This is a genomic window from Aquitalea pelogenes (assembly GCF_001515305.1).
Lineage (GTDB): Bacteria > Pseudomonadota > Gammaproteobacteria > Burkholderiales > Chromobacteriaceae > Aquitalea > Aquitalea pelogenes.
Map to the genome: position 1 here is coordinate 1 of NZ_LNQV01000005.1, position 115,343 is coordinate 115,343.

Genomic DNA, 115,343 nt, shown 5'->3' on the forward strand with positions numbered 1-115,343 from the left:
GTTAGTACATCCATTCAGAACGATAGTGTCAGTCCTCTAATCAAAAAAATCAGTCCCTGCCTGCAGTGGCGGCAGCCCCGCCACGTAAACACGCGGCGCGCGCCACGGGGATTGGGGCGCATCACATCACTGTTGATTCGACACTACGTCTTTTGTCTGCATCACAAGCCAGGCAAAAAAAAACCGGAGCCGTAGCCCCGGTCAACGACATCCCCCACGAGATGTATTCCCCATTGACGCCCGCCGGCATGTTGCCAGCAACATGGCACCCTGCACGTAGCAGGTGGGCGGACATCAGCATCAATCTGCATAGCAGCATAAGCGGGACATGGGGGCGCTGTCGATATCCTGTTGAATATTTTCATTACAAATTGATCAAACAATATTGGATACAATCAAATAAACAATAACTTACCTGAAAATATCAATAATATTGTCGTATTTTTTGATCAAACAACACAATGACTTAGCCAACATTCCTCCAGCTTTATACAGCTGGCTGGCCGCGGCAGCCGGGCCGCCCTGCCCTGTCAAGAATGTTAAACAAATGCCACAGTCAGCGCGCCAGTGCCGTCAGGCGTGGCATATGGTCTGCCGCATGGAAACGGCCTTTGGCATCGCGGTTTACCCAGGCCATGGCGTACTGCGGGTCGTGGGTGAAGAATAGCCGCCCTTGCCGGGCAAGCAAGCCTTCCAGCAACTGGCGTTTTTCGTCGGTCAGTTGCTCCGGAAAGCGGTCGTAACCCATGGTGATGGGCACATGCACCCAGGGCGCACCGGGAATGAGGTCGGCGGCATAGACAACCGGCCCGTCTTCCAGCGGAATTTCTGTCAGCAGCATGCCCGGTGTGTGTCCGTCGCTCAGGTGAAAGCGGTAATCAGCCGGCAGGCAGGCCGGTGTCTCGCCATCGGTCAGCACCAGTCGGCCACTGCTTTCCAGCAAGGTAATCAGTTCGGGAATAAACGACGCGCGGTCACGCGCATGTGGCTCTTTGGCACGCAGCCAGGCGCTGCGGCTGACCACGAATTGCGCCTTGGGGAACAGCAAACGCGCCGGGCTGCCATCCCAGGCGGACAGCAGGCCACCGACATGGTCGAAATGCAGGTGGGACAGTATAACTACGTCGATGTCTTCGTGGCTGCAACCGGCAGCGGCCAGATTGTCCAGCAGCACATGGCCGTCTTCCACCACGCCGTAGCGGGCTTTGAGTTCCGGCGCAAAAAATGCGCCGATACCGGCTTCCAGCAGAATGCGGCGGCCGTCCTCTTCGCGCACCAGCAGGCAGCGACAGGCCAGCGGCACGCGGTGTGCCTCGTCCGGGGCCAGCCATTGGCTCCACATGGCGCGTGGCGCATTGCCGAACATGGCACCGCCGTCCAGTTTCTGGGAATTGCCAAGCAAGGATGTCAGGGTACGCATGGGCGCTCCGCTTGATGATGGATGTTCCGATTATCAAGCAAGCGCTCGGTATTGTCATCAGCTGGTCGTAGCATCTCCCGCATGGGCGATGAACAGCGCCTCTTGCTCCACCTTGAGCTGACGCTCCAGCATGGCGGCGACCAGGTCGGCCAGCATGGGCGGCAGGCTGCGGCCTGCCAGACGCGCCAGGGCTTGCTGATCGTCGGCGCTCAGTGGCTGGCCGCCACAGGCCAGCGTCAGGTCATCGGCCTGCATGCGCCAGGGTTGCCAGGCGCAACCGGCCTTGCCGGCCAGTTCGCCCACTTGCAGCGCAATGGCTACGCCGGACGGGTCCAGGTCACAGGCCACCTGCACCGGCAAGCGCAGCAAGGCCAGCACATGCCCCACCGCGTCCAGCCAGCGCCGGTGCGGATAGCCCGGCACCCAGATGGTGAGTACGGGCTCGGCTTGCCGGGTCAGTACTTCAAACACGCTGAGGTTTTCCACAATGCGCACCATCTGCACGGCACCACGTACTGCATCCACCTGCAGCAGCGCTTCCGGTGCCAGTGCCAGGCCGCTTTGCAACAAGGCGGCAGACAACAAGGGCTGACCGGCGGCATAGAGCGTCAGCGCGCCGGACAGGAAAACGTGCGGGGTATGGCGCGAAATGCCACAGGATTCCAGTGCAATGCCGAACTCGGCCAGCCAGCGCCGGTCGGCCTCGCCAAAGGCCTTGCTGCGGCCCAGCGCGTATTGCGAGAACTGGCGCTCGGTGCCCCACAGTCCGGCCGTCAGCCAGTTGTCCAGCCCCTGGGCAATTTTCAGGCGCCGCTCCAGCGTGGAGGACTGCACACGTTGGGTGAGGCTGTCAGCCAGGCCTTGCAGCTGCGGGTTTTGCGGCTGCCAGCCACGCCATAGCTGGACGACTTCATCACGCGCATCGGCATCCGGCAGGCCGATCAGGCTGCGCAGCTGGTACACCTCGCGCCAGTTGACCCAGAACGGCTCCCACTGGCCCAGCCGGTCGGGCTCGGCATGCAGTTCCACCTCACACCAGCCACACTCCAGCAGGCGGCGCAGCAAATCTTCGGCCTGGGTCGGATCGCCACTTTGCGCCACGAGAGTAGTCCAGCGCTGGCGCATCACGCGCAAGGCCAGCCAGCGCTGCAGCAAAGCCTGGTCGGTCTGGGGCAACAGCAAGGGCGTGGGGGCAAGCGTGGGTTGCAGCAGCAAGTGGTGGCCGCGGGCGCCGATGGGCAGGCGTTCGACCAGTTCCGGAGAAATACGGGCAAGCCAGCTGGACATGGGGTTCTGCCAGAGTAAAGGGTGAAAGGAGTAGACCGCCGGACGGAAACAAGTTTCCCCGTCCGGCGGCAACATCATGCTTGCGGGTCTGCCTGCGGCGCATCCACCCGGCGGCGGGTTTGCAGGATGGGCGGGGCCCACTGCTCGCCCGGCCGCTTCTTGCGGGTGGCCAGCGTCAGTTCCGATGGTGCGAAGATATTGATGTTATGGGTGTTGGGGGTGGTGATCAGGTACTGCGCCTCGGTGGCCTTGAGGAAGCCTGCCACCCGGTCGATGTTGAAAATGTCGAGGTGGGCGAAGGGTTCGTCAATGAACACGAAGCCGGACGGATTGGCCTCGTCCATCATCAGGCCGATCAGCAGGATCAACGACTTCATCACCTGCTGGCCGCCGGAAGCCTCGCCGTCGTTCATGCCCATCAGGCCCTTCTGGTCGAAGTTGAAGCGCAACGTCAGCCCGGCTTGCGCCAGCGCAGCGTCGTCATTTTCCAGCGTGGGCAGTTCCACATCCACACCGATGCCGGCCAGCTCGCCCAGGCGCTTGATATTGGCACCATAAGCCCGCACCGTGGCGCGCAGCTTGCCCATATAGGCGGCGCGGGCGTCGTCGGTAAGTTCGCGCGAGCGGTCCACCTCGCTCTGGCGGCGCTGGCGTTCGCGGTCGATCTGCGCCAGGTCGTCAGCCAGCTTGTCACGCAGTGCCAGTACCGACTCGTCAGTTTCCCATTCGCCGCCTTGCAGCCGTTCTTGCAGGTAATTCAGCTGATGGCGCGCATCGGCGGCGCTTTCGTATTCCTCTTCCAGCGCGGCCACATGCTCGGCGGCCAGCGCATCAGCGGGCAGGCGTTCGGCCCACTCACGCAGTTCGGCCAGCAGGCGGCGCAGCTGGCGGCGGCTGTTTTCCACCTCCTGACGCTTGCCGTCGTAACGCGACAGGCTTTCCTGTTCGCGCTGGCAGATGCGGTCGTGCTCCAGCCGTGCATCGCTGTAGCGCTGGTCTGCCGCATCCTTGGTGGCACTGGCTTCGGCCAGTTGTGCACCCAGCTCCTGCTGCTGCGCTTGCAGGCTGTCCAGCCGGGCGGCCAGTGCGGCAAATTCTTCGGCTCGGCTGTCCAGCTGGCGGATGGCGTCCATGCCGCCCAGGTATTCGGCCAGTCCGGCCGCTTCGCGGGTGATGGTCACCAGCCGTTCTTCATCGGCCAGAATACGCACGTTCAGCTGCTTCAGTTCGTCGCGCAATGCCAGCAGGCGCGACTGGCGTGCACCTTCGCCAAAGGCAAATTCATGCGCGGCCACGCCGATATGGCGCGCCCCGCGTCGTTCGCGGAAGTAACCGTCGCGGGTAATCCAGTCGCCATCCACCGCGGCACCGGCCTGGGCGTTTTCCACCCGGCTGACCTTGTTCAGCTGCTGGTACAGCCAGTCCGGCGCGTTGGCGGAAAAGCGGATCACTTCCAGCAGGCTGCCCTTGCGTGCGGGCGGCGGGCTGCTGCGTTCCGGCACTACAAAATGGCGGAAGCGCAATTTTTCGCCCAGGCGCCAGGCTTCGCCCTTTTGCTGCGGATTTTCCAGCAGCACCACATGACGGTAGGGGCGCAGCATGGCTTCCACCGCACCCTGCCAGCCGGCGTCCATCACCTCGATGATGTCGGACAGCATGGCGTGGCCGATATTGGCCTCGTCCAGCGCCGCCTTGAACTGGCGCACTTCTTCCGGCGAGCGGCCACGGCCGATTTCCAGTGCTTCGACATGGTTTTTCAGGTCGACACGCTGGCGGTTCAGGTCGCGCAGGCCGTCTTTCAGTTGCTCCGCCTCACTGCGCAGGCCGGACAGCTTGTCGGACAGCGCGGCGGCATCGGCACCGTATTCGCGGTTGGCCAGAGCTTGCAGGCGGTCGCGCTCTTTCAGCTGGCCACTGACGCTGGCATGTTCGGCCTTGGCGGCCATGAACTGCTCCTGCGCCTGCAAACGGGCTTGTTCAGCCGCCTGGCGTGCTTCGCCAGCGGCCACTTCGGCGGCCTTGAGCTTGGCCACCAGTTGCAGGGTGTCGTGATGCTCGCGCCGGGTGCGGCTGAGCTGGCCGTAGGCGGCGCGGTAGTTTTGCCAGGTCTGACCCAGTGCACTCTTGCCATCCAGATAGGCCAGCACCGGCAGGGCTTCGTCCTGCAGGCGGCGGATGGTCTGGCTGAGCTGACGCCATTCCAGAAAACGCCCGGCACGGGTTTTCATGGTTTCCACCCGCGCTTCCAGTGCTTCTTCCTGCCGGGTGAGCGCTTCCAGCTCCAGCTCGGTGGCGCGTTGTTCGTCACGGGCGCGCTGGTAGTTGTCCAGCACGTCCTTGTCGCCGAATACCTGGAAGACCAGGTCCAGCAATTGTTTGGGGCTGTATTCGGTCAGCTTGTCGGTATCGCCCTGCTCCAGCGCCAGCACCTCGCCCACAGCGGGGGTGAGGCCGGCCACTTCCAGCCGGCGACGATATTCCTGCACGCCCAGCCATTGCGCTTGCGCCTCGGCCAGTTCCAGCGGCACATCGCCATCCAGGATGGCGTAATGGCGCACCCAGTCGCCGCCCTGCTTCTTGATGCGGCACAGCAGCGTCACCGCCTCACTGACGATGGGAAAGAAGGGGGTGGGATACAGGCCGCCGGACGGGCGACGCGGGTTGTCCACCACGCCGCGCAGGTAGGCAAAGGGCTCGCGGTTGTTGCGCACATAGCGTTTGTAATCGCGCTTGCCCGAGCACTTGATGGCCAGCAGGGTGCGCATGGCATCCAGCAAGGTGGTTTTGCCCGAACCATTGGGGCCGATGATGGTGACAATCTGCGCGTCCAGCGGCACGGCCAGCCGTTGCCAGAAGTCCCAGTGCACCATTTCTACCGATTTCATCTGGAACATCAGCGGTCTTCCTCTTGCGCGGGGGCTTGTGTGTCGTCTTCGGGGCCTTCAACAGCGGCAAACAGGCCGTTGCCAGCCTCCGTCACCGTAGGCTGTACCGCCTGGGCAATGGCGCTGGCGGTCTTGTCGGCCAGGGCGTCGGCCGCCTGGCTGCGGCGCTGGCCCAGTACCTCGGACAGCGCACCTTCGATGATGCGCGGGGCCAGCTGGCTGTAGTCGATCATCAGATCCAGCATCGGGCCTTCGTCCAGCCACTTGTTACGGCGCACCACAAAGCCCAGGTTCACCAGCCGGCCCAGATTGGCATTGAAGCGGGTACGGCCGCCCAGCGCCTTGCCGAAGTCGGCGTACAGCGCATCTTCCGACACGCCGGTGGACACGCCCTCGCCGGTTTCCAGCGGTTTTTGTGCACCGAACATATCGCTCTGGTTTTCCCGCCCGGCTTCCACGCGGGCAATCTGCCGTTCGCGCTTGGGCAGGATGATCAGCGCCCACAGGATGACCAGCAGCGCCACGCCATCGCGCGGCAGGCCCAGATTATTGTTGAGCCAGGCTTCGCCGCTGCCGAATACCGGCTCGGTCATCTCCGGCAGCAGGGCGACGGCGATGTGCTCGGCATAGGGGTTTTCCACCAGCCGCAGGCCGACATCGGCCAGCCGCTTGTCCAGCTCCTGGCGGAAGATATCGTCCAGCAGCGCCTTGCGCGCCAGCGCGTCGCCACGCGGCACCACGCGGTGTGCCAGCAGACGGGCGGTGAGGGTTTTCAGTTGCTGTTCCATGGCTTAATTCGGGGTATGGGGAAGCAGGCGCGCATCAGACAGCGTGGCTACTTCCGGGTGTTCGGGTTCAATCACGGCTTCGCCGCCGTGCAGGGTGAACGGCAATTTGGCCAGCGCCGCCACAATGCTGGCATCACCATGGCTTTCCGGGTCGCCAATCAAGGACAGCAAGGACAGCCGGTAGGCGGTTTCGTTGTAGCTGTCGGCCAGCACCGCCTGCCGGATGGGGATGTGGTCCGCCCCGCTCTCGCCCAGTTGCAGGCCCAGGGTCAGCAGCTCGTCGTACATGGCTTCGGCGGCAAACAGGCGCTCCACTTCCAGCTCGCCGGACAGGGGCGCGGCCACGCTGCCGGGCAAGGTGGTATTGCCTGCCTTGGCCCGCTCGCGCGCCAGCAGCTCGAATTCCGCCATGTCAGCCAGTTCCGGCGTGGCAAGGAAAGCCGGTTCCGGGTTGATGGACAGGCAACCGGTCAGTTGATCGGCCAGCTGGCCCACCGCCTGGCGGCGCAGCCAGTCGGCGATATCGGTGGAGGTAAGGCCGGAGCTGCCCAGATGCACACGCTGCGCGGCCAGCTGCGCCAGACGGCGTTCAAAAGTACCGGCCAGCGCCAGCATGCGGCTTTGCGCCAGCGCCACCGCCTGCGCCTGATTGAGGGCGGACAGGCTGAGCGTATCGTCGGCAGTCAGGCTGCGGATCACTTCTGTCGATTTGGCCACCCAGCGCCACACGGCTTCCAGCCGGTGCTGGGCGGCACGGATGCGGAATTCGGATTGCGATTCCAGCGCTTCTTCAAACTCGCCATACAGCTCGTTCAAGCGCGCCAGCAGGTGCTTGAGCGCGTCGTCCGACAACTGCCCCACCGCCTGCCCGGCGGCCACCTGGCTGGTGAGGTAGCCCAGTTCGACGTCGTCGCCGGCAAAGTCAATCAAGGTGGCCAGCGCCGCCAGCGCCACGCGTGCGCCTTCGGACAACTGGTACTGGCCGCCATCACTGTCGTACACCAGCAATTCGCCCTCGCGCAGGCGGCCCAGAATGGTGGCCAGCTTGGTGTCGTTGAGATAAGCAAACCGCTGGGCGATTTCCTGCGGCGTCCAGCGCGGCGCGTCGGCGCGGCTGCCCAGTTCGCGCAGCACCAGGAGGCGCATCAGCACCTCCTCGTCGCCACCGCGAAACAAGGTGACAAACACGGACAGATACGGCCAGGCCTGTTGCAGGCGATTGACCGCAGACAGCGAATCCGGCGCAATGCCCGGCTGGAAAAAGTCGGCGAGCGATTCCAATGACATTCCGGCATCAAGAAGCAAAAGCGGATTGTCCAAGGCCGGGCGGGGGTAAGTCAACGCATCTTGCATGACTGGGGGTGCGTACCAGGGCAGGGCACGCCCCCCATGCTCAGGCTGCCGACGGTTGTATTTGCGGTGTGCGTCGGCGTTGCGCGATATAGGCCAGGGCGGCCAGGCTGATCAGGGTGGTGAACATCAGGTAAAAGCTGGGGGCCTGCTTGCTGCCGGTGGCGCTGATCAGCCACACGATGATGGCCGGGGCAAAGCCGCCAAACACCGTCACGCCCACGTTGTAGCCAATGGCCATGCCGGTGGCGCGGGTAGCGGGCGGGAAGATTTCGGACATCAGGGCCGGCAAGGCACCAAAGTAAACGGACTTGAGCAAGGCCAGCCACCCCACCAGCACATACAGCGCCCAGGCACTGCCACTCACCGAGACATACAGGAATACCGGGTAAATGGTGAGGGCAAACAGCACACCAGCCATGGCCATTTGCCTGAGCCGCCCGATGCGGTCGGACAGCCAGCCGGAAAACGGCGTCACCACGGTGAGAATTACCCCGGCCAGAATGCTGGCTGCAAAACCGGTGGCGGCATCCATCTTCAGCTGGCGGATGGCAAAGGTGGGCACGTATTGCAGCATGTAATTGACTGCAGTGGACACGGTAATCACGCCGATGGCCGCCAGCACCATGCTTTTCTGGCGGAGCAGGACATCACGCACCGGCGTGGCGGTATGCTCGGCTTCCTTGAAGCTATGCGCATCGTCCAGACAGCGCCGCATCAACAAACCGGCCGGCCAATCAGCAAGCCGAAGAAGAAGGGAATGCGCCAGCCCCAGGCCAGCAGCTCCTCATGCGTCAGCAGCTTGACCAGGCCATAACCAAACAGCGAAGCCAGCAAGGTGGACAAGCCCTGGGTGGCAAACTGCCAGCTGGCGAGAAACCCCCGGCGGTGCGGCGCATGCTCGATCAGCATGGCGGTGGACGCGCCGAACTCGCCGCCCGCGGAAAAGCCCTGAATCAGCCGCGCCAGGAAAATGCCGATGGGTGCCGCGACGCCAATCTGCGCATAAGTAGGCAGCAGGGCGATGATGGCGGTGCCCACCATCATCAGGCTGACTGTCAGCAGCAGCGCGGCCTTGCGGCCATGCCGGTCGGCATAGCTGCCCAGTACCACTCCACCCAGCGGACGGATCAGGTAGGAGGCACCGAAGGAGCCGAAGGTCAGCAGCATGGAGGCGGTTTCATTCCCTGCCGGGAAAAAATGATATGCAACATACACGGCGAAAAAAGCCATAGATGGCGATATCAAACCATTCCAGCGCATTGCCGATGGAAGTGGCCACCACGATGCGGGTCAGGCTGACGGGTTTAGCTGTCGACATGGTTTTCTCCTGTGTATGCCCTGGCCTGTGCCACCAACTGGCTGCCCTGCTCGCCCAGATCCCACCAGATGCCGGCCATCAGCCCCAGGGCCTGGCGCGCCACCGGTGCCAGCAGGTGCTCGTTGGGCGCATGTTGCCCACAGCCGGGGTAGGAGTGCGGCAGCCACAAGGTAGGCAGTCCCAGAATGTCGGCAAAAGCATCATTCGGCACCGTGCCGCCCAGATTGGGCAGCAAGGCGGCAGGCTGGCCGGTACTGTGACGCATGGACGCCAGCGCCCACTCGACCCAGGGATGGTCCAGCGGCAGCCGGGTAGCCGCAGAACTGGACAGAATGCGCACCTGCACATGTTCCAGCCCATGCTGTTGCAAGTGCGACGCGATATGCTGCCGGGTATTGCGCCAGTCCGTCCCCACTACAAAGCGCAGTTGGCACACCGCCTTGGCGCTGGGTGGGATGGCATTCACCGGCTTGCGGGCATTGCCGGACTCCAGCGCCAGCACCTCCAGCGCATTCCAGCCTATCACCCGCTCCAGCGGCGTCAGGCCCGGCTCGCCCCAGTCTGTATCCACCGCCGGGCTGTTTGCTTCGCCCGCCAGCGTCAGGCCGGACAGTGCACGGCGCACCCGCAGGTCCAGCGGTGGCGGCCGCAGGCCGGGTACCTGAATCACCCCGTGAGCATCCACCAGACAAGAAAGCGCGTGCGCCAGCACCACGGCCGGGTTGCGCAGGGCACCGCCCCAATTGCCGGAATGATGGCCGCCTTCACGCAACAGGATATTCAGTTCGAACAGCACATTGCCGCGCGAACCCAGAAACAAGGTCGGCCGCTCGGCACTCACCCGGGGTCCGTCCGAAGCAATAAAGACATCGGCCCGCAAGGCTGCCTGTTCTTGCAGGCAGATTTCGCGCAAACCGGGCGAGCCGATTTCCTCGCCACTTTCAAACAGCCATTTGCTGTTGAAGCCCAGCCGGCCGCCACGGCTTTGCCGCACCGCCTCCAGCGCGGCCAGGTTGATGGTGTGCTGGCCCTTGTTATCCGCCGTGCCACGGCCATACCAGCGCCCCTGCTCCACCGTCACCTGCCAGGGGTTCAGACCGCTGCGCCAATGCACATCATCACCGCGCACCACATCGGCATGGCCATAGCTCAGTACGGTGGGCAAGTCGTCGGCTTCATGCCGCTCTGCCAGCAGGAAGGGCGCCAGCGGTGCCACCGGGTTGTCCAGTATCCGGCAGTGAAAACCCATGGCCTGCAAGCCGGGTATCAGCTCCTGCTGGAAATAGGCCAGATGGGTGGCCGCCTGTGCCGGGTCCTGGCTTTCGGTATGAAAGCCCACCCGGCGTTGCAGATCGCCCAGCAAACCGCCTTGATCGAAATAGGCCTGGGACTTGGCAATTGCATCCTTGCGCTGGGCATGTATTTGCGTCATCGACTTCGTACCTCGCACCTTGTTTAACGTTGAATGGGTGGTGCAGTCTAGGAACGCCAAATCATTGATGACAATTGACATTATTGCCATTTAAGCAAGCCAATTTGCCTAAATGGCAACAGAGGAGACAAGATGCTTCACGGCATTGCACTGAAATATTTTGTAGAAGTGGCGCGTTGCGGCTCCTTGGGGGCAGCAGCAGAAAACCTGCAAGTTGCGGTCTCTGCCATCAGCCGACAAATTACCAAACTGGAACAGGAAACCGGCACGCTACTGTTCGAGCGTCAACCTCGTGGCATGGTACTGACCGAAGCTGGCCAGCTACTGGCAGATCATGCACGCCGCGCACTGCTGGATGCACAGTTGGTACTGGGCGAAATATCCTCTCGCCATGCCAGTGGCGACGGCATGGTACGGCTGGCCAGTACCGATGGTTTTACCCATGCATTTCTACCTGATGTGATGATGGCCTATCACCTGCAGTATCCCCATACCCGCTTTGTCTTGCTGGTTGGTAGCCCGGAACAGGTACGCCACTGGATAACTACCGGTGAAGCCGATATCGGACTGAGTTTTGCCGTGGGTAATACTCATGGCATCGACCTGCAGTTTCAGCACAAGGCACCGGTATGCGCCCTGCTGCGCCCCGGCCATCCGCTGGCCGGACAAGAGACCCTGAGCCTTGACGACCTTGCCCGCTATCCGCTGGCCATCCTGGAGCGCGGCAACACCGTGCGGCAATTGCTGGAATGGAGCTTTAGCGCACAGGGCAAGGTATTCAGCCCGCTGCTGAGCAGCGGTCACTCCAGCACCCTGCACCGCTTTGCCGCCCGTACCGATACCATTGCGCTGGGCAGCCGTCTGGCCATTCACGGCCTGCCGGAATGCAGCAAGCTGCTGGCAAAAAGCATCGACGAACCACTGCTGCAACAAAGACAGCTACAGCTGATGACCATGCAGGACCGCCGCCTGCCACCGGCGGTCAGCCAGTTCCTGCAGTTGCTGGCGCAACAATTGCACGAAGTACTGGCGGACTGAACCGCCTGGTTTGGACAAGAAAAAAGCGGCCCATCTCATCAATGGGCCGCTTTTGCTTTCTATAAAACCGACAACTTACTTCAGGCTGCCGGACAGGAAGGCTTTCAGGCGTTCGCTCTTGGTATTGCCGAATACTTCGTCCGGGTGGCCTTCTTCTTCCACCCGGCCCTGATGCAGGAACATCACGTGGTTGGACACATTACGGGCAAAGCCCATTTCATGGGTCACCACCACCATGGTGCGGCCTTCTTCGGCCAGGGTCTGCATCACCTTGAGCACTTCGCCCACCAGTTCCGGGTCCAGCGCCGAGGTGGGTTCGTCAAACAGCATCACTTCCGGTTCCATCGCCAGTGCACGGGCAATGGCCACACGCTGCTGCTGGCCGCCGGACATGTGCGCCGGATACTTGGCCTGGGCCTGGGCGTCCAGCCCTACCTTGCGCAGGTATTTTTCGGCACGGGCAATAGCTTCGTCACGCGACAGGCCCAGCACATGAATGGGGGCTTCGATGACGTTTTCCAGCACCGTCATGTGGCTCCACAGATTGAAATGCTGGAACACCATGGCCAGCTTGGCACGCATGGCTTGCAGCTGTTTGTGGTCGGCCGGCACCAGTTCGCCCTGCTTGTTCTTTTGCAGGGTGATTTCCTCGCCACCCAGGCTGATGCTGCCGGCGTTGGGTTTTTCCAGGAAGTTGATGCAGCGCAGGAAGGTACTTTTCCCGGAGCCGGAAGAACCGATGATGCTGATTACATCGCCTGCCTTGGCCTTGAGCGAGATGCCCTTGAGCACTTCGTGGCTGCCATAGCTCTTGTGCAGGTCTTTAACGACTAGCTTTTCCATCTTTTATCCTTGCGGGTAACTCAGGCCTTCATCGGGCGCAAATGCGCCAGCCACTTGCTTTCCGCCTTGCGGAACAGGGCCACCAGAACAAAGGTGATACACAGGTAAATCAATGCGGCCAGGCCAAAGGCATCGAACGAATCATAGGTGGCGGCATTGGCATCGCGCGCCACTTTCAGGATGTCGGGCACGGTGGCGGTAAAGGCAACGGTGGTGGCATGCAGCATCAGGATCACCTCGTTGCTGTAGGCCGGCAGCGCGCGGCGCAAGGCCGACGGAATGATGACCCGGCGATACAGGGTGAACTTGCTCATGCCGTAGGCACGGCCCGCTTCGATTTCACCATACGGCGTGGCCTTGATGGCACCGGCGAAGATTTCGGTGGTATAGGCACAGGTATTCAGGCCGAAAGCCAGAATGGTGCAGTTATACCCTTCGCGGAAGAAGTGGTTGAGAAAGCCCACTTCGCGCACCACGTCCAGGCTGTACATGCCGGTGTAAAAGAACAGCAGCTGGATGTAGAGCGGCGTGCCACGGAACACGTAGGAAAACAGCCATACCGGGCTGGACAGCCACTTGGACTTGGAGACCCGGGCAATGGCCAGCGGAATGGAGGCGCAAAAACCGAAGGCAATGGAAACCACCAGCAGCCACATGGTGACGGCCAGGCCGGACAGGTGATAGCCGTCCGACCACAGGAAGGCTTTCCAGTATTGTTGGATGATGTCGATCACAGGTCTGCCTCCCGCACGCCGGTGGAGTAGCGGCGTTCCAGCCACATCAGCACCACGCTGGAAACCGTTGTCAGAATCAGGTAAATGGCACCGGCCACCAGGGTGAAGAAGAACACGCGGTAGGAGCTCTTGCCCGCATCAATCGATGCTTTCACCACATCGGACAAGCCGATGATGGACACCAGCGCGGTGGCCTTGAGCATGACTTGCCAGTTATTGGAAATACCCGGCAGGGCAAAGCGCATGACCTGGGGAAACTGGATGCGGGAGAAGGTTTGCCAGCTGCTCATGCCATAGGCAATGCCGGCTTCGATCTGGCCTTTGGGCACAGACAGGAATGCCCCGCGGAAAGTCTCGGTAAAGTAGGCCCCGTAAATGAAACCCAGGGTAAACACACCGGACACGAAGGGGTTGAGGTTGATCTGCTCCATGCCTTGCCATTCGGTCAGGTGATTCATGCCGATTTGCAGGCTGTAGAAGATCAGCAGCATCAGTACCAGGTCCGGTACGCCGCGAATCAATGTGGTGTAAAGCGTGGCAATGCCCTTGAGCACGGGATTGCTCGATAGCTTGGCGCCAGCGCCACCCAGACCGATGATGAAGGACACCAGAAGCGACATGACTGCCAGCTCCAGCGTGACCCATGCACCGTCCAGGATGATTGGCCCGAATCCATCCAGAAACATGGCCGTTTCCCCTGTATGTTGTGCTCGCCACACCCTGTCCCGCGCGCGCAGACATCCACCGCCAGTCCCGCAAAGGCAGGCAGCAGCGAGAGTTTGTCACCGGGGCGCAGTGTGTCAGCGAAGTTGGCAGCGGACGTAACAGTGGGTGTTACGCATCTCCTCCGCAGCCGTGATGAAAACGCGCCCCGCTGATATCACCGGGGCGCGGTGCTTCCGTCAGTGTTACGACTTATTTGCCGTATACATCAAACGTGAAGTATTTCTTTTCGATTTTCTTGTAGGTGCCGTCTTTCAGCATGCCGGCAATCGCCTTGTCGATGGCAGCTTTCAGATCGGTATCTTCCTTGCGCAGGCCGATGCCGGCACCGGTACCCAGGGTTTTCGGGTCGTTCAGGTTGCCGCCGGCGAAGGCAAAGCCCTTGCCTTCCGGCTTTTTCAGGAAGCCTTCGTCAGCCTGGATGGCGTCTTGCAGGGAAGCGTCCAGACGACCGGATGCCAGGTCAGCCAGCACCAGGCTCTGGTTCTGGTACGGAACCACTTCTACACCGCCCGGTGCCCAGTGGGCCTTGGCGTAAGCTTCCTGGATGGTGCCTTGCTCAACACCAACGCGCTTGCCCTTCAGGGAAGCGGCAGTCGGCTGCAGGCCGGAACCAGCCTTGGCAACCATGCGGGTCGGGGTATTGAACAGCTTGGCGGAGAAGTTGATTTCTTTCAGACGTGCTTCGTTGATGGACATGGAGGACAGCACGCCATCAAATTTCTTGGCCTTCAGGGCCGGGATCATGCCGTCGAAGTCGTTTTCCACCCATACACACTTGGCTTTCAGGCGTGCACAGATTTCATTGCCCAGGTCGATGTCAAAACCCACCAGCTGGCCATTCGGGGCCTTGGACTCGAACGGAGCATAGCTGGCATCAACGCCAAAACGGACTTCTTTCCAGTCTTTGGCAAATGCGCCAAAAGAAGTGGCCATCAGTGCCAGAGAAACGGCGGTAATCACTTTTCTCATCAAACTTCTCCTTACTGCTTGGTTTTATTGTTCACACCATGCCGGGCAGCCCCTGCCACCGCAACATACCGATACGCTGTAATCGGCTCGCCTGCCTTGTGGGCGGGTCAAACCGACTGGCAGCAATGGTTATATGAATAGCGCAAATTGTCCAGAAGCACGACTCCGGATACAGGATAAATAACGCATCCGCCCTGACCGGAGAGGACAGCAGATCAAGGCTGGGCCGATTTCTGGAAGATCAAGTCGCATTCGATTGTATTCTTGAGTACAAAATACAACAAACCCACGTAAAACTACGTAGCGTATTTTGCAGTGCGACATCAAATTTTCAAAGTGCAACCGTGCAATAGACGAAAAAAAGCCGGTTTCTTCTGAAAACCGGCTTTTGGGACAGTGTCTGGCTTAGTTTTCTTCGCCAGCCGCCTTGGCAGCAGCGGCAGCTGCCTTGGCGGCTTCAGCCGCTTCCAGCTGGGCGCGGGCCGCGGCCTTGCGGGCCAGGCGTGCTTCTTCGGCCTGACGTTCGGCCTCTTCAGCAGCAGCACGGGCGCGGGCACGCATGATGCGCAGATAGTTATCAATCGCGCGCACCAGCTCACGGGTGCCTTCGTGGGTCAGCGCAGAAATGGCAAACACGCGCGGGGTGTCGACATCAAACGCCAGGCTGTCGTCCGGTTGGGTCTTGGGCCAGCCATAGGCTTCCAGGAAGGCGCTTACCGTCAGGTCGCGCTCTTCTTCCGGCAGCATGTCCAGCTTGTTCAGCACCAGCCAGCGCGGCTTGCCGTGCAGTTCGGCATCGTATTTTTCCAGCTCGGCCACGATGGCGCGTGCTTCGCGTACCGGGTCGACATCCGGGTCGAACGGGGCGATATCCACGATGTGCAACAGCAGGCCGGTACGTTGCAAATGCTTGAGGAAGCGATGACCCAGGCCAGCGCCTTCGGCAGCACCTTCAATCAGCCCCGGAATATCGGCAATCACGAAGCTGCTGGTATCGTCCATGCGCACCACACCCAGGTTGGGGTGCAGGGTGGTAAACGGGTAGTCCGCCACCTTGGGGCGCGCGGCCGATACCGAGCGGATGAAGGTGGACTTGCCGGCGTGGCATGCCCAACAGGCCCACGTCCGCCAGCACTTTCAGTTCCAGCTTCAGCGTGCGCTGTTCGCCCTCTTCACCCGGCGTGCTCTGACGCGGCGCGCGGTTGGTGGACGACTTGAAGTGGATATTGCCCAGGCCACCCTTGCCGCCACGGGCAATCATCACGCGCTGGCCGTGATGGGTGAGGTCGGCCACCAGCTCGCCGGTGTCGTGGTCGGTAATCACCGTGCCCACCGGCATGTGCAGTTCGATATCGTCACCGCCCTTGCCGTAGCAATCGGCACCACGGCCACGCTCGCCGTGCTGCGCCAGGTATTTCTTGACGAAACGGTATTCCACCAGGGTATTCACGTTTTCGTCTGCCACGGCAAACACGCTGCCACCCTTGCCACCATCGCCACCGTCCGGGCCGCCAAACGGCACGTACTTTTCGCGACGGAAACTGGCGGCACCATTGCCGCCCTTGCCCGCAAACACTTCGATACGGGCTTCGTCGATAAACTTCATACATCCTCCTTGAGGAGTCAGGCGTCAAGGTTGCATCCGGCAACCAGCCCTCACGCCTTGCCCCTCGTCTGGCCCGCCAGATGGCAAGCCGGATAAAAAAAAGCCCTATCTCACAGGATAGGGCTTTCTTGTCTGCAGAAAGCGATTATTCGCCGTCTACACCGGTGTACGGTACCACGGTAACGATCTTGCGTTGCAGAGCACCCTTAACGGTGAACTGAACATAGCCGTCAACCTTGGCAAACAGGGTGTGATCCTTGCCCTGACCAACATTTTCACCAGCGTGGAAACGGGTACCACGCTGACGAACAATAATGGAACCTGCCGGAATCAGTTCGCCACCGTAAGCCTTAACGCCCAGGCGTTTGGCTTCGGAGTCACGACCGTTGCGGGAGCTACCGCCTGCTTTTTTGTGTGCCATGACTGTTTATCCTTACTTCGAAATCGCGTCGATGCGGATTTCGGTGAAGTTCTGACGATGACCCTGATGCTTCTGGTAGTGCTTGCGACGACGCATCTTGAAGATACGTACCTTGTCGCCACGACCGTGGGAAACAACAGTAGCCGTAACGGTGGCACCTGCAACCAGCGGGGCGCCTACAACAACCTGTTCACCGTCAGCGACCATCAGCACTTCTTCGAGTACGATTTGGCTGTCGACGTCTGCAGGTATCTGTTCTACTTTGAGTTTTTCACCGATGGCAACCTTGTACTGCTTGCCGCCGGTTTTTATGACCGCATACATTCGCATAGCTCCTAAAGAGGGAATCTTCCCCGCATCACGCGAAGAAGAACGCGAAACTATACGCAGAGTGCAAAAAGTTGTCAATAATTTCATCAGTTTAGCCCCGCAACAAAGGTGGGCATGGCTGGCTGCATGGCTTTTCTGGTAACATTCCGCGCTTCTGGCTCCGCTAACACCAACATCTGGCTAAAACCGTGTCCACCCCGCTATTCCGCACCCTGATCGCTGAAGACATGCAGACCGTAGACCGCGTCATCCGCGCACGCCTGCACTCCGATGTAGTTCTCATCCGCCAGGTGGCGGAATACATCATCACCGCCGGCGGCAAACGCCTGCGCCCGGTACTGACCCTGCTGTCCGGCAAGGCACTGGGTTATGAAGGCGACCATCTGTACGAACTGGCGGCAATGATCGAATTCATTCACACCGCCACCTTGCTGCACGATGACGTGGTGGACGAATCCGACATGCGCCGTGGCCGCGAAACCGCCAATGCCCTGTTCGGCAATGCCGCCAGCGTGCTGGTGGGTGACTTCCTGTACACCCGCGCCTTCCAGATGATGGTGACCACCAACAACATGCAGATCCTGCAGGTGATGGCCGAAGCCACCAACATCATCGCCGAAGGCGAAGTGCTGCAACTGTTGAATATCGGCAATACCGAACTGTCCGAACAGGACTACCTGCAAGTCATCCAGTACAAGACCGCCAAGCTGTTTGAAGCCGCCGCCCGCGTGGGCGCGCTGATTGCAAACGGCAGCGACGCCCAGGTCAAGGCACTGGCCGACTACGGCATGTACCTGGGCACCGCCTTCCAGATCATCGACGACGTGCTGGACTACAGCGGCGACGCCGACACCATCGGCAAGAGCCTGGGTGACGACCTGGCCGAAGGCAAGGCCACCCTGCCCTTGATCTACACCATGCGCCAAGGCCCCGCCACCGCTGCCGACGTAGTGCGCCAGGCACTGGAAAACGCCAGCCGCGACCGTTTCCACGATGTATTGGCTGCGGTACAATCCTGCGGCGCGCTGGACTACGCCAAAAACGAAGCCATCAAAGCCGCCGAACAAGCCGTGGCCGCCATTGCCGACCTGCCGGACACCCCGGTGAAACAGGCACTGGTAGAACTGGCCCGCCTGTCGGTGGACCGCAACGCCTGATCCGGATTTAGGTCTCCGTAGTTAAATGGATATAACGGCCCCCTCCTAAGGGGCAGTTACAGGTTCGATTCCTGTCGGGGGCACCACTTGCACTGCACTGTGCATTCATAAAAATCCACAAAGCCGCATCCTGTAAAGGCATGCGGCTTTTTTTTATGTATTGCTCTACAGCAGTCAGCTGTCATTGCAAGCGTTCAGTCATCCCGCCCCAAATTGCTTCCCCTCTCCCTGTCCACCGCCCGTACCGCATCGCGGTCCGGATATTCGCCGATGCGCACCAGCCGGGCATGATGGCGGCGCGGCTGCGGCCCAGCTTCTCTGCCAGATCTGCACTGGTGACGGTGCTGGAAGTTTCCCACAGCGCACTCAGCCGGTTGTCTTCGGCAATGCTCCAGCGCTCGCCAGCGCGGCTGTGACCGGGGCGGACCGGGGCAGATGGCGGAACGGGCTGGGAGGCGTGCTGCTTGCTTACCCTTTTGAGCTGCTGGTAGTAGATGGCGCGGGCCTGATCCAGCGCCGGGTCTTTCGGGGTGTGCAAGGCCTGGCCACGGTGTAGCGGGTCCTGGCCCAGTATCAGTTGTTCGACGATTTCCAGTTCCCGGAGCATGGTGTGGCCCTCTCTATGTTTCCGGCGTGGTCCTGCTTGCCGAAGCTGGCAACGCTGCGCTTGATGATGCAAGTATGGCGGGCTTGTTGGCTTGCGGTCCATTCTTGCACTGGGGCGATTGATTCTTGGCCTTGGTAGTGCATGAACCGGCCCGGGATGCCGAAATGCAGAGTGAGCTAAGCAACTATGCCGCCAATGCGGCCACACAGCACAAAGCCGCCATCACTGGCGGCTTTCAGGCTGCTGACCAGCTTATCCGTTGCGCTTGCATTGGCCCAGGCCAAGCCGGGCCTGCCGACCAAGTAATTGATCCCGCAGCCTGTCTATCTCATCCCAATCCCCCCGCCCTTACCCTGTAAGGGTGCCTCGCTTTTCTTTCAGAAAGCGAGAGGGGGTTTGCAAGCCGCCATCACTGGCGGCTTTGTCTTGATCAGGGCGGATGACTTCAGGGTTTGGCCAGCGGCTGCAAGGCCCAGTCGAATACCGGTTTGAAATCGGCCGCCATGGAACGGGCCATGCTGGCGGTGATGTGGTTTTTGTCCTGATAGCGGATGTGGCCGTTCTGGCTGGCGTAGCAGGTGGTGGCATCACAGAAATGGTCGAAACCATCCCAGATACGCACATTGGAGGCCTGACTGGCCACCTTGCGCAGCATGGCCACCACGTCGGCGCGTTCTGCCTCGGCTTGCTGGCGACTGACATTACAGGCGGCGGCTCCCAGCCGTATCACGCACTCTGGCGGCGAGCGCTGCATTTCCGGCTCCGGCAACACCAGCACCAGCTTCAGCCCCAGTTGCTGCAGGTAAGCGGCATTGTGCTGTAGCGCCTGTTGCAGCACGGCCAGCGAGGTGGCGCGGTCCAGCGGTGCCACGCCCACCTGTTTGTCCCACACGCTGTCCGGCATGCCGTTCTGTCCGGCAGCCAGCACGGCAATGCTGTTTTCACCCGGTTTGTTGAGTGCGGCATAGCCGCTCCAGCGCACATTCATCAGCACGCCGCTGACGCCCTGTTGTTTGAGCTGCGGCAGTTCGTCCCGCACCGCACGGGAAAAGTTGGTGCACCAGGTGCGCAGCTTGCCCTCACCCACCGGGGTGACATCCGGCAGTGGCGGGCAGCCGTGGTACACCCGGCGCAGGATGGCAATATGCTGTTGCTGCGCCAGGGTTTCATACAGCGGCATCAGGTGGTCGGTGTGCGAATCGCCCCAGGCCAGCAGCCTGACCGGGCCGTTGCGCTGTCCTTCCACGCACTGCGCCACCGGCGACAAGGGCAGGCCGTCCTTGGGCATGGCGCAATTGCCGTGCATGACCATGGCGTCACCCTTGGCTTGCAATAGTGCCTGATGGCCGGACCACGGTGCGCGTGGCAACAGGAACATGGCCACATTGCCCAGCAGCCACATGCCCACGATCATGCCAAAACCGCTCCACAGCGTGGCCTTGGTGGCGGTGAAGGCGCGCAGTTTTTTCTGGCGGATGGGTTGCTCGACATAGCGATAGCTCAGCCAGGCCAGCAGCAAGGCCAGTACGCCGCCCAGCAGCAGGTCGCGCGGCAGGCTGCGCTCACCCAGGCCCCAGTAGCGGCCCAGCGCCAGCAGCGGCCAGTGCCACAGGTAAAAACCGTAGGAGAGGATGCCGATGTCGGTCCAGGGCCGACGCGCAGCCAGGCGGCTGACGGCATTGTCCGCATTCAGCTGGCCTCCCAGCAGGAACAGCACACTGCCCAGCACCGGCAACAGCACGATGACACCAGGGAACACCATGGTTTCGTTCAGGCCCAGCACCGCGCCCAGCAACAACAGCAAACCGGTGCCACTGGCTACGCCAGCATGCGCTTTCCAGCCTGCGGGCACGGGGGTGATGGCCAGCAGCGCACCGGCGGCGAATTCCCAGGCGCGGGTGGGCATCAGGTAAAAGGCGCGCGGGGTTTCGTGATAGGACAGCCACAGGCAGTAAGCGAGCGAGGCGACAAAAATCAGCCACAGCAAGGGAGGCAGGCTGCGCGCCACCTTGTCCGGCTGACGGCCATTCAGGCGGTACAGCCCCCACATGATGAAGGGCCAGGCCAGGTAATACTGTTCTTCCACCGCCAGCGACCAGGTGTGCAGCATGACGGTGAGGTCGGACGCGGAATTGAAATAATCAAACGCATGCTGGAGGAAGTGCAGGTTGGCCGACAGCAATGCCACGCCGCGGATTTCCCGGCCCAGCTTGTTCTGGTCGTCCGGCAACAGCACAAAGTAGGACAGCAGCAACACCACGCACACCATCAGCAACAGCGCCGGGCCCAGGCGGCGAAAACGCCGGGCATAGAAGGCCTTGAAGTCGATGCGACCCTGGCTGATGAGCTCCTGCCGCAGCAAGCCGCTGATCAGGAAGCCGGAAATGACGAAAAAGATATCCACCCCGACAAAGCCGCCGCCAAAACCCGGCACGCCGATGTGAAACAGCACCACGGCCAGCACGGCCAGCGCACGCAGGCCATCGATATCGGGACGGTAACTGCCAGCATTCACGCTGGAGGAAGGACGAAGAGACATGGAAGGCCTGGCACCCGGGAGACGGCATCGGATGGATGCAGCGCAACAGGTGGCTATCTGTGGATAAAGAGCCGCCCATTGTATAGCGGGCGCGCATGCGTCAAAGCACGGCGCAGCTTGGTGTTGCACTGCAAAGTCCACATGGCGCTTGTGTGGTGGGTGAGGTATACCGAAATCAGTTGCCGGCACGGCTTTTGCTACGGATTTACACAAGAACAGGTCGCCTGCTGGCGGATTTTGCCGGTTGACCCCTCCTACACTGGCAGGATGTCAGCCGGGCCGCCGCCCACTGGTCAGCTACAGCACGCCTGCTGCGGGCTGACGCAGGCAGCACATCGTCGGGGAGAACAATATGGTGACTTCCATCCTGCTGGACCTGATGGGAGGCGTGGCGCTATTGCTGTGGGGCCTGCACATGGTGCACAGCGGCATCGTGCGCGCCTTTGGTGCCAGCCTGCGCCGGGTCATGGCCACGGTATTGCGCACCCGCCTGCAGGCCTTTCTGGCCGGGCTGGGCATTACCGCCCTGCTGCAAAGCAGCACTGCCACCGCGCTGATGCTGTCATCGTTTTCTGCCTCCGGCATGGTGGAGCTGGCCCCGGCGCTGGCGGTGATGCTGGGGGCCAATGTCGGCACCACGCTGATTGTGCAGCTGCTGTCGTTTGACTCCTCCGCCATCTCGCCCTTGTTGCTGGTGCTGGGTGTGGTGGCTTTCAAGCGCAGCAGTGATGCCCGGGGGCGTGACCTGGGCCGGGTGGCCATTGGCCTGGGCTTGATGCTGCTGTCGCTGCACTTGCTGCTCACCAGCCTGGCGCCGGCGGAAAACGCGCCGCTGGTGCGCGAAATCCTGTCGGCCATTACCGGCGAGCCGCTGCTTACCCTGCTGCTGGGCGCAGTGCTGACCTGGCTGGCGCATTCCAGTGTGGCCACAGTCTTGCTCACCATGTCGCTGGCCTATTCCGGCTTCATTCCGCCACTGGCCGCCTGTGCGCTGATTCTGGGTGCCAATCTGGGCAGCGCGCTCAACCCCTTCATCGAAGGTTTGTCCAGCAGCAATCCGGCGCACCGCCGACTGCCGGCGGGTAATCTGCTCACCCGGCTGGCAGGCTGTGCGCTGTTCCTGCCCTTGCTGGACCCGTTGCTGGGCTGGCTGGGCCAGCTGGAGGACAATCCGGCGCGGCTGGCAGCGGACTTCCACACCCTGTTCAATGTGGTGGTGGCGCTGGTTTTCCTGCCGCCCATCCAGCCCTTGTCGCGCTTGCTGTGCCGCTGGCTGCCGGACAGCAAGGCCGCGGATGACCCGGCGCAACCGCTGTATCTGGATGCCAGCGTACAGGGCACGCCCAGCGTGGCGCTGGCCTGTGCCGCCCGCGAGGCCCTGCACATGGGCGATATCGTGGAAACCATGCTGCGCGAATCCATGCAGGTGTTGCTGGGCAATGACCGCAAGCTGGCACTGGCGGTTTCGCAACGCGACAACGCGGTGGACAGCCTGTACGAGGCCATCAAGCTGTACGTGGTGCAGCTGACTCGCGACAGCCTGGATGAGGCCGAAGGGCGGCGGGCGATGGAGATCATGGCCTTGTCGATCAACCTAGAGCATATCGGCGACATCATCGACAAGAACCTGATGGAGCTGGCCAACAAGAAGATCAAGCATCAGCTGCAGTTCTCGCGCGAAGGGGCGCAGGAACTGGAGGCCTTTCACCGCCTGATCATCGACAATCTCAAGCTGTCCTTCTCCGTGTTCCTGACCGGCGACGTCAAGGCGGCACGCCAGTTGCTGGACGAAAAAACCCGGGTGCGCGAACTGGAAATGCAAGCCGCCGAAAGCCATATGGCACGGCTGCGCGAAGGCAGGCTGGAAAGCATGGAAACCAGCTCGCTGCATCTGGATATCCTGCGTGACTTCAAGCGTATCCACTCCCATCTGTGCGCCACAGCCTATCCGGCGCTGGAAGCCAGTGGTCAGCTGCGCCCCAGCCGCCTGCGCAAACCGGCGGTGTCCGCCACACCAGCCAGCAGTGATGGCGCTGGCAGCGTACATCCGGCCCCGCCGCCGTCTGCCGGAGCATGCTGAGCAGATTTGTTAAGGTGTTTGCCAGTCCGGCCCCGACAGGCCGACAAGCTGGTATATCTGTCAGCCTGATTCACGCCCGGATGCCGCCATGCACTTTGCCATTACCCTGACCGACCGCTTCAAGGTGCTGCTGGACCTTGCCTTGCTGGCAGGCTGGCAGCCGTTGAAAATCTTCACCTGCCCGCTGGATGGCAAGATCCACGACAACCGGCAGGTGGTGGAACAGGCGGCCCGGCTGGGCATTCCCGTGCAGCTGTCACCAATGACCGAGGCGGATCTGGCCGCACTGGCCGCCCAGGGCTGCGAAGCCCTGCTGCTGGGCAGCTATGACTGGAAAGTACCGGACTGGCGGCCTTACCTGCCCCGTGCGGTCAACTTCCACCCCTCGCCGCTGCCTGAGGCACGCGGGCCGTTTCCGCTGGTACGCGCCATTCTGGAGCAACGCAGCCAATGGGGGGTGAGCTGCCATGTGGTGGAGCCGCGCTTTGACAGCGGCGCGCTGCTGGATCAGCAACTGTTTGCCCTGAGCCCCGACGAAACCCTGGCCACGCTGGAGTGGAAATGCCAACTGGCACTGGAGCAACTGGGCCGCCGCGTCATCGCGGATTTCACCAGCTTGTGGCAACAGGCCAGGCCGCAAGGAGCTGGCAGCTACTGGCCACGCTGGAGCGATGCCGAGCGCACGCTGAACCTGCGAGGCCCGCTGGACGCCGTCCTGCGCCAGTTGCGCGCCTTTGGCGATATCAACTGCCTGGCCGAGGCCAATGGCGTGGGTTTTGTGGTGCATCGCGCCCACGGCTGGCTGGAGCCACACAGCCACACGCCCGGCACCCTGCTGCGCAGCGTGGACCTGTCCATGCTGTTTGCCGTGCAGGATGGCTATCTGGTGATCAGCGAATGGAGCGTGCAGTCCCCCGGTGCCATCAGCGGCAGAAGGCCGTTCTGAGTCCCCTCAGCCAGCGGCTTGCCTGATACAAAACAGCCCGTCGTGACGGGCTGTTTTTGCGGGAAAAACGGCCAAAGCTACCACTGACCACCGAGCGCAGCAATCAAGGCCACGCTGGCGGTGTACTGGCGGTTTTTCAGGGTCCACAGGCTGTTTTCGGCACTGATGCGGCTGTTTTGTGCGGTCAGCACATTCAGATAACTCACCACCCCGGCGCGATACTGGTTGAGCGCAATGGTTTCCGCCCGCTGCGCCGCGGCCAGTGCCGCTTGCTGGTACTGCATTTCCTCGTCCAACAGTGCCTGGGCCGACAGATTGTCCTCTACCGCCTGAAATGCACTCAGCACGGTCTGGCGGTAGCTGGCCACGCTGGCGTCGTAGCTGGCCACGGCAGCGGCGGTCTGTGCGCGGCGCAAGCCACCGTCAAACAGGGTGAGTGCCAGTTGCGGCCCCACGCTCCAGATACGGTTGGGCAGGCTTACCCAGTCGGCAAAGCTGCTGCTCTTGTAGCCGCCGCTGGCAGTCAGGTTCAGCGTGGGAAAGAACGCTGCCTTGGCAATGCCGATTTCGGCATTGGCCTGTGCCACCGCCCGCTCCGCCGCCGCGATGTCCGGACGGCGCTCCAGCAAGGTGGACGGCAGGCCGGCTGGCAGTTGTGGCAGATGGGGCAGGGTTTTGCTGACCGGCAGCGTGAAGCTGGCCGGGGCCATACCCAGCGAGGCGGCGATGGCGTGCTCCAGCTGGGCACGGCTCAGCTGCTTGTCCACGCGGGCGGCCTGAGCGGTTTTCCAGCTGCTTTCCGCCTGCGCCACGGCATCATCCGACACCATGCCCACGGCAAACTGGTTGCGGGTGAGCTGCAGGGTTTGCAGCAGATTGGCCTCGCTGTCCTGCAATTGCTTGAGCTGCACATCGGCCGCCACCAGTTGCAGGTAGGCAGTAGCCAGCTGGGCCTGGCTGCTCAGGCGGATGGACGCCAGCTGGGCGGCGCTGGCCGCCTCCTTGGCATTGCCCGCCTCCACCGCGCGGCGCACCGTACCCCACAGGTCCACTTCCCAGCTGGCGCTGGCGGACAGATTGTACTGATTGCTGACACTGCCGCCCGCCGTTGTCACCCCGCGGGTTTTGCTGGCGGTGCTGCTGATGGTGGGCCACAGGCTGGCTTCGGCCTGATCCAGCAAGGCGCGGGCATTACGGTAATTGGCCTCGGCCTGGGCAATGGTGGGGCTTTGCCGGTTGAGAGTGTCCATCAGGCTATCGAGCTGCGGGTCCTGATACACCGCCCACCAGTTGCCACGCGGGGCGGCATCTTGCGGGGTGGCGGTTTTCCAGCGGCCGTCTTCCTTGTACGTTGCCGGAATGTCCATCTTGGGCCGGGTATAGTCCGGGCCGATGGCGCAGCCTGCCAGCAGCAGGCTGATCAGGCCGGCCAGTGCCAGCCGGGACGGGGTGAATGCAGACATGCGTGTCATTCCTTGTGTGCGGCAGCAGCCCGGCTGCGCCAGTTGTCACGCCATTGCTGGCACCACAGGCGGAAACGGTCCAGATACAGGTAAACCACCGGCGTGGTGTACAGCGTCAGCAACTGGCTGAGCAGCAGGCCACCGACAATGGAGATGCCCAGCGGGGTGCGCATCTCGGCTCCATCGCCATGCCCCAGTGCCAGCGGCAATGCGCCAAACAGGGCGGCCAGCGTGGTCATCATGATGGGGCGGAAGCGCAGCAGGCAGGCTTGCAGAATGGCATCGTGCGAACTGAGGCCCTGCTCGCGTTCGGCACTGAGGGCAAAGTCGATCATCATGATGGCGTTTTTCTTGACGATGCCGATCAGCAGCAGTACGCCGATCAGCGCGATGATGTTGAATTCGCCACCGGTAGCCAGCAGCGCCAGCAAGGCCCCTACCCCGGCCGACGGCAACGTGGACAGGATGGTGAGCGGATGCACCACGCTTTCATACAGCATGCCCAGCACGATATACACCGCCACCATGGCCGCCAGAATCAGCACCGGCTGGCTGCCCAGCGAATCCTGGAAGGACTTGGCCGTACCCTGGAAGCTGCCGTGTATCGACGATGGCAGGCCGATGTCCGCGGTCGCCTTGTCGATGGCGGCGGTAGCGTCGGACAGCGAACTGCCCGGCGGCAGGTTGAAGGACACGGTGGTGGCAGCAAACTGGCTCTGGTGGTTCACCGCCAGCGCGGTATTGGTGGGCTGCCAGCGGGCAAAGGCCGATAGCGGAATCGGCTGGCCGGTGGTGGTTTGCAGATAGATGCTGCGCAGGCCTTCGGCGCTTTGCCAGAACTGGGGTGCCACTTCCAGCACCACGTGGTACTGGTTGAGCGGGTTGTAGATGGTGGACACCTGGCGCTGGCCGAAAGCGTCGTTCAGCACGGCATCCACTTGCGACTGGGTCAGGCCCAGGCGCGCCATGGCGTCACGGTCGAAGGTGAGCGTGGTTTGCAGGCCCTTGATTTCCTGATCGCTGCTGACATCGGCCAGCATCGGCAGTTTTTGCAGCGCCTGCTGTACCCTGGGCGTCCAGCGGCGCAGCTCTTCCAGATCATCCCCTTGCAGGGTGTACTGGTACTGGGCATTGGCCGCCCGTCCACCCACGCGGATGTCCTGCACCGACTGCAAAAACAACTGCGCCCCCGGCTCGCGCGCCAGCCGCTTGCGCAGGCGGGCAATCACCTGATCGGCCGTTTCCGTGCGCTCGCCCAGCGGCTTGAGGCTGACAAACATATTGGCGGTGTTGCGCTGGCCGCCGCCGGTAAAGCCGATCACCTTGTCCACTGCCGGGTCCTGCCCTACCGCGTCGATAAAGCGTTGCAGCTTTTGCTGCATGGCCTGGAAGGAAATGCTCTGGTCGGCCTTGATCATGCCGGTGAGCCGGCCGGTGTCCTGCTGCGGAAAAAAGCCCTTGGGCACAATCACGTACAGGTAGACATTCAGCGCGATGGTGGCCGCCAGCATCAGCATCATCAGCGGGCCGTGGCGCAGCGCCCAGCCAAGGCTGCGGCGATAGCCGGCCAGCATGGCGTCGAACATGCGCTCGCTCCAGACAAACAGGCGGCCCGGCTTGTGTTCGCCATGGCTTTTCAGCCAGCGCGCACACAACATGGGCGTGGTGGTGAGCGACACCAGCAGCGACACCAGAATGGCCACCGACAGCGTGACGGCAAACTCGCGGAACAGGCGGCCGATGATGCCGCCCATCATCAGGATGGGAATGAACACCGCAATCAGCGAAATGCTCATCGACAGCACGGTAAAGCCCACTTCACGCGCGCCCTGCAGCGCGGCCTGGAAGGGCTTCATGCCGTTTTCGATGTGGCGGGCAATGTTTTCCAGCACCACGATGGTGTCGTCCACCACAAAACCGGTGGCAATGGTCAGCGCCATCAGGCTGAGGTTGTTGAGCGAAAAGCCGCACAGATACATCACGGCAAAAGTGCCCACCAGCGATACCGGCACGGTGATGGCAGGAATGGCGGTGGCGCGGCCATTACGCAAGAACAGGAAGACCACCAGGATGACCAGCGCGATGGAAATCAGCAGCGAGCGCTCCACCTCGGACAGCGAGGCACGAATGGTGGAAGTGCGGTCCATCACCACCTGCATCTTGATGGCAGCGGGAATGGACGCCTGCAACTGCGGCAGCAAGGCCTTCACCCGCTCCACCGTTTCGATGATGTTGGCACCCGGCTGGCGGAACAGGATGATCATCACCGCCGGTTGCTTGCCCAGCAAACCCGCATTGCGCACATCCAGTACCGAATCCTTTACCTCGGCCACGTCGGACAGGCGCACTGCCGCGCCGTTCTTGTAGCTCACCACCAGCGGCAGGTAGTCGCTGGCCTTGCCGGCCTGGTCATTGGCCTGTACCTGCCAGTGACGCTGGCCGTCCTCGACAAAGCCCTTGGGCCGGTTGGCATTGGTACTGGTGATGGCAGCGCGCACCGTTTCCATGCCGATACCGTAATGGTTCAGCTGTAGCGGGTTCATTTCCACCCGCACTGCCGGCTGTGCGCCGCCACCGATATTCACATCGCCAATGCCCTCCACCTGCGCCAGCTTCTGGCCAAGGATGGAGTCGGCGGCATCGTACATCTGGCCGCGGGTGAGCGAGTCCGAGGTCAGGCCGATGATCATGATGGGCGCGTCGGCCGGGTTCACCTTGCGGTAGGTCGGGTTGGACGGCATGCCGGTGGGCAGCAGCGACCGGGCCGCGTTGATGGCTGCCTGTACATCGCGTGCGGCACCGTTGATGTCGCGGTTGAGGTCAAACTGCAAGGTGATGCGGGTGGACGCCAGCGAGCTGGACGAGGTGATTTCCGTCACCCCGGCAATACGCCCCAGCGCCCGCTCCAGCGGGGTGGCCACGGTGGACGCCATGGTTTCCGGGCTGGCACCGGGCAGCTTGGCACTGACCGAGATGGTGGGAAAATCCACCTGCGGCAAGGGCGACACCGGCAGCAGCTTGAAGGCGAGAAAGCCCGCCAGCAGGATGGCCAGCGTCAGCAGCGTGGTGGCAATGGGCCGCCGGATAAAGGGCGCGGACGGAATCATGCCTCGGCCTCTGCCTGGTCATCGTCAGCGGCATGGCCTGGACGCCGCCAGCGCCGGGCCAGCCGGTCGAAGGCCAGATAAATCACCGGGGTGGTAAACAGCGTCAGCACCTGGCTGACCAGCAACCCGCCCACCATGGTGACACCCAGCGGCGAGCGCAATTCAGACCCCATGCCACTGCCCAGCATCAGCGGCAGCGCACCCAGCAGCGCCGCCATGGTGGTCATCAGGATGGGACGGAAGCGCAGCAAACAGGCCTGGTAGATGGCATCGCGCGGGCTCATGCCCTGCTCGCGCTCGGCCTCCAGCGCAAAGTCGATCATCATGATGGCGTTTTTCTTGACGATGCCGATCAGCAGGATGATGCCGATGATGGCAATCACCGACAGGTCGTTGCCGGACACCAGCAAGGCCAGCAGGGCACCGATACCGGCCGAGGGTAGCGTCGACAGGATGGTGATGGGGTGGATATAGCTCTCGTACAGCACCCCCAGCACGATATACATGGTGATGATGGCCGCCAGGATCAGCCACAGCGTGTTGCTGAGTGAAGCCTGAAAGGCCAGCGCCGCGCCCTGGAATCTGGTATCCAGGCTGGCCGGCATGCCCAGCTCGGCTTCAGCCTGACGGATGGCCTCCACCGCCGGGCCCAGTGCCGCGCCCTTGGCCAGGTTGAACGAGATGGTGGTGGTGGGGAACTGCCCCAGATGGTTGATGGTGAGCGCGGTCGGGCGCTGCTCGATGCTGGCCACCGTATCCAGCGGCACCGGGCCGCCACTGGCGGTGGGCACGTAGATGCCCTTGAGCGACAGCGGGCCTTGCTGGTTCTGCGCGTCCACTTCCAGCACCACGCGGTACTGGTTGGTCTGGGTGAAGATGGTGGAAATCAGCCGCTGGCCAAAAGCGTCGTACAGCGCATTGTCGATGGCTGCGGTGGTGACGCCCAGCCGGGCGGCGGTATCGCGGTTGATGTTGACATAGGCTTGCAGGCCCTTGTCCTGCAAGTCGCTGGCCACATCCGCCAGTTGCGGCAGCTGGTTCAGCTTGTGCACCAGCTTGGGCACCCATTGCGACAGGTCGTCGGGATTGGTGGCCTGCAGGGTGAACTGGTACTGGGTGCGGCTGACACGGGTATCGATGGACAAATCCTGCACCGGCTGCAAATACAGCGACATGCCCGGCACGCTGGCGGCACTTTGTTGCAGGCGGGCCAGCACGGTGCGGATGTCATCACGTTCGCCCTTGGGCTTGAGGTTGATTTGCAGGCGGCCGCTGTTGAGCGAGGCATTATTGCCATCCACCCCGATGAAGGACGACAGGCTGTCCACCGCCGGGTCTTTCAGCAAGGCCTGGGCCAGTTGTTCCTGCTTCTGCGCCATGGCGCTGAAAGAAATACTCTGCGCCGCCTCGCTGCTGCCCATGATGGCGCCGGTGTCCTGCAAAGGGAAAAAGCCCTTGGGCACCGCCACATACAGCAGCACGGTGAGCAGCAAGGTGCCCAGTGCCACCAGCAGGGTGAGCTTTTGCCGTTCCAGCACCCAGCCCAGCATCTGGCCGTAACGGGCAATGATGCGGTCGAAGAAAGCCCCGCTGGCATGGTAGAAACGGCCCTGTTTTTCTTCCGGCACATGCTTGAGCAGACGCGCGCACATCATCGGTGTCAGGGTGAGCGAGATGAAAGCCGAAATCAGGATGGACACCGCCAGCGTGATGGCAAACTCACGGAACAGCCGCCCCACCACATCGCCCATGAACAGCAGCGGAATCAGCACCGCAATCAGCGAGAAAGTGAGCGAGATGATGGTAAAGCCAATCTGCTGCGAGCCCTTTAGCGCCGCCGCCATCGGTTTTTCGCCTTCCTCGATGTAGCGGGCAATGTTCTCGATCATCACGATGGCATCGTCCACCACAAAGCCGGTGGCAATGGTGAGCGCCATCAGGGTGAGGTTGTTGATGGAAAAACCGGTGAGGTACATCACGCCAAACGTCCCCACCAGCGACAGCGGCACCGCCACGGCAGGAATGATGGTGGCCGGCACAATGCGCAGGAACACGAAAATCACCATCACCACCAGGCCGATAGCCAGCATCAGTTCAAACTCGACATCCTCCACCGAGGCACGGATGGTGACGGTGCGGTCGCTCAGCACCTTCACATCCACCGCGCCGGGCAAGGTGGATTGCAATTGCGGCAGCAAGGCCTTGATGCGGTCGGTCACCTGGATGACATTGGCCCCCGGCTGACGCTGCACATTCAGGATGATGGACGGCGTCGTACCAGCCCAGGCTGCCAGCCGCATGTTTTCTGCCGCATCAACGACCTTGGCCACATCGCGCAAGCGCACCGCTGCGCCGTTCTGGTAAGCGATGATGACGTTCTGGTATTCCTCGGCCGACTTCAGCTGGTCGTTGCCATCCACGGTGGAGGCTTGCTGCGGGCCGTCAAAACTGCCCTTGGCTTGGTTCACATTGGCATTGCTGATGGCAGTGCGGATGTCCTCCAGTGTCAGGCCACGCGCGGCCAGTGCCTTGGGATTGCTCTGGATGCGCACCGCAGGTCGCTGGCCGCCGCTGAGGCTGACCAGCCCCACGCCCGGCACTTGCGACAGCTTTTGCGCCAGCCGGGTATCCACCAGGTCTTCCAGCTTGGTCAGCGGCAGCGTGTCCGAGCTGACCGCGATGGTGAGAATCGGCGTATCCGCCGGGTTCACCTTGCTGTAGATCGGCGGATTGGGCAGATCGCTGGGCAACAGGTTACCCGCCGCGTTGATGGCGGCCTGCACTTCCTGTTCGGCCACATCCAGCGTCAATTCCAGGCTGAACTGCAAGGTAATCACCGATGCCCCGCCCGAGCTGGTGGACGACATCTGGGTCAGCCCCGGCATCTGGCCGAACTGACGCTCCAGTGGCGCGGTAATGGACGAGGTGATCACTTCCGGGCTGGCACCGGGGTATTGGGTCACCACCTGGATGGTGGGATAGTCCACCTCGGGCAGGGCCGATACCGGCAGCAGCTTCCAGGCCACCAGACCGGTAAGCAGGATGGCCAGCATCAGCAAGGTGGTGGCCACCGGCCGCAGGATAAAGGGACGTGAAGGGTTCATGCCGTCATCCCGCGATTAGTTGGCGGCAGAGGCGTGCTGGCGCTGGCCGCCCCAGCTGCCACTGGCGGCATGCGGCTTGCCCCGGCCCTTGCCTTTGCCATTTCCATCGGCTGCATTCTGCATGGCCCGGTCGATCACCTTGATCTGCGCACCTTCACGCAGCTTGTCCAGGCCATCCACCACCACTTTCTGACCGGGCTTCACGCCTTCTTCAATAATGGTGTTGTCGCCGGATACCGCACCGGTTTTCACCTTGCTGATGCTGACGGTCTGGTCCGGATTCACCGTGTAGACATAGCTGCCCACCTTGCCCTGCTGCAAGGCCACGCTGGGGACTACGATTGCGTCGGGCTGGTCGCCCAATTGCAGGTGCACATTGACAAACTGGTTGGGGAACAAGACGGCATCCGCATTGGCAAAGCGCGCCTTCAGGTTCACCGTGCCGGTGGTGGTGCTCAGCTGGTTGTCGATGGCCAGCAGCTCGCCATCGGCCAGCTTGTGGCGGTTGTCACGGTCCCAGGCTTCCACCTGCAATTTGCCCTTGGCGGCACGCGCAGCGGTCAGCACCTGGCCAAGGCTGGTTTCCGGCACGGCAAACAACACATTGATGGGCTGGGTCTGGGTAATCACCACCACGCCGTTGCTGTCGCTGGAGTGCACGATATTGCCCAGGTCCACCTGACGCAGGCCGACACGGCCGGACAAGGGCGCGGTGATGCGGCTGTAATCCAGTTGCAGACGGGCGGTGGCCACGGCGCCCTGATCCAGCTTCACCGTACCCTGATACTGGGCCACCAGCGCCTGCTGGGTATCCACCTGCTGCTTGGCAATGGAGTTCTGCGCCAGCAGCTGCTGGTAACGGGTGAGGTCCAGCCTGGCGTTTTGCAGCAGTGCCTGGTCGCGCATCAGCTGGCCTTCGGCCTGAGTCAGCGCAGCCTGAAAGGGACGCGGGTCCAGTTCGGCCAGCAGCTGGCCTTTCTGTACCAGCTGACCCTCCTCAAAATGCAGGGCCATCAACTGGCCATCCACCCGGCTGTGCACCGTCACCGTATTGGTGGCGGTCACCGTGCCCAGGGCCCCCAGCTGCAAGGGCGCATCCTGCTGCATCACCGGGGCCACCGCCACGGCTACCGGGCTGCCACCGCGCTTGGGTGCGGCTGCATCCGGTGCGGCACTGCGGTGACTGCTCCACCACCAGCCACCAGCCGCCAGTGCCAGCAGTAACAGGGAAACATTGCGCAAGGTATGGGTGGATTTGGCAGGAGCGGCAGACATATTGGTTTTCCGGGAAAGGAGCAGCTTAAATTGTCAGCGGAGTCAGGATCGACAAGCCTGATGCAAAGCAGCAAACAGGCTGAGATGATAAGGAATCGCCCTGTCCTTGCCTATCGACAAGCTGTTTATAGTTGTTAATCGTCCGGCATCCGCTACATCCTGCCGGATGTGACCGCCAAACAGACATGAAAAAGCCCACCCTGGACGGGGTGGGCTGTGATGGACTGCAATCTGGCTCAGAACAGCATTTCCTTTACGTTCTCCACGGCATCCTTGGCAGCAGGCGCATTCGGATCTTTCGCGGCAGGGTCGTCTGCCGCAGCATCAGAAGCGTTACCGCCCGGAATGCTGCCGTGGTTGTCAATCTTCAGTTCCGGATTGGTCTTCTGGAATTCTTCGTAGTAGTACTCGTCACCACCACGCTGACCGGCACCCGGTTTCACCACGATGCCGGCAGGCACTGGCAGTTCCACTTCCGGCACGCCCTTGAGCGCGTTGGCCATGTAGTTCATCCACACCGGCAGCGCGGCGGTACCGCCGTAACCGTAACGGCCCAGCGAGCGCGGCTGGTCGTAACCCACCCAGGTGGCTGCCACCAGATTGGGGTTGAAGCCGACAAACCAGGCATCCTTCCAGTCGCTGGTGGTACCGGTCTTGCCTGCCAGGTCCATGCGGCCCAGGCTCATTGCCTTGGCTGCCGTACCATAGCGCACCACATCTTTCAGCATGGAAGTCATGATGAAAGCATTGCGCGGGTCGATGGCCTGCGTGGCATTCTGGCCGGCCACCGCAGGCTGGGTCTTGGCCAGTACATGGCCGGACTGGTCTTCGATGCGGTCAATGAAGTAGGCCTTGATGCGGTAGCCACCATTGGAGAACACCGAATAGCCTTCCGCCATCTGCAGCGGCGTGGCCGCACCGGCCCCCAGCGCCATGGTGAGGTAGGCCGGATGCTGCTTGGGCGAGAAGCCGAAACGCTGGATATATTGCTGGGCATAATCGGTTCCCAGCGCCATCAGCAAGCGTACCGACACCAGGTTTTTGGATTGGGTCAGCGCGCGGCGCAGGGTAATCAGGCCGGCAAATTTGCCATCGTCGTTCTTCGGTTCCCAATTGCCGGTACCCGGCGCACCAGGCACGGTCAGCGGGGCATCGTTGAACATGGTGGACGGCGTCACGCCGCGTTCGATACCGGCCGAATAGATAAAGGGCTTGAAGGTGGAGCCCGGCTGACGCCAGGCCTGGGTCACGTGGTTGAAGCTGCGACGGTTGAAGTCAAAGCCGCCCACCAGCGACTTGATGGCACCGCTACGCGGGTCCATCGACACGAATGCCCCTTCGACATCCGGCATCTGTACGATTTCCCAGTAGCCCTTGTCATTGGCACGCACACGGATGACGGCACCGCGGCGAATCTGTTTATCCGCTGCCAGCTTGGGGTTGAGCGCACGGCGGGCAAACTCCAGGCCCGGCCCCTTGATGACCGCCACCTTGCCGCCGCGCAGGTAGGCGCGCACTTCGGACGGGCTGGCAGACAGCACGATGGCCGCCTGCATGTCGCCACTGTCGCGAATTTCAGACAGTGCATCGTCCAGCACTTCGGTCTGGTCTTCTCCCTCTGCCGAGGCCAGATCGATATAACTTTCCGGGGCACGGTAACCCTGCTTGCGGTCGAAATCGATCAGGCCGGCACGCAGTGCGTCATAAGCCCATTGCTGGTGATGGCTGTCCAGCGTGGTGTAGACCTTGTAACCCTCGGTATAGGCAGCATCCTTATAGCGTTCGTACATGGCCTGACGGACCATTTCCGCCACGTACAGGGCCGGCTGATTGCCGTCAACACTGGCGCTGGCTAGATGCAGCGGCTCTTTGATGGCCGCGTCATACTGATCCTGGGTAATGAAATTCAACTCGCGCATGCGGCGCAGCACATACTGCTGACGCAGGTGGGCACGCTCCGGATTGACGATGGGGTTATAGGCGGAAGGTGCCTTGGGCAGGCCGGCCAGCATGGCCATTTCGGCAACGCTCAGGTCGGTGATGGGCTTGCCGAAATAAGCTTGTGCAGCAGCCGAAAAACCGTAAGCGCGCTGCCCAAGATAGATCTGGTTGAAGTACAACTCGAGAATCTGATCCTTGGAAAGCGTATGTTCGATTTTGAAAGCGAGCAAAGCTTCATTAAACTTACGTGTGAAAGTCTTTTCACTGGAAAGAAAGAAATTCTTGGCCACCTGCATGGTGATGGTACTGGCACCGGAACGGGCATGACCGGACACCAGATTACCGACGGCAGCACGCATTACACCCATGTAGTCGATGCCGCTATGCTGATAGAATCTTTCATCCTCGGCAGCCAGCAGTGCTTGTTTCATCAGTTGCGGGACTTCATGGATGCGGGCGAACGATCGGCGCTCTTCACCGAACTCTCCCAGCAACTGGCCATCTGCCGAGTAGACGCGCAGTGGAATTTTTGGACGGTAATCCGTCAGCACATCAAGACTTGGCAAACGCGGGTAGGTTATGATGATGGCAATGGCTGCCGCACCGGCTGCCAGCACGGCCCCACCAATGACCAAACCGGCCAGAATCGCAAGAAGTCGTTTGAACATAATTACAAATAGGCTTTCGGAAGAAAGCGGATTATAACGTCTTGTGAGAACTAGCAAGACAAACATTGACAGCGACAGTGCAAAAACTGTCGCACTAGACCATTTCGGGGCCTTAACTGATGCTATCCGACAAATTTCGGTTCAGTACGGACTGGCTGGATCAGCTTGGATTGGGGAAATCCAAGAATGTTCCTCTGCTGGGTCTTGATATCAGCACTACCTCGGTCAAGCTGGTAGAGCTGTCCAGATCGGGCAAAAACTTCCAGATCGAGCGTTACGTGATTGAAAACCTGCCCAAGGAAGCCGTTTCCGAAGGCAATCTGGTTGATATCGAAGGGATTGCCGAGACCTTGCGCAAAGCATGGAAGCGACTTGGCAGCCCGATCAGGAATGTCGCCATCGCCATTCCCACCTCGATGGCCATCTACAAAAAGCTTCTGGTACCAGTCAGCCAATCCGAGGACATGGAAGGCATGATCGAGTCCGAAGCCGACCAGATCATCCCCTTCCCGCTCGATGAAGTGAATCTGGATTACCAGGTACTGGGCCCGTCCAGTAGCAGTCTGGATGATCTGGAAGTCCTGCTGTGTGCCGCGCGCAAGGAAAAAGTGGAAGAACGGGTGGCCGTGGTGGAAATGGCTGGCCTGCGCGCCCATCTGGTGGATGTGGAATCCTTCGCCATGATGACGGCCTTCGAGCAGATCCAGCAGCAACTGCCCGATCATGGCATGAACCAGACTTTTGCCCTGTTTGATATCGGTGCCAGCAAGATCCACTGCAATGTCATCCGTAACGGCCAGCAAATCTACTACCGCGAACAGATGTTTGGCGGCCAGCAACTGACGCGCGACATCCAGCGCCGCTACGGCATCAGCTTTGATGAAGCGGAAAACGGCAAACGCAGCATGGCCATGCCGGACGGTTACGAGTCGGAACTGCTGCACCCGTTTGTCGACGCGCTGGCGCAAGAAATCCAGCGTGCACTGCAGTTCTTCTACACCACGGTCAGCGTGTCGCAATACCTGCGCGTGGACTACATCCTCCTGGGCGGCGGCTGCAGCATGCTGTCCGGACTGGACGACGCAGTGGCCTCCCGCACCCAGATCAGTACCATGATTGCCAACCCCTTCACCTCCATGGTGCAGTCCAGTTCGATCCGGCTGAAGGAATTGCTGCTGGATGCGCCTGCACTGCTCATTGCATGTGGACTTGCCATGCGGAGGTTTGACTGATGATCCGCATCAACCTCCTGCCGCACCGCGAGCAGAAAAAAGCCGCACACCGCCTGCGCTTCCAGCTGTTGCTGGGCAGTGCCTTCGGTGCAGCCCTGCTGATTGTCGGACTGAGTTATTTCATTCTGGATACCCGCCAGTCACACCAGGAAGAGCGCAACCAGTTCCTGCAAGGCGAAATTGCCAAGCTGGATCAGCAAATCAAGGACATCGGCGCACTCAAGAAGCAGCGTGACGACCTGCTGGCCCGCAAACAGCTGGTGGAACGCCTGCAACAGGGTCGTAATGATGCCGTACACATTTTCGACCAGCTGGTTCGCCAGACGCCGGATGGCATCTATCTGAAGAGCTTCAGCCAGAGCGGCAACACCTTCAGCTTCAGCGGTTATGGCCTGTCCGGGGCCCGCGTGTCCAATTACATGCGTACCCTGGCACAGTCCACGGTGTTCACCGAACCGCAGCTGGTGGAAGTGAAAGCCTCCACCGCCAGCAACCAGCGCGTGAGCGAGTTCAGCCTGACCAGCACCTTCAAACAGACAGCCCCGGCTGCCAGCGCCCCGCAAGGCCAGGTCGCACCGCAGGGAGCCAAGCCATGACCCTAGACGAGTTCCGCAACCTTGACCCCAAGGACATGCCCAACTGGCCCTTCCCGGCCCAGGTATTCGTGGCAATCTTCATCGCCGTGGCCTTTTTGGGACTGGGGTATTTCTTCGTGCTGAGCGACCAGCTGGACAAGCTGCACAACGCCCAGCAACAGGAAGAACAGCTCAAGCAAACCTTCGTCGACAAAAAGCGCCAGGCCATCAACCTGGAAGCGCTGCAACAGCAATTGAAAGAAATCCAGCTGTCCTTCGGTGCCCTGCTCAAACAGCTGCCCACCAAGGCAGAAATGGATGCGCTGCTGACCGAAATCAACCAGGCCGGCATCGGTCGCGGACTGCAGTTTGACCTGTTCCGCCCCAGCGGCGAGGTGAAGACTGCCGAAATGGCGGAAGTGCCGATCGCCATCCGCCTGACCGGCAGCTACAACGACCTGGCTGCCTTTGTCAGCGATGTGGCACAGCTCTCGCGCATTGTCACCATCGGCGACATCAAGCTGACTCCGGGCCAGGGCAAGGATGCTGCACGCATGACCATGGAAGCCACGGCCAAGACCTACCGGTCGCTGGAGCCGGAAGAGCGCATCGCAGCGGCACAGCCGCCGAAGAAGTGAGTGTGACTTCATGCTGAAAAAAACTTACGCCATCTTGCTGTGCCCGCTGCTGCTGAGCGCCTGCAGCGGCAGCAATACCGACGACCTGCATGCCTGGATGTTGCAGGCCAGCCAGGGTTTGCGCGGTCAGATCGACCCCCTGCCCCAGGCACAGAGCTACCAGCCGTTTGCCTACAATGCGTTTGACCTGCCCGATCCGTTCAACCCGGTCAAGCTGCAAATGGCAAAACGACAGAACTCGGCCAATGCGCCCGACTTCAAGCGCCCGCGCGAATTGCTGGAAAACTATGATCTGGACAAGCTGAAAATGACCGGCTTGCTCAAGCGCAACAATATTACCTATGCCTTGATCCGCACTCCGGAAGGCAGTATCTACCGCGTGCAACCGGGTAATTTCATTGGCCCCAATTTCGGCCAGATCAAACGTATCAGCGATACCGAACTAGTACTTTCCGAGACCGTGGAAGATCTGAACGGAGAATGGGTACAACGCGAAACCAGCATGTACCTGGATGAACAAGGGCAGAAATAATGAAAAACCATTCAATCAAACTGTTGTCGGGGCTGGGTCTGTCCATTGCATTTTCCATTGCCCATGCTGCATCCATCACCGCGATCGACATCGCCCAGACCGATGGCGATGCCCAGTTGCTGCAGATCACCTTTGACGGGCCGGCCAGCAAGCCCAACAGCTTCGCCATTGCCAACCCGGCACGCGTTGCCTTCGACTTTGCCGATACACAGGTGAAGCTGCCGAAGAACACGGTTGAGCTGGGCAACCCCATCGTCAAGTCTGCTGTAGCGGTTGAGGCCAATGGTCGCTCCCGCCTGGTGCTGAACCTGGCACACAATGTGTCCTACAGCACCAGCATCTCCGGTAACAAACTGCTGGTCCGCATCAATAACAGCATGTCTTCCCCGCAGCAGTCGGCCACTTCGCAAGAACAGCCGGCCAGTACCGCGTCGGCCGCAGCCCAGGCCAGTGCCCAGGCTGCCGTGGCCACCACCCCGCTGGGTCTTGACTTCCGTCGTGGCCGTGGCGGCGAAGGCCGTGTGGAAATCAATCTTCCAACCGAAAGCACACCGGTGGATATCCGCCGTGAGGGCAAGAACCTGGTGCTGGATGTGATGGGTGCCAATCTGCCGCGTTCGCTGGAAAAGCGCATGGATGTCAGCGACTTTGCCACACCGGTGGACAAGGTGATTGCCAGCAATCAGGGTCGCAATAGCCGTGTCGTGATTCAACCGCAGGGTGACTGGGAATTCTCCTCCTACCAGACCGAACGCAAGCTGGTGGTGGAAGTACGCAAGGCCGTGGTGGAAAGTGCCAGCAAGAACGAGCTGAACAGCAAGCCGCAATACAAGGGCGACAAGCTGTCGCTCAACTTCCAGAACATTGAAGTACGCACCGTGCTGCAAGTGATTGCCGAATTCACCGGGCTGAACATTGTCACCAGCGACTCGGTCACCGGCAATATCACCTTGCGCCTGAAAGATGTGCCGTGGGATCAGGCACTGGACCTGATTCTGCAAACCAAGGGCCTGGATCAGCGCCGCAATGGCAACATCATCAACATTGCCCCACGTGAAGAACTGCTCAACCGCGACAAGCAGATTCTGGAAGGCAAGCAACAGCTCAATGCGCTGGAGCCCATCCGCTCGGAAACCTTCGTACTGCGCTACCGCTCGGCCGAAGACTTCAAGAAGATTCTGGATGGCAGCACCACCACAGCCGGCTCAAGTGCAACGGGCAACAGCGGCGGCAACGGCCTGCTGTCCTCGCGCGGCAGCTTCATGATCGACCCGAAAACCAACACCCTGATCATCAACGACACCCAGACCGTGATCGACAAGATCCGCGATCTGGTGACCAAGACAGACATTCCGGTCAAGCAGGTGCTGATTGAAGCGCGCATCGTCGAAGCAACCGACAACTGGAGCAAGAGCCTGGGGGTGAAACTCAATGTGGCACGCGCCAGTGGCGGTACCAGCATTGGTGGCTCGCTGGCTGATGCCACCACCAGCTTCAATATCGCCCGCGGAACGACTAGTGGCACCATCCCGCTGACCTCCGGGGTGAACCTGGGCCTGTCCGGTACCTATAACTCCATCGGTGCCGTGTTTGGTGCTGGTTCGCGTGCCGCCATCGGCCTGGAGCTGGACGCCATGGAAACTGCCGACAAGGGCAAGATTCTGGCCAGCCCACGCATCATGACTGCCGACCGGGTAGAGGCCAGCATTGAACAGGGTACGGAAATTCCGTATCAGGAAGCCAGCTCCAGCGGTGCCACATCCGTATCGTTCAAAAAGGCCAACCTCAGCCTGAAAGTGACCCCGCAAATCACACCGGACAACCGTGTGCTGATGGAAATCCAGATCAACAAGGACAGCGTCAGCAGCACCCTGTTTGTCAACAGCACCCCGGCCATCGACACCAAGGTGGTGAAAACCCAGGTGATGGTGGAAAACGGCGGCACCGTGGTGATTGGCGGTATTTACCAGCAAACACTGGATACCACGATCAACAAGGTACCGCTGCTGGGTGATATCCCCTTCCTGGGTGCGCTGTTCCGCAGCAAGGTGGACAAGAACAACCGCACCGAGCTGCTGGTATTCATCACGCCTAAGGTGGTTGAAGACCTGAACCTGCAAAATCGCTGAACACAGGGCATTTGCGCGCATTTTGTCCTCTGCCCGCGCAGACAGACCCAGCCAGCATCAGCTACAATGCCTGCCATGGAGAACATGGCAGGCAATTTTTTTCTTGTCGGGCTGATGGGTGCCGGCAAGACCACCGTTGGCAGGGCACTGGCACGCAAGACCGGCAAGACCTTCTACGACTCGGATCATGAAATCGAGGCGCGCACCGGCGTTCGCGTCGCCACCATTTTCGAGATAGAAGGCGAACTGCGCTTTCGCGACCGCGAAAGCAGCGTGATTGCCGATCTGGCAAAAATGAACAATATCGTGCTGGCCACCGGTGGGGGCGCCGTACTGCGTCCGGAAAACCGGGCCGAGCTGTCAAGACATGGTGTGGTGATCTACCTGCGCGCCTCGATTGACGACCTGCTGGCGCGCACCATGCACGACAAGAACCGTCCGCTGCTGCAAACCGCCGACCCGCGCGCGAAACTGCAAAGCCTGCTGGAGCAGCGCGACCCCTTGTACCGCGAAGTCGCCGACATCGTGGTTGATACCTCGCAACAGAACGTCAACCTGCTGGTCAGCCGCCTGCTCGATCAGCTGCATAACATTCCAGCCAAGACCTGACGCATGATTACGCTAGACCTGACCCTGCCGGATACCCGCTACCCCATTCACATTGGCCACGGACTGCTTGATCAGGTTGAACTGATCCTGCCGCACCTGCCCATTCCCCAGGTTGCCATCGTCACCAACGACGTTGTTGCCCCGCTCTACCTGGAGCGCCTGACCCGGCAATTGGAAAGCCACGGCGTGCATTGCATTCCGGTGGTGTTGCCGGACGGTGAGGCCAACAAGAACTGGCAGACGCTGAACCTGATCTTCGACGCCCTGCTCAGCCACAATGCCGAACGCAAAACCACGCTGATTGCCCTCGGTGGCGGTGTGGTGGGCGACATGACCGGCTTTGCCGCCGCCTGCTACCAGCGCGGTGCACCCTTCATCCAGATCCCCACCACCTTGCTGGCGCAGGTTGACTCCTCGGTGGGCGGCAAGACCGCCATCAACCACCCGCTGGGCAAAAACATGATTGGTGCCTTCTACCAGCCCCGTATGGTGCTGGCCGACATGGATCTGCTGGCCACCCTGCCCGAGCGGGAACTGTCGGCCGGTATTGCTGAAGTCATCAAGTATGGCTTGCTGGGCGATGCCGACTTCCTCGCCTGGCTGGAAGCCAATATGGACAAACTGCGCGCACGCGACCCGGCAGCGCTGCAATACGCCGTACGCCGTTCCTGTGAAATGAAAGCTGAAATTGTCGGCCAGGATGAAAAAGAACAGGGCGTACGGGCCTTGCTCAATCTTGGTCATACCTTTGGCCACGCCATCGAAGCTGGCCTGGGTTATGGCGCATGGCTGCATGGCGAGGCGGTTGGCGCTGGCATGGTGCTTGCCGCCGCCGCGTCACAGGAACTTGGCTGGCTGAGTGCGCAAGATGTCCAGCGGGTGGTGACACTGATTGCCGCTGCCGGATTGCCGGTACAAAGCCCCGACTTCGGCCTTGAGGAATGGATGCGCCACATGGGCCACGACAAGAAAGTGGAAAGCGGCGTCATCCGCTTTGTCCTGCTCAAGCAACTGGGACAAGCCGTGATTCAAGCCGGGCTGCCGGCCGCGCTGCTGGAGCAGCTGTTCCAGTCCTCGCACATCAATCCGGCCTTGGGCCGGCATGGCGCTTGAGGCAGTCGCCACGGAAACCTTGACCCTATTAAGGATTTTTACGGATTGCGGCCCTGCATGCCTCCCCGAATAATCGACTGCATAATTCAAGCAGAGAGAGAATCTCGGAGGGAAGCCGCGGTGGATGCAATAACAGCCTTGGTCGCCAGTTTTGGCCTGATGTGTACTTATGGTCTTGCCCGCCGTGTCTGGCGCAAGGCAACTTACAAGAAACCGCGTGCGCGGGGTATCGATCCTGTCGGTGAGGCCGAGGTGTTTCTGGCTTATGGCCGCAGCAGCGATGCAGTGCGGGTACTGAAAGAGGCGATGAAAGATGAGCCACAGAATCTTTCCATCAAGGTGACGCTGCTGCGTGCCTATTCCTCGGCAGGTAACTGCAAAGCTTACTGCCGTCTGGCGCGAGATGTACAGGCCCAGGTGAAGGATCAGCCGGTATGGCGCACCATTCAGGAAAATGGTCGGCTACTGGCACCGCAAGATCCACTGTTCGCCGCCAAGGCTTGATGCCATTCCGAAACAAGACAGGCTGCCCGAGGGCAGCCTGTCTTGTTTTGTCCCGTCACGATGGAAAACTCAACTGGCGTCAGCTTCCGGCTCGCGGAACTGCAAGCTGTGCAGACGTGCGTAGATACCATCCTGCTGCATCAACTGCTGATGACTGCCCTGCTCCGCCACCTTGCCCTGATGCATCACGATGATGCGGTCGGCGTTCTCGATGGTGGACAGCCGGTGGGCAATCACGATGGTGGTACGGTTCTTCATCAGGTTTTCCAGCGCAGCCTGTACCAGTCGTTCGGATTGGGTATCCAGTGCAGAGGTTGCTTCGTCCAGAATCAGCAGCGGGGCGTTTTTCAGCAGTGCACGGGCAATGGCCAGACGTTGGCGCTGGCCACCTGACAGACGCACACCGTTCTCGCCAATCTGGGTATCCAGCCCTTCCGGCATCGCCTCAATGAACTCCAGTGCATTTGCCGCACGTGCCGCTTCAATGATCTGCTCACGGGTAATGTCATCGCGTGCGCCATAGGCGATATTGGCAGCCACAGTGTCGTTGAACAGCACCACGTCCTGACTCACCATGGCGATATGCTGGCGCAGATCAGCCAGCACGATGTCATCCAGCGCAATACCGTCCAGCGTGATCTGCCCGGACAAGGGCTGGTAAAAACGCGGAATCAGGCTGACCAGCGTGGTTTTGCCGCTGCCGGAAGAACCCACCAGCGCCACGGTTTCACCCGAATTCACCTCCAGGCTGACCTGCTGCAACACATCGCGTTCAGCATTCGGATAACGGAAAGACACATTGTCAAAGCGCAGTCGGCCCTGGGTTTGTGGCAGACGGCGTGTACCGTGATCCGGCTCGCCCGCCTCGTCCAGGAAATTGAATACGCTTTCCGCAGCCGCAAGGCCGCGCTGCATGGCCTGGGAAATGCCGGTAATCCGCTTCACCGGTGCAAACAGCAACATCATGGCGGTGAGGAAGGACATGAAGTCACCGGCGGTGAATGATCCATGCTGGGCACGCAAGGCGGCAAAATACAGGATGGCGGCCAGCGCACAGGCAATCATCAGCTGGGTCACCCCGGTATTGGCCGAACTGGCAGCGCTCTGCTTCACCCCATTGCGGCGGATGGCCTGGGCTGCAGCATTGAAACGGCTTTCTTCATATTCTTCGCCGCCATAAACCTTGATGACTTTCTGACAATCCACCCCTTCGCCCAGAATCTGGGTCAGGTCAGCCATGTGTTGCTGATTCTCCAGCGCCAGACCACGCAGACGCTTGGCCACCATGCGCATGCAGACGGTGACCACCGGCATCACCACCAGGCAGATAATGGTCAGTTGCCAGTCGATATACAGCAGCCAGGCCAGCAGGCTGACAGCAGTCACCCCGTCCTTGACCGTGACGGTGATGACATTGAAACCTGCTTCGGTCACCTGATTGACATCAAAGGAGATGCGCGACACCAGACGACCGGACTGATTGTCGGCGTAATACGGCACCGGCAGGCGCAACATCTTGGCAAACATTTGCTGGCGCAGGGTTTGTACCAGATGCCCGGCCAGCCAGCTGGAGGTGTATTCGTTGATGAAACTGGTGATACCGCGTACCAGGAATACCCCGACAATGGCCATCGGCACCCAGACAATGGCCTTTGGGTCCTTGTTGACAAAGCCGCCATCAATCAGCGGTTTCATCAGCCGGGCAAACGCCGGTTCGGTCAGCGCGGCAATGGTCATGGAGACCAATGACAGGGCGAATACTTTCCAGTACTGGGCCAGGTAACCCAGCAGTCGTCGGTAGATGGGCCAGCTATGTTTCAAGTTGATAGTCCAATCAGTTCAATGTGATGCGGCCAGCAGGCCGGAAAGCCCGCTCAAGGCCATGATCTGCCGCAGATTGCTGTCCGGCGCAAAGCGTTGCCGGACATCAAGCGCTCCGGCCGCCGCCATGGCACGCTGCTGCGGCATCGCATCCAGCGCGCTGGCAATCGCGTCCGCCCAGGCCTGGGCATTGCCAGCCTCCACCAGGGTGCCGGTCTGGCCTTGTTTTACCGTTTCGGGAATACCGCCGGTAAGGCTGGCCAGCACCGGGCAGTGCAAGGCCAGTGCTTCGATTTGCGACATGCCCAGCGGCTCGTAGGTGGATGGCATCAGCAACAGGTCGGCACGCCGATACAGCGGTGCCACCGGGGATACCACACCCGCCAGCAGCACACGCGACTGCAAACCCAGTCGCTGGATTTCAGCCTCGATATCTGCCCTTGCCACCCCATCGCCCGCCACCAGATAGCGCCAGTGCGGATGGCTGTCACGCAGGATATTCATTGCTTGCAGGATGGTCAGATGCCCCTTTTCACCGCGCAGCATGGCGGCATGCAGCAGCACCGGGCTGTCATCTGCCGCCAGCCAGCTGGCGATATGAGGCGGCACCGCCTGATCAACGGCGGCATCCAGCCCGGCGAAGTCTATCCCCGGATACACCACGTGGATGCGTTCTGGCCGGATGGCCGGATTCTGCAGCAAGGCATCACGCAGGTAATGACTGGGCACCATGGTGGCATCCACCAGCTGGTTATACGACCATGCCGAAGGCTTGCCCGGCTGATAGGTACGTGAGCGCAGCAGGAACGGCCGATGCCATACCAGGCGTGCGGCAATGGCCAGATTATTGCTGTCATGCCCGCTGTGGCAAATGGCCAGGCGTGGCTGATGCCGGCTGATCCAGCGCCGCAAAATGGCAATGGAGGACAGGTGCAGGCTGTTACGGAAGCGCACCGGCAGCACCGACAGCCCTTGTTGCAAGGCCACCTGCTCCACCCGGCTACCGGGACGGCAGGCAAGCATGGTGCGCAGGCCATGCGTCTGCATCTGACGCATTTGCTGCATCAGTTGCAGCTCCTGGCCACCCACATTGTCGGATGACTCGGTAAACAACACCCAGTCAGTCATGATGATTTCCTTCGGCAGCGCCGGCTGGCTGGCTGATACGCAGCAGTTGTTGCAGGGTTTGCCATGCCTCGGCGCTGCTGATGGCTTCCATGCACAGGGCACGACGACATTCATTGGCACCGTTGCCAAAACGGCGGAAGCAGCGCAAAGCCCAGTCCACATCGCGATGGTGCACACTGCGCTGGTTACGACAGGGGAAGATGGCAGGCCCGACCCCCAGGCAGTGATGGTGCGCAAAGAAACGGCTGGCACCAAACAACACCTCGCTGCCGGGGCCAAACAGCATCAGCAATGGCGTACCCGCTACCTTGGCCAGATGTGCCACACCGGTATCAGGGCAAACACAGGCACGCGCGCCGGCCAACAGCTGACGCAGTTGCAGCAGGCTCAGGCAGCCAGCCATGCGTACATCACTGGCAGGCGGGTCGATTTGGCGCAGAAGGGCATCCTCGCCCGGCCCGCAAGACCACACCACAGACAGCCGGGCGGCACGAATGGCATCCGCCAGTGCCCGCCAGTGTTCAGCAGGCCAGAAGCGGGTGGCCGAACTGGCTCCCACATGGAGCACGATATAGTTGTCTGGCAAGGCTGGCAGGCTCTGCGGCGGCATCGGCCAGTCGGCCAACTGATAAGGAGCAGGTTCCGGCCCTTCCACCAGTCTGGCGGCGGTCTCGGTCCAGGATTCCGGCTGGCTGGCATAGGGCACAGCCTCATCCAGCAGCCAGTTCTTGTGTGCGGGTTGTTCAGCGGCAAAGCCGACAATCCAGCGCGCCCCGATGGCCCGTGCCAGATAACTCAGCCGGTTTTCGCCCATCAGCAGCACCAGGTCAAAACGCGGCATGGCAAACAACTGGCACACCGAGGCAAAGTTGCGGATATGCCAGCCAAAAGCCCGCACACCATAAGGTTGACCAGCATAAAGCGCTGCCTGACCGGGTGGGCAGGCCATCACGATGTCGGCCTGTGGATAACACTGTCTGGCCTTGGCCAGCAGGCTGGTGGCCATCAGCGCATCGCCCAGCAGGAACTGGTGCAGGATCAGTACACGCTGTACTTGTTCAGGCCGAGGCTTGCGCCGCAACCATTGCCAGGGCAGACGTAATAACAGGGACAGGAAAATCAGTGCCGGCCGGGAAATCGACTCGCCTTCATCATGCCAGCCTCACTGCTTGGGCTGCATGGCCGTGCTGGTCTGACAGCAGGCTGCGGTACAAGGCCAGCATTTGCGCCACCATATGCTGCTCGGTTTGGCCCTCCACCCGCTGGCGGGCCTGGGCTGCCATGGTCGGCCAACTGTCCTGTGCTGCCAGCCAGGCTGCCACATTGCGTTGCCAGGCTGCAGTATCGTGCGGGGCGGCCAGCCAGCCGGTGGCCGGGCTCACCCACTCGGCACCACCACAGCGGGTACTGGTGAGTACCGGCAGCCCGCAGGCCATGGCTTCCCCCACCACCGAGCCGAACGGTTCGTACATGGTGGGCAGAATAAAACCATCGGCCATGCCGTAATGGCTGAGCACATCCTTTTGCGGGCCGGTAAACACCACCCGTCCGGCAATGCCCAACTGGCTGGCCAGTTGCCGGTAAGCGGCCAGTTTCTTGTCGCCCCCCACCACCACCAGCCATACATCCGGATGAGGCTGGATGGCACGCAGCGCCTGTGCCACGCCCTTGCGCTCAAAACCTGAACCTACATACACCAGCACCGGTGCCGCCGGGGGAATACCGTATTGCGCACGCAGTGTGCTGCGCTGTTGGCGGGCAGCAGCAGGGTTGAACCGCTGTGCATCCACGCCGTTATGAATCACCACACACTGCTCTGGCCGGAGCGGAAAACGCTGCAATACGTCCTGTTTTACCATCTCCGAATTGCAAATCACCACCTGCAGGGCCGGGTGCTTGAACATGGATTTTTCCATGCTCAGCATGAAATGATGATAGGGATTACACCAGACCGACAGCTTGTGCCACCAGCCTTTGCCTTCCGCTCTGGCCGCCAGCCAGGCTGCATGCACGCCATCGCCGGCACGGAAGATATGACAACCCGGAATGCGTTCGTGCGACTGCACAAGATCGGCCCCCACCTGCAGCCAAGCGCGGCGCGCGGCGCGGGCAAAACCCCAGTCACGCCAGATGCTGCCCAGATAGAAAGGATTGACGCGACACACGGCCACGCCATCCAGTTGTTCCCAGTTACGGTTGATCAGCACCGGCTGCAGTTCATCCTGCTGTTTGAGCTGGCCCAGAATGGCGCTGACAATCCGTTCTGCCCCACGGCCGGATTGTATTTCTGCCGCACAATGGCCAGACGGCTCATGCGGTTTCTCCCAATACCGCATCCACCGCATCCAGCACTTGCTGCAGGCTAATCATGTTCAGGCATTCGCTGTTCCAGCCACCGCCGCAACCGGCGTTACCGCAGGGACGACAGGGCACACGGGCAGCAACGACACGGTGCGGCACCTGCCACGGCCCCCACTCGATGTCACCGGACGGACCAAACAGCGCCACACAGGGCGTTTTCATGGCCGATGCAATATGCATGGGCACCGAGTCCACCCCGATGTACAGGCGGGCATTGTCGATGGCAGCGGCGAGTTCTTTCAGGGTCAGCTGGCCGGCCAGGCTGGCAACCGGCTGCGTCAGCCGCGACTGGATATCAGCCAGCATGGCCATTTCATCCGGGCTGGGCGCTGCCGTCAGCAGTACGCGCTGCCACGCTGCTGCAAGGTGTTGATCAGCGCGGCCATGTTTTCCACCGTCCAGCTTTTGAACAACCAGCGCGAGGTGGGGTGCACCAGAATGTACTGCCCGGCCTGCAAGCCTTGCTGTTCCAGCTTGGCAGCCAGCGTAGCCTCGGCATTATGCCCGGCCACCAGGGTCAGCTGACGCTGTTGTTCTGCCGGATACACCCCGATACGCCGCAGCGCATCCAGATGGATTTCAATGGTATGGCGGCGGTTGCCCGGCACCTGCAAATAACGGTGGGTGAAGCTTTTGCGGAACATCTTGCCATACGGGCCATCCGGCCCCACCGACCAGCGTGGCGACAGCAGGCGGACCAGCCAGGCGCCGCGCTTGTGTTCGGTCAGGGTAATGACCAGGTCGTACTGGCGCTGACGCAGCCGGTTGATCAGCCCCAGCTCGGCCTTGCACTGACCGATGAGGCCCAGCTTTTTCCAGTTGCGGTCTATGGTGTGCAACTGGCTGATGGCCGGATGCAGGCTGAGCATTTCCTGCGTATCCCGATACACCAGCGCATCGATTTCCAGCTGCGGAGCCTGCTGTTTGAGGACGCTGAATACCGGAGAGGTGAGCAGCACATCCCCATGGTGGCGCAGTTTGATGACCAAGACGCGGCGCACCTGGTTCAGATCGATGGAGTCGTTCAGCATAGATAGGGTGAAAAAAGCCGGATCAGGCATCCGGCTCGGCATTCAGCAGTTGCAAAAGATCGGCGATTTTATCAGGGTCTTCGGATCGAAGCATGCGCCCTGCAATGGGCGCGATATCGTCCAGATGGGTGTTGAGTACCATGCGCTTGACCGACAGCAGGCTGGCTGGATGCATGGAGAACTTGCGCAGGCCCATGCCCAGCAGCAGGCGGGTCAGGCGCGGGTCGCCCGCCATCTCGCCGCACACCGATACCGGTACCCCACCCTTGATGCCGGTGCGGATGGTATGCAGGATGAGCTTGAGCACCGCCGGATGCACCGGGTCGTACAGGTGGCTGACCGAATCATCGTTACGGTCGATGGCCAGGGTGTACTGGATCAGGTCGTTGGTGCCGATGGACAGGAAATCGACGTACTTGATGAAACTCCCCACCACCAGTGCGGCGGACGGAATTTCAATCATCGCGCCGACTTCCACCTTTTCATCGAATGGCAGGCCTTCTTCGTGCAATTCCTGCTTGGCGTAATCCAGCTGGGCAATGGACTGCTTGAGTTCGCCCAGTGAATTGAGCATGGGGAACAGGATTTTCACCTTGCCATAGTGCGAGGCGCGCAACAGCGCACGCAGCTGGGCACGGAACATCAGTGGCTCGGCCAGGCACAGGCGAATGCCGGTGAGGCCCAGCGCCGGGTTGTCCGCCACATCATGGTTCAGCCACTTGGGGTTCTTGTCGGCTCCAAGGTCCATGGTGCGGATGGTGACCGGCAGGCCTTTCATGTCTTCAGCCACCTTGCGGTAGGCCTCGAACTGTTCGTCCTCGGTTGGCAGGGTGTCGCGCCCCAGAAACAGGAACTCGCTGCGGAACAGCCCCACCCCGGCTGCGCCGGAGCCTTTCACCACGTCCACATCCTGCGGCAGCTCGATATTGGCCAGCAGTTCGATCACCGTGCCATCTTTGGTTTTGGCATCGGATTTGCGGATGGAGGACAGCTTGCGCTTGGCGTCGCGCCAGGCACGCTGACGCCGGCGGTACTCGCTCAGCACCAGTTCGTCCGGGTTGATGATCAGCACGCCTTGCTGACCATCGACGATGATCTGTTCTTCCTCGCGGATCAGCTCACGCGCGTGATGCAGGGCGATGACGGAAGGCAGGTCGAGGCTGCGCCCCAGAATGGCGGTATGTGAAGTCGCCCCGCCCACATCGGTGACAAAGGCGGCAAAGCTGGAATCCTTGAAATACACCATGTCGGCAGGTGACAGGTCGTGGGCCACCAGGATGGTGTCGTCCAGCAGGTCGCCCGGTGCCGGCAGTTGCGGCGTGTGGCCGTCCAGATTCTTGAAAATGCGTTCCACCACCTGCAGCACGTCATTCTTGCGTTCGCGCAGGTAGTCTTCCTCAATGGCGTCAAACTGCTCCACCAGCAAGTCGCATTGCAGTTTCAGCGCCCATTCGGCATTGCAGTGCTGCTTTTCGATGATTTCACGCGGTTCGCGCGAAATGGTGACATCACCCAGCAACATGATGTGCAAGGACAGGAAGGCACCCAGCTCGGCCGGGGCATTTTCCGGGATGCTGCCCCACAGCATCTCCAGTTCCTTGCGCGTGGCGCGGACGGCTTCGTCGAAGCGCGCCATTTCGGCCGGAATGTCCTTCTCTTCCAGGCCGTAATGCGCCACATCGTCCATGCTGCGCGAGATGAGATGGGCCCGGCCAATGGCGATGCCGCCACCAATGGCTACACCGTGCAGGGTGATATTCATCGTCCCATCCCCTCCTCAAGCGGGCTGATTCATTCAGCCTCGTCAAAACGATTGTTGATCAGTGCCACCAGCGCATCCAGCGCTTCCTGCTCGTCCGGACCATCCACGTCCAGCTCCACGGTAGCCCCCTTGGCCGCGGCCAGCATCATCACGCCCATGATGCTCTTGCCGTTGACACGCCTGCCGTTGCGGGCAATGCCCACATCGCTCTTGAAGCGGCTGGCCAGCTGGGTGAATTTACTCGAAGCCCGCGCATGCAGGCCAAGTTTATTGATAATTTGTATTTCAACGCGCAGCATTACCGTCCCCTGGAAGAATATAAAGCACGCCCTCCAACCCACCGGTAATGGCCTTGCTGACCACGATTTCCAGCGGCTGGCTGCTATAACTGAGCGCACGTACCAGCATGGGCAGACTGACCCCGGCAACGGCTTCCACCTTGCCCGGGTCGATCAGCCGGCTGGCAATATTGGATGGTGTGCCACCATACATATCAGTCAGTACCACTACGCCATCGCCTTGTTCCAGGCGTGCCACCAGCGCAGAAGCCTCGACCAGTTTCTGATCCGGATCCTCGGTTTTTTCTACCGCCAGCGTGGCGATATTGTCCGGGTCCCGTCCTAATACATGCCGGGCGCAGTCCAGTAGACAAGCGCCCAGATTGCCATGCGATATGACCAATACACCTACCATGCCCGCGTCTTCTTGTCCGTAACGATGATCGGCACACAGCTGCCCCGGGGGCAGGCTGCGCTCATTTCTGCTGCGAATCCGCCATTGTAGCAGGCCCGTTTTCCACACGGCGGAACCAGGCCAGTTTATCTGCCAGCGTGACAACGCTGCCCACAATGATAAGCGCTGGCGACGCAACACCATAGGAAGAAATCAGTGCCGGCAGGCTCTGAAGCGTTCCGGTCAGCGTGCGCTGACGCGTGGTGGTGGCCCATTCGATGACCGCCGCCGGGGTATCGGCCGGTTTGCCGTGGGCGATGAAGGCCGCACACAAATCAGCCGCCATGGTCAGCCCCATGTACACCACCACCGTCTGGTCCGGCCGGGTAAGGGCTGGCCAGTCCAGATCGATGCTGCCGTCTTTCTTGTGGCCGGTGACAAAAGTCACCGACTGGGCATGATCACGATGGGTCAAGGGTATACCGGCATAGCTGGCTGCGCCATTTGCCGAGGTAATGCCCGGCACCACTTCAAACGGAATGCCGTGGGCGGCCAGGGTTTCGATTTCCTCACCACCACGGCCAAAAGTAAACGGATCGCCGCCTTTCAAGCGCAATACGCGGCGGCCTTCGCTGGCCAGACGCACCATCAGCTGATTGATGTCTTCCTGCGGCAAGGTGTGATTGGCACGAGCCTTGCCCACGTAAATGCGCTCGGCATCGCGCCGCACCAGCTCCAGCAATTCCGGCGCAACCAGGTTGTCATGCAGCACCACATCGGCCTGCTGCATCAGGCGCAGGGCACGGAAGGTAAGCAGGTCGGGATTGCCCGGTCCGGCGCCCACCAGATACACCGCACCACTGGGACGGTCTTCCGCACTGGCCAGGCGCTGTTCCATTTCGGCGCTGGCCACCGCCTCGCGGCCATTCATCACCGCTTCGGCAATCGGTCCTTCCAGCACGTTTTCCCAGAAAATGCGGCGTGACTCCACGTCGGCAAAGCGGGCCTTTACCCGGTCGCGAAAGCGTGCCGAAAATGCCGCCAGCAGGCCGAAACCGGCCGGAATGATACTTTCCAGCCGTGCCCGTACCAGACGGGCCAGCACCGGCACGGCACCGCCGGATGACACGGCAATCACCAGCGGCGAGCGGTCGATGATGGCAGGGGTGATGTAGGTGGAGAGTTCCGGATCATCCACCACATTGACCGGAATATTCTGTGCTTGCGCTGCGGCCGATACTTGCTGGTTGACCTCCCGCAAATTGGTGGCCGCAACCACCAGCCGCATGCCGGCAACGCGGGATGCCTCAAACCGCTCCGGCAGCCACTCCAGCTCGCCCTGCTCAATCATCCGGGCCAGTTCCGCCGTCACTTCCGGCGCAAGTACGGTCAGGCGTGCACCGGCAGCCTTGAGCAAACGCACCTTGCGCAGGGCGACATCGCCCCCGCCCACCACCAGGCAGGCGGCATCCTGCAGCTTGAGAAAAATCGGGAAATAATCCATGCAACACTCCGCAACAATCGGCACAGCATACTTTATTTGTTGCACAAAAACGACGACCACGGCATATGCAGTCTGATTTTCATCATCACAATTTCCGAATCAGGTGCCATGATGAAGCAAAGCCCAGCACAAACGTTAACAGGGGCGGCATCAGAAAGCGGCGGGTAGGCATTTGGATAAATTGAGCGCAAATACCGGTAGCCATGTCATCCGGTCTGGCAGCGCCCTGCTGCTGTTCAGTAGTTCGGCATGGGCAGCACCTGCCATCAAAACGCCATGGGAATGGCCGTTGCTATGCATCGTGGGTTTGGCGTTGGCCGCATGGCTGGGCAGTTTCTGGCAACGCTGGCGCCTGCGCCAGCTGCAGGAGGACTCCCTGCGTTTCAATGTGCAGCATTCCGGCGAGGCCATGCTGATTCTGGACGAACAAGGCCGGGTACAGGCTGCCGGGGATGCCTGTGCCAAGTGGCTGGACATCGGCCCCGACCAGCGCTTGCCCGAAACACTGTACGCACGCTTGCAGCAACAGACTGCCTTGCTGGCTAGCGCCCAGCCCCTGGTGTGGACCGATGAGTGCTGCGGCCATACCCGGCTGGGCATTCAGCAACTGGTGCTGCCGGCGGAATTCCTGCCCGCACGCTGGCGCATCATCCAGCTGCATGCGCTTGACGAGGCGGTGCTGGCCGTACCGCAAGCCCAGGCCATGCTGACCGCCATGCAAGGGGCACGCATCGGCCTGTGCGAATTCGACCTCGACAAGAACCTGGTACAAGGCTCACCCGCAGCCTTGTCCACCCTGCTGGGCCTGCCCGCCAGCGACATGCAGCTGGACCTGGGCGACTGGCTGGAGCGCGTGCACCCGGATGACAGAGCGCTGCTGGAAAACGCCCTGCAAGCCATCGCCCACAGCGGGCAGACCAGTCAGGAGCTGGAATACCGTATCCGCCACGAAAAACAGCACTGGGAATGGCTGGAGCAAATCCTGCAGGGCAAGGACTGTGCGGACGATACGCATCGCGTGCTGGCCCTCAGCCAGGTCATCACCCCGCGCAAACTGGCCGAGGCGGCCATCCGCCGGCGGGAGCAGGAGTTCCGCACGCTGGTGGAGAACTCCAGCGACATTATTGCCCGTTACGATCTGTCACTGCGCTGCCAGTTCATCAACCGCAGTGTCAGCCGTTATTCGCCGCTGATCCGCGATGAACACATCGGCAAGACCACGGCGGAAAAAGGCTGGCCCGCCGATATCGTCCAGCAGTTTGAAAGTGAATGCCAGACGCTGATCGACACCGGGCAGCCACGCTGTTTCGAGATGGAATTGCTGCTGCTCAACCGGCGTCATATCTTCGAAACCCGGCTGTTTCCGGAATTCGACAGCCAGGGCAAGCTCACCAGCATCCTGTCAGTGGACCGGGAAGTCACCGACAGTCGACTGGCCCAGCGCCTGCTCAGTGAAGAAAACGCCGTGATGGAGATGATTGCCTCCAATCAGCCGCTGGAAGACACGCTGGCGCAGATCTGCACCATGATTGAGACCCAGCTGGCGGGAGGACGCTGTTCGGTGATGCTGCTGACCGAAGACGGCCAGCACCTGCATGTGGCATCCGGCCCCAGACTGCCTGCGGGCTACACCTCCCGGATAGAGGGCATCGCCATCGGCCCGGAAGTCGGCTCCTGCGGCACCGCCGCCTACTGGAAGCGCACCATCATTGTCGAGGATATGGAAAGCAGCCCCTTGTGGCAGCCCTATCTGGAACTGACGCGCCGCTTTGAGCTGCGTGCGTGCTGGTCCACACCGCTGTTTAGTAGCCAGCGCGAGCTGCTGGGCACTTTTGCCATCTATTACAGCGAGCCACGCACGCCAACCCCGGAGGAAATGCGTCTGGTGTACCGCAGCTCGCATATCACCGCCATTGCCCTGCAAAGCGACCTGCATGAACAGAAGCTGGTGCAGCTGGCCACCATTGATGAACTGACCCACCTGGATAACCGTCGCCACTTCCTGCAGCAAGCCGGGCGCGAGCTCAAGCGCTGCCAGCGCTACCAGACGCCGATGGCGGTGCTGATGATGGATCTGGACCATTTCAAGAACATCAACGACCAGTACGGTCATGCCGCCGGGGATGAAGTAATCACCCACTTTGCCCGCCTGTGCCGCGAAGTGTTGCGCACCAGTGACCTGACCGGCCGGCTGGGAGGTGAAGAGTTTGCCGCCATCCTGCCCAACACCGACAGCAGCGCGGCACTGGCCGTGGCCGAACGGCTGCGCCAGGCCGTCAGCGACAGCCAGGTGACGGTCAATGGCCAGGACATCCGTTACACCGTCAGCCTGGGCATGACGCTATTGCGCGAAACCGACTTGCATGTGGACGATTTGCTCAAACGGGCGGACAAACTGCTGTACCAGGCCAAGCACGAAGGACGCAACCGGGTATGCCATGACCTGGCGCTCAAGGTGGTGTGAGGGACAGCAGCAGGCAAGGCGGCTATCGCAGCCGGCGGCTGTGGCTCTAGAATACGCGTTTTCCCGCGATGGCCCCTGCCGTGAAAGACTGGAGCAAGCACTACCTCAGCCACCCGCTGTACCAGCCGGTTGCCGATTTTGCCACCCTGCTGCCGCTGGCGGACTGGCCGGATCAACAGGACTACGACCAACTGCTGCAACAGGCCCGCCTGCGCTGCCAGCTCCCCGCGCAGCTGCGTTTCTGCTGTGACCTGCAAGCAGACGCCTACTATGAAATGCACATCGGCAGCACCGGCGAGGTGCCCACCCGCAGCCACAACTGGCATGACTGGTTCAATGCGCTGGCCTGGCTGGCATGGCCGCGCAGCAAGGAGGCACTGAATGCGCGCCATGTGCGGGCCATCAGCCGTGGAGAGGTCAAACGCGGGCCACGGCGTGATGCCGCCACCTTGCTGGATGAATGCGGGGTGATCGTGGCCTGTGCCCGTCCGGAACTGGGCCAGGCACTGGATGACATGCAGTGGCACACGCTGTTTGTCGATGAGCGTGCTGCCTGGGGACGACACATCAGCGTGCATACGCTGGGACACGCCATTTTCGAAGTAGGTTTGCAGCCGCATATCGGCTGGTGCGGCAAAGCCTTGCTGCTGGATGTCGACACCGGATTTTTCCAGCTGGATGAACACACGCAACGGGCCTGGCTGGATGCCAGGCTGGCTGCGCTGCTGGCCGATGACAACTGGCTGACCAGCCCGCGCCAGCTGTGGCCGCTGCCCTTGCTGGGCATACCGGGCTGGTGGCCGGACAATGAAAACCCGGCCTTCTACCAGAACACCGACTACTTCCGCCCCAGCCGGCGGGCAAAATCCTCCAGCGTCACGGTCTGAAGCCGTTCGGTGACACTGCCCAGCAAGGCTTCAATACCCTGGCCGACATCATCGTCGTTGGCCAGGTCGGCCCGGTAGACAAACAGCTGGAACAGGTCGGACAAGTGCACGCTGGCCAGTTTGCGCATCAGCACCCAGCCATCACGCTGGCCTTTCTGCACGTAACCATGCTGCGCCAGCTTGTCCAGCACCAGTCCCAGTTCGTCATAACCGATCTTCACCTGCTCGCGCAGCTGAACCGGTGTCAGGCTGCGGCCTTGCACCTGGGCGGCATCCAGCATCAGCAATACTTCCACCGCATCCAGAAAACGGCGGCGCGGTTCAAAGCGGCGCGCCAGGCCCCGCCCTCCCAGTAAGACAGGGAGGCGGTGAATACCGCACCGGCCAGCACCACCATCCACAGGCAGTACACCCACAGCAGGAAAATCGGAATGCTGGCAAAAGCGCCATACACCAGCTGGTAATTGGCGACCTGTCCGATGTAGTAGCCAAACAGCAGCTTGGTCAGTTCCAGCAACACCGCGGTAATCATCGCGCCCAGCACGGCATGACGGATCGGGACAAAGCGGTTGGGCACAATGCGGTACAGCAGCGACAAGACAATGCCGGTCAGCAAAATGGTGCCGCCCGCCTCGACCGTACTGGCCAACAGCGGCATGGTCTTTTCAAAGCGGGTGAACTTGAGCAGCCAGCGCCAGGACAACAGGCCGCCCCCCAGCACCAGCGGGCCCAGCGTCAGCACCGTCCAGTACACCATGCTCTGCTGCAGCCAGGGGCGGCCACGGCGCACGCTCCAGATGGCATTGAAGGTGCGCTCGATGGTGGACATCAGCATCAAGGCCGTCACGCCCAGCATCACGATGCCGGCTGCGGTCAGTTTTTCCGCATTGTCGGCAAACTGGCGCATGTAGACGGATATCACCTTGCCGGCGAATTCCGGCACCAGGGTGGACAGCAGCATCACCTTGAAACGCGTGCTGTAATCGGAAAACACCGGGAAAGCGGATATCACCGTCAGCGCGATGGTGAACAGCGGCACCAGCGCCAGCAGTGTGGTGAAAGTCAGGCTGCCGGCCACCTGCATCACACGATGGCTGCCCATGCGTCTGACCAGAAAACCGACAAAGCCTGCCTGAGTAGCGTATTTATGCGGCAGTTTCATCTGCGGCAAGGTAATGCAGCCTTTCGCCGCTGGCAAGTGACAGCCACAAGACAGGCCCTGCCCAAGGCCAAGTCCATGCAGGCCGGTTCTTGGTCAACGTAATGCCATGTACACCGTCTTCACACAAATTAACGATTGGAAGCTGGTATCATGCAGCCTGTTACCGCCACTGAACGTGGCCCTTAACCGGATATTGCCGTGCAAGACATTCTTGTTCTCTATTACAGCCAGCATGGTGCCACTGCCGAACTGGCCCGACTGATTGCCCGTGGCATCGAAAGTGTGCCCGGCTGCCAGGCACGGCTGCGTACCGTGCCCAAGGTATCCACCGTGTGCGAAGCCAGTGAACCGGCCATTCCGGCACAGGGCGCACCCTATGTGGAAAAAAGCGATCTGGCCGAATGCATTGGCCTGGCGCTGGGCAGCCCCACCCGCTTTGGCAATATGGCGGCGGCCATGAAGTACTTTATCGACAGCACCAGTGGCGAATGGCTGGCGGGCGCGCTGGCCGGCAAGCCCGGATGCGTGTTTACCAGCTCCTCGTCCATGCACGGCGGGCAGGAATCCACCTTGCTGAGCATGATGCTGCCGCTCTTGCACCACGGCATGCTGATTGTCGGCCTGCCCTATGCCGAAGCAGCGCTGGCAGCCACCCAGACCGGCGGTACCCCTTATGGTGTCAGCCATGTGGCGGGGGTCAAGAACGACCGGCCGCTGTCCGAAGACGAACGCAAGCTGGCGCTGGCCCAGGGCAAACGCCTGGCCGAGGCCGCGCTGCGTTTGCATAACACGCAGCAGTAAACCACAAGCCAGACAGCAGGCTGTCTGCTTGATACCGGCGCTGCGCTGAACCCGGCGCAAGCAGCCGGTTTTCCATTTTTGCGACGACTGACCGCCAGCCCGGTGCCGCGGTCAGGATCAGGATCATCTTTACTATGTGCGGAATCGCAGGTTTCTTCTCCCGACAACCGGTGGCAGCGGCCACCGCCGATGCCATGCTGCTGGAGCTGGCCCGCCGCGGCCCGGATGCCGCCCACCAGCTACGGCTGGATGCGCAAGGAGGACAGGCAGGAGCGGACAATATCCACAACGCCTTGCTGCATGCGCGGCTGTCCATCATCGACCCGCGCCCCGAGGCCGACCAGCCGATGCGCAACGACGATGGCCAGCTGTGGATCTGCTACAACGGCGAGGTGTACGACTGGGAAGACGGCAAACGCGAGCTGGAACAGGCTGGCGTAGTGTTCCGCACCCATTCCGATACCGAATTCATCCTGCGGGCCTACGAAGCCTGGGGCATTGACGGCTTGCTGACGCGCCTGCGCGGCATGTTTGCCTTTGCCATTCTCGACCTGCGCCAGGGCAAGGTGCATCTGGCACGCGACCGCATGGGCGAAAAACCGCTGCTGTATGCGCTGCTGGATGGCAATCTGGCGTTCGGCTCGCTGGTGCGCTCGGTGCTGCCCTTCCTGCCCCTGCCTGCCCGCCAGTTCAGCCCAGCCGCCATCGACGCCTATCTGGCGCACCGTTACATCCCGGCACCGGCCACCGTATTCGAAAACATCCAGCGGCTGGAAAACGGCTATTGCCTGGAGTTCGACCTTGCCAGTCGTCAATTGAAGAAACGCCGTTACTGGCAACCGCAAGCCACGGCTGGCGACTGGCTGCCGGAGCTGGACCATGCCGTAGCCATGCGTACCGTGGCCGACCGCCCGCTGGGCGTGCTGCTGTCCGGCGGCATTGACTCCACCCTGATTGCCAGCCGACTGGCCACCCAGGGCTATCAGCAGTTTTCCACCTTTACCGCGGCCTTTCCCGGCAGCACGCTGGATGAATCAATCGACGCGGCAGATTCCGCCCAGCGCATGGGGCTGAGCAATATCCGCATCGACATGCCAGAAAACCTGGCGGCGGATTTCTCGCGCATTGTGGCTGATCTGGACCAGCCCTTTGCCGACCCGTCCAGCTTCCCGACCTGGTATCTGGCACGGGAAGTCAGCAAGCACGTGAAAGTGGTGCTGGTGGGCGACGGCGGCGACGAGCTGCTGGCCGGCTACAAACGCATGAACAAGCATCTGCGCACCCGCTGGCGTCGTCACCTGCAACTGCCGCTGGGCATCCGTCCTTCACTGGACGGCAAACAGGGCAAGCTGGGCACCGAACTGGCGATGAGCTGGACGGAGGCCTATTCGCTGCGTTTTTCCGGCATGACACCGGGCCAGCGCCGCTACCTGCAAGGCGGACGTGAGCTGCAACAACTCAGCTACTGGCGCGCACCGGACGACATCGGCCCGGAAGCCAGTGATGCCGTCCCCGGCCTGCAAAGCCTGCTGGCCATCGACTTTGCCAATTACCTGCCCGACTACATCCTGCAAAAGTCGGACCTGTGCACCATGGCGCACGGGCTGGAAGGCCGCGCCCCGCTGCTGGACCACGGCTTGTACCAGCATCTGCTGGCAACAAGCGATGCCGAGCGCTACACCCAGCCGGCCAAGCTGATTTTCCGCCGTGCCATGCACCCGGCCCTGCCCGCCGACTTTTTCCAGCGCAAGAAACGCGGCTTCAACCCGCCGCTTTCCGGCTGGCTGAAAACCAGTCTGGCCGAGCGTTTTGCCGGCCTTGGCAGCCGGCTGAGCCGCCAGACCGACAACTTGCTGGACGCCACCGCCGTGGACGCCTTTGCCCAGGCCTACCGGGGTGGCAAGGAAGCGCTGGCCGAACAGATGCTGCAATTGCTGATTCTGGACGAAAGCCTCACCCAGCTGGACGCGCTGCGCCGCGCCCTGCCCTAGCCGCCTGTCACCGAGTAATCATCATCCGGCAGCGGCGCATAGAAGCTGCTGGGTGACACCCCCAGCTCGCGCTTGAACATGGTGGCAAAGGCACTGGGGCTGGCATAACCCAGATCCAGTGCCACTTCCAGCACACTGGCCCCGCAGGCCAGCTTTTCCAGCGCGGCAATCAGCCGTGCCTGCCGCCGCCACTGCCCCAGTGACAAGCCGGTTTCCCGGCTGAAACGCCGCTGCAAGGTGCGCGGGTCCATCGCCAGCTGTGTGGCCCACTCCTCCACCGAACGGGCATCCGCCGGCTCGGCCAGCAATACATCACACAAGCCCTGCAAGGCCGGGCTTTGCGGCCGAGGCAGGGACAAAGCCAGCGTGGGCAGGCTGCGGATCTCGTCCAGCAGCAGCTTCATCAGCCGCTCATCGCGTGAATCCGGCGGGTACGGTACGGCGATGCTCATCGCCGCCAGAATCAGCTCGCGCAGCAAGGGCGAAATGGCCAGCACCCGGCACTCCTGCGGCAAGCCTTCCAGACTATCCTTGCGCACATACACCGTGCGCATGCGCACTGCGCTGATCATCCGCACCTGGTGCCAGGTGTCGATTGGCAGCCAGATGCCACGGGTAGGCGGCACGATCCACTGCCCCAGCGCCGTACTCACCACCATCACGCCTTCCACCGCATACAAGAGTTGTGCCGTGGGGTGGGCATGGCGCGGCGTGTCTTCACCCGCCGGGTAATCACGCGCCTTGGCCACGACCGGGGCGATACCGGTGTCGTACTGGTGCAGATGTTGATAATCATTCATGACTGTCATTTTCTCGCAGATGATTGCCCCGAATGCGCAAGACGGGCAGGGATAGCCCTTGATAGCATGATGAACCCACCACCACAAGACGACATCATCATGACAAGCGCCAGCCAGAGCATGGCACCGCCGCAGGACACCCGCTTCCGGGTTTTGGGTGCCATCAGTTTTACCCATTTCCTCAACGACATGTTGCAGTCGCTGATTCTGGCCATCTACCCGGTACTGAAGGGCGGCTTTCATCTGAGCTTTGCCCAGATCGGCCTGATGACGCTGGTTTACCAGTGCACCGCCTCACTACTGCAACCATTGGTCGGCATCTACACCGACAAGCGGCCACTGCCTTATTCGCTGGTTTTCGGCATGGGTTCCACCTTGTGCGGCCTGTTGCTGCTGTCGGTGGCGTCCAGCTATCCGGTGTTGCTGATGGCCGCCGCGCTGGTAGGCACCGGCTCGTCCATTTTCCATCCGGAATCCTCGCGCGTGGCGCGCATGGCATCCGGTGGTCGCCACGGCCTGGCGCAATCGCTGTTTCAGGTGGGCGGCAATGCCGGCACCGCCACCGGCCCCTTGCTGGCCGCGCTGGTGGTGTTTCCCTATGGTCAGCCCAGCCTGGCGTGGTTTTCGCTGGCGGCCTTGCTGGGCATGCTGGTGCTGTGGCGCATTGGTAACTGGTATGCCCACCAGCAACGCACCACCAAGGCACACAAGGCCATCGTGGCCACCGGGCTGTCACCGCAGCGCACAGCGTTTACGCTGGGTGTGCTGGTGCTGTTGGTGTTCTCCAAGTATTTCTACCTCACCAGCATCACCAGTTATTTCACCTTCTACCTGATGCAGCATTTCGGGCTGGGCGTGCAGGCAGCACAGCTGCATCTGTTCATCTTCCTGTTTGCCGTGGCTGCCGGTACCGTGCTGGGCGGACCGATTGGCGATGCCATTGGCCGCAAGCGGGTGATCTGGTTCTCGATTCTGGGTGTGGCACCGTTTACCCTGGCGCTGCCGCATGTGGACCTGTTCTGGACCAGCGTGCTGTCCTTCATCATCGGCTTCATCCTGGCTTCGGCCTTCTCCGCCATCCTGGTCTATGCGCAGGAGCTGGTGCCGGGCAAGGTGGGCATGGTGTCCGGGCTGTTCTTCGGCTTTGCCTTCGGTATTGGCGGCATTGGCGCTGCGGTACTGGGCAAGGTGGCCGACCACTACGGCATCGAAACCGTGTACCAGCTGTGCGCCTACCTGCCGCTGCTGGGCATCATCACCGTCTTGCTACCCGACCTGCACCGTAAAAAAGCCTGAGTCATGCAGCACAAAGCAAAACCGGCCTTGATGGCCGGTTTTTTTCATGGTGCTGCCGGGGTAAGGACCGGTGCTATGGTAGCGGTTAGCAGCGGCTGGCAATCCCGTGCCAGCGTGCGCCCGCCGCGAGTCAGCAATACCGCCTGCTCGCCCTTGTTCCACCACACCAGCTGCTGGCTGGCATAGCGTGCGCCACTGGCACTGCTGACCCGTACCAGCCGGTAATGGCGACCATGCCAGCTGATGCGGATGGGCACCACGTCCTCCACTTCTGCCTGCGGATATTCCACGCTGACCACGCGCTGGGCCGCGCATTGGTAATCCACCTTTTGCAAAACCACGGTATTGCCTGCGGCTGGCACGGCTGGTTCCGGCATGGCTTCCGGCCCCGGCGCAGCCAGCACTGGCAGGCTGAGCAGACTCAACAGGATAACAGTTGCCTTCATGCAGTCTCTCCGTTCTGATCATCCCCGTGCCACGGGGCCACTTTCAGCAGCAACAACATGCCTGGCAAGGCCAGCAGGGTGCACAGCAGGAAAAAACCCATCCAGCCCAGATCATTCACAATATAGCCGGTCGCCGCGTTGGCGAAGGTGCGTGGCACCGCCGACAGGCTGGTAAACAGGGCAAACTGGGTGGCGGTATAAGCCGGATGGGTGGTACGGGCGATGAAGGCCACAAAAGCCGCCGTGCCCAGGCCCACGCCCAGCGCTTCAAAACCGATCACCAGCGCCAGCTGAGCCAGCTGGGTAGGGCCAATCTGCTGAAAATGGCCATAGCTGGCCAGCCAGGCGAAGCCCAGAATCGACAATACCTGCACCACGCCAAACAGCCACAGGGCGCGGTTGATGCCCAGTTTGAGCATCCACACTCCGCCAAGCAATCCACCAATCACCGCCGGCCACAGCCCGGCGTTTTTGGCCACCAGGCCGATATCCGATTTGGCAAAGCCCATGTCCAGGTAAAACGGCGTAGCCAGTGCGGTGGCCATGCTGTCGCCCAGCTTGTACAGGAAGATGAAACCCAGAATGGTGGCGGCGCTGTGCCAGCCCTGGCGGTGGATGAACTCATGAAACGGCTCCACCACGGCTTCACGCAGGGTTTTGGGCGGTGTACCAGCCAGTCTGGGCTCGGACACCAGCAGGGTCATGAGCAGCCCCGGCAGCATGAACAGCGCAGTGATGACGAACACATTGGCCCAACTGGTGTGATCGGCCAGAATCAGCGACAGGGCACCGGGCACCAGGCCGGCCAGTCGGTAGGCATTGATATGCACCGAGTTGCCCAGCCCCAGCTCGGCTTCGGGCAGCAGCTCGCGGCGATAAGCGTCCAGCACGATATCCTGACTGGCCGAGAAAAACGCCACCACCACCGCCAGTGCGGCAATCTGCTGTAATTGCAGCTGTGGATTGAACAGACCGAACAGGGCCATGCTGATGAGCAAGGCCAGTTGGCTGAGCAGCATCCAGCCACGGCGCCGCCCCAACAATGGCGGGACAAAGCGGTCCAGCAGCGGCGACCACAGGAATTTCCAGGTATAGGGCAGGCCGATCAGGGCAAACAGGCCGATGGCCTTGAGATTCACTCCTTCGCTGCGCAGCCAGGCTGGCAGCAGATTGATCAGCATATACAGCGGCAGACCGGAGCTGAAGCCGGTGGCAATGCAGATCAGCATGCGGCGCGACCAGATGGCCTCGCGCCAATGTACGGAATAATGCGTCATGTATCCTTGCGGCATGGGCCGCCAATGCAAAAAGGCGGCCAGCAGCCGCCTTTGTTAGTCATCAATCATCAGGCCGTTTGCCGGGCAACCCGGTAGAACGCCAGGCTGCCGCGCAGATTGGGCAGGAAATGAATGCGCTTGGCTTCGTTCATCACCACCCGCTCCAGCACGCGGATGCCGTTTTTGGCGCACAGCGCTTCGAAATCCCCCAGCATGCACCAATGGATGTTCGGCGTGTTGTACCACTGGTAAGGGATGGTTTCCGACACCGGCATATGACCTTGCAGGATCTGCCAGCGGTTTTCCCAGTAGCCGAAATTGGGGAAGGTGACGATGGCCTCGCGGCCCACCCGCAGCATTTCCACCAGAATCTGCTCGGTATTGTGCATGGCCTGAATGGTTTGCGACAACACCACATGGTCGAAACGCTGGTCTTCAAACTCGGCCAGACCGGTTTCCAGGTTGCCCTGGATGGCGTTGACGCCGGCTTGCACACAGCGCACCACATTGTTGACGTCAAAGTCCACGCCATAACCACGTACCGCCTTGTGGCGGTTCAGCCAGGACAGCAGCGCACCGTCGCCGCAGCCCAGGTCCAGCACCCGGCTGGCAGGGGCCACCCAGTCGGCAATCAGTTGCAGGTCGGCCCGCAAAGTGTTGGCAGCGCTCATGCGTTCACCTCCTCGGCCACACGGTTCAGATAGGCACGCATCAGGTTGACATAGGGCTCGTCCAGCATCAGGAAGGCATCATGGCCGTGTACCGATTCGATTTCGCCGTACACCACTTCCTTGTCTGCCGCCACCAGTGCCTTGACGATTTCGCGCGAGCGTTCCGGCGAGAAACGCCAGTCCGAGGTAAAGCTGGCCACCATGAAACGGGCGCTGGCTTTTTTCAGCGCCGCCACCAGGTCGTCGTTCAGGTCCTTGGCCGGGTCGAAGTAATCCAGTGCCTTGGTCATCAGCAGATAGGTATTGGCGTCGAAATAATCAGAGAACTTGTCGCCCTGATAACGCAGGTAGGATTCGATTTCGAATTCCACCTCGTAACCAAACTGGTAATCACCGCATTTGAGCATGCGGCCGAATTTCTCGCCCATGCCGTCATCGGACAGATAGGTGATATGGCCCAGCATGCGCGCCAGCCGCAGGCCGCGACGCGGAATGGCATCGTGGGCGTAGTAGTCGCCACCGTGGAAATCCGGGTCGGTAAGGATGGCCTGACGGGCCACGTCGTTGAAGGCAATGTTCTGTGCCGACAGCTTGGGTGCAGACGCAATCACTAGCGCATGTGCCACCCGTTCCGGGTAATCGATGCTCCATTGCAGGGTCTGCATGCCGCCCAGGCTGCCACCGATGATGGCGGCCCAGCGGTCTATGCCCAGCCGGTCGGCCAGTCGCGCTTGCGAACGCACCCAGTCCGGCACCGTCACCACCGGGAAGGAAGACCCCCAGGGCTGGCCGGTGGCCGGGTTGATGGAGGACGGGCCGGTGCTGCCGTGGCAGCCACCCAGATTGTTCAGGCCCACCACAAAAAAGCGGTCGGTATCGATGGGTTTGCCCGGGCCCACCATATTGTCCCACCAGCCTGCCGCCTTATCTTCCGGCGTGTAACGCCCCGCCACATGATGGTGGCCGGACAGCGCATGGCAGATCAGGATGGCATTGCTGCGCGCGGCATTGAGCGTGCCATAGGTTTCAAAACACAGCTGGTAATCAGGCAGTACGGCACCGCTGGCCAGCTGCAGCGGGGTATCGAATACCGCTGTCTGCGCCTGTACGATGCCGACGGACCTTGTCAGATCAGACATAACAAAAAAGGCCTCTATTGATTATTGCCCCGCCGGCGGCCTTGCTGGCCATTCTCGGTGCGGAGCCTCCTGTAGGCTACGGCTGCTATCATCGCCTGTCTGGCCGATTATATCCATAGCCTTGCTTGCTACCGTTTCGCATGCACCGCATAATCGGCCCGGTTTTCTTACCCCGTCCCTGCCATGATCGGTCGCCTGTTCCGCCTGTTGCTGCTGTTTGCCGTGCTGTACGCCATCGCACGCTGGCTGCTGGACCGGCGTCAGCGGGCCAGCCTGCGCGAATTCATCACCACGCTGGCCACCGCCCTGCTGGCGGCATCAGCCATCTTCGTGCTGCTGTACTGGCTGGGTTTTCACCAGCTCTGAGCCCAAGCCTTGATGTGGCACAGGGTCCGGCAAGGGCAAACGGCCTAGGCTATGCGCTTTTCTGCCGCACGCTGTCGTTCTGCCCCATGGACCTTACCGCTCACCTGCATACCTTCGGTCACTATCTCAAGCGCCGCCACGGCCAGGCCGTACACAAGCTGTCACTGGCCGGCGACTTTACCTGCCCCAACCGCGACGGCACGCTGGGCCGTGGTGGCTGCACCTTCTGCAATGTCAAAAGCTTTGGCCGCGATGCCGCCGAACTGTCCATCAGCGGCCAGATTGCCCGCGAAAAGGACAAAACCGACCGTGCGCGCCGTTATCTGGCCTATTTTCAGGCTTACACCAGCACCTACGCCGAAGTCAGCCGCCTGCGAGAGCTGTATGACGAGGCCACGGCCAGCGCCGATGTGGTGGGCCTGTGCGTGGGCACCCGGCCGGACTGCGTGCCGGACAGCGCGCTGGAACTGCTCGCGTCCTACCAGGCCACTGGCAAGGAAGTGTGGCTGGAGCTGGGCTTGCAGACTGCGCATGACCACACCCAGCGCCGCATCCTGCGCGGCCACACCCTGGCCGATTACCGCGATGCTGTGCGCCGCGCCCAGCAGCATGGGCTCAAGGTCTGTACCCACCTGATTGCCGGTCTGCCCGGTGAAGATGCCGCCGATGTGCATGCCACGCTGGAAACCGTGCTGGAAATCGGTGTACAGGGACTGAAGCTGCATCCGCTGATGATTGTGCGTGGCAGCCGCATGGCCGCCCAGCACCAGCGTGGTGAAGTCTCTGCCATGGCGCTGGACGATTACGCCCACCTGGCAGCGTCCCTGATTCGTCATACCCCGCCGGAGGTGGTGTTCCATCGCATTTCCGCTACCGCGCAGGCCCCAACCCTGATTGCGCCGGACTGGTGTGGCCCGCGCTGGACTGCCCTGCAAGCCATTGGCCAGTTGCTGGCGCGCGATGGTGGCCAGGGTAGCGCGCTGGGGCGATGCTGGTCGGCACTGGCGGCCTGAGCGCAGCTTCCTTCCCTTAAGGACCCGCGGCTTAACACAAATTAGCCATTGGCTATCACACCAGCCAGAACAATCGTAAAGATTGCATGTCAGATTATCCCTGTTGCTGCGACAAAGAAGCACAGCACTGGAGAAACCATCATGCTCATCAAGAAACCCGCCGACATCCAGCCTTCGGAAATCACCCCCGAAGGCGTGTATTTCAACCGCCGCCAGTTCATGCTGGGTAGTGCCGGCCTGCTGCTGTCCGGTGAAACCCTGGCCGCACTGGCCAGCAAGAAAAGCCCGCTGTCCACCAGCGACAAGCCCAACAGCCTGAAAGACATCAGCAGCTACAACAACTACTACGAGTTCGGCACCGACAAGAGCGAACCGGCCATGTACGCCGGGTCCTTGAAAACCCGGCCGTGGAATGTGGTAGTGGACGGTGAAGTGGGCAAGCCGCGCAGTTTTGGCATCGAAGAACTGCTGAAGCAGCCGCTGGAAGAACGCATTTACCGCCTGCGCTGCGTGGAAGGCTGGAGCATGGTGATTCCGTGGATAGGCTTTCCGCTCTCCAGCCTGCTCAAACAAGTCGCCCCCAACTCGCGCGCCAAATACGTGGCCTTCGAAACCCTGCAACGCCCGTCCGAGATGCCCGGTCAGCGCAGCCGCGTACTGGACTGGCCTTACCGCGAGGGCCTGCGCATGGATGAAGCCATGCATCCACTCACCATCCTGGCTGTCGGCCTGTACAACGATGTGCTGCCCAACCAGAACGGCGCGCCCATCCGGCTGGTGGTGCCGTGGAAATACGGTTTCAAGAGCATCAAGTCCATCGTGCGCATCCATCTGCAAGAGCAAATGCCCGCCACCAGCTGGAATATGGCCAATGCCCACGAGTACGGCTTCTATTCCAATGTGAACCCGGAAGTGGACCACCCGCGCTGGAGCCAGGCCAGCGAGCGGCGCATTGGCGAATTCCTCAAGCGCAAGACGCTGATGTTCAACGGCTATGGCGATCAGGTGGCCGGCCTGTACCGTGGCATGGACCTGCGCAAGAACTTCTGACATGACGACCCTGCGCATGAAAAACCCTGCTGCCGCCCGCCAGCCTGCCCGCTTCAACTGGCTGAAGATTGCGGTCTTTGTGCTCTGCCTGCTGCCACTGGCCCGCGCGGCGTGGATTGTGCTGTCCGGCGCTGCCGTCAACCCGGTGGAGTTCATCACCCGCTCCACCGGCACCTGGACGCTGAGCTTCCTGCTGATCACCCTGGCCATCAGCCCCTTGCGCCAGCTATCCGGCTGGAGCTGGCCGCTGCGTCTGCGCCGCATGCTGGGCCTGTATGCCTTCTTTTACGGCTGCCTGCACTTAACCACCTATGTGTGGCTGGACCAGTTTTTTGACTGGCCCGGCATGCTGCACGACATCGCCAAGCGTCCCTTCATCACCGTGGGCTTTGCCGCCATGCTGCTGATGACGCCGCTGGCCATCACCTCCACCCAGGGCTGGATGCGCCGGCTGAAACGCAATTGGGGCAAGCTGCACCAGCTGGTTTACCCGGTGGCGCTGCTGGGCGTACTGCACTACTGGTGGCTGGTGAAGAAAGACCTCACCCAGCCCATGCTCTACGCCAGTGTGCTGGCCGTGTTGCTGGGCTGGCGGCTGCTGCGCAAGCTGAGGCATAAGGCTTGAATTCATCAGGCAGGCGGTTTGCAGTTGACCGCCACAGCCACTAAAGTAGCCGTTTTGCCGTAAACGGATAGACGGATATGTCCAAGGAAAAAACGCCGGTCACCCAGGCCATTCGCATACTGCGCGAGCACAAGGTGGAATACAGCGAGCACCTGTACAAATACGAGGACAAGGGTGGCACCACGGTGTCGGCACGCGAACTGGGCGTGGACGAGCACTGCGTGGTGAAGACCCTGATCATGGAAGACGAACAGAAACACCCGCTGATCGTGCTGATGCATGGCGACCGCGAAGTGGGCACCGGCATGCTGGCCAAGCAGATTGGCGTGAAGAAGATCAACCCCTGCGACCCGAAAACGGCCGACAAGCACAGCGGCTATCAGGTGGGCGGCACCAGCCCGTTTGGCACCCGCCACCCGATGCCGGTGTATATGGAAAGCAGCATTGCCCAGCTGCCCCGCATCTATATCAACGGTGGCAAGCGCGGTTTCCTGATCGGCATCGACCCGCAGGAAGTCATCCGCGTGTTGCAACCGGTGCTGGTTCAGGCGGCAGCCTGAATCCGGACGCAAAACAGGGCGGTAAAACCGCCCTGTTTGCTTGCAAAGTCTGCCGTTTTACCACCACCAGAACATGAAGCCCCAGGCGGCATCCACCAGCGCCATGCCGGCCAGCAGGCAGGCCAGTACCGGCACGCTGCGCCAGCCAGCCTGCCATTGCCGCACGATGCCGGTGGCCAGCCATAGCGACCAGACATTGGCCAGCAGCAGCAGGCCCAGACGCAAATCATTGGCCCAGCCGGTGGCAATACCCTCGGCCTTGAGCAGGGTGACGGTCAGCGCCGATAGCCCCAGGAACACACCGATACCGGCCAGCGGGATCAGGCTTTGCGCCAGATGATGCAGACGCTGGCTGCGCCATGCTCCGGCGACACGCACCGCACAGGCCAGCGCCAGCAACAGGCCACTGCCCAGCACCAGTGCGGTACCCAGCATGTAGGCGATGATGGCCATGCCATCCAGCCAGGAAAACACGTCGTTGTGGTCCGGATAGTGGGTAAGCAGCCACCACGGCGCATTGGTGTCCAGCGGCCACATGATGTCGTGGTCCACCAGCCATTCGGCGGCGGCCTGCTTCATGTCGACAAACCAGGGGCTGGCCGTCCAGTGAAAACCGCCCATGGCAATGCCCAGCAGGCCGTAGACAATCAACAGCGTCTGCCATGCACTGGCCTCTTTGGCTGCCACCTTCACTACTTCTTCAGCAGGAGAGCGCAGGCTCAGACTGATGGCATCGCGGTGACCGCTGCAACGGCCGCACATATGACAGCCACTGCCGCCCTGCATATGGCGTAGCGGCTGCAGGGGGGCGCAGTCCACCGCCTGGATGCGGATGACGCCGGACTGGCGGGTGGATTCCTGCCAACGCTGCTCATCCACCTTGTAATGCATGGGTGCCAGTTTGGAGAGCAAGGCAAACACCCCGTTCACCGGGCACAGATGGCGACACCAGGCGCGCTTGCCGCGGGTATACACCAGACCGATGGCGATGGCCGCCACGGTGGAGCCGCCCAGCACCAGCAACGCCGCCTTGGGATACTGGTAAACACTCACCAGCTGGCCATACAGGGTGGTGAGGGCAAAGGCGACAAAAGGCCAGCCGTCCCAGCGCATCCAGCGTGGAATCGGCCGGCCCAAGCCCTTCTTGGCCGCCCATTCGCTGAGCGCGCCTTCCGGGCAGAGCACGCCGCACCACAGTCGGCCAAACAGCACCATGGACAGCAGCACGAAGGGCCACCAGATGCCCCAGAACACAAACTGGGCAAAGATGGTGAGGTTGTTGACGATGCGGGCACTGTCATCCGGCAGCGGCAGACAGGCGGGGATGATCAGCAGCGCGGCATACACCAGCACCACCAGCCACTGCAACAGGCGCAGGGTGGCTGCGTGGTCGCGCAGCCAGTTGCCCACCACGGCCAGCCGGCCATGCCCCAAGGGCGCATGGCTGCCACATCCGCCAGACACGGTGCGCACCAGTTCGGGCCGGCGGCGGTGATCGGACTGCGGTTTCATGCGGACTGACGACGCTTGCGCCAGAAGAACAGGCCGGACACTCCCGCCCAGAACGCCAGATAAGCCAGCAGGCTCATCAGTGCCGGGTGGGCACGATAGCCGGTGAGCGACGCAACCACGCCACCAGCGGGTGTCGCGTCATCCAGCAGCGCCGAGCTGTCCCACAGCGGGTCGATCAGCGCAGGCAGGATTTCCATGGAAATCAGCTTTTCCACCCCGGCCAGGAACAAGGACGCCCCCAGCAGCAGCAGCATGATTTCAGTCACGCGGAAGAACAGGCGCCAGGACAACACCTTGCCGCCCAGCTGCAATACATAAAAGGTGAGGAAAGCCAGCGCCAGGCCCATCAAGGCCGCGCCACTCATGTGCAGCAGTGTCTGGCCGTCGGCACTGCCCAGCATGCCGTACAGGAACACCACGGTTTCGCTGCCCTCGCGGGCTACGGCAATGGCCACCAGCGTGGTGACACCCCACCAGTTGGCAGTGCTGGCATTATCGGCCAGACCGGATTCCAGCTCTTTTTTCAACGTGCGGCCATGCTCGCGCATCCACAACACCATCTGCACGATCAGGCCGGAAGCCATGAACTCCATGACGGTCTGGAACACATCCTGCGAGCCAGCCATCAGGGTGCTGGCAGAAAACAGCGCCACCGCCAGCAATACCGCCAGCGCAATCCCCAGCGCCACCCCACCCCACAGATAGGGTTTCCCGGCACGGCCTTGCGGGTTCTGGTTCATCCAGGCATTCAGGATACCCACCACCAGCAAGGCTTCCACGCTTTCGCGCCAGACAATGAACAGCACCTGACCCATTACTTGCGTCCTCTCAAACCAGTCGGCTTACTTGGCGACAATCACGCCTTGTCCGGTAGCCGTATGGAAATCGTCAAAGAATTTGTACTCGCCAGCGCTCAGCGGCAGGATGATCACCGAGGACGTTACGCCCGGTGCCAGCACCTTTTCCTTGCGCAGCTGGGTGCTTTCGAATTCAGCCGGCGTCTTGCCGGTATTGCTCACTTCCAGACGGAACTTGGTATTGACCGGCACTTGCAGGCGGGCGGGCTTGACCACACCGTCCTTCAACTCCAGCTTGAACGTGGGCATGTCATCGGCCAGTGCCGTCATCGACAGCAGAGCTGCCGCCAGAAACATCGCAACTTTCATGTGCAACCTCTGAATGAAAAACAGCGCCAACTTAAAGCAAGTAGCGCTGTTTCTTATGATACTCCAACAGGAATGGTTTGCGTTTAGATTCTCATTCGCGCCATGCCTGTTCAGGCTGCGGCTTAGTAGCCACCCTTCTTGCCGATGCCCGCATAGGTAAATTCGTAGTTCACCTCAAACGGCTTGTACCACGGGCCCACGCCGGTTTCCTTGTCCACATGGCGGCCAAAGTGGGCGTGCGGGTTTTCCGACGGCGGCAGGATGGTCAGCTTCAACTTGTACTTGCCCGGGCCTTGCAGTTTCACGTTATCGCCGTAGTGCGGGCCATCATTGGCCACCATCGGCATCATGTCGCCCTTGATGCTGCCCTTGCCACCCACCTTGGTCAGCTCGTACTTGACCATCAGGTAAGGCATCCAGGCACCTTCTTCAAAACCGTTGGGATTGTTCTTCACTGCATGGATGTCGGCTTCCAGATGCACGTCGGACTCTTCCGCCTTGCGCATCATGCCTTCCGGTTCCATCTTGGTGGGTTGCAGGTAAACCGCACCGATTTCCATGCCGTTCTTGATGGCCGGCTTGCCAATCGGATATTCCTTGGCCGCAGCCACGGCGCTCAGGGTCAGGGCGGCGGAAGCCAGCAAAACGGTGCTGATGGTGGAGCGCATGAGTTACCCTTTATGCAAAGCAGCGGGCAGCGGAAGTCGCTACGGATGGCTGCAGGAGAATGATAATTTTTCGCATTTTATATGCGAATCATTCTCTTTCGCAATCCACCAACTGGCACTCTCCGGGAAAATTATTGATAAATCCGGGAAAAACCCTACTCAGTATGCAGAATTTACAACAGGGTCGCTCCACAACCAAGCAGGCCTGAGGCCGACAGCTGCCTCAGGCAGGCAAACGCGCCAGCCGCCGGCGATACGCGGTGCGAAACAGGCAGCCCAATACCAGAAATACGGCCATGCAACAGGCCAGGCTGAGCGTGCTGCCCCAGACCAGCGGCGCAATCACCCCGGCCACGATGCTGGACAGCATGGTCTGCAAAAAGCCCTGCAAGGACGACACCGTGCCACGCAGCGCCGGAAACTGGTCCATCAGGTTGAGCGTGATGGATGGTGCGGCCAGCGACATCCCGGTGGTGTACAGCGCCAGCGGCAATACCGCCCAGGGCATGGCCGCCTCAGCCACCAGCAGGTTGTAGGCCAGGTTGGCCCCCGCAGCGACAAACATCAGCACATAACCCAGCGTGACGATTTCACGCGCGCTGCGCCGCCCGGCCATCTTGCCGGACAGAAATGCGCCGAACATGATGCCGGACACCGCCGGGCCGAACATCCACAAGAACTGGTCCGGCCGCAAATGCAAATGCTGCATCAGGAAGACCGGCGCCGACGGAATGTACAGGAAGAAGCCGGCAAAATTGCAGGACACCGCCGCTGCCAGCAGCTGGAAATCGCGCTTGCCCAGCACTTCCAGATAGTTGCGCAGCAAGGAGCGCCAGGCCAGCGGGGTACGCAGGTGGGCATGATGGGTTTCATCCAGCGCAAACCAGCTCATCACGAACAGCGCGAGGCCGATCAGCGCCATGAACACGAAAATGGAATGCCAGCCAAAAGCCCCGAACAGCCAGCCCCCCACCACCGGTGCAATGGCCGGGGACAGGGAAAACAGCATGGTTACCTGCGACATCAGCCGCTGCGCCGCCGCACCGTCCAGCTTGTCGCGGATGATGGCCCGCCCCACCACCAGCCCGGCGCCGCCACACAAACCCTGCAAGCCACGGCACAGCAGCAACCAGCCCAGCGACGGTGCCAGCGCACAACCCAGCGAAGCCAGACTGAACAGCAAGGTGGTGACCAGCACCACCGGACGACGGCCGACGGCGTCGGAAATCGAACCATGCCACAGCATCATCACCGCATAGCACAGCAGATAAACCGTCAGCGCCTGTTGCATCTGCAAGGGCGTTGCCGACAGCGAATGGCCAATGGCCTGCATGGCCGGCAGGAAAGTATCAATCGAGAAGGGGCCGAGGGTGGACAGGGCCGCCAGCAACATGGCCAAGCCAAAATGGCTGCGCGCGGAATGCGACATGAAAATCCGATCAAGGGCGGAGGGGGCGGCACATGTTACCGCCGGGCGCCGGCAAAAGCCAAACCCTTGGCGCGGTGCGCCTGCTGAGCGAGAATGCGCCGCGCAGAAAAGCGGCAACACCGGATGTCATTGCCGCTACACAAAGAAAAAGTTTTCTGTCTAAGATGGAAGTCACTGCCCGGCCAGGCCGGTGTGGCAGCCCTTCATCCCACCCCACCAGAACCAAAAGGGAGACCCACCATGATCCGTCTGTATCACAACCCGCGCTGCTCCAAATCGCGCGAGGCGCTGGCCCTGCTGCAAGAAGCCGGGGCCGAAGTGGAAGTCATCGAATACCTGAAACACCCGCCCACCGCAGCCGAGCTGGACCACATCCTCACCCTGCTGCAGCTGGAACCGCGTGACCTGCTACGCACCAAGGAAGAGGAATACGAAACCCTCTGTCTGGACGACATCACGCTGGAGCGGGACTCGCTGATTGAAACCATGGTGGATAACCCCATGCTGATCGAGCGCCCCATTGCCGTCAGCGACACCATGGCCGTGCTTGGCCGTCCGCCGGAAAAGGTATTGGCCTTGCTGCAACACTGACCGCATCAGCACCGCGCATCCTGCTGCGCACCCCACTCTACGCCAGGCCCTTGCCTGCGTTGTCATGTCTGCACGACAGTGCGCGGTAGTGAAATTACTTTGATACAAATAATCACTTGAAAAATAGTAACGTGTGTTACTAAAATGCCGGGATGAACAAATCATTCCATCATCTGGAACAGGCTGTGGACCGGATAGAAGCCCGCTTCCCCGGTGTGCCGCGTCAGGAAGTCATCCTTACGCGGTTGTACTACCACATCCTGCCGCGCCTGACCTGTCATCTGAATGAGGACATGAAGGAATACGGCCTGAACGAATCGCTGTGGATGTCCTTGCTGGCCATGTACTCCTGCCCGCATCAGACTTTGTTTCCGTCTGACATCAGCGACACGCTGGATTCCTCGCGCACCAACGCCACCCGCATCGTGGACGAACTGGTACGCAACGGCTGGGCCACGCGGATTCCCTGTGAGGAAGACCGCCGCAAGATAGGCCTGGAACTGACCGCGACCGGGCTGGAGCTGGTGGAAAAACTGCTGCCGGTATCCCGCGCCAGTCATCGCGCGCTGTGGCAGGACTTTGATCAGGAAGAAATGCAGTTGATGGAACAGCTGATGCGCAAGCTGTTGGCCAAACTGGGTGGATAAGCAGGGCAGACGCCCTGTTTTTTGCCCAAATAATAACGTGCGTGACTATCACTTCACTAAGCATCACGATGGAATCTGGAGACCCACAAGGTGAATAAACCCAATTGGCAGCAGACTGCCGGCGTGTTGATGCTGACCGCCATGCTGGGCGGTTGCGCCAGCTTCGGCGAGGAAAACAACCCGGCCACACCGCTGACGGCCAGCCAGCTGCAGCTGGACCCTGCCCGTGCAGGCAGCCAGGTGCAGGCCGGCTGGTGGCAGCAACTGGCGACCCGCAGCTGGACCAGCTCATCAAGACGGCTTTGCAACAATCTCCCAGCCTGAAAGTGGCGGATGCCCGCCTGCGTGAGGCACGCAGTGCCATCGGCATGGCCGAAAGCAAGGACGGCCTGCAAGTGGCCGCCAATGCCAGCGTCGACCGCGAACGCTACTCGCTGTACGGCCTGCTGCCCGCCCCCATCGGCGGCAACTACTACGACGTTTACACCCTGTCGCTGGGTGCCAGCTGGGAAATCGACTTCTGGGGCAAGAACCGCGCTGCCGTGCAGGCTGCCATTGGCAATCAGCAGGCTGTGGCGCTGGAAGCCCAGCAAGCGCGCCTGACCCTGACCCAGGCGGTGATTGCGCAATACACCGAACTGCAACGCATTACGGCCCAGGCCAGGCTGCTCAAGGCCCGCCAGCAACTGGCACAAAGCCAGCTGGCGCTGACCCGTGCCCGTGTCAACGCCGGCCTGCTGCCGGGCGACAGCCTGCGTCAGGCAGAGATCCGCCTCAAGCAACTGAGCCAGCAGGACAGCGCACTGGCCGACCAGGCCGACCACGCCCGTCATGCACTGGCAGCCTTGAGCGGCCAGCCGCCGCACGCCCTGGATGGCTTGCAGCCACCGGCATTGAAACCGGCCCCTGCCATGCCCGATGCCGCACTCACCCTGGACATGCTCAGCCAGCGGCCGGACATCGTGGCCCAGCGCGCCCGCGTGGAAGCGATGAATGCGTCGGTCAAGGCAGCCAAAGCCGAGTTCTACCCCAATGTGTCGCTGTCGGCCTTCATCGGCCAGTCGGCACTGGAAACGGGTGACCTGTTCAAGGCCGGCTCCAAGGTGGTGGGCATCACCCCGGCCATTCACCTGCCCATCTTCACTGCCGGTGCCTTGCAGGCCAATCTGGCCTCCACCCGCGCCCGCTACGACATCGCGGTGGAAAACTACAACCAGACCGTACTGTTTGCCCTGCGCGATGCCGCCGACAGCCTGTCCACCTGGCAAAAAACCGCCAGCCAGCTGTCTGATGCCCACCAGGCCACCCAGCTGAGCCGCAAGGCATCCGACAGCACCGTACTGCGCTTCAAGGCCGGGCTGGTGGACAAGCTGGCCGTGCTGCAGGCCGAAGAGGCCGACCTGAACCAGCAAGCCGGCAAGGTCGACGCCACCGCCGCCAACCGCATGGCCTGGGCCAATCTGAACACTGCACTGGGCGGGGGCTTCGCCACCAGTGAAACCACCCAACAAGCCCGCTAAGGACACCCATCATGGATAAGCAGATCGAGACGGCGAAAAGCCGCAAACGCAACCTTTTTGTTGCCACCGGCCTGATTGCCGCGCTGGCCATCGGCTACGGTGTCTATTGGGGACTGGTGCTCAGCCATCAGGAAAGCACCGATGACGCCTATGTGGCCGGACACATGGTACAACTGACCCCGGAAGTGGCAGGTACCGTGGTGAAGATCAGCGCCGAAGACACCGACCGCGTCAACAGCGGCCAGACCGTGGTGGCGTTTGACAACAGCGATGCCAAGCTGGCGTTTGAACGCGCCCGCAATGAATTCGTGCAAACCGTGCGCGAAACCCGCCAGTTGATGACCAGCACCCAGCAGCTGGCCGCCCAGGTGGCACAACGTGAAGCCGAGCTGGGCCGCGCCCAGTCCGACCTCAAGCGCCGCGAAACCCTGGCCGGTACCGACGCCATGTCGGCCGAAGAACTGGGCCACGCCCGTGATGCGGTGAAAACCGCCCAGGCCGCGCTGGACGCCGCCCGCGAGCAGGCCAAGGCCACCAATGCGCTGGTGGGCAAGGATGTGCTGGCCAAGCAGCCGAATGTGCAACGCGCAGCCAGCAAGCTGAAAGAAGCCTGGCTGGCCCTGCAGCGTACCGAGGTGAAGGCGCCGGTATCAGGCTATGTGGCCCGTCGCAATGTGCAGGTAGGCCAGCGCGTGGCCACCGGTACGCCGCTGATGGTGGTGGTGCCGCTGGACAGCGTGTGGGTGGATGCCAACTTCAAGGAAGTGCAACTGGCCAAGATCCGCATCGGTCAGGATGTGGAACTGACTGCCGACGTGTACGGCAGCAAGGTGAGCTATCACGGCAAGGTGCAAGGCCTGTCCGCCGGTACTGGCAGCGCCTTCTCGCTGTTGCCGGCACAGAACGCCACCGGCAACTGGATCAAGGTGGTACAGCGTGTGCCGGTACGCATCCAGCTGGACCCGAAGCAGCTGAAGGAACACCCGCTGCGCGTCGGCCTGTCGGTGGATGCCGTGGTGGACACCAGCAAGCAGGATGGCCCGACGCTGGCGCAAAGCGCACGTGACAACCCGGTGCAGGAAACCCGCGCCCTCACCCCGGACCTGAAACAGGCAGACGATCTGGTCGCCAGCCTGCTGGCTGCCAACGCCCAGTAACTCCCGGCATGCAGCAGCGGCGTCTGTCATGCCGCTGCCGCTGCCGTCTTGAGGACTTTCCCTGATGAATCATCCACCACTGACCGGCTCGCGCCTGGTGTGGATCACGCTGGCGCTGTCGATGTCGGTGTTCATGCAAGTGCTGGACACCACCATTGCCAACGTCGCGTTGCCCACCATTTCCGGCAATCTGGGCGCGGCCACCAGCCAGGGCACCTGGGTCATTACCTCGTTCGGCGTGGCCAACGCCATTGCCGTACCGCTGACCGGCTGGCTGGCCAAGCAGATTGGCGAAGTGAAGCTGTTCACCATTTCCACCCTGCTGTTCGTGCTCACCTCCTGGATGTGCGGCATGGCCAACAGCCTGGAAATGCTCATCCTGTTCCGCGTACTGCAAGGCGCGGTGGCCGGGCCGATGATTCCGCTGTCGCAAAGCCTGCTGATGGCCTGCTACCCACCCGCCAAAAAGGGGTTGGCGCTGGCGCTATGGGCGATGACGGTGATTGTGGCCCCGGTATTCGGCCCGATTCTGGGCGGGGTGATCAGCGACAACTGGCACTGGGGCTGGATTTTCTTCATCAACGTCCCGGTGGGGCTGGCAGCTGCGTTCATCAGCTGGAAAATCCTCAAGCAGCGGGAAAGCGACATCATCAACCTGCCCATCGACAAGCTGGGCCTGGCCTTGCTGGTGGTGGGCGTGGGTGCGCTGCAGATGATGCTGGACCGCGGCAAGGAGCTGGACTGGTTCAACTCCACCGAAATCGTGGTGCTGGCCATTGTCTCGGCCGTATCGCTGATCTATCTGGTGATCTGGGAGCTGGGTGAAGAACACCCCATTGTCGACCTAACCCTGTTTGCCAAACGCAATTTCACCGTGGGCACCGTGGCCATCAGCCTGGGCTTCATGCTGTATTTCGGCGCGGTGGTGCTACTGCCCTTGATGCTGCAAACCCAGATGGGCTACACCGCCACCTGGGCAGGCCTCGCGGCTGCGCCCATCGGCATCCTGCCGGTATTCCTGTCGCCCATCATCGGCAAGAATGCGCACCGGCTGGACATGCGCTGGCTGGTCACCATCAGCTTCAGCGTCTATGCCGCCTGCTTTTTCTGGCGCAGCACCTTCAACCCGGAAATGGACTTTGCCTACGTGGTGTGGCCGCAGTTCATCCAGGGCATCGGCGTGGCCTGCTTCTTCATGCCGCTGACCACCATCACCCTGTCCGGCCTGCGTCCGAACCAGATTGCCAGCGCCTCCAGCCTGTCCAACTTCCTGCGTATTCTGGCCGGCAGTATCGGCACCTCCATCACCACCACGCTGTGGGACCGACGCGAAGCCCTGCACCACGCCCAGCTCACCCAGCATGTGACGCTGTACGATCAGGCCAGCCTGCTGTGGTTCCGCCTGCTGGAGAGCACCGGCATGTCCACCAGCCAGCAACAGGCCTACACCGCCATGCAGATTACCCGTCAGGGCTCGCTGATTGGTGTGAACGAGGTGTTCTGGCTGTTCGGCATCATGTTTGTCGCGCTGATTGCACTGGTATGGTTTGCCCGACCACCGTTCACCTCCAGCGGTGCGGCCGACAGCGGCGCGCATTAACAGCCGGAATGCAGCACCAAAGCCCGCGCATGCGGGCTTTTTCTTGTATTCACGGCTGACCGGCTAATCCACCCGGCAGCGCAATTTCCCGTCGGCATTGTTGGCGCACAGCCGGATGTTGCCATCCTGATCCAGCACCAGTATTTCCGGCCCCAGCCACAGGTAATCCGGCTTGGGGACAGCACGGAGCTGGAAGCTGTCGGCACGGGCATTGCCATCCTGCGCGCCGAATGCCAGCTGGTAATGCGTGGTTTCGCTGACCGGCAATGGCGGCCAATGGCCCGAACCCTGCGTGTAACGACCATGCTGGCTGCGCCATTGCGCCATGAAATGGCTGGCCCGCAACAAGGCCACCCGGGCCTCGGCCTGCCGTACCTTCACCACATGGCCGCGCATCAGCGGAACCGCCAGCCCCAACAGCAGCGATAGCAAGGCCAGTGCCATCAATAGCTCGATCAGGCTGAAACCCCGTTTGCGCCGACTCATGGCAGTAGCCGCCATGACAGTCGCCGCCACGGACGCTCCTGCCCGCCCGCTGGCTCCAGCAGGACATGGCTTTGCAGCGTGACCACGCTGCCGGCCTGTTTTCCCCAGCCACGCGCGGTGACGCGGAATAACAGCCCGCTGCCATCCGGGGCGGGGTAACGCGGGTCAAGCAACTCGATCAGATAGTGCGGGTCGGCCCAATACCATGGCCCGGGAGCCACGCCCGGACAGTAATGACCACTGGATTGCGGTTGCAATGCCACGCGCCGGGCAGCGCCACAGGGATGAAGCCGTTCCACGCCGGCGGTATCACGCTGTTGCCACGGTGCAGGATATGCCTGACCGGCCAGCGCGGCGGACAAGCACAAACCCTGCTGCCAGGGCAGCGGATTGCGCGGCTGGCGGCAAGTCAGGGTAAAGGGAGAAGTCGGCCCATTCAGTTCCACCGCCGGCATTGCGCCCAGCCGTGCCAGCTGCGGCAGACCAGGCAAGGCCGCCTCTCCCGCTTGCAAGGCAGTTTCTGCCAGACGGAAGGCCAGCTGTGCATCATCCAGATTGCTGCCTATGCGCTGTTCGTCACGCAACAAGCGCCCGACGCCAAGCGTGACAACGGTCAGCAGCATCAGCCACAACAAGGCCGTCAGCAGCACCACACCTCGCTGCTGCAGCTGGTTCCGGCTCAACATGCGGCCCCCATGCGGCCGGCCAGCTGCATCTGGTATGCGGGCAAGCTGCCACCTTGCATGGTCAGTTGTACCGTCCACCACCAGCGTCGCAGCCCGTTGGCACAGTCAGTTGCTGGCCTCGCCTGCACTATCAGGCCGGCAAGGTCATCGCTCAGACGCTGTGGCGGGTCATTATCCAACTGCCACCACAGGCTGCCGGGTGACTGCCAGTCATAACGCAGCTGACGCAGGGGCTGCAGCTCCAGCGACAACAGGTGATGGCGTTTCAGGTTTTGCCACACCGGGTGATGTGGCGGCAGCCGCAGCCATACCGTTTCGCCCTCGGTTTCCAGCCAGGCTTGCTCCCCCAGCACCAGCCGGTCGATATGGTGGCAACTGCTCAATAACAAGGCTTGCCCCGGCAGCCATGGCGGAGGTGCTTGCAGCAGGCGCAACGCCGGCCTGCCCGCCTCGGCAACAACGGGCATGACAGCCACTCCCGCATCGGCATAGCGCAGCGCCAGGCTGCCATTCCCTGGCAGTGGCATGGCAGGCTCCTGCCCGGCAGGCCACTGGGCCGGGCCGGCACAGCCAAAACTCCCGGCCATGCGGATGTCCCTCCCCAGTTGCTGCAAGACAAAGCGGGCTTCCTGCTGGGCATCCAGCTGGTTCAGTGCAAAACGCTGGCTATGCAAGCTCTCTTGCAGCACTGGCAACAGCAAGGCGCATAACAGCAGGCCCAGCGTCATGCTCAGCAGCAGTTCCAGCAAGGAGAACCCACGCATGACGCTCACAGCGGCTAATCCACGGGCAACTGCCAGCGCTGCCCGGAGGCAAGGGTCAGATGCAGCCACAACTGTGCAGGAGCAGCACAGTCCGCAGCCGCAACGGGAAGCCCGCCGGGTTCACGGCACGTCAGATCAAGCAAGGGGGATTGATCCGGCCACATGGTTTGAACCGTGTGTTGCAAGGCCTCCGTGGCGACAGTCTCCAATGTCCCGGCCTTACCCTGCCGGACTGTTTCCAGCTGTCGTGCCTCGGCCAGATTGCTGGCAGCCAGCAGCAGACGGCTGGCGGCATCGCTGCCCCTCACCTGCTGCAGGCTGTTGGCCACCATGGCGGATAGCGGCAGCAAGGCGAAGGACAGGATGAACAAGGTCAGCAGCACTTCCAGCAAGCTGAAGCCAGCAGGCTTTCCGCGTAATTCAGACACAGCAGCCCTCCTGACGGCACCACTGCGCCCGTCCGCCTGCTTGCAGTTGCAAGCGGTGGCACTGCCCTTGGCTGGTGCGCACTTCGAAATACGGCAGCTGGCCTGCCATCAGCCTGCCGGCAGGCGAAAAGGCAAAGGCATGCTGGCTGGCACGTACCTGAATGCTGCTGGCAGAAAACAGCGCGTGGTGCAGCCGCTCGCCGCTGTCGTAGCGGCCATTGGCCTGTTCCGGGCTATCGGCAAACACCAGCACGCCCTCGCTCCAGTCCTGCCAGCTGCTCTTGCGTTCCGGCTGGCAACCCTGGATGTCCAGGTTGACCTTGCTGTTGAGCGCGCACACCCACACCGGGCGATTGGCACGAATGGCCTCGCTGCGCGCCAGTAACAGGCTGGCATGCAGTAACTGGCTGCGGGCCTGCAATTGCAGGCGGGCCATCACGCCCTGCATGGCCGGCAGTCCCTGGGTCAGCAGAATCATGCTGACCACCATCACCACCAGCATTTCAAACAGGGTAAAACCAGCATGCGGGCAATCACGCAGCTTGGCTTGCGACATGGAGCCACCTCCGGACCTTGACTGGAGTAACAGCACATGGTCGCGGGGATTGCTGCGGCAGGCTGCCAGCAGGCTCTGGTATTACATTTGAATAGTCTGGCCATGCCCATGGCTTTGCCATGACAAAGGCAAAGAAAAAGCCACCGGCATGGGTGGCTTTGGCTGAAGGATTGAAGATGATGAAGTGCTGAAGCTTAGTGGGCGGCTTCCCAGCTGTTGCCCGCACCCACTTCCGCCAGCAGCGGCACCTTGAGTTGCGCCACACCTGCCATGATTTGCGGCAGCTGCTGTTTCACCAGTTCCAGCTCGGTATCCGGCACTTCCAGCACCAGTTCATCGTGTACCTGCATGATCAGCAGGCTGGACAGCTTTTGTGCATCCAGCCAGTGCTGCACGGCAATCATCGCCAGCTTGATCAGGTCGGCGGCGGTGCCTTGCATCGGCGCATTAATGGCAGCACGTTCAGCCCCGGCGCGGCGGGCCGGGTTGGACAGCTTGATTTCCGGCAGATAAAGGCGGCGGCCGAACACGGTTTCCACATAGCCCTGTTCGCGCGCGGTTTCGCGAGTGCGCTGCATGTAATCGGCCACACCGGGGTAGCGCATGAAGTAGCGGTCGATGTATTGCTGGGCGGCGCTGCGTTCGATGTCCAGCTGGGCCGCGAGGCCAAAGGCGCTCATGCCGTAGATCAGGCCGAAGTTGATGGCCTTGGCTGCGCGGCGCTGATCGCTCGTCACCTGCTCCAGTGTCACGCCGAATACTTCGGCAGCCGTGGCCTTGTGAATGTCCTCGCCACTGGCAAAGGCCGCCAGCATGCCTTCGTCGTCGGACAAGTGCGCCATGATGCGCAGTTCAATCTGCGAATAGTCGGCACTGACAATGCTGTGGCCCGGCTTGGCGATGAAGGCCTCGCGCACGCGGCGGCCTTCGGCGTACGTACCGGGATGTTTTGCAGGTTGGGGTCCGAGCTGGCCAAGCGCCCGGTAATGGCTACTGCCTGTGAGTAATTGGTATGCACCCGGCCGGTGTCCGGGTTGATCAGCGTGGGCAGCTTGTCGGTATAGGTGGACTTGAGCTTGGTCAGGCTGCGGTATTGCAGGATGCACTTGGGCAACGGGTAATCCAGCGCCAGCGCTTCCAGTACCGATTCATCGGTGGAGAAACCACCGGACGGCGTTTTCTTGATGCCCTTGGTGGGAATGCCCAGCTTGCCGAACAGGATTTCCTGCAGCTGCTTGGGGGAATTCAGATTGAAGGGCTGGCCGGCCAGTTCATAGGCCTGGCTTTCCAGCTGCAGCATCTGCGTGCCCAGTTGATGGCTCTGCGCTGCCAGCTGGTCGCGGTCGATCAGCACGCCGTTGCGCTCCATGCGGAACAGCACTTCGGCCACCGGCAGTTCGATGTCTCGGTAGATTTTGCCAAGTTTGTCGGTCAATTGCGGGGCAAAGTACTGGTTCAGCCGCAGGGTGATGTCGGCATCTTCCGCCGCGTAATTGGCGGCAATCTCGATATCCACTTCGCCAAAGCCGATCTGCTTGGCCCCCTTGCCGCAGATGTCTTCATAGCTGACCGTGGTTTCACCCAGATGGCGTGCGGCCAGGTCGTCCATATTGTGGCGCTGGTGGCTTTCCAGCACATAGGAGGCCAGCATGGAGTCGTCCACCACCCCGGCAAGCTGGATGCCGTGGTTGGCAAACACATGGCGGTCGTATTTCAGGTTCTGACCGCATTTGGGCTTGCTGGCGTCTTCCAGCCAGGGTTTGAGCCGGGCCAGTACTTCATCCAGCGCCAGTTGCTGCGGCGCACCGGCATAGTGGTGACCCAGCGGCAGGTAGGCGGCTTCGCCGGCTTGCAGGGCGAAGCTGATGCCGACAATGCGCGCCTGCATCTGGTCCAGGCTGGTGGTTTCGGTGTCCAGCGACACCAGCGCACCGCTATTTAGCTTGTCCAGCCAGCCTTGCAGCGCGGCCTCGTCCAGAATGGTGTGGTAATGGCGGGCGATGGCGCTGGCAGGCGGGGCGACTAGTGCAGGAGCAGTTACCGCATCGGCCATGGCAAACATATCGTCAGTCTGGCCAAGGCTGGCCGCAGGCGCATCGACCGGGGCCGGGCTGCTGACCGGCGCGTCTTCGCCTTCGGTCACTTCGCGGTAGAAGGTACGGAAACCGTGGTCCTTGAACAGCTCGGCCAGGCGCGGACGGTCTTTCACGCCGTGCTGCAGGCTGTTGAGGCCATAGGGCATGTCCTGCTGCAAATCGACATCGCACTTGATGGTGATGAGCTGATGGCCGCGCGGCAGCCAGTCCAGCGCGGCGCGCAGGTTTTCGCCCACCTTGCCGCCCACCTTGTCGGCATTGGCGATGATGTTGTCCAGCGTGCCGTATTCTTCCAGCCACTTGACGGCGGTTTTGGGGCCGCACTTGTCCACGCCGGGGACGTTGTCCACCTTGTCGCCTATCAGGGTGAGGTAGTCGATGATGCGTTCCGGCGGCACGCCGAACTTCTCTTTCACCCCGGCCTGGTCCAGGTTTTCATTGGTCATGGTGTTCACCAGCGACACCATGGGCGTCACCAGCTGGGCCATGTCCTTGTCGCCGGTGGAGATGATGACCTTGAAGCCGGCCGCCTCGCCCATCTTTGCCAGCGTACCGATGACATCGTCGGCTTCCACCCCCTCCACCATCAGCATCGGCCAGCCCGAAGCTTGCACCACCTCGTGCACCGGCTTAATCTGTGCGGCCAGCTCTTCCGGCATGGAAGGCCGGTTGGCCTTGTATTCCGGATACAGCTCATCGCGGAAAGTCTTGCCTTTAGCGTCGAAAACGCAGGCGCTATAATCGAACTGCACCTCTTTCTCCAGGCGGCGCAGCATGTTGACCATGCCGTATACCGCACCGGTGGGCCGGCCATCCGGAGAACGCAAATCGGGCATCGCATGGAAGGCGCGATACAGGTAAGAAGAGCCGTCGATCAATAACAATGTTTTCATAGAAAAGGGGGCAAATGATGAGCTTGTCCGATAAATTGCCGCAGACCAGTGATCGTTACGACAAGATGCAGCGCTTCCGCTCGCGCGAGGCGTGGCATGTGATGAAGATCATGTCGGAGTTTGTCGACTCCGCCGAAGAACTGCAAGGTATCACCCCGGCAGTCAGCATCTTCGGCAGCGCCCGTACCCCGCGTGACCACCGCTATTATAAGCTGACCGAAGAGGTTGCCCGTCTTCTTTCTGATTCCGGCTTTTCTGTCATTTCCGGCGGAGGCCCCGGCATCATGGAAGCCGCCAACAAGGGCGCGTTTTATGGCAAAAGCCCGTCGGTGGCGCTGAATATCGTGCTGCCGCACGAACAGAAGCCCAACGAATACCAGGACCTGTCCGTCAAGTTCAACCACTTCTTCAGCCGCAAGGTGATGTTCGTCAAGCATGCCATTGCCTATGTGGTGATGCCGGGCGGCTTTGGCACGCTGGACGAGATGTTCGAGGCGCTGACGCTGATCCAGACCGGCAAGAGCCGCAAGATCCCCATCATCCTGTGCTGTAGTGATTTCTGGATCGGTCTGATCGACTGGGTGAAAAATCATCTGGTAAAAGAAGGTATGATCAACCCGGAGGACGTGGACCTGATCCAGCTGATCGACGAACCCGGCCAGATTGTGGAAACCATCTTCAAGCACTACGAAACCCGCGGCTTCGAGGCCTTGCCGGAAGAACGCGAAAAACTGCTCAATCTATAACACCTTCACCAAGGACCCATCCACATGCGCCGCTCTCTCGCCCTGCTGGCCTTGCTGCCCCTGTCCGCAGCCTGGGCCGAAACACCGACGGCACCCGCCACGGTACCGCCCCCGCCCACTATCTCGCAGGATGCTGCCGGGGTGGCAGAGCCGGAAGTGCGCATCATCCAGCGTGGTGATGAAAAGATCGAGGAATACCGCCTCAACGGCCAGCTCTACATGGTGAAGGTGACGCCGTCCATCGGCTTCCCCTATTACCTGATGGATGAAGAGGGCAACGGCAACATGAAGCAGGTGGACCCGAATCGCCGCATCAATATCCCGCAATGGGTTCTCAAGCGCTTCTGAGGAACAGGAATGTCGGTTTACACCACCGTCAGCGATGACATGATGCAAGGCTGGCTGAGCCGCTATGCGCTCGGCCAGCTGGTCGAACTCAAAGGCATTGCCGCTGGCGTCACCAATACCAATTACTTTGTCACCACCACCCATGGCCGTTATGTTCTCACCATCTTTGAAACCCTGAAGCTGGAAGAACTGCCCTACTACCTGACCCTGATGAGCCATCTGGCCCGTCACGGCGTGGCCTGTCCGGCCCCGGTGGCAGACAATACCGACCAGTTTGCCTCGCTCTTGGCCGGCAAGCCGGCCTGTCTGGTGAGCTGCCTGTCCGGTGCCGACATCAGCCAGCCCAATGCAGCACAGTGTCACGCCGTGGGCGAAATGCTGGCGCAAATGCATGTGGCCAGTGCCACCTTCCCGCGCAAGATGCGCAACCCGCGCGGCCCGCGCTGGTGGAGCGACACCGCTGCCGCCATGTATCCCTACATGGATGAAGCCGATGCGGCCAGCCTGCGCGAAGAAGTGCAATTCCAGGACAGCCACCGCTTTGATCACCTGCCCAGCGGCGTGATTCACGCCGACCTGTTCAAGGACAATGTGCTGATGGACGGCGACAAGATCGCCGGTTTCATCGACTTCTACTACGCCTGCAACGACATCCTGCTGTACGACGTGGCGATTGCCCTGAATGACTGGACCCGTCTGGAAGACGGCAGCATAGACGCACAACTGGCAGCCGCCTTCCTGGCAGGTTACCAGTCGGTCCGCCCCCTGACGGCGGAAGAGAAAAAGGCCTGGCCGGTGATGCTGCGTGCCGCAGCACTGCGCTTCTGGACTTCGCGCCTGCTCGACCTCTATCAGCCGATGGATGGCGAACTGACCTACACCAAGGACCCCAAGGTGTTCCAGCGTCTGGTGGAAGCCCATCGCCAGCGCAGCGATTTCTGGCTGTAAACCGGCACTGTCACACCCATCACAGGCTGCCTTGTGCAGCCTGTTTTTGCTTCAGCCCTGATTGAACACCGTCATGCCGCGCGTTTGCCCCTTGTCCTTGTGGGTGATGCGGTACAGCGTGCGGTGCAAGGTGGGCAGCGGTGCCAGCACCGCGACAATCTGCCCGCTGTCCAGCAACTCCTGCACCACGTGCAAGGACAGGCAGCTCACCCCCAGCCCGGCGGCCACCGCCCGTTTGATGGCTTCCGAGTGCCCCATGTCCATTACCTCGCCAAAGCTGCCCACATGTGGCAGCAGCAAGCGCTCCACTTCTTCGCGGGTACCTGAGCCGCGCTCGCGCAATACCCACTGTGTTTCTGCCAGTTGCGCCAGGCTGACCGCGCCTTGCGCCAGCGGGTGACTGGTGGCGGCAAACACCAGCAGGGTGTCGTCCTGCCAGGGTTCCACCACGATATCCGGGTGATGACACGGCCCTTCGATAAAACCCATGTCCACCTTGAAACCGGCCACTGCATCGACAATATCCGCAGTATTGGCCACCATCAGCTCCACCCTGGCCTGGGGATGCTGCTGGCGGAAACGGGCGATCTGCTGCGGCAACAGATAATTGCCAATGGTGGTACTGGCCCCCAGCCGCAGATGCATGGCGGCATGGTCATCAAACAGATGCTGCATGTCCTGTGCCGCATCCAGCATGGTGCGGGCGCGTGGCAGCAGCAGGCGGCCATGCTCGTTCAGCAGCAGCCTGCGACCGATGCGGTCGATAGGGCAACGCCCAGGCCGGCCTCCAGCGCTGCCAGCGCCTGACTGGCGGCGGATTGCGTCAGCGCAATCGCCCCGGCTGCTGCCGTGACCGTACCCGCTTCGGCAATGGCGACAAACACTTCCAGTTCACGCAGGCTCAAACGTAATGCCATGACCGCTTTCCTTGCTGGGCCAGCGGGCACAAGGTGCCGTTGGCCGTTATATATTAATAATTCTAATTATTTGTAGAAATTTTATCCGTTTTTCAACTTCATTGCTGGCGCGTATGGTGAGGACATCAGGGCAAGCGCCCTCACCGGAACACCATCATGACTTCCCTTGCACAAAAAATACCGGGTCTGCTGCTGGTACTGCTGCTGGCCGTGCTGGCACAATTTGCCGCAGGCTTGCCACTGTTCAGTCAACTGGGGCTGTCCGCCCTCACCATCGCCATTGTCGGCGGCATGCTGCTGGGCAATACGCTGTACCCGCTTCTGGCCACACATGGCCACCATGGCGTCACGTTTGCCAAGGGGCAGATCCTGCGGCTGGGCATCATCCTGTTCGGCTTCAAGCTGACGTTTCAGGACATTGCCGCCGTTGGCATCAGCGGCATCCTGATTGATGCCTGTGTGCTGAGCTCCACCTTTGCGCTGGCTTACTGGCTGGGGCGTCGCAAGCTGGGGCTGGACGAGCAAAGCGTCATCCTGATTGGCGCGGGCAGCTCGATTTGCGGTGCTGCCGCCATTCTGGCCACCGAGCCGGTGGTGAAAGCCCATGCCGAAAAAGTAGCGGTGGCGGTGGCTACCGTGGTGGTATTCGGCACGCTGGCGATGTTTCTCTATCCGCTGCTGTTTGCGCTGACGCAGGCTTTGGGCGTGTCCGAATTTGCCTACGGTGTGTTTACCGGCTCCACCGTGCACGAGGTAGCCCAGGCGGTAGCGGCCGGGCGGGCGGTGAGCGAGCAGGCAGCCAATAGCGCAGTGATTACCAAGATGATCCGGGTGATGATGCTGGCACCGTTTCTGTTGATCCTGTCGGCCTGGCTGGGCCGTCGCCATCAGGCCGGCAGCAAGGAGGCGCGCCGCATCACCATTCCGTGGTTTGCGCTGGGTTTTCTCGCCATGGCCGGTTTCAACTCGCTGCACTGGCTGCCGCAAGCCTGGGTCGCCCAGCTGATTGCACTGGATAATCTGCTGCTGGCCATGGCCATGGGCGCACTGGGCCTCACCACCCACTTTTCCGCCATCCGCCGCGCCGGAACCAAACCCATGCTGCTGGCCAGCGCGCTGTTTGGCTGGCTGCTGGTCGGCGGCACGCTGATCAACAGTGGCATCAGCTATCTGTTACACCAGCTGTGAAACACGGCATGCAATAAAAAACCGCCCGGAACCGGGCGGCTTTTCAGGCTGCGGACAACGTTATGTGGTGCGATTGTACTGGACCCGGCAAAGCCGGGCCTTTCGACTAACTCATCGATTTCATAGCCTTGCCGTCTATTCCCTATCCCCTCACCCTTTCCCTGAAAGGGAGCCTCGCTGTCCTTGCAGGCAGCGAGAGGAAGAATCGAAAAACCGCCCGGAACCGGGCGGTTTTTCTATGGCTGACGGGTAATCAGCACGGGCACTTTTTCATCGACTTGCCACCATAACGCTCGGACTGGCAGTGGGCGAAAAAGTCCTCGCGGCTCATCACCGGCGCGTTGGGGCTGAATCGGCGGCGACTGGCAACGTATTTGTCGTAGTCCTTCACCCCCACCATCAGCCGCGCCGCTTCGGTCAGCTGACGTAACCATTCAGACATTGGCTTCTCCCTGACGGTAAGCCGCCGGCACTTCCTTGGTGGTGACCCACTTCACGGCCAGCGCCTTGCGGATGACATTGACGGAGAACACCAGCATGGCCACCACCACGGCAATGAACATGGCGGTCAGCGTGGCATCCACATAATCATTGAAGATGATCTGGTGCATCTGTGCCAGGTTTTTCGCCGGAGCCAGCGACTCACCCTTGGCGGCAGCCGCGGAGAACTTGTCGGCGTGGGCGAGGAAGCTGATCTTGGGGCTGCTGTGGAACAGCTTTTGCCAGCCGGCCACCAGGGTGACAATCAGCAGCCACAGGGTAGGCACGGCAGTCACCCACACATAGCGCAGCTTCTGCATCTTGATCAGCACCACGGTGGCCAGGATCAGCGCAATGCCGGCCAGCATCTGGTTGGCAATGCCGAACAGCGGCCACAGCGTGTTGATGCCGCCCAGCGGATCCACCACGCCCTGATACAGGAAGTAGCCCCAGCCGGCCACGGCCAGGCCGGTGGCCACCAGGTTGGCGCCCCAGGATTCGGTATTGGCCATCGGCTTGATGAAGATGCCCAGCAAATCCTGGATCATGAAGCGCAGCACGCGGGTACCGGCGTCGATGGTGGTGAGGATGAACAGCGCTTCAAACAGGATGGCAAAGTGGTACCAGAAGGCCATCATGGTCTTGCCGCCGATCACGCCGGACAGGATGTGCGCCATGCCCACCGCCAGTGTCGGAGCGCCACCAGCACGGGACAGGATGGTGGCTTCGCCCACGTCCTTGGCCATTTGCGTCAGCACATCCGGGGTAATGACAAAGCCCCAGCCGGAAATTACCTGGGCCGCATCCACCGCCGTCTTGCCGATGACGGCGGCCGGGCTGTTCATGGCGAAGTACACGCCCGGGTCCAGCACGCAGGCGGCAATCAGCGCCATGATGGCGACAAAGCTTTCCATCAGCATGGCACCGTAGCCGATGGCGCGGGCATGGGTTTCGTTCTCGATCAGCTTGGGCGTGGTGCCGGAAGCCACCAGCGCATGGAAGCCGGAAACCGCACCGCAGGCGATGGTGATGAACAGGAAGGGGAACAGGTTGCCGGCGAATACCGGGCCAGTGCCGTCAATGAACTTGGTGAGCGCCGGCATGTGCAGGTTGGGTGCCACCACCAGGATGCCGATGGCCAGACCGACGATGGTGCCGATCTTGAGGAAGGTGGACAGATAGTCACGCGGGGCCAGCAGCAGCCATACCGGCAGTACCGAGGCAATGAAGCCGTAGCCGATCAGGATCCATGCCAGCGTGGTGCCCTGGAAGGTGAACAGCGGGGCCAGCGTCGGGCTGTGTGCCACATCGCCACCGTAGACAATGGCCAGCATCAGCAGGATGAAGCCGATGACTGAAATCTCGCCGATCTTGCCCGGACGGATGAAGCGGGTATACACCCCCATGAACAGGGCAATCGGAATGGTGCAGGCAATGGTGAAGGTGCCCCACGGGCTGCCGGCCAGCGCCTTGACCACCACCAGCGCCAGTACCGCCAGCAGGATGATCATGATCATCAGGATGCCGATGGAGGCAATCACGCCGGGAATGGGGCCCAGCTCCAGGCGGATGATTTCGCCCAGCGACTTGCCGTCACGGCGCATGGACAGGAACAGCACCAGGAAGTCCTGTACCGCACCGGCCAGCATCACGCCGACCAGAATCCATAAAGTCCCCGGCAGATAACCCATCTGCGCGGCCAGCACCGGGCCCACCAGAGGACCGGCACCGGCAATGGCGGCAAAGTGGTGGCCGAACACCACCCATTTGTTGGTCGGCACGTAATCCAGGCCGTCATTATGCTTCTCGGCCGGGGTCAGACGGCGCGGGTCCAGCTCCAGCACCTTGTCGGCAATGAAACGGCTGTAGAAACGATAAGCGATGGAGTACACCGACACGGCAGCCACCACCAGCCAGATGGCATTGACCGGCTCTCCCCGGTTCAATGCCACCACGGCAAAGGCGATGGCGCCCGCCAGGGCGACGGCAATCCAGATTGCCCATTCCTTTAAGCGTTGCATGTGATTTTCTCTGTCCTTGAATTAATCTTGGGCATGCCCGCAGGCCTGCCTGAATGCGCAGAAAACGCGTGTTTCATTCTGTTCGCATGGAATCGGAATTACAAGCCATCTGCCAGTGCGGGTATACATAGTGATACTATTTGTGGATTGTTTATTGCAGATCGCGCATGGCACCGCACATTCTCATCATTGAAGATGACATCCACCTGTCGCAACTGATCGCCGCCTACCTGACCAAGCATGGTTATCAGGTCAGCCAGCACGGTCGTGGCGATACCGCCGCCGATGTCATCCTGGACACCCGCCCCGACCTGGTCATTCTGGACGTGATGCTGCCCGGCAAGGAAGGCTTTGATGTCTGCCGCGAAGTGCGGCTGCGTTATCACGGCCGCATTCTCATCATGACCGCGCGCATGAAGACGTGGACGAAATCCTGGGGCTGGAACTGGGGGCCGACGACTACCTGGCCAAGCCGGTAGAGCCGCGCCGCCTGCTGGCACGGGTACGCGCACTGCTGCGCCGCGGTGTGGCAGAAGAAGACCATGTGGAAACCGGCGACAACGACGAACTGGTATTCGGCCAGTTCAACATCAGCCAGGGCACCCGTGCCGCCTATCTGAGCGGCGAGGAAATGGAGCTGACCACAGCCGAATTCGACCTGCTGTGGCTGCTGGCCAGCCATGCCGGGCAGGTACTGTCGCGCGACGACATCATGAACGAATTGCGCGGCATCGGTTTTGACGGGCTGGACCGCTCCATCGACGCCCGCATTTCCCGGTTGCGCAAAAAACTGGGCGACAGCCCCGATTCGCCCACCCGCATCAAGACCGTACGCGGCAAGGGCTATCTGTTCTCGCGCAGCGACTGGGAATGATCCACCTCCCCCGCCTGCGGCCCGACCGCAAGAATCGCAGCGCCAAACCGTCGCTGGCCACCCTGTTTGCCCGCTATTTCATCATTGCCATGGCGGCAGAGCTGGCCATCATCATCGGTTTTGCCTTCATGCTGGGCAAGCTGTACCAGAATAGCGACAGTGAAAACGCCCGGCGCATGCTGGACGGCCCGGCATCGCTGCTGGTGCAGGAGCTGCAACGCGTGCCGGTGGCGGCGCGCGAACATGCGCTGCCGCAACTCACCCGCCACTTCAGTTATCCGGTCAAGCTGATCAGCAGCCTGCCTGCCGACCTGGACCCGGAAAGCAAACAGAACTTTGCCACCGGCAAAACCTATCTGGATTTCGACAACAACCTGCTCTACATCCCGCTGCCGGACGACAAGCGCATGTTGCTGCTAGGCCCGCTGGATGCCACCCCCAATAGCAACGACAGTGGCTGGATTACCGAGGACATCGAGGTATTGCTGCTGTGGATCGTGTTTACCGGCAGCACGCTGGGCCTGTTGATGTACTTCTACCTGCGGCCGATGTGGCGCGACCTGGTATCGGTACGCGATGCCGCCGAGCTGTTTGCCAATGGCGACTTCCACGTGCGTACCCCGCAGGCCCACAGCCGGCTGTTTGCCCCGCTGTCCACCGCCCTCAACAGCATGGCCGCCAGGCTGGAACGGCTGCTGGAAATGCATCAGGCCATGAGCCACGCCGTGGCGCATGAAATCCGCACCCCCATTGCCCGCTTGCGCTTTGGCCTGACCATGCTGGAAGAAGAGGACGACGAAGACGAACGTCGCCGCTACAGCGACGGCATGGAACGCGACATGCAGGAGCTGGAAGAGCTGATTACCGCCAGCATGGAATACGCCAAGCTCAACCGTGGCGAAGCCATCCTGCAACGCGAGCAGGTGGATCTGTACGAATGGTTTGACGACCTGATTGACCTGGTGCAGCCGCTCAAGCCGGCGGGCATCCGTCTCAGCATGGACTGCGCACGCGGCGAAGCCGCCTTTGACCGCAAGCTGATTTACGTCGCCAGCCGCAACCTGCTGCTGAACGCCTTCAAGTATGCGCAACATCAGGTTCACCTGATTGTGGAACGTCAGGGCACCATGCTGGAAATTCAGGTGGATGATGACGGCCATGGCATTCCCGAAGCCGACCGGGAACGCATTTTCGAACCCTTCCGCCGCCTGGACCGCAGCCGCGACCGCGCCACCGGCGGCTATGGCCTTGGCCTGTCTTATGTCCGCCTGATAGCCGAACACCATGGCGGTAGCGCCTTTGCCGGCACCAGCCCCCTGGGCGGTGCCCGTCTCACCCTGCGCATTGCCCTGAGCTAAATCGCACAGGTCACACAGGTCACAGCTTGTCACAAAGCCGTGACACGAAGGCGACAGACCCGCAAGCAAGCTTCCCGCATAATGCAATCTGTTAATTTTTGTGTATGTGGAATTGCCATGCGCTCTACCCGACCTGCGGCCCTGCTGATCCACGGCCTTGGTGGCACTGTTTATGATCTGGGCTCGCTGGGCCGTACCCTGGAAGACGTCGGCATCGTCACCCATGCCCCGCTGTTGCCCGGCCACGGCACCGAACCGGAAGAGCTGCTGGACATCCGCTGGACCGACTGGATAGAAAGCATGCGCGCCGAATACCGCGCGCTGAAGCAACGTCACGGCGTAGTGCATCTGGCTGGCGTATGCCTGGGTGCACTGGTGGCGCTGGAAGTGGCACGGCTGGAAAACCATCAGGACAAACTGGCACTGTATGCGCCACCGGTATTTCTGGATGGCTGGAGCCTGCCGCGCCTGACCTGGTTGCGCCCCCTGGGTTACATCCTGCCCGGCATGGCACGCCGCATGCGTATTCCGGAAGCCGAGCCCTTCGGCATCAAGAACCCGCGCATCCGCAAGCTGATCCAGCAGCGCTTCGAGCGTGGCGAGCGTTTCCACTACCCCTATGTGCCGCTGGCCTGCATCCGCGAAGTGGACAAGCTGCGCCGGCAACTGCTGCCGCGCCTGGGCCAGATCACCTGCCCGACACTGATTGTGCATGCCGACGAAGACGACATCACCAGCCCGCGCTCGGCACACCATCTGCAGAAACATCTGGGCGGACCGGTCGACTTCATGCCGCTGTCCGACAGCTATCACATGATTCTGGTGGATAACGAACGCATGGCGGTACTGGCGCGCAGCGTGGACTTCTTCCAGTCCAGGCCTGCCAACCGTCCTGCTGTCAGCAGCAGCCCGCAAGAAAACTGGCAGGCCAGCCCGGTCACCGCCTGAGCGGCAAACTGCCATGCCTGAACACGGGCCGCCACGTCAATGCGTGGCGCGTTTTGCATTTCCGGGTGGCAAAGTTCCCTTGCTTCATGTTTTGCAACACACTCGGCCGCATTGTCATTCACCGTCACCAAGCAGGCACAACCCGGGCACACAGCCAAGACGCTAGCCGCACAGTGCCCATGCGGGCTTCTGTCACACTGTCTTCCATGCTTCAGCCTTGCCACGGACACCCCCGAGCCCGTGACGCGCTTTTGCTTTGTATCTGTAAGGCCTGGCAACAGGCCTGTACTCCTCTGTCCTTTGTGTGACGATGTGCGACCCGCCCTTACCGGCGGGTTCTTTTTTTGTCCGTCTCCCCGCCGCATGCCGCTGCAGCAGCAGGAATCCCCCTGCTACAATGCCAGCCACACCACCATCCAGGATATTGCAATGAGTCATCCCCACGCCAACGAGGTGAAAGCCTTTTTGCTGCAACTGCAAGACCGTATCTGTGCCGCGCTGGAGCAGGCCGATGGTCAGGGCCGTTTTGTCGAGGACGCCTGGCAGCGTCCGGCAGGTGGTGGCGGGCGCAGCCGGGTGCTGAGCAAAGGCGCGGTATTCGAGCAGGCCGGGGTGAATTTTTCGCATGTCAGCGGCGATGCACTGCCGGCGTCGGCAACCGCACATCGCCCGGAACTGGCTGGCCGCCGCTTTGAAGCCATGGGCGTGTCACTGGTCATCCACCCGGAAAACCCGCACGTGCCCACCAGCCATGCCAATGTGCGCTTTTTCATTGCCGAAAAGGACGGCGCCGAGCCGGTATGGTGGTTTGGTGGTGGCTTTGACCTCACGCCCTTCTATCCGGTGGAAGAAGACGTGATCCACTGGCACACCGTGGCGCGCGATCTGTGCCAGCCTTTTGGTGCCAATGTGTATGCCGATTACAAGAAATGGTGCGACGAATACTTTTTCCTCAAGCACCGCAACGAAGCCCGTGGCGTGGGCGGGCTGTTTTTTGACGACTTGAACGCCTGGGGCTTCGAACGCAGCTTTGCCTTCATGCAGGCGGTAGGTCAGGGCTTTGTCGAGGCTTATGTCCCCATCGTGGACAAGCGCAAGGCCACCCCATGGACCGATGCACAGCGCCAGTTCCAGCTGTACCGCCGTGGCCGCTATGTGGAATTCAACCTGGTATGGGACCGTGGCACACTGTTTGGCCTGCAAACCGGAGGCCGCACCGAATCCATCCTGATGTCCATGCCACCGCTGGTGCGCTGGGAATACGGCTACCAGCCGGAACCCGGCAGTGCAGAAGCCGCACTGTACGAGCGCTTCCTGCCCGCCCGCGACTGGGTGTAGTTCAGTTCCCTTGCGCCGCCGGGCCTTGCCAGTGCAGGCAGACCCGGTTGCGCCCTTCCTGCTTGGCCCGGTACATGGCGTCGTCGGCGCGCTTGAGTACATCACTGGCATGGCGGTCGTCCGGCAACACCACGGCACAACCCATGCTGGCCGTGACCGGCTCCGGCAGGCCCAGCTTGCTCCAGTGCAGCTTCTCCAGCTGCAAGCGCAAGCGCACTGCCGCCTTCATCGCGTCCGGCAGGTCTGTAGCCGGCAACACCAGCACAAACTCCTCACCGCCCAGCCGGGCCACGCGGTCTTCATTGCGCAATAGCCGCAGCGCCAGCCTTACCAGCACCTTGAGTACCGTATCGCCTACGGCGTGGCCGTGGCTGTCGTTGACCTTCTTGAAGTGGTCCAGATCCACCATCACCAGCGCAAACACCGTGCCTTGCGTCTGGTAGTCCTGATACAGCTGCGCCAGCAAGGACTGGAATGCGCGATGGTTGAGCGCCCCGGTCAGAGCATCATGTTCGGACAGGCGGCGCAGTTCGCGGTTGAACTGCCAGGTACGCGTCAGCAACAGCAAGGCCAGCCACAACAGCACGGCCGCCACCACACCCGGTGCGCAGCCACGGGTCACCTCCAGTGCCAGCCAGTAATTGGGCAGGAATTGCAGCACCCGCATGCCGGAGTCGCCCAGCGCATACACCCGCACATGGGCGGTCGGGCTGGCGGCGTACGTTGGCATCACCGGCAACAACTGCAGGTTTTCCTGTGGCAGGGGGTGATCATCGCTGGTGGCCACCACCTGGTTCTGGCGATTGAGCAGGTACAGGCTGCCTGCCGGGGCATCCAGCTGACGCAGCAACTGGTTGAGGGTATTGAGCCCCACATCCATGCACAGCACACCCCGGAACTGCCCCGCCACCCATACCGGCTGGCTGATGGTCAGCATCGGGCCCTTGCCGGCCTGGTCGATATACACCGGTGTGATCACCCGCTGGCCGCGCGGGTTGACTGCCGGTTCTGCCAGCCGCCAGAACTGACCCTGAGGGGTGTTGGCGCTGTAGTGATAGGACGTTGCCGGCGTGAAGGGATAGAGATAAATGAACTGGCGGGCGGAGACATAGTAAACCCAGTCCACACCGTGTTCGCCCAGATGCTGATAAGCCATCTGCATCATCGGTGTCAGGCCCAGCACCACGGCCATTTCATGCCGTGCAGCCGCATCCAGCGCAGCCGCCTGTCCCAGGCCGGTGAGGTTGCCCGGCTGCAGGCCGGATGCCAGGGTGGGCCGGGCATCCAGCGCATAAAAACCCTGCCCCGGTGCATTGCGCAGCCAGGACAGCACGGCCTGCTGATCCTGCCCGCCATCGCCCTGTTTCAGTTCGCTGACGGCATCGGCGTGGATGATGTCGATGAAACCGTCAATGCCGTCAAAATGTTGCTCCAGGCTGCTGACCGCCCGATGGGCATACTGATTGGCCAGACTGAGCGCGCGGCTGTAGGCAAACCAGCCATTGGATAGCAGTAACAGCACGATCAGCAGCAACAAGCCGCTACGAAATGCTGACTGATGATCCAGTACCGTCTCGCCCAACCACATCCTGCGCATCTTGCCCACCCGCCCGCTTTGCCTCTGCCTGCATCACACCGTACTTTCGATATGTTGACAAGTAATTGCGGTTAATAAATTCGTGGGTGCAACAGCGTGCGCCGTATGGTTGGGTTACACATGCACAACGGGCCCGCAAGGCCCGTTTCCAGGCTGCTGACAAAGTGATTTGGTGCGATTGCACCGGACCCGGCAAAGCCGGGCCTTTCGATGAAGTGGCTGATTCCGCAGCCTCCCATCGATTCCCTATCCCCCCGCCCTTTCCCGGAAAGGGAGCCTCGCTTTCTTTGCAGAACGCGAGACGGGTATGGCCAATAATCAGAAAACGGGCCATCAAGGCCCGTTTTTTCATATCTATCTGCGCAGGGAAATCAGATGGCCAGCTTGGCAATCGCTTCCTTGGCGGCATGGATGGCGGTAGCACGCTTGTCTTCACCCATATTCACGGCTTCAGCGCGGATGAAGGCAATGTCGGTAATGCCCAGGAAACCCAGTACGGTACGCAGGTAGTCTTCCTGGAAGTCCATCAGCTGGCCTTGCTCGGTGGAGTACACACCACCACGGCTGGACACGATCACCACTTTCTTGCCACCAGCCAGGCCTTCCGGGCCATTGGCACCGTACTTGAAGGTACGGCCGGCTGCGGCTACACGGTCGATCCAGCTCTTCAGCTGGGACGGAATGGAGAAGTTGTACATCGGCGCGCCAATCACCAGTACGTCGGTAGCCAGGAATTCTTCAATCAGCGCATTGCTCAGCGCGCTTTCGCTACGCTGGGTTTCCGTCCAGTCGGCTTCGGCAGTGAAGTTGGCACCAATGATTTCACCGGAGAGGTGGGCAATGGGCTGGGCAGCCAGGTCGCGGTAGCTGGTTTGAACATCGGCGTGCTTGGCACGGACGGCTTCTACCACGGCAGCAGTCAGCTGACGGGAAACGGAGTTCTGACCGAGGATGCTGGAATCGAGGTGCAACAGTTTCATGGTGGGTTTCCTTGTAAGCAGAGTTGGTGACGGAATAGTAGTTTTTGCTACCAATCATGACTAGACTGCTCAAATCGGAAACATTGTTCCACTCATAGGACAATCAAATGCAAGACCTGAACGACCTGCTGTACTTTGCCAAGGTGGTGGAACACGGTGGATTCATGGCTGCCAGCCGCATGCTGGGGATTCCCAAGTCGCGGCTGTCACGCCGGGTGGCCGAACTGGAAGAGCGGCTGGGCGTACGGCTTTTGCAACGCACCACACGGCGCCTGGCGCTGACCGAGGTGGGCAGCAGCTATTACCAGCACTGCCAGGCCATGCTGGCCGAGGCCGAGGCTGCCGATGAAGCCATTGCCCGCATCAGCGCCGAACCGCGCGGCCTGGTGCGGGTGAGCTGCCCGGAACTGCTGGCCAAGACCTTGCTGGCACCGTCACTGCCGCGTTTCATGCAGCGTTATCCACAGGTACGCATTGCACTGGAAGCCACCAACCGGCGGGTGGACCTGATAGAAGACAATATCGACGTGGCACTGCGCGTGCGTAACAGCATCGACAACAGTGCCAACCTGGTGGTGCGGCAGCTGGCGGTCAGTCAGGTGATTCTGGTGGCCAGCCCCGACTTCATGCGCGCCCACCCCATGCCACGCACCCCGGCCGATCTGGCCGGCCTGCCCGCCCTCACCATGAGCCGTGCCGATGGCCGCGGGCAGTGGCAGTTGCTGGATCAGGCCGGTCACAGCTACAGCCTGCAAATTGATCAGCCCAGGCTGATGACCGATGATTTGCTGGTTTTGCTGGAAGCGGCGATAGCCGGGCTGGGCGTGGCCGCCTTGCCGGTGATGGTATGTGACGAGGCCATCCAGCAGGGCCGCCTGCTACGCTTGCTGCCGGAGTTCGACAGCCCCTGGGGCATTCTGCATGCCGCATTCACTACCCGGCGCGGCCTGTCACCGGCCATCCGGGCCTTTATCGACTTTCTGGTAGCCGAACTGATACCGCCCGGCCATCCGTCCTATTTGCCGCCCGGCTGACGGGCCGCCTGCTGACGCAGGAAGTCCTGTAACTGGGCGGCGGTTTGCGGGCGGGCAAAATGGTAGCCCTGTGCCTGCTCGCAGCCCATGGCTTGCAGCATGTCGGCAATCTGGGCGGTTTCCACGCCTTCGGCCAGGGTATGCAATTGCAGCTTGTGCGCCATGTCGATGATGGCACACACGATGTTGGCATCGTCCGGGTCGTCCGGCAGATTACGGACAAAGGATTGGTCAATCTTCAGGGTATTGACCGCCAGGCGCTTCAGATAGGCCAGGCTGGAATAGCCGGTGCCGAAATCGTCGATGGCCAGCCGCACGCCCAGTTGCCCCAGGCGATGCAAGGTGGTTACCACCGACTCGGTCTGCTGCAGCAGCGAGGTTTCGGTCAGCTCCAGCTCCAGCAAATGCGCAGGCAGGCCGCTGTCGCGCAATGCAGCGGCCACCGCCTGCTCCAGATTGCCGCGCTTGAACTGCACCGCCGACAGATTCACCGCCACGACCACCGGGCCGGGATAACACTGTTGCCATTGCACCGCTTGCCGACAGGCTTCCTGCAGCACCCACTCGCCCAAAGGCACGATCAGCCCGCTGCTTTCCGCCATGGGAATGAAGCGCCCCGGCGGAATCAGCTGCTCGCCATCCTGCCAGCGCACCAGCGCCTCCACACCAACGATGCGCCCGTCCACCAGGCTGACCTGTGGCTGGTAATGCAGCACGAACTGGCCGGTTTCCAGCGCCCGCATGAATCGGCCGCGCAGACGCAAGGCCTCTTCCGCCTCCACCTGCATGTCGGCGTCAAACAAGCGACAGGTATTCCGCCCGGCATCCTTGGCGTGATACATGGCGGTGTCGGCCTTCTTCATCAGGGTGGTGAAGTCCTGTCCATCCACCGGATAGAGCGACACGCCAATCGATGCCGAGCTGGACAGCTGATGCCCGGTCAGCAGGTATGGTTCTTCCAGCGCATGCAGCAGGCGGCTGATCATGGGTAACAGGCTGTCGATGCTGTCGATGTCAGGCAGCAGCAGCAGGAATTCGTCGCCACCCAGCCGGCAGGCGGTATCGTGTTCGCGCAGCAAGGTACGCAGGCGCTGCGCCACCGCTTGCAGCATTTCATCCCCGACATCATGCCCCAGTGAATCGTTGATGGTCTTGAAGCCATCCAGGTCCATGAACAGCATGGCCAGCATGGTGCCGTGGCGTTCGGTCAGACTGAGCAGTTGCCGGAAGCGGTCCTCCGCCAGAATGCGGTTGGGCAGGCCGGTCAGCGCATCGTGATGGGCCAGAAAGGCAATCTGCTCCTGTTGCCGCTTATGGGCGCCAATATCCTGAAACAGCAAGACCGCCCCGATATCACGCCCGTCCTTGACCAGCGGATAGGCATCGTAGCGCACCGGCAGCAGGCTCTGGTCGGCCCGGGTGAAGAGTGCATCGTCGGCATGGGCGCTGCGCCCCTGACGCAAGGCCTGGTGAATGGTACTCGCCCCATCAGGCAGGGGCTGGCGGTCCGGGCCGTGGGTATGCACCAGCGGCAGCAACTGCTGCCCCAGCAAGGCAGCTTCAGTTGCATGACCCAGCAACCGGCAAGCCGCCGGGTTGGCAAACATGCAGCGCCCGTCCTGATCCAGCCCGCAAATGCCATCACCCACAGCATTGAGCAACAACTGGAAGCGATCCTCGCTGGCCTGCAGATTGGCCGAGGTATCCTGCTCGCGCACTTCGGACTGCTGCAGGCGGTACAGCAGCACGCCCAGTACCAGCAACACCAGCAAACTGACCACTACCGTACCCAGCAAGGTGGCATGCCACTGCGCCAGAAAATCCATGCTGGCAATGCCCGCGCCCAGGTAGAAAGGAAACTCCCCCACCCGCTTGAAGGCATAGACCCGGTCCACCTTGTCGATGCTGGAGGAATAGCGCAGCAAGCCGCTTTGCTCTCCACTGGCCACATGCTGGAACATCTGGTTGTAACGCAGGCTCTGGTTGACACTGTCCTTCACCGCCGGCATGCGCAGCACCAGCCGGCCATCATCGCTGCGACGGAAGGTAATCACCCCGTGCGGGCCAAGGTTGATGGCGGCAAACAGCTTCTGGAAATAGGCAATGTCCAGCGGTGCCATGGCAATGCCGGCAAATTCACCCTGTGGATTGCGCATGGGCACGGCCATGTACAACTGGCGGGTACGATTGAGCCGTCCGATTGTCACTTCGGAAAAAAACAGCGGTATCTGGGGATTCTGGCGCAAGGCAAGGTAGTAACTGCGGTCCCGCACCGAGGCATTGGGCAAGGCATAATCGGAGGCATACAACACATTGCCCTGGGCGTCGATCAGGCGCAGCCCGACAATTTCGGGAAAGTGGCTGGCACGCAAGGCCAGCTCTCTTTGCATGGCAGTGGCGTGTTCATTGCGCACTGCCAATGACATGACGGCCGGGTTGGTAGTACGCGCCAGTTCTTCCAGCGTGGCCTGACTGCGACGCAAGGTGGCCTCCAGCCGGGCTTCCAGCGCTTCCACCACATTGCGCGCATTCACCTCGGCCTGACGCTGCTTTTCCTGGTAAGCCACCCCCAACAGGAAAGCAATCAGCGCCGCCGTGCCCAGAAACAGCAGCAGGAAGAACACAATGAACATGCGTTGCGCGCGCTGCTTCATGGGAGAAATGCTTGTTGGTAGCGACAGCTACCATGGTAGCAAAGCTGGCCTTATTGACATAATTTTCTGCCAGTCTGCTCGAAGCCAGCCACATGGTACTGCGCATTTTCTGCGCATCGCTATTGAAAATGCCTTGCCTGCTACGACATAGCCAAGGTCATGCAGGGCATGCCTGGCCAGAACTGTCAGAACCACTGCGCCTGACCATGCCCTGCCCCTTTCATGCCTGCGGGCTCCCTGCCCGATGGCCATTCCGATGCACTCTCGCACAAAGGAGTTTCCCGTGAACGCAAGCTGGATCGACATTCCCACCCAGGACGGCAAGCAATTTGGCGGTTATCTGTCACTCCCCCCCACCGGCAGTGGTCCGGGCATCGTGCTGGTGCAGGAAATCTGGGGCGTCAACGAACATATCCGCGCCGTGGCCGACCTGTATGCGCTGGCAGGTTACGTGGTGCTGGCCCCCGATGTGTTCTGGCGGCTGAGCCCGCGGGTGGATCTAGACTACGATGCTGCCGGTACCCAGCAGGCGTTTGGCTACTACCAGCAAGTGGACACCGCCCAGGCTGCTGCCGATGTGGCCGCTGCGGTTGGCCTGCTGCGCCAGCGCCCGGAAGTCACTGGCAAAGTGGCGACGCTGGGCTTCTGCCTGGGTGGCCAACTGGCCTTCCGCGCCGCCGCACTCAGCAAGGCGGATGCCGCAGTCTGCTTCTACGGTGGCGGCATTGACCAGCACCTGGAACTGGCCGGCCAAATCACCCAGCCCATCCTGTTCCATTACGCCGGCAACGACGAACACATTGCACAAACCGCTGTCAGCGCGGTCAAGGCGGCCTTTGCCGGCAAGGACAATGCGGTGTTTTTTGACTACCCGGGTGTGGGCCATGGCTTCAACTGCTGGGGCCGCAGTGCCGTGTTCAACCAATCTGCCGCCGCGCTGGCCACTGGCCGCAGCCTGCAATTCCTGGCCGAGCATCTGTAATTCCTTCCGCTTTGAACAGGTCACCGTCGTGGCCTGCCCTGCCCCAAGTCGGGTAGTTCAGTCCAGCCAGGGATGGGCCGCCAGCCAGCGGCCCAATTCGTTATCGTTGGCGCATTGCAGCTTGCTGAAGATATTGGCGCGATGGGTTTCCACCGAGCGATGTCCGCAGGGCGGCACCAGCACCCGGGCAATTTCCTTGTTGGGCTGCCCCAGTCCCACCAGCCGTGCCACTTCTCGCTCACGCGGGGTCAGCTCCGCCCATTGCCGCAGTGCCTGCGCGCGGGCGCGGGCCAGGGCGATGGCGGCGGGCAGCTTGTCCAGCAATTGCTGGGTATCCGGCTTTTCCACCCAGTCAAAGGCTCCACGCCGGACGGCTTCCAGTGCGGTGGGAATATCGCCATGTGCAGATAAAAACATCGTCACCAGCGGGCTGTGTGCGGCCAGCAGACTATCAAACACCGACAGGCCGCTGATACCACCCAGCCGCAAATCCAGAATCACGCAGCCTGGCTGACGCAGGTTGACGGCACTGAGAAAGGCTTCACCGGAATCAAAAGCCTGTACCGCCAGCCCCTGTGACAGCAACAGCAGCAACAGGGAACGACGCAGGGCTTCGTCATCATCGACAACAAACAGGGTGAGCGGCATTTCTTTCATGATGCAAGCACTAGGGTAAAGGTAAAGGCGGCCCCGCCAGTGGGGCTGTTTTCCACGCTGATGCGGCCACCGTGGGCTTCGATGATGGTACGGCAAATATTCAGGCCCAGGCCCAGTCCGTCGGGTTTGGAAGTAAAAAACGGGGCAAAAATCTGCTCGATCTGCTCTGCCGGAATACCCGGTCCGCTATCGGCCACGGTGACGCTGACTCCCTGCTCCTGCTGCCGGCAAAGCAGCTGGATGCGACGGCTGCCCGGCGGCTGCGCCTGCATGGCGTGCAGCGCATTGTGAATCAGATTCATCAGCACCTGCTCCAGCAGCACGCTATCCCCGCGCACCAGCGGCAGGCCGTCTTCCAGTTGCAGCTGTAGTTGCACATGATGGCGCTGCAATTCGGGCTTGAGCAGGTTGACCGCATGGTGGATGACATCCGCCGGGACGAGGTTTTCATACTGGGCGCGTTGCGGGTTGATGAACACCCGCACCCGCTTGACGATTTCGCTGGCCCGTTGTGACTGGGCAATGATGTCGTTCAGCGTTTCGGCCAGCAGGCTGCTGGCACCCCGATCGGCCAGCGCCCGGGCGGCCAGGGCGAAATTGGACAGTGCCATCAGCGGCTGATTCAGCTCGTGCGCCAGCGTGGAAGCCATTTCGCCCACACTGGCCAGCCGCGCGCTGCGCTCCAGTTGCAATTCCTGATCGCGCTGGCGCGCCTCCGCCTGTTTCTGCGCGGTGATATCCACCACGGAGCTCATCCAGCCCCGGTGCACGCCACGGGCATCCACCAGCGCGGCGGTGTAAATCATGGTGATCACGTCATGTCCGTCCTTGTGCCGGATGCGCGACTCATAGCCATGCGGCACCACCCGGCCCTGCAGCACGTCCTGGCTCACCCTGGCCTGTTTTTCCAGATCATCCGGATGCCAGTACGGATAGGGCGGCAGGCAGCCCAGCAACTCTTCCGCGCTATAGCCCACCATGGCGCAGAACGCCGGATTGACGTAAATGATGCGGCCTTGCGGGTCGCGCGCGCGCATGCCCACCAGCAGCGAATCTTCCATGGCCTTGCGAAAGGTATGGGCTTCTTCCAGGTCGCGGGTGCGTTCTTCCACCCGGCGTTCCAGTTCCAGCCGGGCGCTGCGCTGCTCGACAAAACGTTTTTCCCGCAAGCGCCAGTACAGGCTGGCCAGCAATAGCAGCGCCAGCAGCAAGGTGCTCAAGGCCAGCGCCAGTTGCCGTGCCTGGGTGACTTCCTTCATGTCGGAGGTAACGGTCAGCGTCCAGCCCAGTTCCGGCAACGCGGTATCCAGTGCCAGCAAGGAACGATGCAGCCCCTGCACCGTGGTTTGCAGGCCGTAGGCGGCCGAATCCGGCAGGGGCTTTACCTGCCAGGGTAGTACGGCAAACTGGCTACGGCTGCCGTACTGGCGATGGCTGCTGATCCAGGCGGTATCGGCAGCGCTCAGCTGCTGGCGGGCCTGGAACAGCCATTCGGGCTGCGAGCTGAGAAACACCACGCCACGGCTGTCGCGCAGCAGGACCGGGTCGATGCCGCGTCGCCATGCCGCCTGCAAAGGCTCCAGGCTGATCTTGACCACCGCCACCCCCATGATGCCTGCGGGGCCGCGCACCGGCTCGGCAATGAACAGGCCGGACTGCCCGGTGGTCAGCCCCAGCCCGTAAAACAGGCCGCGCTGCCCCTGCAGGGCGGTTTCAAAATACGGGCGCTGGCGGTAGGACTCGCCGACAAAGCTGGAGGGCTGGTTCCAGTTGCTGGACGACAAGGTGAGGCCATTGCGGTCCACCAGAAACAAGGCCGCCGCGCCGGTGGTGGACTGCAAATCGGCAAAGTAATGGTTCACCCGCAAGCGCAGTGCGCTGTCCTGCGGCGCTTGCAGCAAGGCCAGCACATCAGGGTGGCGGGCTGCGGCATAGGGCAGGAAATCGTGTTTCTCCACCAGTCCGCGCAAACCCAGTACATGGGCAGCCGCGGCCTGGCGCAAGGCGGCGGTGCGGGTGGCCAGCTCGTGGCGTTCCGCCCAGTTGGCGCTCAGCACGATCAGGCCGATGGCAGCCATGGTCAGCCCCAGCCAGCGCCAATAGCGGGCGTAAGGTGTGCTGGAGCGGGGGCTGGGCATGGCATCTCCTTGGCCGGGGAAGCTCAGACCATAGCAGTCCGGCTGCCGGACGGAAACACTCCTCCGTAGTTTTACGGAGACGATGCGGGCAAAGTTGCGGATGCCGACTACCGCCCTGCTGCGCATAGTAGACGGCGACAAACGGGAAACCTATTCATAACCCGTCACACCAGAGGAGACAGTCACCATGTCCAGCGCCACAGCCACTGCGGCTACTCACGAACGGATATCCGGCAAGCGCCTGCATGCCATCATTGTCGGCTCGGCCGGCAACCTGGTGGAATGGTTCGATTTCTACTGCTATTCCGCCTTTGCCCTGTATTTTGCCAATGCCTTCTTCCCCGCCCAGGACCCCACCGCCCAGCTGATGTCCACCGCCGGCATTTTTGCCCTCGGCTTTTTCATCCGCCCCATCGGCGGCATGCTGTTCGGCCACATCGGCGACCGGCTGGGACGCAAGACCGCGCTGATGGCTTCGGTGCTGCTGATGTGCTTTGGCTCCTTGCTGATTGCCTGTGCCCCCACCTATGCCACCGCCGGCATCCTGTCGCCCTGCATCCTGCTGCTGGCGCGCCTGCTGCAAGGCCTGAGCCTGGGTGGCGAATACGGTGCCAGCGCCACCTATCTGTCGGAAATGGCTGACTCCAAGCACCGCGGCTTCTACAGCAGCTTCCAGTACGTCACCCTGATTGGCGGCCAGCTGCTGGCCCTGATCCTGCTGCTGGTCTTGCAGAAATTCCTGCTCAGCGCCGAAGAACTGCGTGCCTGGGGTTGGCGCATTCCGTTTTTTGTCGGTGCCGCGCTGGCAGTGCTGGCCCTGCGCATGCGCCACAATCTGCCGGAAACCCAGTCGTTTGAAGCGGCACGCAAATCCGCCAAGACCATGGGCGGCCTCAAACAATTGGCCCAGCACCCCAAGGAAGTATTGCTGGTTGTTGGCCTCACCATGGGCGGCACGCTGGCCTTCTATGTGTACACCACTTATATGCAGAAATTCCTGCGCCTGTCGGTAGGCCTGACCGACATGCAAACCACCGCAGTTTCTGCCGCCTCGCTGCTGTTTGCCATGTGCTTGCAACCCATTTACGGCGCGCTGTCCGACCGCATTGGCCGCAAACCGCTGCTGATCGGCTTTGCCTTGCTGGGCACCCTGTTCACCGTGCCCTTGCTCACCGCCATCCGTCACGCCAGTGGTCCGTGGGAAGCGTTTGGCCTGATCGCTTGCGCCTGGATCATCGTCTCCGGCTACACCTCCATCAACGCACTGGTGAAGGCCGAGCTGTTCCCGGCCAGCATCCGCGCCACCGGTGTGGGTGTGCCTTACGCCTTTGCCGTATCGGTATTTGGCGGCACGGCGGAATACCTGGCCTTGTGGTTCAAGTCCATTCAGCTGGAAAGCGGCTTTTACTGGTACACCACGGCGGTGATTGCCTGCACCCTGCTGGTTTGCTGGTTCATGCGCGACACCCGCAAAGGTTCGCTGATTGATGCCGAGGCAAGGCACTAAGGCAGGTAATCCGGAACGGATTCTGTGACATCCCATCTCGCATGCTGAAATGAAAACGAAGCGTCCTGCATCAATTGGCAGGACAAGAGCGAGGGATTGGGCATAGAGGGAAATACTGCGAGCAAAAACCTCATCGCAAGGCCCGGCCGGTGCGGTACTAGCGTGCCACATGATTTTGTCAGCCGCCTGAAAGCCGTACTGCTTGAATGCAGTGCGGCTTTTTCATTGCGCTTGGCAACTAGCCGATACTTAGTCGGTGGTACGGTCCGAGCATTCATGCCAATCTGCAGCTTGTTACCTGAGCAAACCCGAGTATTCTCCAGCCTCCACACACCACCCGGACTGCCATACCAGACGCTTGATCCGGCATAAGGAGACAAGCATGCGCCGCCTGCCATCCTTGACCGCTTTACGCTTTTTTGAAGAGAGCGCAAGGCATATGAGTTTCAACAAGTCTGCAATGGCTTTGTGTGTGACACCTGGTGCGGTCAGTCGCCAGATCCGTTTGCTGGAGGAAGCACTTGGCACAACGCTTTTTTACCGGGATCACACCGGCATTCGTCTCACCCGGCAGGGACAGGCATTACATGCCAGCCTGGCCGAAGCATTCGATGTGATCGAGCAGGCCACCCATATTGTTATCCAGCGCCATCCCCCTCCCCGCAAACGGCTGACAGTCATTACCCCACCCACCTTTGCCACCCGCTGGCTGTCCCCACGGCTGGGTTCGCTGCTACAAGCGCTACCAGGCATCGACTTCTCCATCCTGACTGATAACACCGAACCGCAACCCTGCAGCATCCGCTTCGGTCATCAGGCACAGCGTCCTTGCCGGTCAGAACTCTTGTTCATCGAGCAGCATGTACTGGTAGGTGGAGTGAAGTTCCGCGGGCAGCATGTCGAGACACTGCTACAGCAACTACCTACGCTGCATGTTTTACACGGTAAAAACAGGCTTTCGCTGTGGCCAGACTGGCTGGATGCCGCCGGATTACCCAACACCTACGCCGACAACGGCATCGAGTTTTCTACACTCGATCAGGCCATTCACGCAGCATGTGCCGGCATGGGGCTGGCGGTAGTGGATCGCAATATGATTGCTCATGAATTACTGGCTGGAGCACTGTTGCAGCTCTCGCCAATCGAATGCCACGGACCCTATGGATACTGGCTGGAAACCCATGCCTCGCATGAGCACGAAGAAATCTCCGCATTTTCCGCCTGGCTGCACAATGCTGCAGCACAACCAGGCGGAAATCAGCTGGTACTTGCCTGATTCAAGGTGAGGTGTCTGGTCTCCGGAGCCCAAGCAATCGATACCATCATCCCCACCAGCAATACTGCTGCCAGCGCCAGCATCGTCAGCTGGATACCTGCCTTCTCAATGCCCAGCGGCAACAAGAAGGTGCCAACAGCCGACCCCAGGCGGCTACAGGCAATTGACAAGCCCACGCCACAAGCCCGCACCTCAGTCGGAAAACACTCCGGCGGATACACCCCCACCAGATTGGAAAAGGCCGACATGGTCAGCGTGAAAATGCCGAACAGGACAATCATCGCCACTTGAGCCGAAGGTGGCAGCATGCCCAAGCCCAGTAGCGACACACAGCACAGCGCAAATGCGCCAATCAGGAATGCGCGGCGTGGCAGCTTGATCGTCAGCCAGATACCGGTCAGTGCCCCCAGCACCAGAAATCCATTCAGCAACAAATCCGCTCCGAATCCCGATGCAATGCCAATAGCACCAAGAATCCCTGGCAGGAAGGTGTAGATGGCAAAGTAGGGAATCACCAGACACATGAAGAAGATGCAGTTAAAGAGTGTGCGGCGGATCAGATCGGCCTTGAACAAACGCGCAAAACCACCCGTCTGTCCCGTCTGCGCTGTTCCAGGGTTGCCATCCAGCGTGACATGCGCACCAAAATGCTTGTGCACGATACGCATCGCCTCCTCCCTGCGTCCTTTGCCCAGCAGCCACCGTGGTGACTCCGGGGTACCAATACGCAGAACCAGCACCAGCAATGCAGGCACAGCAGCAGACGCCAGCAACCAGCGCCAGGCATCCGGACTGGCATCGGCATAAAACATGCCGAAAACATTGGCCAGCACATAGCCAATGGTCCAGATCACGCTGAATGATCCCAGCAGGGTGCCACGATGCTTGCGCGGTGAGAATTCGGCCAGAATCGCATGGCCGACGACAAAATCCCCTCCCATGCCAAAACCGATCAGCACGCGCAGTGCAACCAGCATCCATGCCGCACTGACATAAAATTGCAGGAATGCAGCAACAGTAATGATGAGGAAGCTGCACAAGAAGATTTTCTGACGTCCAAGCCTGTCAGCCAGCCAGCCGAACACCAGACTGCCCACAAAGATGCCCAGCAATGCGGAGGAAGCCAGCAAGCCCATCCAGAAGGCATCCAGCGGAATCTGCCTGTTCAGTGAACCCAGTGCGTAGGCGATGGTGCCCAGCACATAGCCTTCGGTAAAATGCGCACCAAAGGTTAGCGCGGCAATCTTGACGTGAAAGCGGTTCAACGGCACGTCATCCAGTGTAATGCCTGCCCCGCCAGCACTGTCGGGAGTACTGGCAGGCAAACCTGACGCTGACATACCGGTAGCATGCATACCCATGCCGGTCTCCTTCAGTTGCAGAGGGCAAGTAGATGGCGCAAGGCTATCTGCCACCCTCGGTGCCGTCTTGCGAATGATGTTTTTCAGCCTGCCTCAGGTATCCGCCTGCCGAAACACCCCCTGTGCAGGCCGTGGCTCCCGTGCAATACGGCATCCTGCGCTGTAATCATTGATCAGGTCACAGGGGGTGTAATTGCGTTCCAGCTCATGCAATTCATCCTCATCTAGCCGGGTTTCCAATGCCGCCAGCGCACTATCAAACTGCGCAGCCGAATCGGCCCCCACCAGCATGCTGACTACACCCGGCCGGTTTAACACCCAGGCCTGGGCAACCTGCGCGGCACTCACCCCCCGACGTGCCGCCACCCGCGCAACCGAGGCGGCAATCCGTTGCGAGCAAGAATCGCCATACATCTGTGCGGTGAAGAAATCCGTCTGGTTGCGGGTGGACTGGGCATCGCCACTTAACAGGCCACGGGCCAGCGGGCTGAATACCGATACCCCGACACCTTGATCCAGGCAGTAAGGAATCATCTCGCGCTCTTCCTCCCGGTAGGCCACATTGAGCTGCAGCTGCATATTGATCGGCTTGTGCCAGTGATGTTGCTCACACGCTTGCATGATCTTGGCAAACTGCCAGGTATACATGGTGGAGACCCCCAGATAGCGGGCCTTGCCTGCCTGCACAACATCATTCAGCGCGCACATTGTCTCTTCAACCGGCGTATTCACATCGAAGAAATGCAGCATGTAGATATCGACATAATCCATGTCCAGACGCTGCAGCGAAGCATCTATCCCGTACATGATGTGCTTGCGCGAGTGCCCACCGGCATTGGGGTGGCTGGCCATGTCATAGCCTACCTTGGTGGTAATGACCACCTCGTCACGCCGCACCAGCCGCTTGAGAATGCGCCCCACCACAACTTCACCGATACCCGCTGAATAAAAATCAGCCAGATCGATAAAATTCACCCCGGCCTCCAGGGCATGACGCACAATCGGCTCACTTTGTCTTTCATCAAAAATCCAGGGCTTCCATGCCGGGCTGCCCATATTCATGGTACCAAGACACAAGCGCGATACTTTCAAGCCGGATTGGCCAAGACGCAGGTATTCCATGGTCGCTCCCGTCAATTGGTTTTCGGTGTGTAAAACGGGTTGGACACCTGCCGTGCCGCCATGAATACAGCGTCCTTGTGCGGCAGGCCTTCCATGGCTGCAATCAGGGCCTGTTTGCAAGCACGATAGTTATTGTCAAACACGCTATCCAGATCATCCGCCTGTGCATTGACCCAGTTGGCCGTAACCACAACCCAATCGTTCTCTGCCGCTGCCGGCAAAATGCCACTCTCCAGCGATTCTGCAACTGCCTTGGCAATGCCTGCCTGCGATGCCCCCCAGGTTGCGTTCGCATGGGTAGTGCTCTCGATCTGGGCCTTGTTGACATAAAGCGTAAGTGGTTTGGCCGGGATACCAGGCTGCACGATCACCACAAACGGCGCATGACCCAGTGATGGCGTGGCAAGTGCTGTCGCAAATGCCTGCCCTGCCGGGCCATTGCGCGGCCCGGCAAGCACATTGATATGGGCCAGGTTGACCCCTGCGCCTTCAAAGCCCTCGCCAATAAACAGATTCCTTTCCATTTGCCAGCTCCTCCATCTTTTTGTGTTTCGCCATCCACACCATTGCGGGATGAACTGGAAAACATGGTGTGACAGATGCTTGCGCATCAGGTAGCGATGATTTTTCAATGGGTATTGATGGAATCTCAGGATGACCGATCGAACACATGGAGATGCGCGGCCCTTGCGTGGCAAAGCCGTTACTGCCAGCAGGGGCCGGGTTATGTGCGTGCACTTGATGGAGAAATCACACACCGGCTGACATTCCTGCGGGATAAATTGCTATGCTTTCCACTTTATCCAGCCGGGGGACATATGCCAGATACCGCTTTACTGATTGTGGACATGCAATGCGGCGTGGTGGCCGCAGAACCAGCTGCCGTTCGGCTGGAGCAGGTGCTGGGTAGTCTGAAACTGGCCATTGCCAAAGCGCGGGAGCGCAGTTTTCCGGTGATTTTTGTCCAGCATGAAGAAGCCGGGCTGGAACGTGACAGCGCGGCCTGGCAGCTGCACCCTGCCCTGCCAGCCACGGCCACCGACCATTTCATCTACAAACGGCATGGCGACAGCTTTTGTGATACCCCGCTGGCAGCCCTGCTGGAGAATCTGGGCGTCAGCAAACTGTGGCTGGGCGGCTGCGCCACCGACTTCTGCGTGGATAGCACTTTGCGTAATGCGGTTTCGCTTGGCTTTCAGGTTACGGTAATTGCAGATGCGCATACCACGCTGAGTGCCTTTGCATTGAGCGGTGAACAAGTGATCGACCACTTCAATGCGGTGTGGGATGCCACCAATGCCACCCCGCAGCCCTTGCTGGTTCAGCCTGCTGCCGCACTATAGCCCGGGGCACTACCGTAGCCTTAAGCTGACAGGCTGCAAACGGACATTCAAGCCGCCTTGCTCCGTGCTGCAGTGCCAGAAGGGCCTGCGGCTTCACCGGTGCGTATATGGCCATCAGCATCAATCATCAGGATGGATTTTGCCGGTAGCGGATTGGCCGAAAACAGCCGGGAATATTTGGCGATCACCTTGTCCAGCTCACCCTGGCTGCCCGCAGCGGCATATTCCTGCTGGAATGCCTGGCTGTCATCCAGCAGGTTCTTGAATTCACCCAAGGCGTAAACCGTACTCAGCTCGCGTCCGATACCCGGGTTATCAGTCAAGGCTTGCTTAAGCTGGGCCGCATAGGGGTAATCGGCAGGAAACTGTGGCTGGCCGTTACTATCGTACTGGATGCTGGCAGGTGCAGCCGGAATGCCGTTGGCGGAGAGAAACGCCGGGAATTTCTGGTTGATGTCCTGCGTCAGGGCATCGATATCGCGCTGTGATGGCAACATCAAAGGGGGAAGTTCTCCGTTGCCCCCTTGCGGTTTCGGCGAAAAATACGACTCCAGATTCAGTGCTACCTCCCCCTTGTCGGTATCCATTTTGACGCCGGCACCTGAAGCTGCGCTCGCCTCCGCGGCCAGACGCTCACGTGCCGCAGATGAAATACTGATGACATCGGCAAGATTTGCCGTCCGGGCGGCAGTATTGTCAGCTTGGTTCTGCGTGGCGGCAATGGACTTGTATACCCCGGAAACATTGCCAGCACGGGTCAGGCCTGGGATGAGCATGGTGTGCCCCATGGAATGAAGTGGCAACAACCATGCAAACAGCATGCCAATACGATCTGCAGGCCAAATGTCATCAACAGCTTCAGATATGGTCTGATCCACACCCGGCTTGCCTGCATGTCAATGTTTTCAAGCCTTGTTTACCCCGGCACGGACACATGTGATGTCACATGACATGTTTCGTCAGGCGACAACACTGCAGTGCGGGATGCCACCCACGCCACGCCGCAGCCGCTACGGGTACAAGCTGCCGCCGCGCTCTGGGCCCATGGGCAGGCGCAGCAAACAGCCAGGTGGGCAAGCTGGCCTGTGCACTATTCCCAACAAAGAACAATTATCCGCCTCTTTAAACACC

At 61.2% G+C, this 115,343-nt stretch carries 102 protein-coding genes, 1 tRNA gene and 3 pseudogenes; 43 read left to right on the top strand and 63 right to left on the bottom strand.

The features are described 5' to 3' along the window. Positions 1-556: 556 nt before the first annotated feature. From AWT75_RS03050 to AWT75_RS03080, 9 genes are all read right to left on the bottom strand, one after another. Positions 557-1,420, bottom strand: a complete 864-nt coding sequence (locus AWT75_RS03050) for an MBL fold metallo-hydrolase (protein ID WP_062787206.1) — start codon at positions 1,418-1,420, stop codon at positions 557-559. A 57-nt stretch (positions 1,421-1,477) separates the two neighbouring features. After that, positions 1,478-2,707: a DUF2399 domain-containing protein gene (locus tag AWT75_RS03055; RefSeq protein WP_062787209.1), complete on the bottom strand. Its 1,230-nt coding sequence runs from the start codon at positions 2,705-2,707 to the stop codon at positions 1,478-1,480. A gap of 74 nt (positions 2,708-2,781) precedes the next feature. Continuing rightward, positions 2,782-5,601, bottom strand: a complete 2,820-nt coding sequence (locus AWT75_RS03060) for an ATP-binding protein (protein ID WP_045847797.1) — start codon at positions 5,599-5,601, stop codon at positions 2,782-2,784. Next, positions 5,601-6,380, bottom strand: a complete 780-nt coding sequence (locus AWT75_RS03065) for a hypothetical protein (RefSeq protein WP_239689440.1) — start codon at positions 6,378-6,380, stop codon at positions 5,601-5,603. Before AWT75_RS03065 ends, AWT75_RS03060 begins: the two co-directional genes overlap by 1 nt. 3 nt (positions 6,381-6,383) lie before the next feature. Beyond that, complete coding sequence (locus AWT75_RS03070) at positions 6,384-7,667, bottom strand: hypothetical protein (RefSeq protein WP_045847795.1); 1,284 nt, start codon at positions 7,665-7,667, stop codon at positions 6,384-6,386. A gap of 106 nt (positions 7,668-7,773) precedes the next feature. After that, positions 7,774-8,448, bottom strand: a complete 675-nt coding sequence (locus tag AWT75_RS23345) for an MFS transporter (protein WP_204376862.1) — start codon at positions 8,446-8,448, stop codon at positions 7,774-7,776. Beyond that, positions 8,448-8,900, bottom strand: coding sequence for an MFS transporter (locus tag AWT75_RS23350; protein ID WP_204376863.1), 453 nt, complete (start codon positions 8,898-8,900; stop codon positions 8,448-8,450). Before AWT75_RS23350 ends, AWT75_RS23345 begins: the two co-directional genes overlap by 1 nt. Positions 8,901-8,910: 10 nt before the next feature. Beyond that, positions 8,911-9,051, bottom strand: coding sequence for a hypothetical protein (locus AWT75_RS22045; protein WP_197077220.1), 141 nt, complete (start codon positions 9,049-9,051; stop codon positions 8,911-8,913). Continuing rightward, positions 9,038-10,483: a M20 family metallopeptidase gene (locus AWT75_RS03080; protein WP_062787212.1), complete on the bottom strand. Its 1,446-nt coding sequence runs from the start codon at positions 10,481-10,483 to the stop codon at positions 9,038-9,040. The genes AWT75_RS22045 and AWT75_RS03080 overlap by 14 nt, the downstream gene beginning before the upstream one ends. 132 nt (positions 10,484-10,615) lie before the next feature. Here AWT75_RS03080 and AWT75_RS03085 point away from each other — a divergent pair, with 132 nt between their 5' ends. Then, on the top strand, positions 10,616-11,521 hold the full coding sequence (locus AWT75_RS03085) for a LysR family transcriptional regulator (RefSeq protein ID WP_062787216.1): 906 nt from the start codon (positions 10,616-10,618) through the stop codon (positions 11,519-11,521). 75 nt (positions 11,522-11,596) lie between these two features. Here the strand turns inward: AWT75_RS03085 and AWT75_RS03090 are convergent, their stop codons facing one another. The 7 genes and pseudogenes from AWT75_RS03090 to rplU all read right to left on the bottom strand — a co-directional run bounded on the left by AWT75_RS03090 (position 11,597) and on the right by rplU (position 17,144). Beyond that, complete coding sequence (locus AWT75_RS03090) at positions 11,597-12,364, bottom strand: ABC transporter ATP-binding protein (protein WP_045847792.1); 768 nt, start codon at positions 12,362-12,364, stop codon at positions 11,597-11,599. 20 nt (positions 12,365-12,384) lie between these two features. Further along, positions 12,385-13,098, bottom strand: a complete 714-nt coding sequence (locus AWT75_RS03095) for an ABC transporter permease (protein ID WP_045847791.1) — start codon at positions 13,096-13,098, stop codon at positions 12,385-12,387. After that, positions 13,095-13,784 (bottom strand): ABC transporter permease, encoded by a 690-nt coding sequence (locus AWT75_RS03100; RefSeq protein WP_045847790.1) that lies wholly within the window; start codon positions 13,782-13,784, stop codon positions 13,095-13,097. Before AWT75_RS03100 ends, AWT75_RS03095 begins: the two co-directional genes overlap by 4 nt. Before the next feature lie 229 nt (positions 13,785-14,013). Then, entirely contained in the window at positions 14,014-14,793 is a 780-nt protein-coding gene (locus AWT75_RS03105) for an ABC transporter substrate-binding protein (protein ID WP_062787219.1), read from the bottom strand. A gap of 405 nt (positions 14,794-15,198) precedes the next feature. Beyond that, positions 15,199-16,399, bottom strand: a pseudogene (gene obgE, locus AWT75_RS03110) (GTPase ObgE). Between the two features lie 145 nt (positions 16,400-16,544). Next, positions 16,545-16,820, bottom strand: a complete 276-nt coding sequence (gene rpmA, locus AWT75_RS03115; protein ID WP_045847787.1) for a 50S ribosomal protein L27 — start codon at positions 16,818-16,820, stop codon at positions 16,545-16,547. A 12-nt stretch (positions 16,821-16,832) separates the two neighbouring features. After that, complete coding sequence (gene rplU, locus AWT75_RS03120) at positions 16,833-17,144, bottom strand: 50S ribosomal protein L21 (RefSeq protein WP_045847786.1); 312 nt, start codon at positions 17,142-17,144, stop codon at positions 16,833-16,835. A gap of 194 nt (positions 17,145-17,338) precedes the next feature. On the opposite strand from rplU, the gene ispB reads away from it, so the two are divergent. Together ispB and AWT75_RS03130 are read left to right on the top strand one after the other, a co-directional pair. Then, positions 17,339-18,307, top strand: a complete 969-nt coding sequence (gene ispB, locus AWT75_RS03125; protein ID WP_082695921.1) for an octaprenyl diphosphate synthase — start codon at positions 17,339-17,341, stop codon at positions 18,305-18,307. Positions 18,308-18,318: 11 nt separating this feature from the next. Beyond that, positions 18,319-18,393 (top strand) — tRNA-Arg (locus AWT75_RS03130). A 95-nt stretch (positions 18,394-18,488) separates the two neighbouring features. On the opposite strand, the gene AWT75_RS03135 is transcribed toward AWT75_RS03130, so the two are convergent. After that, on the bottom strand, positions 18,489-18,914 hold the full coding sequence (locus tag AWT75_RS03135) for a hypothetical protein (protein ID WP_062787223.1): 426 nt from the start codon (positions 18,912-18,914) through the stop codon (positions 18,489-18,491). A gap of 445 nt (positions 18,915-19,359) precedes the next feature. Further along, entirely contained in the window at positions 19,360-21,453 is a 2,094-nt protein-coding gene (locus AWT75_RS03140) for an acyltransferase family protein (RefSeq protein WP_082695922.1), read from the bottom strand. Positions 21,454-21,805: 352 nt separating this feature from the next. Here AWT75_RS03140 and AWT75_RS03145 point away from each other — a divergent pair, with 352 nt between their 5' ends. Beyond that, on the top strand, positions 21,806-23,533 hold the full coding sequence (locus AWT75_RS03145; protein ID WP_062787231.1) for a Na/Pi cotransporter family protein: 1,728 nt from the start codon (positions 21,806-21,808) through the stop codon (positions 23,531-23,533). An 88-nt stretch (positions 23,534-23,621) separates the two neighbouring features. Continuing rightward, positions 23,622-24,479: a formyltransferase family protein gene (locus tag AWT75_RS03150; protein ID WP_062787234.1), complete on the top strand. Its 858-nt coding sequence runs from the start codon at positions 23,622-23,624 to the stop codon at positions 24,477-24,479. A gap of 77 nt (positions 24,480-24,556) precedes the next feature. Here AWT75_RS03150 and AWT75_RS03155 read toward each other — a convergent pair whose 3' ends face one another. The 5 genes from AWT75_RS03155 to AWT75_RS03175 form a co-directional block, all read right to left on the bottom strand. Beyond that, entirely contained in the window at positions 24,557-25,942 is a 1,386-nt protein-coding gene (locus AWT75_RS03155) for an efflux transporter outer membrane subunit (RefSeq protein WP_062787237.1), read from the bottom strand. A 5-nt stretch (positions 25,943-25,947) separates the two neighbouring features. Continuing rightward, positions 25,948-29,049, bottom strand: coding sequence for a multidrug efflux RND transporter permease subunit (locus AWT75_RS03160; protein ID WP_062787241.1), 3,102 nt, complete (start codon positions 29,047-29,049; stop codon positions 25,948-25,950). After that, positions 29,046-32,153, bottom strand: coding sequence for an MdtB/MuxB family multidrug efflux RND transporter permease subunit (locus AWT75_RS03165; RefSeq protein WP_062787245.1), 3,108 nt, complete (start codon positions 32,151-32,153; stop codon positions 29,046-29,048). Before AWT75_RS03165 ends, AWT75_RS03160 begins: the two co-directional genes overlap by 4 nt. 15 nt (positions 32,154-32,168) lie before the next feature. Continuing rightward, entirely contained in the window at positions 32,169-33,428 is a 1,260-nt protein-coding gene (locus tag AWT75_RS03170) for an MdtA/MuxA family multidrug efflux RND transporter periplasmic adaptor subunit (RefSeq protein WP_062787248.1), read from the bottom strand. A 236-nt stretch (positions 33,429-33,664) separates the two neighbouring features. Further along, complete coding sequence (locus tag AWT75_RS03175; RefSeq protein WP_239689441.1) at positions 33,665-36,103, bottom strand: penicillin-binding protein 1A; 2,439 nt, start codon at positions 36,101-36,103, stop codon at positions 33,665-33,667. Between the two features lie 104 nt (positions 36,104-36,207). Here AWT75_RS03175 and AWT75_RS03180 point away from each other — a divergent pair, with 104 nt between their 5' ends. The 8 genes from AWT75_RS03180 to AWT75_RS03215 all read left to right on the top strand — a co-directional run bounded on the left by AWT75_RS03180 (position 36,208) and on the right by AWT75_RS03215 (position 43,369). Then, complete coding sequence (locus AWT75_RS03180; RefSeq protein ID WP_233160600.1) at positions 36,208-37,269, top strand: pilus assembly protein PilM; 1,062 nt, start codon at positions 36,208-36,210, stop codon at positions 37,267-37,269. Then, a complete protein-coding gene (locus tag AWT75_RS03185; RefSeq protein WP_062787256.1) occupies positions 37,269-37,865 on the top strand; it encodes a PilN domain-containing protein in 597 nt (198 codons plus the stop codon). The genes AWT75_RS03180 and AWT75_RS03185 overlap by 1 nt, the downstream gene beginning before the upstream one ends. After that, positions 37,862-38,482, top strand: a complete 621-nt coding sequence (locus AWT75_RS03190; protein WP_045847774.1) for a type IV pilus inner membrane component PilO — start codon at positions 37,862-37,864, stop codon at positions 38,480-38,482. The genes AWT75_RS03185 and AWT75_RS03190 overlap by 4 nt, the downstream gene beginning before the upstream one ends. A gap of 10 nt (positions 38,483-38,492) precedes the next feature. Further along, positions 38,493-39,014 carry a pilus assembly protein PilP gene (locus tag AWT75_RS03195; protein ID WP_045847773.1) on the top strand — a complete coding sequence of 174 codons (522 nt, stop codon included), beginning with the start codon at positions 38,493-38,495 and terminating at the stop codon, positions 39,012-39,014. Then, on the top strand, positions 39,014-41,143 hold the full coding sequence (locus AWT75_RS03200) for a type IV pilus secretin PilQ (protein WP_062787260.1): 2,130 nt from the start codon (positions 39,014-39,016) through the stop codon (positions 41,141-41,143). The genes AWT75_RS03195 and AWT75_RS03200 overlap by 1 nt, the downstream gene beginning before the upstream one ends. Positions 41,144-41,209: 66 nt before the next feature. Continuing rightward, positions 41,210-41,752, top strand: coding sequence for a shikimate kinase AroK (gene aroK / locus AWT75_RS03205; protein WP_045847771.1), 543 nt, complete (start codon positions 41,210-41,212; stop codon positions 41,750-41,752). A gap of 3 nt (positions 41,753-41,755) precedes the next feature. After that, a complete protein-coding gene (aroB, locus tag AWT75_RS03210; protein ID WP_062787264.1) occupies positions 41,756-42,865 on the top strand; it encodes a 3-dehydroquinate synthase in 1,110 nt (369 codons plus the stop codon). Positions 42,866-42,985: 120 nt separating this feature from the next. Further along, positions 42,986-43,369, top strand: coding sequence for a type IV pilus assembly protein FimV (locus AWT75_RS03215; protein WP_231588907.1), 384 nt, complete (start codon positions 42,986-42,988; stop codon positions 43,367-43,369). Between the two features lie 69 nt (positions 43,370-43,438). Here the strand turns inward: AWT75_RS03215 and msbA are convergent, their stop codons facing one another. The 9 genes and pseudogenes from msbA to cysG all read right to left on the bottom strand — a co-directional run bounded on the left by msbA (position 43,439) and on the right by cysG (position 53,648). Continuing rightward, positions 43,439-45,190, bottom strand: a complete 1,752-nt coding sequence (gene msbA, locus AWT75_RS03220) for a lipid A export permease/ATP-binding protein MsbA (protein ID WP_239689442.1) — start codon at positions 45,188-45,190, stop codon at positions 43,439-43,441. A gap of 18 nt (positions 45,191-45,208) precedes the next feature. Further along, a complete protein-coding gene (locus tag AWT75_RS03225) occupies positions 45,209-46,318 on the bottom strand; it encodes a glycosyltransferase (RefSeq protein WP_062787273.1) in 1,110 nt (369 codons plus the stop codon). Next, positions 46,311-47,399, bottom strand: a complete 1,089-nt coding sequence (locus AWT75_RS03230) for a glycosyltransferase family 9 protein (RefSeq protein ID WP_045847819.1) — start codon at positions 47,397-47,399, stop codon at positions 46,311-46,313. The genes AWT75_RS03225 and AWT75_RS03230 overlap by 8 nt, the downstream gene beginning before the upstream one ends. Before the next feature lie 70 nt (positions 47,400-47,469). Further along, positions 47,470-48,654, bottom strand: a complete 1,185-nt coding sequence (locus tag AWT75_RS03235) for a glycosyltransferase family 4 protein (RefSeq protein ID WP_239689443.1) — start codon at positions 48,652-48,654, stop codon at positions 47,470-47,472. Then, positions 48,629-49,752 (bottom strand): annotated as a pseudogene (gene rfaQ / locus AWT75_RS03240) (putative lipopolysaccharide heptosyltransferase III). Before rfaQ ends, AWT75_RS03235 begins: the two are co-directional and overlap by 26 nt. Beyond that, on the bottom strand, positions 49,733-51,472 hold the full coding sequence (gene ptsP, locus AWT75_RS03245) for a phosphoenolpyruvate--protein phosphotransferase (RefSeq protein WP_045847766.1): 1,740 nt from the start codon (positions 51,470-51,472) through the stop codon (positions 49,733-49,735). Before ptsP ends, rfaQ begins: the two are co-directional and overlap by 20 nt. Positions 51,473-51,501: 29 nt before the next feature. Beyond that, positions 51,502-51,771 carry an HPr family phosphocarrier protein gene (locus AWT75_RS03250; RefSeq protein ID WP_045847765.1) on the bottom strand — a complete coding sequence of 90 codons (270 nt, stop codon included), beginning with the start codon at positions 51,769-51,771 and terminating at the stop codon, positions 51,502-51,504. Continuing rightward, positions 51,758-52,165, bottom strand: a complete 408-nt coding sequence (locus AWT75_RS03255; protein WP_045847764.1) for a PTS sugar transporter subunit IIA — start codon at positions 52,163-52,165, stop codon at positions 51,758-51,760. Before AWT75_RS03255 ends, AWT75_RS03250 begins: the two co-directional genes overlap by 14 nt. 61 nt (positions 52,166-52,226) lie before the next feature. Beyond that, complete coding sequence (gene cysG, locus AWT75_RS03260; protein ID WP_062787277.1) at positions 52,227-53,648, bottom strand: siroheme synthase CysG; 1,422 nt, start codon at positions 53,646-53,648, stop codon at positions 52,227-52,229. 181 nt (positions 53,649-53,829) lie between these two features. Here cysG and AWT75_RS03265 point away from each other — a divergent pair, with 181 nt between their 5' ends. Further along, positions 53,830-56,112, top strand: a complete 2,283-nt coding sequence (locus AWT75_RS03265) for a diguanylate cyclase (protein WP_062787280.1) — start codon at positions 53,830-53,832, stop codon at positions 56,110-56,112. Positions 56,113-56,192: 80 nt separating this feature from the next. Then, positions 56,193-56,999, top strand: a complete 807-nt coding sequence (locus tag AWT75_RS03270; RefSeq protein WP_231588905.1) for a DUF3025 domain-containing protein — start codon at positions 56,193-56,195, stop codon at positions 56,997-56,999. Here AWT75_RS03270 and AWT75_RS22580 read toward each other — a convergent pair. After that, complete coding sequence (locus tag AWT75_RS22580) at positions 56,951-57,295, bottom strand: hypothetical protein (RefSeq protein WP_239689444.1); 345 nt, start codon at positions 57,293-57,295, stop codon at positions 56,951-56,953. The two genes, AWT75_RS03270 and AWT75_RS22580, sit on opposite strands and share 49 nt — an antisense overlap. After that, positions 57,280-58,161 (bottom strand): YihY family inner membrane protein, encoded by an 882-nt coding sequence (locus AWT75_RS03275; protein ID WP_239689445.1) that lies wholly within the window; start codon positions 58,159-58,161, stop codon positions 57,280-57,282. The genes AWT75_RS22580 and AWT75_RS03275 overlap by 16 nt, the downstream gene beginning before the upstream one ends. 198 nt (positions 58,162-58,359) lie before the next feature. Here AWT75_RS03275 and wrbA point away from each other — a divergent pair, with 198 nt between their 5' ends. Continuing rightward, entirely contained in the window at positions 58,360-58,962 is a 603-nt protein-coding gene (wrbA, locus tag AWT75_RS03280; protein ID WP_045847760.1) for an NAD(P)H:quinone oxidoreductase, read from the top strand. A 134-nt stretch (positions 58,963-59,096) separates the two neighbouring features. Next, positions 59,097-60,953: an asparagine synthase (glutamine-hydrolyzing) gene (gene asnB, locus AWT75_RS03285; protein ID WP_062787286.1), complete on the top strand. Its 1,857-nt coding sequence runs from the start codon at positions 59,097-59,099 to the stop codon at positions 60,951-60,953. On the opposite strand, the gene AWT75_RS03290 is transcribed toward asnB, so the two are convergent. After that, the gene (locus AWT75_RS03290) at positions 60,950-61,753 is read right to left on the bottom strand and encodes an AraC family transcriptional regulator (protein ID WP_052694180.1); all 804 of its coding nucleotides are present in this window, start codon (positions 61,751-61,753) and stop codon (positions 60,950-60,952) included. The genes asnB and AWT75_RS03290 overlap by 4 nt on opposite strands. Positions 61,754-61,819: 66 nt before the next feature. Between AWT75_RS03290 and AWT75_RS03295 the strand changes: the two genes are divergently transcribed. Next, positions 61,820-63,049 (top strand): MFS transporter, encoded by a 1,230-nt coding sequence (locus tag AWT75_RS03295; protein WP_275575674.1) that lies wholly within the window; start codon positions 61,820-61,822, stop codon positions 63,047-63,049. A gap of 44 nt (positions 63,050-63,093) precedes the next feature. Here the strand turns inward: AWT75_RS03295 and AWT75_RS03300 are convergent, their stop codons facing one another. From AWT75_RS03300 to metX, 4 genes are all read right to left on the bottom strand, one after another. After that, on the bottom strand, positions 63,094-63,495 hold the full coding sequence (locus tag AWT75_RS03300) for an MliC family protein (RefSeq protein WP_062787291.1): 402 nt from the start codon (positions 63,493-63,495) through the stop codon (positions 63,094-63,096). Then, complete coding sequence (locus tag AWT75_RS03305) at positions 63,492-64,772, bottom strand: AmpG family muropeptide MFS transporter (protein WP_062787295.1); 1,281 nt, start codon at positions 64,770-64,772, stop codon at positions 63,492-63,494. Before AWT75_RS03305 ends, AWT75_RS03300 begins: the two co-directional genes overlap by 4 nt. Positions 64,773-64,840: 68 nt before the next feature. Next, entirely contained in the window at positions 64,841-65,443 is a 603-nt protein-coding gene (gene metW / locus AWT75_RS03310; protein ID WP_062787299.1) for a methionine biosynthesis protein MetW, read from the bottom strand. Beyond that, positions 65,440-66,582: a homoserine O-succinyltransferase MetX gene (gene metX, locus AWT75_RS03315; RefSeq protein WP_062787302.1), complete on the bottom strand. Its 1,143-nt coding sequence runs from the start codon at positions 66,580-66,582 to the stop codon at positions 65,440-65,442. The genes metW and metX overlap by 4 nt, the downstream gene beginning before the upstream one ends. 183 nt (positions 66,583-66,765) lie before the next feature. Between metX and AWT75_RS03320 the strand changes: the two genes are divergently transcribed. The 5 genes from AWT75_RS03320 (at position 66,766) to ybaK (ending at position 70,196) form a co-directional block, all read left to right on the top strand. Further along, positions 66,766-66,948, top strand: coding sequence for a protein MIGRI (locus AWT75_RS03320; RefSeq protein WP_045847753.1), 183 nt, complete (start codon positions 66,766-66,768; stop codon positions 66,946-66,948). Between the two features lie 86 nt (positions 66,949-67,034). Continuing rightward, complete coding sequence (mnmL, locus tag AWT75_RS03325) at positions 67,035-67,961, top strand: tRNA modification radical SAM protein MnmL/YtqA (RefSeq protein WP_045847752.1); 927 nt, start codon at positions 67,035-67,037, stop codon at positions 67,959-67,961. A 141-nt stretch (positions 67,962-68,102) separates the two neighbouring features. Next, positions 68,103-69,011, top strand: coding sequence for a protein-methionine-sulfoxide reductase catalytic subunit MsrP (gene msrP, locus AWT75_RS03330; RefSeq protein ID WP_062787305.1), 909 nt, complete (start codon positions 68,103-68,105; stop codon positions 69,009-69,011). Position 69,012: 1 nt separating this feature from the next. Further along, the gene (locus tag AWT75_RS03335) at positions 69,013-69,636 is read left to right on the top strand and encodes a protein-methionine-sulfoxide reductase heme-binding subunit MsrQ (protein WP_082695924.1); all 624 of its coding nucleotides are present in this window, start codon (positions 69,013-69,015) and stop codon (positions 69,634-69,636) included. A gap of 77 nt (positions 69,637-69,713) precedes the next feature. After that, positions 69,714-70,196, top strand: coding sequence for a Cys-tRNA(Pro) deacylase (gene ybaK / locus AWT75_RS03340; protein ID WP_062787308.1), 483 nt, complete (start codon positions 69,714-69,716; stop codon positions 70,194-70,196). Between the two features lie 57 nt (positions 70,197-70,253). On the opposite strand, the gene AWT75_RS03345 is transcribed toward ybaK, so the two are convergent. The 5 genes from AWT75_RS03345 to AWT75_RS03365 all read right to left on the bottom strand — a co-directional run bounded on the left by AWT75_RS03345 (position 70,254) and on the right by AWT75_RS03365 (position 74,971). After that, entirely contained in the window at positions 70,254-71,708 is a 1,455-nt protein-coding gene (locus AWT75_RS03345) for a 4Fe-4S binding protein (RefSeq protein ID WP_082695925.1), read from the bottom strand. Further along, a complete protein-coding gene (locus tag AWT75_RS03350) occupies positions 71,705-72,523 on the bottom strand; it encodes an FTR1 family iron permease (protein ID WP_062787311.1) in 819 nt (272 codons plus the stop codon). The genes AWT75_RS03345 and AWT75_RS03350 overlap by 4 nt, the downstream gene beginning before the upstream one ends. 27 nt (positions 72,524-72,550) lie before the next feature. Continuing rightward, positions 72,551-72,874 (bottom strand): cupredoxin domain-containing protein, encoded by a 324-nt coding sequence (locus AWT75_RS03355; protein WP_062787314.1) that lies wholly within the window; start codon positions 72,872-72,874, stop codon positions 72,551-72,553. A 122-nt stretch (positions 72,875-72,996) separates the two neighbouring features. Beyond that, complete coding sequence (locus AWT75_RS03360; RefSeq protein ID WP_045847747.1) at positions 72,997-73,542, bottom strand: iron transporter; 546 nt, start codon at positions 73,540-73,542, stop codon at positions 72,997-72,999. Positions 73,543-73,765: 223 nt separating this feature from the next. Next, positions 73,766-74,971: a multidrug effflux MFS transporter gene (locus tag AWT75_RS03365; RefSeq protein WP_045847746.1), complete on the bottom strand. Its 1,206-nt coding sequence runs from the start codon at positions 74,969-74,971 to the stop codon at positions 73,766-73,768. Between the two features lie 240 nt (positions 74,972-75,211). Here AWT75_RS03365 and arsC point away from each other — a divergent pair, with 240 nt between their 5' ends. The 6 genes from arsC to AWT75_RS03390 all read left to right on the top strand — a co-directional run bounded on the left by arsC (position 75,212) and on the right by AWT75_RS03390 (position 80,486). Further along, positions 75,212-75,562 (top strand): arsenate reductase (glutaredoxin), encoded by a 351-nt coding sequence (gene arsC, locus AWT75_RS03370; protein WP_045847745.1) that lies wholly within the window; start codon positions 75,212-75,214, stop codon positions 75,560-75,562. Between the two features lie 152 nt (positions 75,563-75,714). After that, positions 75,715-76,209 (top strand): MarR family transcriptional regulator, encoded by a 495-nt coding sequence (locus tag AWT75_RS03375; RefSeq protein ID WP_062787317.1) that lies wholly within the window; start codon positions 75,715-75,717, stop codon positions 76,207-76,209. A gap of 90 nt (positions 76,210-76,299) precedes the next feature. Further along, positions 76,300-76,533, top strand: a complete 234-nt coding sequence (locus AWT75_RS22585) for a hypothetical protein (RefSeq protein WP_239689446.1) — start codon at positions 76,300-76,302, stop codon at positions 76,531-76,533. Further along, positions 76,464-77,729 (top strand): efflux transporter outer membrane subunit, encoded by a 1,266-nt coding sequence (locus AWT75_RS03380; RefSeq protein ID WP_239689447.1) that lies wholly within the window; start codon positions 76,464-76,466, stop codon positions 77,727-77,729. The genes AWT75_RS22585 and AWT75_RS03380 overlap by 70 nt, the downstream gene beginning before the upstream one ends. A gap of 11 nt (positions 77,730-77,740) precedes the next feature. Continuing rightward, positions 77,741-78,886, top strand: a complete 1,146-nt coding sequence (locus AWT75_RS03385) for an HlyD/EmrA/EmrK family protein (protein ID WP_062787320.1) — start codon at positions 77,741-77,743, stop codon at positions 78,884-78,886. A gap of 64 nt (positions 78,887-78,950) precedes the next feature. Then, positions 78,951-80,486, top strand: a complete 1,536-nt coding sequence (locus AWT75_RS03390) for a DHA2 family efflux MFS transporter permease subunit (RefSeq protein ID WP_062787325.1) — start codon at positions 78,951-78,953, stop codon at positions 80,484-80,486. A 63-nt stretch (positions 80,487-80,549) separates the two neighbouring features. Here AWT75_RS03390 and AWT75_RS03395 read toward each other — a convergent pair whose 3' ends face one another. The 6 genes and pseudogenes from AWT75_RS03395 to polA all read right to left on the bottom strand — a co-directional run bounded on the left by AWT75_RS03395 (position 80,550) and on the right by polA (position 86,395). Then, a complete protein-coding gene (locus tag AWT75_RS03395; protein ID WP_062787328.1) occupies positions 80,550-80,972 on the bottom strand; it encodes a type IV pilin protein in 423 nt (140 codons plus the stop codon). Further along, positions 80,969-81,658, bottom strand: a complete 690-nt coding sequence (locus AWT75_RS03400) for a pilus assembly PilX family protein (protein WP_062787331.1) — start codon at positions 81,656-81,658, stop codon at positions 80,969-80,971. Before AWT75_RS03400 ends, AWT75_RS03395 begins: the two co-directional genes overlap by 4 nt. Continuing rightward, on the bottom strand, positions 81,652-82,431 hold the full coding sequence (locus tag AWT75_RS03405; protein WP_153013228.1) for a PilW family protein: 780 nt from the start codon (positions 82,429-82,431) through the stop codon (positions 81,652-81,654). The genes AWT75_RS03400 and AWT75_RS03405 overlap by 7 nt, the downstream gene beginning before the upstream one ends. A 5-nt stretch (positions 82,432-82,436) precedes the next feature. Then, positions 82,437-82,850: a type IV pilus modification PilV family protein gene (locus AWT75_RS03410; RefSeq protein ID WP_062787337.1), complete on the bottom strand. Its 414-nt coding sequence runs from the start codon at positions 82,848-82,850 to the stop codon at positions 82,437-82,439. Beyond that, on the bottom strand, positions 82,843-83,406 hold the full coding sequence (locus AWT75_RS03415) for a GspH/FimT family pseudopilin (RefSeq protein ID WP_062787340.1): 564 nt from the start codon (positions 83,404-83,406) through the stop codon (positions 82,843-82,845). The genes AWT75_RS03410 and AWT75_RS03415 overlap by 8 nt, the downstream gene beginning before the upstream one ends. A gap of 194 nt (positions 83,407-83,600) precedes the next feature. Continuing rightward, positions 83,601-86,395, bottom strand: a pseudogene (gene polA / locus AWT75_RS03420) (DNA polymerase I). A 17-nt stretch (positions 86,396-86,412) separates the two neighbouring features. Here polA and AWT75_RS03425 point away from each other — a divergent pair. From AWT75_RS03425 to thrB, 3 genes are read left to right on the top strand one after another with little or no spacing between them, the layout of a single operon-like run. Next, positions 86,413-87,141: an LOG family protein gene (locus AWT75_RS03425; protein ID WP_045847807.1), complete on the top strand. Its 729-nt coding sequence runs from the start codon at positions 86,413-86,415 to the stop codon at positions 87,139-87,141. 24 nt (positions 87,142-87,165) lie between these two features. Continuing rightward, positions 87,166-87,489 carry a DUF2782 domain-containing protein gene (locus tag AWT75_RS03430; protein WP_062787343.1) on the top strand — a complete coding sequence of 108 codons (324 nt, stop codon included), beginning with the start codon at positions 87,166-87,168 and terminating at the stop codon, positions 87,487-87,489. A gap of 9 nt (positions 87,490-87,498) precedes the next feature. Further along, on the top strand, positions 87,499-88,437 hold the full coding sequence (gene thrB / locus AWT75_RS03435; RefSeq protein WP_045847731.1) for a homoserine kinase: 939 nt from the start codon (positions 87,499-87,501) through the stop codon (positions 88,435-88,437). A gap of 51 nt (positions 88,438-88,488) precedes the next feature. Here the strand turns inward: thrB and AWT75_RS03440 are convergent, their stop codons facing one another. Continuing rightward, positions 88,489-89,256, bottom strand: coding sequence for a LysR family transcriptional regulator (locus tag AWT75_RS03440; RefSeq protein ID WP_338021286.1), 768 nt, complete (start codon positions 89,254-89,256; stop codon positions 88,489-88,491). After that, on the bottom strand, positions 89,172-89,354 hold the full coding sequence (locus AWT75_RS22590; protein WP_239689448.1) for a LysR family transcriptional regulator: 183 nt from the start codon (positions 89,352-89,354) through the stop codon (positions 89,172-89,174). The genes AWT75_RS03440 and AWT75_RS22590 overlap by 85 nt, the downstream gene beginning before the upstream one ends. 156 nt (positions 89,355-89,510) lie before the next feature. On the opposite strand from AWT75_RS22590, the gene AWT75_RS03445 reads away from it, so the two are divergent. Next, a complete protein-coding gene (locus AWT75_RS03445) occupies positions 89,511-90,542 on the top strand; it encodes a YeiH family protein (RefSeq protein WP_062787346.1) in 1,032 nt (343 codons plus the stop codon). A gap of 253 nt (positions 90,543-90,795) precedes the next feature. Here AWT75_RS03445 and AWT75_RS03450 read toward each other — a convergent pair whose 3' ends face one another. Continuing rightward, positions 90,796-90,984: a YbdD/YjiX family protein gene (locus tag AWT75_RS03450; RefSeq protein WP_045847728.1), complete on the bottom strand. Its 189-nt coding sequence runs from the start codon at positions 90,982-90,984 to the stop codon at positions 90,796-90,798. Beyond that, a complete protein-coding gene (locus AWT75_RS03455) occupies positions 90,977-93,043 on the bottom strand; it encodes a carbon starvation CstA family protein (protein WP_045847727.1) in 2,067 nt (688 codons plus the stop codon). The genes AWT75_RS03450 and AWT75_RS03455 overlap by 8 nt, the downstream gene beginning before the upstream one ends. Positions 93,044-93,210: 167 nt before the next feature. Here AWT75_RS03455 and AWT75_RS23780 point away from each other — a divergent pair, with 167 nt between their 5' ends. The 5 genes from AWT75_RS23780 (at position 93,211) to hemF (ending at position 97,561) form a co-directional block, all read left to right on the top strand. Further along, the gene (locus tag AWT75_RS23780) at positions 93,211-93,522 is read left to right on the top strand and encodes a response regulator (RefSeq protein WP_275575676.1); all 312 of its coding nucleotides are present in this window, start codon (positions 93,211-93,213) and stop codon (positions 93,520-93,522) included. Beyond that, positions 93,465-93,917 carry a winged helix-turn-helix domain-containing protein gene (locus tag AWT75_RS23785; protein WP_275575677.1) on the top strand — a complete coding sequence of 151 codons (453 nt, stop codon included), beginning with the start codon at positions 93,465-93,467 and terminating at the stop codon, positions 93,915-93,917. Before AWT75_RS23780 ends, AWT75_RS23785 begins: the two co-directional genes overlap by 58 nt. Continuing rightward, a complete protein-coding gene (locus AWT75_RS03465) occupies positions 93,914-95,275 on the top strand; it encodes an ATP-binding protein (RefSeq protein ID WP_045847725.1) in 1,362 nt (453 codons plus the stop codon). The genes AWT75_RS23785 and AWT75_RS03465 overlap by 4 nt, the downstream gene beginning before the upstream one ends. Before the next feature lie 117 nt (positions 95,276-95,392). Continuing rightward, positions 95,393-96,223, top strand: coding sequence for an alpha/beta hydrolase (locus tag AWT75_RS03470; RefSeq protein ID WP_045847724.1), 831 nt, complete (start codon positions 95,393-95,395; stop codon positions 96,221-96,223). Positions 96,224-96,652: 429 nt separating this feature from the next. Continuing rightward, the gene (gene hemF, locus AWT75_RS03475) at positions 96,653-97,561 is read left to right on the top strand and encodes an oxygen-dependent coproporphyrinogen oxidase (RefSeq protein ID WP_062787416.1); all 909 of its coding nucleotides are present in this window, start codon (positions 96,653-96,655) and stop codon (positions 97,559-97,561) included. A 1-nt stretch (position 97,562) separates the two neighbouring features. Here hemF and AWT75_RS03480 read toward each other — a convergent pair whose 3' ends face one another. Together AWT75_RS03480 and AWT75_RS03485 are read right to left on the bottom strand one after the other, a co-directional pair. Further along, positions 97,563-99,158 (bottom strand): sensor domain-containing diguanylate cyclase, encoded by a 1,596-nt coding sequence (locus AWT75_RS03480; protein WP_082695927.1) that lies wholly within the window; start codon positions 99,156-99,158, stop codon positions 97,563-97,565. A gap of 371 nt (positions 99,159-99,529) precedes the next feature. Continuing rightward, positions 99,530-100,138, bottom strand: a complete 609-nt coding sequence (locus AWT75_RS03485; protein ID WP_045847722.1) for an FMN-dependent NADH-azoreductase — start codon at positions 100,136-100,138, stop codon at positions 99,530-99,532. 107 nt (positions 100,139-100,245) lie between these two features. Between AWT75_RS03485 and AWT75_RS03490 the strand changes: the two genes are divergently transcribed. Further along, positions 100,246-101,172: a LysR family transcriptional regulator gene (locus AWT75_RS03490; protein ID WP_062787352.1), complete on the top strand. Its 927-nt coding sequence runs from the start codon at positions 100,246-100,248 to the stop codon at positions 101,170-101,172. Here AWT75_RS03490 and AWT75_RS03495 read toward each other — a convergent pair. Further along, positions 101,154-103,826: a bifunctional diguanylate cyclase/phosphodiesterase gene (locus AWT75_RS03495; RefSeq protein ID WP_062787355.1), complete on the bottom strand. Its 2,673-nt coding sequence runs from the start codon at positions 103,824-103,826 to the stop codon at positions 101,154-101,156. The two genes, AWT75_RS03490 and AWT75_RS03495, sit on opposite strands and share 19 nt — an antisense overlap. A 283-nt stretch (positions 103,827-104,109) precedes the next feature. Between AWT75_RS03495 and AWT75_RS03500 the strand changes: the two genes are divergently transcribed. After that, positions 104,110-104,808, top strand: a complete 699-nt coding sequence (locus AWT75_RS03500) for a dienelactone hydrolase family protein (protein WP_045847719.1) — start codon at positions 104,110-104,112, stop codon at positions 104,806-104,808. Positions 104,809-104,865: 57 nt separating this feature from the next. Here AWT75_RS03500 and AWT75_RS03505 read toward each other — a convergent pair whose 3' ends face one another. Further along, positions 104,866-105,465: a response regulator transcription factor gene (locus AWT75_RS03505; RefSeq protein WP_062787358.1), complete on the bottom strand. Its 600-nt coding sequence runs from the start codon at positions 105,463-105,465 to the stop codon at positions 104,866-104,868. Continuing rightward, positions 105,462-107,603 (bottom strand): sensor histidine kinase, encoded by a 2,142-nt coding sequence (locus tag AWT75_RS03510; protein ID WP_062787361.1) that lies wholly within the window; start codon positions 107,601-107,603, stop codon positions 105,462-105,464. The genes AWT75_RS03505 and AWT75_RS03510 overlap by 4 nt, the downstream gene beginning before the upstream one ends. A 187-nt stretch (positions 107,604-107,790) precedes the next feature. Here AWT75_RS03510 and AWT75_RS03515 point away from each other — a divergent pair, with 187 nt between their 5' ends. Continuing rightward, a complete protein-coding gene (locus AWT75_RS03515; RefSeq protein ID WP_062787364.1) occupies positions 107,791-109,110 on the top strand; it encodes an MFS transporter in 1,320 nt (439 codons plus the stop codon). 382 nt (positions 109,111-109,492) lie between these two features. After that, positions 109,493-110,386, top strand: coding sequence for a LysR family transcriptional regulator (locus AWT75_RS03520; protein WP_062787367.1), 894 nt, complete (start codon positions 109,493-109,495; stop codon positions 110,384-110,386). Here AWT75_RS03520 and AWT75_RS03525 read toward each other — a convergent pair. The 3 genes from AWT75_RS03525 to fae form a co-directional block, all read right to left on the bottom strand. Further along, entirely contained in the window at positions 110,368-111,747 is a 1,380-nt protein-coding gene (locus AWT75_RS03525) for an MFS transporter (protein ID WP_153013231.1), read from the bottom strand. The genes AWT75_RS03520 and AWT75_RS03525 overlap by 19 nt on opposite strands. A gap of 93 nt (positions 111,748-111,840) precedes the next feature. After that, positions 111,841-112,869 carry an aldo/keto reductase gene (locus AWT75_RS03530; RefSeq protein ID WP_062787372.1) on the bottom strand — a complete coding sequence of 343 codons (1,029 nt, stop codon included), beginning with the start codon at positions 112,867-112,869 and terminating at the stop codon, positions 111,841-111,843. Between the two features lie 11 nt (positions 112,870-112,880). Beyond that, positions 112,881-113,627 carry a formaldehyde-activating enzyme gene (gene fae, locus AWT75_RS03535; protein WP_204376865.1) on the bottom strand — a complete coding sequence of 249 codons (747 nt, stop codon included), beginning with the start codon at positions 113,625-113,627 and terminating at the stop codon, positions 112,881-112,883. Positions 113,628-113,687: 60 nt separating this feature from the next. Here fae and AWT75_RS03540 point away from each other — a divergent pair, with 60 nt between their 5' ends. Further along, positions 113,688-114,212, top strand: a complete 525-nt coding sequence (locus AWT75_RS03540) for an isochorismatase family protein (protein WP_062787376.1) — start codon at positions 113,688-113,690, stop codon at positions 114,210-114,212. A 47-nt stretch (positions 114,213-114,259) separates the two neighbouring features. Here AWT75_RS03540 and AWT75_RS03545 read toward each other — a convergent pair whose 3' ends face one another. Beyond that, positions 114,260-114,988 carry a hypothetical protein gene (locus AWT75_RS03545; protein WP_153013232.1) on the bottom strand — a complete coding sequence of 243 codons (729 nt, stop codon included), beginning with the start codon at positions 114,986-114,988 and terminating at the stop codon, positions 114,260-114,262. Positions 114,989-115,343: the final 355 nt, after the last annotated feature.

Bases quoted from the DNA above. Each gene is read 5' to 3' on its own strand.
- AWT75_RS03055 (WP_062787209.1), bottom strand. From the start codon at position 2,707: ATGTCCAGCTGGCTTGCCCGTATTTCTCCGGAACTGGTCGAACGCCTG.
- AWT75_RS03490 (WP_062787352.1), top strand. From the start codon at position 100,246: ATGCAAGACCTGAACGACCTGCTGTACTTTGCCAAGGTGGTGGAACAC.
- AWT75_RS03060 (WP_045847797.1), bottom strand. From the start codon at position 5,601: ATGTTCCAGATGAAATCGGTAGAAATGGTGCACTGGGACTTCTGGCAA.
- AWT75_RS03235 (WP_239689443.1), bottom strand. From the start codon at position 48,654: ATGCGGTATTGGGAGAAACCGCATGAGCCGTCTGGCCATTGTGCGGCA.
- msrP (WP_062787305.1), top strand. From the start codon at position 68,103: ATGCTCATCAAGAAACCCGCCGACATCCAGCCTTCGGAAATCACCCCC.
- ptsP (WP_045847766.1), bottom strand. From the start codon at position 51,472: ATGAATATCACCCTGCACGGTGTAGCCATTGGTGGCGGCATCGCCATT.
- mnmL (WP_045847752.1), top strand. From the start codon at position 67,035: ATGGACCTTACCGCTCACCTGCATACCTTCGGTCACTATCTCAAGCGC.
- AWT75_RS03185 (WP_062787256.1), top strand. From the start codon at position 37,269: ATGATCCGCATCAACCTCCTGCCGCACCGCGAGCAGAAAAAAGCCGCA.
- AWT75_RS03100 (WP_045847790.1), bottom strand. From the start codon at position 13,784: ATGTTTCTGGATGGATTCGGGCCAATCATCCTGGACGGTGCATGGGTC.
- AWT75_RS03080 (WP_062787212.1), bottom strand. From the start codon at position 10,483: ATGACGCAAATACATGCCCAGCGCAAGGATGCAATTGCCAAGTCCCAG.
- AWT75_RS03360 (WP_045847747.1), bottom strand. From the start codon at position 73,542: ATGCGCTCCACCATCAGCACCGTTTTGCTGGCTTCCGCCGCCCTGACC.
- AWT75_RS03135 (WP_062787223.1), bottom strand. From the start codon at position 18,914: ATGCTCCGGGAACTGGAAATCGTCGAACAACTGATACTGGGCCAGGAC.
- AWT75_RS03300 (WP_062787291.1), bottom strand. From the start codon at position 63,495: ATGAAGGCAACTGTTATCCTGTTGAGTCTGCTCAGCCTGCCAGTGCTG.
- asnB (WP_062787286.1), top strand. From the start codon at position 59,097: ATGTGCGGAATCGCAGGTTTCTTCTCCCGACAACCGGTGGCAGCGGCC.
- AWT75_RS03190 (WP_045847774.1), top strand. From the start codon at position 37,862: ATGACCCTAGACGAGTTCCGCAACCTTGACCCCAAGGACATGCCCAAC.
- AWT75_RS22590 (WP_239689448.1), bottom strand. From the start codon at position 89,354: ATGGCATTACGTTTGAGCCTGCGTGAACTGGAAGTGTTTGTCGCCATT.
- AWT75_RS03140 (WP_082695922.1), bottom strand. From the start codon at position 21,453: ATGTCTCTTCGTCCTTCCTCCAGCGTGAATGCTGGCAGTTACCGTCCC.
- AWT75_RS03520 (WP_062787367.1), top strand. From the start codon at position 109,493: ATGCGCCGCCTGCCATCCTTGACCGCTTTACGCTTTTTTGAAGAGAGC.
- AWT75_RS03090 (WP_045847792.1), bottom strand. From the start codon at position 12,364: ATGGAAAAGCTAGTCGTTAAAGACCTGCACAAGAGCTATGGCAGCCAC.
- arsC (WP_045847745.1), top strand. From the start codon at position 75,212: ATGATCCGTCTGTATCACAACCCGCGCTGCTCCAAATCGCGCGAGGCG.
- AWT75_RS03545 (WP_153013232.1), bottom strand. From the start codon at position 114,988: ATGCTCATCCCAGGCCTGACCCGTGCTGGCAATGTTTCCGGGGTATAC.
- AWT75_RS23350 (WP_204376863.1), bottom strand. From the start codon at position 8,900: ATGCTGCTGACCTTCGGCTCCTTCGGTGCCTCCTACCTGATCCGTCCG.
- AWT75_RS03170 (WP_062787248.1), bottom strand. From the start codon at position 33,428: ATGTCTGCCGCTCCTGCCAAATCCACCCATACCTTGCGCAATGTTTCC.
- hemF (WP_062787416.1), top strand. From the start codon at position 96,653: ATGAGTCATCCCCACGCCAACGAGGTGAAAGCCTTTTTGCTGCAACTG.
- AWT75_RS03415 (WP_062787340.1), bottom strand. From the start codon at position 83,406: ATGTCGCAAGCCAAGCTGCGTGATTGCCCGCATGCTGGTTTTACCCTG.
- AWT75_RS03375 (WP_062787317.1), top strand. From the start codon at position 75,715: ATGAACAAATCATTCCATCATCTGGAACAGGCTGTGGACCGGATAGAA.
- AWT75_RS03195 (WP_045847773.1), top strand. From the start codon at position 38,493: ATGCTGAAAAAAACTTACGCCATCTTGCTGTGCCCGCTGCTGCTGAGC.
- AWT75_RS03450 (WP_045847728.1), bottom strand. From the start codon at position 90,984: ATGTCTGAATGGTTACGTCAGCTGACCGAAGCGGCGCGGCTGATGGTG.
- AWT75_RS03145 (WP_062787231.1), top strand. From the start codon at position 21,806: ATGGTGACTTCCATCCTGCTGGACCTGATGGGAGGCGTGGCGCTATTG.
- AWT75_RS03425 (WP_045847807.1), top strand. From the start codon at position 86,413: ATGAGCTTGTCCGATAAATTGCCGCAGACCAGTGATCGTTACGACAAG.
- AWT75_RS03050 (WP_062787206.1), bottom strand. From the start codon at position 1,420: ATGCGTACCCTGACATCCTTGCTTGGCAATTCCCAGAAACTGGACGGC.
- AWT75_RS03105 (WP_062787219.1), bottom strand. From the start codon at position 14,793: ATGAGAAAAGTGATTACCGCCGTTTCTCTGGCACTGATGGCCACTTCT.
- AWT75_RS03355 (WP_062787314.1), bottom strand. From the start codon at position 72,874: ATGAAAGTTGCGATGTTTCTGGCGGCAGCTCTGCTGTCGATGACGGCA.
- AWT75_RS03305 (WP_062787295.1), bottom strand. From the start codon at position 64,772: ATGACGCATTATTCCGTACATTGGCGCGAGGCCATCTGGTCGCGCCGC.
- AWT75_RS03485 (WP_045847722.1), bottom strand. From the start codon at position 100,138: ATGAAACTGTTGCACCTCGATTCCAGCATCCTCGGTCAGAACTCCGTT.
- AWT75_RS03505 (WP_062787358.1), bottom strand. From the start codon at position 105,465: ATGAAAGAAATGCCGCTCACCCTGTTTGTTGTCGATGATGACGAAGCC.
- AWT75_RS03350 (WP_062787311.1), bottom strand. From the start codon at position 72,523: ATGGGTCAGGTGCTGTTCATTGTCTGGCGCGAAAGCGTGGAAGCCTTG.
- AWT75_RS03255 (WP_045847764.1), bottom strand. From the start codon at position 52,165: ATGGTAGGTGTATTGGTCATATCGCATGGCAATCTGGGCGCTTGTCTA.
- AWT75_RS03250 (WP_045847765.1), bottom strand. From the start codon at position 51,771: ATGCTGCGCGTTGAAATACAAATTATCAATAAACTTGGCCTGCATGCG.
- AWT75_RS23345 (WP_204376862.1), bottom strand. From the start codon at position 8,448: ATGCGGCGCTGTCTGGACGATGCGCATAGCTTCAAGGAAGCCGAGCAT.
- AWT75_RS03070 (WP_045847795.1), bottom strand. From the start codon at position 7,667: ATGTCATTGGAATCGCTCGCCGACTTTTTCCAGCCGGGCATTGCGCCG.
- aroK (WP_045847771.1), top strand. From the start codon at position 41,210: ATGCCTGCCATGGAGAACATGGCAGGCAATTTTTTTCTTGTCGGGCTG.
- AWT75_RS03155 (WP_062787237.1), bottom strand. From the start codon at position 25,942: ATGTCTGCATTCACCCCGTCCCGGCTGGCACTGGCCGGCCTGATCAGC.
- AWT75_RS03200 (WP_062787260.1), top strand. From the start codon at position 39,014: ATGAAAAACCATTCAATCAAACTGTTGTCGGGGCTGGGTCTGTCCATT.
- AWT75_RS03065 (WP_239689440.1), bottom strand. From the start codon at position 6,380: ATGGAACAGCAACTGAAAACCCTCACCGCCCGTCTGCTGGCACACCGC.
- AWT75_RS03345 (WP_082695925.1), bottom strand. From the start codon at position 71,708: ATGAAACCGCAGTCCGATCACCGCCGCCGGCCCGAACTGGTGCGCACC.
- AWT75_RS03275 (WP_239689445.1), bottom strand. From the start codon at position 58,161: ATGAAACTGCCGCATAAATACGCTACTCAGGCAGGCTTTGTCGGTTTT.
- rpmA (WP_045847787.1), bottom strand. From the start codon at position 16,820: ATGGCACACAAAAAAGCAGGCGGTAGCTCCCGCAACGGTCGTGACTCC.
- AWT75_RS23780 (WP_275575676.1), top strand. From the start codon at position 93,211: ATGGCACCGCACATTCTCATCATTGAAGATGACATCCACCTGTCGCAA.
- AWT75_RS03160 (WP_062787241.1), bottom strand. From the start codon at position 29,049: ATGATTCCGTCCGCGCCCTTTATCCGGCGGCCCATTGCCACCACGCTG.
- AWT75_RS03225 (WP_062787273.1), bottom strand. From the start codon at position 46,318: ATGACTGACTGGGTGTTGTTTACCGAGTCATCCGACAATGTGGGTGGC.
- AWT75_RS03400 (WP_062787331.1), bottom strand. From the start codon at position 81,658: ATGTTGAGCCGGAACCAGCTGCAGCAGCGAGGTGTGGTGCTGCTGACG.
- AWT75_RS03395 (WP_062787328.1), bottom strand. From the start codon at position 80,972: ATGAGTCGGCGCAAACGGGGTTTCAGCCTGATCGAGCTATTGATGGCA.
- AWT75_RS03455 (WP_045847727.1), bottom strand. From the start codon at position 93,043: ATGCAACGCTTAAAGGAATGGGCAATCTGGATTGCCGTCGCCCTGGCG.
- AWT75_RS03290 (WP_052694180.1), bottom strand. From the start codon at position 61,753: ATGAATGATTATCAACATCTGCACCAGTACGACACCGGTATCGCCCCG.
- AWT75_RS03430 (WP_062787343.1), top strand. From the start codon at position 87,166: ATGCGCCGCTCTCTCGCCCTGCTGGCCTTGCTGCCCCTGTCCGCAGCC.
- AWT75_RS03515 (WP_062787364.1), top strand. From the start codon at position 107,791: ATGTCCAGCGCCACAGCCACTGCGGCTACTCACGAACGGATATCCGGC.
- AWT75_RS03335 (WP_082695924.1), top strand. From the start codon at position 69,013: ATGACGACCCTGCGCATGAAAAACCCTGCTGCCGCCCGCCAGCCTGCC.
- aroB (WP_062787264.1), top strand. From the start codon at position 41,756: ATGATTACGCTAGACCTGACCCTGCCGGATACCCGCTACCCCATTCAC.
- AWT75_RS03385 (WP_062787320.1), top strand. From the start codon at position 77,741: ATGGATAAGCAGATCGAGACGGCGAAAAGCCGCAAACGCAACCTTTTT.
- cysG (WP_062787277.1), bottom strand. From the start codon at position 53,648: ATGGATTATTTCCCGATTTTTCTCAAGCTGCAGGATGCCGCCTGCCTG.
- AWT75_RS03480 (WP_082695927.1), bottom strand. From the start codon at position 99,158: ATGCGCAGGATGTGGTTGGGCGAGACGGTACTGGATCATCAGTCAGCA.
- metX (WP_062787302.1), bottom strand. From the start codon at position 66,582: ATGTCTGATCTGACAAGGTCCGTCGGCATCGTACAGGCGCAGACAGCG.
- AWT75_RS03175 (WP_239689441.1), bottom strand. From the start codon at position 36,103: ATGTTTGTCTTGCTAGTTCTCACAAGACGTTATAATCCGCTTTCTTCC.
- ybaK (WP_062787308.1), top strand. From the start codon at position 69,714: ATGTCCAAGGAAAAAACGCCGGTCACCCAGGCCATTCGCATACTGCGC.
- AWT75_RS03365 (WP_045847746.1), bottom strand. From the start codon at position 74,971: ATGTCGCATTCCGCGCGCAGCCATTTTGGCTTGGCCATGTTGCTGGCG.
- AWT75_RS03510 (WP_062787361.1), bottom strand. From the start codon at position 107,603: ATGCCCAGCCCCCGCTCCAGCACACCTTACGCCCGCTATTGGCGCTGG.
- AWT75_RS03085 (WP_062787216.1), top strand. From the start codon at position 10,616: ATGCTTCACGGCATTGCACTGAAATATTTTGTAGAAGTGGCGCGTTGC.
- AWT75_RS03470 (WP_045847724.1), top strand. From the start codon at position 95,393: ATGCGCTCTACCCGACCTGCGGCCCTGCTGATCCACGGCCTTGGTGGC.
- AWT75_RS03390 (WP_062787325.1), top strand. From the start codon at position 78,951: ATGAATCATCCACCACTGACCGGCTCGCGCCTGGTGTGGATCACGCTG.
- AWT75_RS03150 (WP_062787234.1), top strand. From the start codon at position 23,622: ATGCACTTTGCCATTACCCTGACCGACCGCTTCAAGGTGCTGCTGGAC.
- AWT75_RS03445 (WP_062787346.1), top strand. From the start codon at position 89,511: ATGACTTCCCTTGCACAAAAAATACCGGGTCTGCTGCTGGTACTGCTG.
- rplU (WP_045847786.1), bottom strand. From the start codon at position 17,144: ATGTATGCGGTCATAAAAACCGGCGGCAAGCAGTACAAGGTTGCCATC.
- metW (WP_062787299.1), bottom strand. From the start codon at position 65,443: ATGAGCGCTGCCAACACTTTGCGGGCCGACCTGCAACTGATTGCCGAC.
- AWT75_RS03525 (WP_153013231.1), bottom strand. From the start codon at position 111,747: ATGGGTATGCATGCTACCGGTATGTCAGCGTCAGGTTTGCCTGCCAGT.
- AWT75_RS03165 (WP_062787245.1), bottom strand. From the start codon at position 32,153: ATGAACCCTTCACGTCCCTTTATCCTGCGGCCGGTGGCCACCACCTTG.
- AWT75_RS03530 (WP_062787372.1), bottom strand. From the start codon at position 112,869: ATGGAATACCTGCGTCTTGGCCAATCCGGCTTGAAAGTATCGCGCTTG.
- AWT75_RS03295 (WP_275575674.1), top strand. From the start codon at position 61,820: ATGATGAACCCACCACCACAAGACGACATCATCATGACAAGCGCCAGC.
- thrB (WP_045847731.1), top strand. From the start codon at position 87,499: ATGTCGGTTTACACCACCGTCAGCGATGACATGATGCAAGGCTGGCTG.
- AWT75_RS22045 (WP_197077220.1), bottom strand. From the start codon at position 9,051: ATGTCGACAGCTAAACCCGTCAGCCTGACCCGCATCGTGGTGGCCACT.
- AWT75_RS03495 (WP_062787355.1), bottom strand. From the start codon at position 103,826: ATGAAGCAGCGCGCGCAACGCATGTTCATTGTGTTCTTCCTGCTGCTG.
- AWT75_RS03465 (WP_045847725.1), top strand. From the start codon at position 93,914: ATGATCCACCTCCCCCGCCTGCGGCCCGACCGCAAGAATCGCAGCGCC.
- AWT75_RS03320 (WP_045847753.1), top strand. From the start codon at position 66,766: ATGATCGGTCGCCTGTTCCGCCTGTTGCTGCTGTTTGCCGTGCTGTAC.
- AWT75_RS03540 (WP_062787376.1), top strand. From the start codon at position 113,688: ATGCCAGATACCGCTTTACTGATTGTGGACATGCAATGCGGCGTGGTG.